The following is a 113051-nucleotide window of genomic DNA, read 5'->3' as shown; positions in this document are numbered from 1 at the left end:
TACCCCGGAAACACCGGAGGCCGCCGGGAGTGGGGGGACTCCCGGCGGCCACCGGTGCGACGGAACGGGCGCGTTCCGTCTGGAACAGCTGAGCGGCGTGGTTCGGGCCACGGCGACCAGCTGCGGGTGCAGCGCGCTGATCAGCTGGAGAGCAGCGACGCCTCCTCGCGCTGTTCGGCGAGCATCCGACGACGGGTCGCGAACGCGGCTCCGGCCCCCCAGATGAGGAGCGACGCGAACAACGCACCGGCCGGAGCGATGAGCTCGCCCGAGCCGGTCTGTGTCGCACTGATCGAGCTCGACGCCTCGTCGACCCGGGCGTCGGCCTGAGCCGGCGCGGCGACGCCGACGATGAGGGCGACCGCGAGGGCTGCGGGGACGGCGAGCGCGGCGATGCCACGGACCTTGGACGGGCGGGTTCCTCGTTCGGGCGAGGCTCCCAGGGCAGAACGGTGCGTCATCTTCGATTCATCCTTCGGGTGACCGCCGATTCGCACCGCACGGATTCGGGTCCGTACGGTGGCCCTCGGTGGCTTCGGGTGCCGGAGGGATTCGGGTTCAGCGGTGGAGTGTTGCTCCGCTAGACAGTATGCCGGGCGGTGTCGGCACTTTGGGGGACCGAAGGGTCAATTGAGGGAATCTTGAGGTGTTCCTGAGGTAGGCGCAGCGGTGCCGTCGGAAACCACCCGCGGACGGGGGCCAACCCGATCAGGATGCGTCGAAGGAGACGTGCTGCATGACCCAGGCGTGCATCGCGACGGCCGCTGCCGCGGAGGCGTTGATCGATCTCGTCGACCCGAACTGGGTGATCTCGAGCACCGCATCGGCCGCGGCGAGCGCCTCCGGCGAGAGTCCGGGCCCCTCCTGTCCGAAGAGGAGGAGACACCGCTCGGGGAGCCTGAACGTCTCGATCGGGACCGATCCCGGCACGTTGTCGATCGCGATGATCGGCAGCTCGGCCACCGACGCCCAGGCGACGAGCGCCGCGACGTCGACGTGGTGCTCGACGTGCTGGTAGCGGTCGGTCACCATGGCTCCGCGCTTGTTCCAGCGACGGCGGCCGACGATGTGGACGGTGTCGGCGGCGAACGCGTTGGCGGTGCGCACGATCGACCCGATGTTCATGTCGTGCTGCCAGTTCTCGATGGCGACGTGGAACGGGTGGCGGTGGTCGTCGATGTCGGCGACGATGGCCTCCATCGACCAGTACCGGTAGCGGTCGACGACGTTCCGGGTGTCGCCGTCGCGCAGCAGCTCGGGGTCGTACCAGGGGTCGTCCGGCCACTCCCCCTGCCACGGACCGACGCCGGCCATCGGGCTCTCGGCCTGATCGGGACCGGCGACCGGGTCGTCCGGGTGGAGCGGGGTCTCTGGCACCAGCCAACCCTACCCGCGCCGTGCCACACTGGAGGTCCGGGCCCGACGCCGCGCCACCCCCGCGGCGCAGCGCTCGCGCAGCCCGCACGGAGCACCTGGAGGAACGCATGTCACGACGCGACGAGGTCGAATGCTGGCTCACCGACATGGACGGCGTGCTCGTCCATGAGAACCACGCCCTCCCTGGTGCCGCCGCGCTCCTGCAGCAGTGGCAGGACCAGCGGACGCCCTTCCTGGTGCTCACCAACAACTCGATCTTCACCCCGCGCGACCTGAGCGCCCGACTGCGCGCGTCCGGGCTCGACGTGCCCGAGGAGTTCATCTGGACTTCCGCTCTCGCGACGGCCGCCTTCCTGGCCGAGCAGGAGCCGGGCGGCTCGGCGTTCGTCATCGGGGAGGCCGGGATCACCACGGCCATCCACGAGGCCGGCTTCACCATGACGGAGACGAACCCCGACTACGTGGTCGTCGGCGAGACCCGCAACTACTCGTTCGAGGCCATCACGAAGGCGATCCGTCTCATCGCCGGCGGCGCGCGCTTCATCGTGACCAACCCGGACGCGACCGGACCGAGCAAGGACGGCCCGCTTCCGGCGACCGGCGCCATCGCGGCCCTCATCACGAAGGCCACCGGCATGGAGCCGTACGTCGTCGGCAAGCCGAACCCGATGATGTTCCGATCGGCGCTCAACAAGATCGGCGCCCACTCGGAGAACACCGGCATGATCGGCGACCGCATGGACACCGACATCGTCGCGGGCATCGAGGCCGGTCTCCACACGATCCTCGTGCTCACGGGCATCAGCGACGAGGCCGAGATCAACCGCTACCCGTTCCGTCCGAACGAGATCCTGAGTGGCGTCATCGACCTCGTGAAGACCGAGCCCGTCGAGGTCGAGATCTAGGCCCCCCGCCACCACCAGCCACACCGATCCACTCCGCCCCGCCACGCACCGAGGACTTCCATGCGCGCCGTCGTCTACGACCAGTTCACCGCCGAGCCCGAGGTCCGCGACGTCGCGGATCCGGTGCCGTCCGACGCCGGCGTCGTGGTGCGGGTGGAGACCACGGGGCTCTGCCGGAGCGATGCGCACGGCTGGCTCGGGCACGATGACGGCATCGCCCTCCCCCACGTGCCCGGTCACGAACTCGTCGGGCGCATCCACGCCGTCGGCCCCGCCGTCGAGCGGTTCCGCGTGGGCGACCGCGTCACGGTGCCCTTCGTGTGCGCGTGCGGACGCTGCGCCCAGTGCCTCGCCGGGAACGGGCAGGTCTGCCCGAACCAGACGCAGCCGGGCTTCACCCACTGGGGGTCCTACGCGGAGCTCGTCGCCCTGCACGACGCCGACGTCAACCTCATCCCGGTGCCCGAGTCCCTCGACGCCGGCGCCGCCGCCCTCCTCGGGTGCCGCTTCGCGACGGCCTTCCGCGGGCTCGTCCACCGCGCCGGGCTCCGCAGCGGGGAGCGCCTGCTCGTCGTCGGCTGCGGCGGCGTGGGGCTGAGCGCGGCCATGATCGGCGTCGCGCTCGGTGCCGAGGTCATCGCCGTCGACATCGACGCCTCTGCCCTGGCGCGCGCGGCGTCGATCGGCGTCACGCACACGATCGACTCGAGCGGGCTCGACGAGGACGCCGTCCTCACGCGCATCGCCGAAGCCGCGCCGGCGGGCGTGCAGGTGTCGGTCGAAGCCCTCGGGCGTGAGTCCACGATGCGCCTCAGCCTCCTGGCACTGGCGCCGATGGGCCGTCAGGTGCAGATCGGGCTGTTCTCGAGCGAACCGACACTCCCGCTGCCGCGCATCATCTCGCAGGAGCTGTCACTCCACGGCAGCCACGGCATGCCGGCGTCCGACTACTCGGAGCTGCTCGACCTCGTCGCGAGCGGTGCGCTGCGCCCGCAGGACCTCATCGAACACCGCATCGGCCTCGACGAGGCACCGGCAGCACTCGTCGCCCTGGCGTCCGGCGACCGCTCGACGGGCGTGACCGTCATCGACGTCGCCTGACCCGCGACCGCGTCAGGTGCGTCGTCAGACGGTGTCCGGGGCTCCGGCCGTCGACCACCCTGCGGACACGCTCGGCATCGTGGCGTCTGCAGCCGCACCGGCCGCGTTCGCGGCACCGACGAGCGTTCCGAAGTAGAACGCGAGCAGGAGCAGGACCGCGGCACCCAGCCCGACGACCGCCCAGAGCAGCGCCTTCGGGATGCCCTGATCCGCGTGCTCTCCACGGTATTCGGGGAGGTCGCGGTCGGGAGCGGACTGCGTGGCCTGTGGGGGCAACGTGGCGCCGACGATACCAGCAGCCGCGGCCGGGGTCGTGAGCGCGCTCGCGCCGTCGAGTTCCGGGAATGCGACCGTCTCGCCGGGGAGCGCGGCCGGGGCCGTCTGCGGCACGTTCGCGACCGGTCCCTGCGAGGAGACGGCCGCGGCGTGTGCGCCGAAGACGGAGACCGAGGCGGGGATCACGGGTGTGGGCACGGTGTTCGAGGCGACATCGGGCTCGGCCACCGGGGAGGTGTGCGGAGCACTGTCGTCGGCTCCGGCAGCGTGGGCCCCGGTTCGTCGTGACCCGCCGGTGTCGTCGTCGGCGTCCGTGTCGTCGACATCGGTATCGTCGGCGGCGACGAGGCCTGGGATGGGGGCGAGCGGGAGATCGGGGTCGGCGATCGCGTCGGCCTGGAGCGACCAGCCGCCCTCGGCGGCGAACGTGTCGGCGAGCGACCGTGCCGAGGCCGCCTCCGCCGTGGCGGTGGCGTCCGGCTGATCGGACGGCTCGGACGGGGCGACCGTGGCCGTGCCGTCGGCCTGCTCGGTGTCGGCGAGCGGCGTGGCAGCCGGCTCACCGTCGGTCGCGGCGTCATCGGCCGGGGCGACCTGGACCGCATCCGTCTCGGGTCCGAGGTCGAACAGCGACTCGAGCCGCAGCTCCTCGCTGACCGGCTCGGGCTCGCCGACCGGCTCGAAGTCGATCGAGCCCTCGTCGGCGAGTGGGGCATCGGACGCCGCGGGATCCGTGGTGGGTTCGGTTGTACCGTCGGCAACGGTCCCGTCCGGCACGAACGACGGCAGCGGTGTGACGCCCGCCGCAGCGAGTGGGACGGCGTCGAACTCGACGATCTCCTCGTCGAACTCGTCGTCGAGCTCCTCCGGGTCGACGGCGAACGCCGGGGTCTCTGGAGCAGGAGTATCGATGACGGGGGTCGGTGCCGTCTCGGGAGCGGAGTCGGCGTCGCGGTCGGCCGAGGTCTCCGTGTCGTCGGAGTCGGCGCCCGAGCCGAGGCCGGAAGCGGCACCGGCAGCGGTTGCGGCCCCTGCGGCGGCGAGGCCACCGGCCGCGACGGCTGCGTCGAACCCACCGAGCGACAGCGTCGGGAAGAGGTCGACCGTGTCGTTCGCGGCGGGGACGATCGGCGCGGCGTCCGGCGCGGAGCTGTCGGTGTCGGTCGCGTCGTCGGTCCAGCTGGCGAACTCGTCGCCGGGTCCGTCGACCAGCGGGCGACCGAGCGTGACGGCGGCGAGGCCCGGAGCGAAGGGCTGGACGTCGCCGGCGATGAACGCGGCATCGGGCACCTCGCCCTCGAGCGCGAGCTCCGAGGGGGACTCCGCACTCACGGCTGACGACTCGGCGCCCTCCCACTCCACCGGCGGGACCGGGATGGGCTGGGTCGTGGGAGCCGCGTGTACGAGCGGGTCGAGGGCGTCGTTCGGCGCGAGGTCCCACACGAATGGCGCGGTGCCGAAGGGGCTGACGGTGGGCTCGGGTTGCACGCCGTCGAGGGAGATGAGCTCCGTGATGGAACGCTCGGCCTTCGGGGTCGGCGGGCCGAAGGCCGGGGGGACGTCGGCGGTGTCCGTCGCGTCGTCGTCGGCCGGCGCATCGTGGCGGTCGGGCTCGGTATCGGCGTCGGGGACGGGTGTCGACGCCGGAGGAACGGCTGCTGCTGCGGCACCCGCCAGGGCCGAGAAGCCCGGACCGCCGAGGCTGTCGAACGGCCGCGTCTCATCGAGCGGCTCGGCGTCGACGTCGGGGACCGTCTCGGGCCACGGGACGTCGGCGGGCGAGGTCGGCTCCGCTGCACTCGCGGGCGATGCCGCTGCGACCGTGTCCCAGCGGAACGGTGCCGCGGGGGTGATCGGCTCGGAGGCGACGATGCCGTCGGATGCGGACTCGGGGTCCGAGTCGGCGGTCGGCTGGACCGGCTCGCTCGCGGACGGGGACGTCGCCTCCTCGGTGGCGGCGACGGCGACGGACTCGTCCGCGGTGTCGACCTGCTGGGGCGCCTCCTCGACCGGCTCCGCCTGCGGGTCCTCGGACGGCTGCTCGTCCGGTGCCGCCGGCGCGGCGCCGAACGTCTCACCGAACGGTTCCGTCAACCAGGCCAACGGATCCGTGCGCGGTGCGGAGGCCTCGGCAGTCGCCGGCTCGGCGGTCCAGACGTCGTCGGCAGCTGCTTCGTCGGCCGGGGTTTCGTCGGGTCGCGCGGCGGTGGGCGCCGAAGCGTCGATCGTCGTGTCACGGACCTCGACGGTCTCGCCACCGAGGACGTCGTCGCCGAACGTCTCGGACAGGCTCCAAGAGCCCTCCGGGAGATCGTCGTCCTGCGCCTCGGTGTCGGGCGTCGTCGCGGAGCCTGACGGCACGTCGTGGTCCGCGGCGGGCGGCGTCGGCGTCACCGGCGGGGCGGTGGGCGGCTGCGGTGCGGCGGGAGTGCCGCCGGCGAGCGTCGAGGTGGAGGTCGTCGCGGCGGTCTCCTCCGCTTCGACCGCGGCCCAGGCCGCCGGGTCGTCGGCCGCGAGTGCTCGGGCCGTGGGCAGGACGGCCGTCGAGACATCCTCCGCGGCCACTGGATCGGCGTCGGTGTCGTCGCTGCCGCCGAGGCTCCAGGGCTCGTCGTCGACCGGTGGCAGGACGACCCGGTTCGTGGGCGCGGGCCGGAAGGTGCCTGCGGGCGCGTGCTGGAGGACGGAGTCGGTGTCGACCGTCAGCTCGTTGCGGGCGGGCGGGACAGGCGATGCCGGGGCAGGGGTCGGCGGGACGACCGGGAGTTCGAGGGCGTTCGGGTGACGCAGACCCTCCGACCGGACGGGAGCAGCCTCAGGCATCGGGTCAGCCGGGGCTGCAGGCGTGGCGGGTGGGACGGGCTCCGCGCTGGGTGCATCCGGCGTCGGCGGCGCCGAGACCGGTGTGGTGTCGTCGGCCGGGTTCGGCACCTGGCTCTGCCACCAGGCGAGGAGTTCGGCCTCGCTCGCGAACTCGCCGGGAGCGGTGGCCGGGGCGGCGGGGGTCGGCTCGGCGGCAGCGGGCGTCTGCTCGACGGGAGCGGGGGTCTGTTCGACGGGAGCGGGCAGCGGCTCGACCGGAGCCCGCGTCGGCTCAGCGGCCGTCGGGGTCGCGGGCGCATCCGGCACGGAGGGCACGGACCACTGGGGTTCGGCCGGGACCGGCGTGGGCACGGGTGAAGCAGCGGCCTGGGCATCGGTGTCGCCGACGACCGGGAGGACGCGCGTCCGGTCGTCGTCGTCAGCGGGCACTGGAGCGACGGCTGCCGATGGCTGCTCGTCGACCGCGTCGGTGGTGGGCTGCGTCTCGATCGCCTCCGTGTCGTCGGCGTCGAGCTGCGAGAGCAGCCAGTCGGTTCCGTCCGCGGGTTCGTCCGGCAGCCCGGCCCCGCCGCGTCCGGTTCCGTCGCTGGACATCAGACGAGTCCCAGGTCTTCCAGGCCGATCGCGGCCAGGTACTGGTAGCCCGCGGCCTCGATGATCTCGCGGGCGCCGGTCGCGCGGTCGACGACGACGGCGACGGCGACCACCTCGGCTCCCACCTTCTCGAGCGCTTCGGCCGCCTTGAGCGGCGACCCACCGGTGGTCGAGGTGTCCTCGAGCACGATCACACGCTTGCCCTGGAGGTCGGGGCCCTCGACCTGCTTGCCGCGGCCGTGGTCCTTCGGCTCCTTGCGGACGACGAACGCGTCGTAGGTGAGTCCGCGCGCGGCACCCTGGTGCAGGATCGCGGCGGCCACCGGGTCGGCACCCATGGTGAGGCCACCGACCGCGAAGACGTCGGGGACGTCGGCGATGAGGTCGATCATGACCTGCCCGATGAGGGGCGCGACGCGGTGGTCGAGACTCACCTTGCGGAGGTCGACGTAGTACGTCGCCTTCTTGCCGCTCGTCAGGGTGAAGTCACCGTGGAACACGGCTTCCGCCGAGATGTGGTCAATGAGCTGAGCTCGTGCGTCCGTCACGCCGACGAGTCTACAAGCTGTGACCCCCATCGCCGCAGTCGCCCGGATGGGGGCGGTCCGCGTCACCGAGGCAGGAGAGCCCCGGCGTGTCGGGCACGACTCGCCGGGGCTCGGGACGCGACGCCGCCACCGGTCTGCGTCGGGGCGGCTGCGTCCGGGGGTCAACGCGCGGTGCCGGAGCCCGGGTCCTCGGGACGGTCGGCTGCGAGCAACTCCGCCTCGGTGGCGCCGCCGTAGCCCTCCGTCTCCGGGTCGCCGTGCAGGCCGCCCGAGACCGCGTACTCCTCCTCCGGTGACATGACGAGCCGGTGGCGACCCCAGACCGCGAAGGCGACCAGCATGACGACGTAGACGACGACGATCGCGATGATCGCCGGGAGGAACGTCGGGTTGAGCAGGAAGCCGACGAAGATGAGCGCGGCGATGACGGCTGCGATGACCGCCCCCGGCACACCCCACGGGCTGACGTAGGGCCGCTTGGCGTTCGGGAACTTCTTCCGCAGCAGCAGGAACGCGATCATCTGCATGAGATACGCGAGCACCGCGCCCCAGACAGCGATGTTCAGCACGATCGCCCCGGCGACGCCGCCTGATCCGCCGGCCGCGTCGACGATGAGCAACGCGATGAACCCGATGATCGCCCCGGCCACGAGGGCCACCCACGGCGTCTGCCGCTTGCCGGTGAGCGAGAGGAACCGCGGGTAGTACCCGGCGCGGGACAGCGAGTACATGTTGCGACCGTAGGCGAACATGATGCCCTGCAACGAGGCGAGGAGCCCGATGAGGGCGAAGAGGGCGAGCACCGCCGCCGCGCCGTCACCGACGATGGCCCGGAAGCCGTCGAGCAGGGGCTCCCCTGCCGTCCCGGTCGCCTCGGCACCGATGACGCCGGTGTTGAGGAAGAGGACGAGGAGGCCGGTCACGATGAGCGTGCCACGAGCCCAGAACCCGGCCTTCGGGATGTCGCGCACCGGGTTGTGGGACTCCTCCGCCGCGAGCGGCAGCTCCTCGATGCCGAGGAAGAACCACATCGCGAAGGGCAGGGCGAACAGGATGGGGAGGACGCCGTGCGGCAGGAACTCGGTCTGGCCCGCGTCGGGGGCGATGTCGAACAGGTTGGCCCAGGCGAACTGTCCGGAGAAGATCGCCATCGCGGAGAAGACGAGCAGGATGCCGATGGAGATGATCGAGACCACGATGGCGAAGCGGAAGGAGATGCTCGCTCCCGCGGAGTTCAGCGCGATGAACGCGACGTACAGGATCGCCCACCACACGGGCGACGGCATGGAGAAGCCGAGCAGCTCGCTCGTGATGGCGTCGGCGTAGGAGGCCGAGAAGTACACGATCACGGCCGTGGTCGCGACGTACTCGATGGTCTCCGCGAGGCCGGTCACGAACCCGCCGAGTGGTCCCATCGCCGCTCTCGCGAAGGAGTAGGCCCCGCCGGTGTGCGGCATCGCCGCGGCCATCTCCCCGATCGAGAAGATCATGCCGTAGTACATCGCGACGAGGATGACGAAGGCGATGAGCATGCCGCCGAACCCGGCGAAGTCGATGCCGAAGTTCCAGCCGGAGAAGTCGCCGGAGATGACCGCCGCGACGGCGAGACCCCAGAGGCCCCACACCCCGGCGGACCGCTTCAGGCTGCGTTTCTCGAAGTACCCCTCGCCGGCCGCGGTGTAGGTCACCCCGGAGATCTTGCGCGTGTCGTCAGCCATCGATGCGTCCTGTCGCTCGGGTTGCGCGCTCGTCGGGCTCGCACAACGTCCTCAGATTCGGTTGGCCCGACTCTAGGACCTGCAATGGTCGTGTGTACATACCTTTGTGGGGAAATCCATCTCGGAAATGCTTCGATCCGCTGGAGGTGCTGTGATGTAATGGTCGGGTTCGCGACCTTTCAGTTCTCCATCGAGGCAGAACGCCGACGACGGGTCCCCCGGATCAACGAGGAGCTGCCATGCACCCACGCTCAGGAAACCTGACGCTCGAGGAGCTCACGACGGCCGTCGCCGCGCGCGAGATCGACACCGTGATCCTCGCGTTCACCGACATGCAGGGCCGACTCGTCGGCAAGCGCGTCTCGGCCCGCCTCTTCGTCGAGGACGTCGCCGAGCACGGGGCGGAGTGCTGCAACTACCTGCTCGCGGTCGACGTCGAGATGAACACGGTCGACGGCTACGCGATGTCGAGTTGGGAGCGCGGCTACGGCGACATGGCGATGATCCCCGACTTCTCCACGCTCCGCCGCGTGCCCTGGCTGCCGGGCACGGCCCTCGTCACCGCCGACCTCCAGTGGCTCGACGACGCCCCGGTGGTCGCTTCGCCCCGCCAGATCCTCATCGCCCAGCTCGAGCGGCTCGCCGAACGCGGCCTCGTCCCGTTCGTCGGAACGGAGCTCGAGTTCCTCGTCTTCGACGACACCTTCCGGGAGGCCTGGGCGAAGGACTACACGAAGCTGACCCCCGCCACCGACTACAACATCGACTACGCGATCCTCGCCTCGACCCGCATGGAGCCTCTGCTGCGCGACATCCGCAACGCCATGGACGGCGCCGGTATGTACTGCGAGGGCGTCAAGGGCGAATGCAACCTCGGGCAGCAGGAGATCGCGTTCCGCTACGACCACGCCCTCGTCACCTGCGACAACCACTCGATCTACAAGAACGGGGCGAAGGAGATCGCCGACGCCCACGGCAAGAGCCTCACCTTCATGGCGAAGTTCGACGAGCGCGAGGGCAACAGCTGCCACATCCACATCAGCCTTCGCGGCGAGGACGGTTCGGCCGTGTTCGCGGACCCCGACGCGCCCGACGGCATGTCGAAGCTCTTCCGGCACTTCCTGGCCGGGCAGCTCGCCGCGATGCGCGAGCTGACGATGTTCTTCGCCCCGAACATCAACTCCTACAAGCGCTACGTCGACGGCAGCTTCGCCCCGACGGCCGTCGCCTGGGGACACGACAACCGCACCTGTTCACTCCGGGTCGTCGGCCGGGGGCTCGGCATGCGCGTCGAGAACCGGGTGCCGGGCGGCGACGTCAACCAGTACCTCGCCGTCGCCGCGCTCATCGCCGCCGGACTGCACGGCATCGAGAACGAACTGGAGCTCGAGGACCCGACCAGCGGCAACGCCTACACGGGCGGTGCGCCCCGCGTCCCGACGTCGCTCCGGGAGGCGGCCGAGCTCTTCTCGCAGTCGACGATCGCCCGCGAGGCCTTCGGTGACGAGGTCGTCGACCACTACCTGAACTTCGCGAAGGTGGAACTCGCCGCCTTCGACGCCGCGGTGACGGACTGGGAGCGGGTGCGCGGCTTTGAACGCCTCTGACCCGAACGTCCCAGCGACCGACCCGCCCGTCTCGAGCGCTCCACTCATCGGCATCACGACCTACCTCGAACAGGCCCAGACCGGGGTGTGGGACGTCCCGGCGTCCTTCCTCCCCAAGGTGTACCTCGACGCCGTGACGGATGCGGGTGGGATCGCGGTCCTCCTCCCACCCCAGCCCGTCACCCGTGCCGTGGCCGCATCCGTGCTGGCCCGCCTCGACGGCCTCATCGTCTCGGGTGGCGCCGACGTCGACCCCGGCCTGTACGGTCAGGTCGCCCACCCGCGCACGGGTCGGCCACGGACCGACCGGGACGCCTGGGAGGAGGCGCTGCTCACGGCGGCGATCGACGCCGAGCTGCCGTTCCTCGGCATCTGCCGTGGCGCGCAACTGCTGAACGTCGCGCTCGGCGGGACGCTCGTCCAGCACCTCCCCGACCTCGTCGGCGACGACTCCTTCCAGCCCGGCGAGGGCGTCTTCGGGCCGAAGACCGTCGCGATCGACGCCGACTCGCGACTGGCCGCGCTGCTCCGGCAGGACGACGACGAGCTCGACGTGCACGTCTACCACCACCAGTCGATCGACCGCGTCGCCGACGGGCTCGTCGTCACCGCTCGCACCGAGGAGGGCGTCATCGAGGCGGTCGAGCTGCCGACGGTCCCCTTCGGTCTCGCCGTGCAGTGGCACCCCGAGGAGGAGACGGCCGACCGGCGTCTCTTCGCCGGGCTCGTGGACGCCGCGCGTCGACACCGCGACGCCGGGACCACCGCAGGACGCAGCACCAGCACCACACCCGGCACCGAGAGCAGGAGCACCACACCGTGAGCTACACGATCCTCAATCCGGCGAACGAACACGTCGTCACGACCGTCGAGCACCTCGACCTCGCCGAGACGGACGCCGCCATCGCCCGCGCCGCCGTCGCCCAGCGGTCCTGGGCGGCCGTCAGCCCCGCCGACCGCGCCCAGGCGCTCCGCCGCTTCGCCGCATCGGTCGACGCCGACCGCGAGCACCTCGCGAGCCTCGAGGTCGTCAATTCGGGCCACCCCATCACCCAGGCGCGGTGGGAGGCCGGTCACGTCCGCGACGTGCTCGAGTACTACTCGGCGTCACCCGAACGGCTCTTCGGTCAGCAGATCCCCGTCGCGGGCGGCATCGACCTCACCTTCCACGAACCGCTCGGCGTCGTCGGCATCATCACCCCGTGGAACTTCCCGATGACGATCGCCGCCTGGGGGTTCGCGCCGGCGCTCGCGGCGGGGAACGCCGTGGTCCTGAAGCCCGCGGAGTGGACGCCGCTGACGAGCATCCGCCTCGGGGAACTCGCCCTCGAATCCGGCCTGCCCGAGGGCCTGTTCCAGGTGTTGCCGGGCCGCGGATCGGTCGTCGGCGAGCGCTTCGTCACGAACGAGACCGTCCGGAAGGTCGTCTTCACCGGGTCGACCGCCGTCGGCAAGCGCATCATGGCCGGCGCAGCCGAGCAGGTGAAGCGGGTCACCCTCGAACTCGGCGGCAAGAGCGCCAACATCGTGTTCGCAGACGCCGACCTCGAACGCGCGGCCGCCGCCGCCCCCTACGGCGTCTTCGAGAACGCGGGCCAGGACTGCTGTGCTCGGAGCCGGATCCTCGTGCAGCGGAGCGTGTACGAGCGGTTCATGGAGTTGTTGGAGCCGGCCGTGCAGGGTGTGGTCGTCGGCGATCCGAACGACGAGGCCACCGAGATGGGGCCGCTCGTCTCCGCCCCGCACCTGGCCGCCGTACGCTCGTACGTGCCCGAGGGCGCGCCGGTCGCCTTCACCGGGAGCGCCCCGGACGGCCCGGGGTACTGGTTCGCGCCGACGGTCCTGACGCCCGGCCGCGACGACCGCACCGTCCGCGAGGAGATCTTCGGTCCCGTCGTCGCCGTCCTGCCGTTCGAGGACGAGGCCGACGCCCTCACGCTCGCGAACGACACGGAGTACGGCCTCTCCGGCTCGATCTGGACCCGCGACATCGGCCGTGCGATGCGGGCAGCACGAGCGGTGGAGTCGGGCAACCTGTCGGTCAACTCCCATTCCTCCGTCCGCTACTCCACCCCCTTCGGCGGGTTCAAGCAGTCGGGTCTCGGGCGCGAGCTCGGTCCCGACGCCCCGCTCGCCTTCACCGAGACGAAGAACGTCTTCCTCGCCGTCGACCCCGGTCCCTGAGCCTGTCGAAGGGCCGCACCACCCCGGTCCCTGAGCACCACCCCGGTCCCTGAGCACCACCCCGGTCCCTGAGCTTGTCGAAGGGCGGGGCAGAGAGAAAGAGCACCACATGACCATCACCCCCATCGACCTCACCCAGCGACTCGCCGGGAAGGTCGCCGTGATCACCGGCGGCGCGAGCGGCATCGGCCTCGCCACCGCGAAGCGCTTCGCCGCGGAGGGCGCGACCGTCGTCATCGGCGATCTCGACCCCACGACCGGCCAGGCGGCGGCCGAGCTCGTCGGTGGGCTCTTCGTCCAGGTCGACGTGACCGACCAGGCGCAGGTCGACCACCTGTTCGACACGGCGGCCGAGACCTACGGCTCGGTCGACATCGCCTTCAACAACGCCGGCATCTCCCCACCCGACGACGACTCGATCGAGACGACCGAGCTCCCGGCCTGGGAGCGCGTGCAGGACGTGAACCTCAAGTCGGTCTACCTGTGCTCGCGCGCCGCCATCCGCCACATGGTGCGGCAGGGGAAGGGCTCGATCATCAACACGGCGTCGTTCGTCGCCGTCCTCGGTTCGGCCACCTCGCAGATCTCGTACACGGCGTCCAAGGGCGGGGTGCTCGCGATGAGCCGCGAGCTCGGCGTGCAGTTCGCGCGGCAGGGCATCCGTGTCAACGCCCTGTGCCCGGGTCCCGTCAACACCGCGCTGCTGCAGGAGCTCTTCGCGAAGGACCCGGTGCGCGCGCAGCGGCGACTCGTGCACATCCCCCTCGGTCGGTTCGCGGAGCCCGAGGAGTTGGCCGCCTCCGTCGCCTTCCTCGCGAGCGACGACTCGTCCTTCATCACCGGGTCGACGTTCCTCGTCGACGGCGGCATCTCCTCCGCCTACGTGACACCGGAATGAGCTGACGACATGCCCGGGCGGGGGACGCGACCCCGGGGAAATAGACTGATCCGATGAGCGAGACGCGGAAGGGCGACGAGGCGACCGAGGTGCTCAGCGCCGAGCTCCTCCTGCGTCCGGGCCGCGCCGGGAACGCCTTCGAGGAGACCGTCCAGCGGCTCCTGCAGTCAATCCGCCTCGGGCTCATCGAGCCGGGCGGCCGTCTACCGGCCGAGCGCGAACTCGCGACGATGCAGGGGGTCAGCCGCGACACCGTGCGGGATGCGATCGCCGCGCTCACCGAGGCCGGTTACCTGACCTCGCGGCGCGGGCGCTACGGCGGGACGTTCGTCATGGACGAGCTGCCCGACGACGAAGCGATGAACGCGGCCGACTCCCCCGAGGTCGGCAGGGTCACGATCTCGGCGGCGGAGATCGAGGACACGCTCACGCTCCGCAGCATCCTCGAGGTCGGTGCGGCGCGCGAAGCGGCGCAGTGCAAGCTGTCCGGCGCCGACCGCGAACGACTCTGGCAGGCACTCGGAGACTGCCGGGACGCGGCGCCCGCCGACTACCGCCGCCACGACTCCCGCCTCCACCTGCTCATCGCCGAGCTCGTGGGTGCCCCCAGCCTGCTGCCGCTCGTCGCCGAGTCGCGCATGCGGGTCAACGAACTCCTCAACGGCATCCCACTGCTGGCGGTCAACATCGCGCACTCCGACGAGCAGCACGAGCGCATCGTCAAGGCGATCCTGCGCGGTCACCCCGAGGAGGCGGCGCAGGCGATGGCCGAGCACGTCGCCGGCTCCGAGGCGCTCCTCCGCGGCTTCCTCGCCTGAGCGCCTGTCGCGGCGCGGACATGGAACGACCTCCCGGCGACGAGTCGCGAGGAGGTCGGATGCGCCGGTCGGGCCGGCGGGTGCGAGGTCCTAGAAGGACTTCGGGTAGGTGCGGGCCGGGATGGCACGGTAGCCGTCGCGCTTGACGACGACGACCGATCCGACGGCTGCACTCGCAGCGAGGAGGGCGATGATGCCGAGATAGATGGTCACGGTTCTATGAAACGCCTGTTGGGCGTGAAGGACAAGCGAACAATACTGACGTCACTCGGTAGCATCGCTACATGGACGTCCGCCGACTCGACCTGCTCCGCGAACTCGCCGAGCGCGGCACCGTGCACGCCGTCGCGGAGGCCACGCACCGCACCCCGTCCGCGGTCTCCCAACAACTCAAGGTCCTCGAGCGCGAGGCCGGTCTGCCGCTCACCGAACGACGTGGCCGCGGCCTCGTCCTCACCGACGCCGGCCGGGCACTCGCGGCCAGCGCCACGGACGTCGCCGTCGCGATCGAGCGGGCGACGAGTGTGTGGGACGAGTACCGCAACCGTCCGATCGGCACCGTCACGGTCGCGACCTTCCCCACCTTCGGGCAGATGGTCGTCCCCGCCGTGCTCCGCACGCTCGAAGCGGTACCCGGCCTGCGGGTCGTCGTGAGCGACCGAGACCCCGACCTCGAGGACTTCCCCGATCTGGCGGCCGACTTCGACATCGTCATCGCGCAGGCGATCAGCGGCGAGCGCAACTGGGTCCGTCGCGGTCTCCGCATCACGCAGCTGCTCTCCGAGCCGCTCGACGTCGTGCTGCCGGTCGGGCATCGCCTCAGCGGACAGGCCGTCCTGACCCCGGCGGACCTCGCGGACGAGTCCTGGATCGGCGTGCCGGTCGGCTATCCGCTCGACCGCCTGCTCCGCAGCATCGAGGCAGAATCGGGCGGCGAGCTCCGAGTGGTGCAGCGGGTGAGCGACAACCGCATCGCGGAGGCGATGGTCGCGGCGGGCCTCGGCATCGGCCTCCTCCCGCGATACACGGCGAGCGGGCCGGAGCGCGGCATCGTCCTCCGTCCGCTCGCGGGGCTCGACGCGACGCGACGGATCGTCGCGCTGTCGCGTCCCGACCGCGCCGAACGCCTGGCGGTGCGGACCGTCCTCGACGCGATCCGCGTGGAGGCGCAGTCGGTCGCCGCTTCGCACACCGCGCCGGAGCCCGAGGAACTCACCACGCCCCGCTGGGTGTGAGCGGGGCCGTTCTCAGGAGTCCGTCGGTGCGCCGGTAGCGGCGACCGCGGACACACCGCAAGAGTCCTGAGAACGGTCCCGGCGCGACGGTCAGCCCTCGGCCCGACCGGCGCCGCTGCGCTCCCGGCGATACCGTTTCACGCCCTTCCAGACCGCGACGCCGACGGCGATCACGACGCCCGCGATGACCACCTTCTGCAGGATGCCCGCGTACTCCTCGACGATGTGCCACTGCTCGCCGAGGAAGAACCCGGCGAGCACGAAGATGGTGTTCCAGATGGCACTGCCCGCGAAGGTGAGCAGCGTGAACCGCAGGACCGGCATCCGTTCGACACCGGCGGGGACGGAGATGAGGCTCCGGAAGATCGGCAGCATCCGACCGAAGAACACCGCCTTCGAGCCGTGCTTCTGGAACCAGGCCTCCACGCGGTCGACGTCCTCGACGTGGACGAGCGGGACCCGCTCGGCGAGGCGGCGCATGCGGTCACGTCCGAGGACGGCGCCGATCGCGTAGAGGGCCAGCGCGCCGATCACGGAACCGGCCGTCGTCCAGATGAGGACCTCGACGAGACCGAGCTTGCCCTGACTGGCGGCGAATCCGGCGAGCGGCAGGATGATCTCACTCGGCAGCGGCGGGAAGAGGTTCTCGAGGGCGATGGCGAGCCCGGCTCCCGGACCACCCAACGTCTCCATGAGGTCGACCGCCCAGTCGGCGACCCCTCCGAGGGCACTGTCCCCTCCGGTCGAGGCGGCGGACAGGCTGAACGTGGCGGCGGTGGACGTCGTCATGCCCTCGACGCTACGCGACACCCGCTCGCCATCCCTGGGAACCTCCGCTCAATCCCCCACCCGTCGGTTCCACCGAACCGGCCGTTTCTCAGGACCTCTCCGGCGTGGCGAGCCTTCCCCGGGGCGACACGCCGGAGGTCTCCTGAGAAAGGAAACCGATAGCGTTGGGGCATGCGCATCGCCACCTGGAACGTCAACTCGATCCGTACCCGCGTCGGCCGCGTGGTCGACTGGCTCGTCCGTGAGGACGTCGACGTCCTCGCCATGCAGGAGCTCAAGTGCAAGCCCGAACAGTTCCCGATGGAGGCCTTCACGAAGGCCGGCTACCAGGTGGAGCTGCACGGGCTCAGCCAGTGGAACGGCGTCGGCATCGCCAGCCGCCTCCCGATGGAGGACGTGCAGATCGGCTTCCCCGACATGCCGGGCTTCGGCAAGCCCCCGGCGAGCCTCGCGCTGGACGGTCCGGGCTTTGACGCCGACGGCCTGCCGCTCGAAGCGCGAGCCATCGGCGCGACGGTCGACGGCGTCCGCCTGTGGAGCCTGTACGTCCCGAACGGCCGCGCGGTCGGCGACCCGCACTACGACTACAAGCTCCATTGGCTCGCCGCGCTCGAAGCCGACACCCGCTCCTGGCTCGCCGAGAACCCCGAGCTGCCGCTCGCGCTCATGGGTGACTGGAACGTCGCGCCGCTCGACTCCGATGTCGGCGACCCGAGCTTCGGCCCTGGCTCGACCCACATCTCCGCGCCGGAGCGCGCCGCCCTCGCCGCCTTCGTCGACGCCGGCCTCCAGGACACCGTGCGACCGTTCGTCCCCGAGGGCTACACGTTCTGGGACTACAAGCAGCTCCGATTCCCGCGCAACGAGGGCCTCCGGATCGACTTCATCTACGGCTCGCAGGCCTTCGCGGACCACGTCGTCGAGGCGTCGATCCACCGCAACGAGCGCAAGGGCGACAGTCCGAGCGACCACGTTCCCGTCGTCGTCGACCTCGACTTCACCCTCTCCGAGGAAGAGGACGACGACTCGCCGATGATCTTCGGCTGAGCCGTCGCCCCTTCACTCGAGTCCGGTCAGGCGTTCCGACGCCGGCGGGCCAGCAGGAGTGTGAGGGCTCCGAGTGCCACCACGCCACCGCCGAGGACCGCGGGAGCGAGCGACGAGACGCCCGTGTCGGGCAGCCTGGCCGCAGCACCGGCCACCGGTTCGGCCATGACGACGCCATCGGCGCCGACACTCACCTGACGCCGCAGGCTGTTCACGCCGGTCGCCGCGTCCCAGGTGCCGACGTTCGCCGTCTGGACGGCGTAGAGCGGGTTCGCCGCGACCGACTCGTGCGTGGCCGGCAACGACAGCGCGGTGTCGTAACGACCGGCCGGGACGTCGGCGAGTGACGCCTGGAGTGTGACGGTCTCCCCCGCACCCCAGGTGCGGGCGTCCGAACCGAACGGGACGCGCACCGTGCGCTCGGCGTTCGACAGCACGAGGTAGGCGGGCCGGCTGTTGTACGGAGCCGCCCAACCGTCGTTCCGGACCGTGAGCGAGAGCGAGCCGTCCACGACCGAGCTCTCCGTCATCACGAAGCGGTAGCCGAGTCGCTTCGCGGTGGTGTCGAGGTTCTCCTGCCCCCAGGACTGCAGGACGTCCTGCAGGTAGTCCCAGTTGAGGTAGCTGAAGTTGTATCGCTCCATCTCAGCCGAGGCGGTGGCCCACTCCGACCGCGGCGGGTTCACGTTGCAGGTCTCACCGCCGACCGGCACCCAGTCGCTCTCCTGCGCCAGGTAGTCCTGATCGAGCGAGATCGGGTCGGACAGGTACGTGCCCCAGTCGTCGGGTGCCGCGAGGAAGCAGTCGTTGTGGTGACCGATGCGCGAGATGGCGCTGCCGTCGAACGCCTGCGCCTCGGTGATGGCCCCAGCGGTCCCGGACGGCACCCCGAGGATGTTCTGCTTCATGTTCATGGTCCGCACCTGGATGGAGCGGTCGGCGGGAACCGCCTCGAGGAGTGCCTCGACGACTGCGCGACGCTTCGCCCAGTCCTCGTCCGTGAGGACACCGGGGTTCGCCGGGTCCGCGGCGAAGTGGTCCGTGTAGTAGCCCTCACCCCAGAGGCCGACGAAGCCGGCTTGCACGACCGAGATGACGTCGGCGTTGTCCTGGAAGATCGGCGTGAGTTGCTCGATGTGGGTGAGCACGATGTCGAGCGGCGCGTCGCCGTAGGGCGGCGTGTAGGGCCAGTCGCCTCCGGCGAGGTAGGCGAAGCGGGGGATGATCGAGATGCCGGCGGTGCGAGCCGCGTCGAAGTCAGCCTGGACGAGCGCGAGCCAGGCCGGGTCGAGGGTCGGCTCGGCCACGAATCGTTCCATGTAGAAGACGCGGACGAGTTCGGTGATGCCCTCCTCGCGGTAGGCCGCCAGGGTGGCGACGTCGAGCGGCGTGTACCCCGGCCCGCCCTCGGTCCCCTCGGGGTAGTAGTGGGTGTTGTTCGTGTGGTCGAAGCCGCGCTCGGGATTCGCGATGATCGCATCGCTCGGCTCGTAGGCGACCGTGTCGGCTGGGATCGCGGCAGGTGCTTGCGCCGCAGCGCTCAGCGGAGTGGCGACGACGATGCCGCACGCGGCGAGCACGGCGACGAGACGGAGACGACGGTTCACGGGAACTCCAGCGGGGTCCGGTGGTGCACGGAAGAGGTTGCCCACATCCTGCTGAACCGGCACCCGAGGTGCAAGGGAATGCTCGAAACCGACCCGAAGTGATCACTATCGCTTAGCGATTCACCCCGAACGGCGGACCCGCCGGCGTCCGCGCTCCCGCTAGGACCGCGGTGCGCCCCCGCGCTTCCGCTTGTTCGCATCGATGGCGGGGCGCTCGGCCACCACCGGCCAGGTACCCGTGTGCCCCTCGCGGGCGGCCGCCGCGGCCATGATCCGCGGCTTGGCGGCGAACCATCCGACGATGAGCAGCGGGATGAGGACGACGAGGGAGGCGAGGACCCAGCGGCCGGTCTCCGAGAAACCCATGGTCACGAGGACGAAGGCGAGGAAGGCCAAGGTCAGATACGACGTGAACGGCGCCCCGAACAGGCGGAACGACGGCCGCTCGACCTTGCCCTGCTTCGCCCAGCGTTGCAGCTGGATCTGGCAGAGGATGATCGTCGCCCACCCGCCGATGATGCCGATCGCCGAGATCTCGAGCACGATCTCGAACGCCTTCGACGGCACGAGCGCATTGAGGCCGACACCCAGCAGGGTGAGGGCCGCCGTGAGCAGGATCCCACCGAACGGGACGCCGTTCTTGCTCATCTTGCCCGTGAACGCGGGGGCCGAACCGTTGACGGCCATCGAGCGGAGGATGCGACCGGTCGAGTAGAGGCCCGCGTTGAGGCTCGACAGCGCCGCGGTCAGGACCACGAAGTTCATGACCGACGCCGAGACCGCCCCAGCCTGCTCGGACCCGATGTGCGAGAAGAAGGTGACGAACGGGCTCTCGCCGGCCTCGTAGGCCGTGTAGGGCAGCAGGAGCGAGAGGAGCAGCACCGAGCCGACGTAGAAGATCGCGATGCGGAAGATGACCGTGTTGACGGCCTTCGGCATGATCTTCTTCGGCTCGGCCGTCTCACCTGCGGCGGTCCCGACGAGTTCGATCGCCGCGTAGGCGAACACCACACCGGAGATCGCGATCATCGGCGCGAACGCCCCGACGGGGAACAGCCCGCCGTTGTCGCCGATGACCGAGAATCCGACCGGGCCGATGTCGGTGCGGCCACCGAAGATGATGAAGCAGACGCCGACGATGAGGAAGATCACGAGCGCCGACACCTTGATGAGCGCGAACCAGAACTCCATCTCGCCGAACAGCTTCACCGACACGAGGTTGAGCGACAGGACGATCACGAGGGCGACCAGCGCGAACACCCACTGAGGGAAGTCCTCGAGCTCCTTCCAGCCGAACAGCTTGCCGAAGGTCTTGACGTAGAGCGCGGCCGCCGTGACGTCGACGATCGACGTCATCGCCCAGTTGAGGAAGTACAGCCACCCCGCGCCGAACGCCATCTTCTCGCCGTAGAACTCACGCGCGTAGGAGATGAACGAGCCCGAGGACGGGCGGTGGAGGACGAGTTCACCCAGAGCGCGCAGGATGAGGAACGCGAAGAACCCGCAGAGCGCGTACACGAGGATGAGCGCCGGGCCGGAGCTGTTCAGGCGCCCGCCCGCACCGAGGAAGAGCCCGGTACCGATCGCGCCGCCGATCGCGATCATCTGGATCTGCCGCGGCTTGAGGGTCTTGTGGTACCCCTCCTCCTCACCGGAGAAGTCCTGCACGGCGAGCATCTCGTCGCCGACGGTCTCGCGGGATTCGGCCCAGTCTCCGGAACGTTCGTGTCGTGGGGTCGTGCCTTCGGTCATGTCGTCCCATCGGGTCGGGTCCGACGGCGCTCCGCCGGACTGGACGGTGGTATATCTCAGTCGTGCCCGCCCAAGAGTAGTCGCGAACGTTCGGCATTTCCGGCCATCGCTGTCCATTCTTCGGAGGACAGAGGCGCTCCGGACGGACCGGTTACGGGGGTCAGGCGAGCAGGGCGGCGACGACGACGAGGACCGGCACGGAGAGGATGGTCGTCAGCAGGACCGTGTCGCGGGCGAGCGTGACACCCTGCTCGTAGCGGCTGGCGAAGTTGTAGACGTTCTGGGCCGCCGGGAGGGCCGCGAGCACGACCGAGGCGAACAACGGCGTGCCGCTCAGCCCGAAGCCGAAGTGCGCGATGAGGTAGGCGAACCCGGGCATCACGACCGATTTGATCGCCGTCGCAACGAAGATCTCCCGACGTCCGCTGCCGGCCTGCAACGGCCGCATGCCGTGCAGCGACATCCCGAACGCCATGAGGATGAGCGGCACGGCTGCGCCGCCGAGGAGCTCGAACGGAGCCATGACGGGCTCGGGGAGCCGGACGCCGAACAGGTTGAGCACGACGCCGATGATCGACGCGACGATCATCGGGTTGCGGAAGGGTTGCGTCACGATGCCGAGGAAGGAGACGGAGCCGCGCTGTCTGACATCGAGGATGGTGAGCGCGATCGGAGCGAAGACGAGCAGCTGCAGCAGGATGACCGGGGCGACGTAGCCGGCCTCACCGAGGACGTAGACCGCCACCGGGATGCCGATGTTGTTGGCGTTGACGTAGCCCGAGCCGAGCGCACCGATCGTCGCGACGGAGAGGTCCTTGCGCAGCCACACGGCGTTCAGCAGCACGAAGAGTGCGGCGGCCGACAGGGCACTCGCGAGGGCGACCCAGATGAAACTGCTGAACACCTCGTGCAGGTCGGCCGTGGCGAGCACGGTGAACAGCAGCGCCGGGTTGGTGACGAAGAACGCCACCCGGTTGAGCACATGCCCGGTCGTCGGGCCCCCGACCTCGAGACGCCCGGCGAGGTAGCCGACGAGGATGACGGTGCCGATGATCGCGAACCCCGTCAGCACTCCACCCATGCCGTCCAGCCTAGGTGCAGCCCGTCCGGCGGCCCGGTCGAGCCGACGGTTGTGGAGCGGGCGGTCGGCGTGGAGAATCTGGGGAGGAGAGCCGGGCACCACCAACGCCCCGTGATCCGCTCCCACCAGGAGCCCGCACCAATCACCCACGAGGAGATCCGACGATGACGTCATTCGACCCGGTCGCGTCCAGCGACGCGATGCACAGCACCACCCTCCCCCACGAACGCCTCTCCATCACCCGCGGACCGCGCTCCGGGCTGACCATCAGCGTCGCCCTGCACTCCACCGCCCTGGGACCGGCCCTCGGCGGCGCGCGACTCTGGCGGTACGGGTCCTGGCTCGAGGCCGTCGACGACTCCCTCCGCCTCGCCGCGGGGATGACGATGAAGAACGCGGCCGCCGGTCTCGCGCACGGCGGCGGCAAGTCCGTCATCCACCTGCCCGTCGGCACGACCCTCGACCCCGCGGAGCGTCGCGCCGCGATGCTCGACCTCGGCGACGCGGTCGAAGCGCTCGGCGGCGCGTATCGCACCGCGGAGGACGTCGGCACGACCGCCGAGGACATGGCCGTCGTCGCCGAGCGGACCGACCACGTCAGCGGGCTGCCGGCGGACCGCGGAGGTGTCGGCGAACCGAGCGAGGCGACGGCGGCCGGCGTGCACGCGGCCATCACCGCGACGCTCGAGACGGTCTTCGGCACCCCGCTCGTCGCGGGCCACCGGGCGACGATCTCCGGGCTCGGCCAGGTCGGCGGCCGTCTGGCCCGGCGGCTCGCAGCCGAGGGGGCTCGCCTCATCGTCACCGACGTCGACCCACGGAAGCGCGCCCTCGCCGAGGAGATCGGCGCCAGCTGGATCGAACCGGGCGACGAGCACCTCGTCGAGACGGACCTCTTCGTGCCGTGCGGTGTCGGCGGCGCCCTGAACGCCCGGGTGATCGGGCAGCTGCGGTGTCGCGCCGTGGTCGGGGCGGCGAACAACCAGCTCGCCTCCCGCGCCGACGCGGTGGCCCTCGAGGAGCGCGGCATCCTGTGGGCGCCGGACTTCGTGGCGAACGCCGGCGGGGTGATCTACCTCGCCATGGCATCGGAACCGGGCGCCGACGCCGCGGCCATCGAACAGCGGGTGTCGGCGATCGGGCGGACCGTGCAGTCGATCTACCGGGACGCCGCAGCGGAGGGCATCACGACGCTCGTCGCCGCCGAACGCCTCGCGATGGCCCGCATCGATGCGGCCGGCGGGGTCCTCGCAGCGGTCTGACGACGGCGAACGGCCCGTCCACCCGGAGCGGGTGGACGGGCCGTCGGTCGCCAGTGTCAGGCGAAGTCGAGGGATCGCGTCAGAGCTTGACGACCATCTTCCCGGTGTTGGCGCCGCGCATGAGCGCGAGGAACGCGTCGAGCGTGTGGTCGAGGCCCTCGTAGACGGTCTCGTCGAAGACGACGTCACCGTTCTGCAACCAGGCACCCATCTCACCGGAGAACGCCGGGAAGTGCTGCGTGTAGTTGCCGACGGTGAAGCCCGTGAGGGTGAGCCCGCGGGTCACGATGTTCGACAGGTTGCGCGGGCCCTCGGCACGCTCGGTGTCGTTGATCTGCGAGATGACGCCGCAGAGCGCTGCGCGTCCGCCGTCGTTGAAGGCGTCGATAGCCGCTTCGAGGTGCTCGCCGCCGACGTTGTCGAAGTACACGTCGATGCCGTCGGGTGCCGCGGCCGCGAGCTGCTCGGTGACGGGGCCGTCCTTGTAGTTGAACGCGGCGTCGTAGCCGTACTTCTCCGTCAGCAGGGCGACCTTCTCAGCCGATCCGGCCGAACCGATGACGCGCTTCGCGCCCTTGAGACGGGCGATCTGGCCGACCATCGTGCCGACGGCACCTGCCGCACCGGAGACGAACACCGTGTCGCCCTCCCGGAACTTGGCGACCTCGAGCAGACCGACGTACGCGGTGAGGGCCGTCATGCCGAGGACGCCGAGGTAGGCGGACAGCGGGACGCCGCGGAGCTCAGGGACGACGCGGAACCCGCTGGCGTCCTCCTGGACGAGGTCGCGCCAGCCGAACTGGTGCAGGACGACGTCGCCGACGGAGAAGCCCTCGGCGGCCGACTCGACGACCCGGCCGATGGCGCCGCCGGTCATCGTCTCACCGAGCTGGTACGGCGCGACGTAGGAGCGGGCGTCGTTCATGCGACCGCGCATGTAGGGGTCGACGGAGAGGAAGAGGTTCTGGACCCGGAGCTGGCCGGGCGCGAGCTCCGGGAGTTCGACGGAGACGGTCCGGAAGTCGGACTCGGTCGGCCACCCGACCGGTCGCGAGACGAGCTGGATCTGGGTGCTGAGCGCGGGGGTGTTCATGTGGTGCCTTTCCTTGGTGCGGTGGTTCGATGCTTCGGTGGGTGGGCGCAGCACGTCGTCGGGTTGCGGACGGGGTGACGCCCGGGGCGTCGGGGAGGTGTCAGACGGCCAGCGCGATGACGAGTGCGATGAGTCCGAGCAGCGGGGCCGTCCCCTGGACGATCGCGGCGCGGGCCTTCGTGCGGTCCGAGGTGATGAGGACGAGGGAGGCGAGCAACATCGAGCCCGCCGAGGCGAACACGAGCGCCGCCCCGATGCCGGTCGAGCCGGTGATGAGGAAGACGATGCCGACGATGGTGCCGATGGCGAGGAACAGGTTGTAGAAGCCTTGGTTGTACGCGAGGCCGCGGGTGGTCTCGGCCTCGAGCTCCGAGGTGCCGAAGGTCTTGCGGGTGGCCGGCTCGGTCCAGCGCAGCGACTCGAGCACGAAGATGTAGACGTGCAGGAGGGCGGCGATGCCGACGAGGACGAGACTGACGACGAGCATGGGACGGGCCTTCCGGGAGATCGGCGTCGAGTCGTCCAGGTGGAGCGACATTCTGTACCGATGGGTCTACTATAATAGTAGAACGCTCGGTACACAACCCGCCCTTCCGGAGGGCCGGCCGAGCCAGGAGGAGGCACCTATGGGACGCACGCAGGAGTTCGACACCGTCGCCGTCGTCCAGGCGGCGCGCGACGTCTTCTGGGACCGCGGGTACGAGGCGACCTCGCTCGCCGACCTGGAAGCGGCCACCGGTCTGCGGCGGTCGAGCCTCTACCACGCCTTCGACAGCAAGCGCGGGCTGTTCGACGCCGCCGTGCAGGACTACCTCGACACCGTCATCCGACCGCGCCTCTCGGTCCTCGCGCGGGCGACGGACGGCAGAGCCGGGCTCACCACCTACTTCTCCGGCGTGCAGACGGTCATCGCGACCCTGCCCGACGACTCCCCCCGCCGCGGTTGCCTCCTCCTCAACAGCGCGGCCGGCCTCGCGGCCCACGACGACGCACTGCGCGAGGTCGTCGACGGCTACCGCGCCGAGCTCACGACCGCGGTCTCGGACGCCCTCGCCCTCGCCCGTCCCGAGGCGGACGCGGACGAACTCGCCGCGGCCGCACGGCAGCTCACCTCGTTGTCGGTCAGCGCGCTGCTGCTCGCCCGGGTCAACCGGGAGGAGGCCGTCGCCATCCTCGACGTCGCCCTCACGCAGGTCGGCAGCTGGTAGTGGACGCATAACACCGGAACCCTCCGGATGTCTCCGGCGGACGCCAATGTGACGCTCTGTTTCGGCGGCCGAGAGCGGTGCATCACCCTCGCGTAGCATGGCGGGCACCCCACCCCTGGAGCCCGAGACCCATGACGAACGCTGCCCCAAGCCCGCTCGCCGCGAGCTCGCCGGTCACCCGCGACGCCGTCCCCGTCGGCTCGGCGGATCGTGCCTCCACGGTCGCGTTCGCCGGGGTCGGCCGCACCTTCGCGAGCGGTGCCGGCAAACGCGCCGACGCCCCGCGGCCCGTGCTGCGCGACGTCACGATCACCGCCGAGGCCGGCGAGGTCGTGGCGATCCTCGGCACGAGCGGCTGCGGCAAGTCCACCCTGCTGCGGATCGCGGCCGGTCTCGACCACCCGACCGCCGGCTCCGTGCTCATCGACGGTACACCCGTCGCCGGCATCGACCCGCGCACGGCCTTCGGCTTCCAGGAGCCTCGACTCCTCCCCTGGCGCACCATCGCGGCGAACGTCGCACTCGGTCTGCCCAAGCGGACACCCGCAGCCGATGGACGTGCCCGCGTCGCCGAGCTGCTCGAACTCGTCGGGCTCGCGGACTTCGCCGAGCACCGCCCACGGGAGGTCTCCGGCGGCATGGCGCAACGCGCCTCACTCGCCAGGGCCCTCGCCCGCCGGCCGGGCGTCCTGCTCCTCGACGAGCCGTTCGGCGCCCTCGACGCCCTCACCCGGCTGAAGATGCAGGACCTGCTGCTCGCCATCCACCTCGCCGCGCCCACCACCATCCTGCTCGTGACGCACGACGTCGACGAGGCCCTCCAGCTCGCCGACCGGGTCATCCTCCTGGGTCGCGAGGAGGGACAGCCCGGTTCGACCATCGCGCAGACCGTGACCGTCCCCGGCAACCGCCCGCGCGACCGCGGGTCAGCAGAGCTCGCCGAACTGCGCGGCCGCCTCCTCGACGGACTCGGCATCGACCGCCACGGTCTCGCCCGCGGCGACCAACGGCTGCCGTCCATCCCGCACTTCCCGTACTGAGCCACCCACCACCTCCGCCGTCATCCCGCACCGATCCACAGCAAGGACCAACGCATGACCTCACGACGCCGCTTCACCACCTCCCGCGCCGGGCGCGTGGCCCTCGTCGCCGCGACCGCCGCCGCAGCACTCCTCCTCAGCGGCTGCGTCGCGGGCGAGAACGCTCCTGCGGCCGGCGGCGACAGCACCGCCGGCACCACCGAGGGCGGCACGCTCAACATCGACTTCGCGACCTACAACCCGCTCTCCCTCATCATCAAGGACCAAGGCTGGCTCGAGGACGCACTCGACGACCAGGACATCACCGTCAACTGGGTCCAGTCGGCCGGCTCCAACAAGGCGAACGAGGCGCTGCGGGCCGACGCGATCGACGTCGGGTCCACCGCCGGGTCCGCCGCGCTCCTGAACCGGGCGAACGGATCGGCCATCCAGGCGATCGACGTCTTCTCGCAGCCCGAGTGGTCGGCGATCGTCGTCGGCCAGGGCTCGACGATCACGGACGTCGCCGAACTCAAGGGCAAGAAGGTCGCCGCGACGAAGGGCACCGACCCCTACTTCTTCCTCCTGCAGGCACTGGAGGAGGCCGGCCTGTCCGCCTCCGACGTCACGATCGAGAACCTCCAGCATGCCGACGGCTGGGCGGCCCTGCAGAACGGCTCCGTCGACGCTTGGGCCGGTCTCGACCCGATCATGGCCGGCGCCGAAGAGGCGGGCGCGAAGCTCATCTACCGCAACGTCGACTTCAACAGCTACGGCATCCTGGCCGCGACCGAGTCCTTCATCGACGAGCGTCCGGACGTCGCGCAGACCGTCGTGAACGCCTATGAGCACGCTCGTGAATGGGCTGCGTCGAACCCCGACGAGACGGCGCAGATCCTCGCGGACGCCGCTGGCCTCGACCTCGCCGTGGCGACGAAGGTGATCACGGAGCGCTCGAACCTCGACGTCGACCCGGCCCCGGGCAAGGCGCAGGAGCAGGTCCTGTCGATCATCGGCCCGATCTTCGTGGAGTCCGGCGACGTGTCGTCGCAGGACAAGGTCGACGACGCCCTGGCCGACCTCTTCAACCCGAGCTTCGTGGACGACGCGGACCCGTCCGCCATCGGCGCGAAGTAGTCCGGCACCCTCCCAACCTCGGTCCCTGAGCCTGTCGAAGGGCCCATGACCCCGTCCCGAGAGGCTCCCGTGAGCGACCAACCCGGTCTCGGCACCACCGCAGCCGCGGGTGCCCAGGCGACCCAGTCCGGCCGCGAAGCGCGCGCCGTCCTCGGGTCCCGCAGGATCGTCGTCGTCCTCGGCGGCTTCCTCGTCCCCGTCGTCATCCTCGGGGCGTGGCAGCTCGTCACCGCGTTCGGCCTCGTCCCGGCCTCGCAACTCCCGGCACCGGCCGAGGTCTGGGCGGCCGGCGTGGATCTCGCGCAACGCGGCTGGCTGCAGCAGGACGTCGCCATCTCGGTACAGCGGGTCCTCATCGGCTTCCTCATCGGTGCTGTCCTCGGCCTCGTCCTCGGCGCGGTCGTGGGGCTCTCGCGCCTCGGCGACATCCTGCTGTCGACGACCTTCGCGGCGATCCGCGCCGTCCCGTCGCTCGCGTGGGTACCGCTGCTCATCCTCTGGCTGAAGATCGGTGAGGAGTCGAAGATCACGCTCATCGCGATCGGCGCGTTCTTCCCGGTGTACACGACGGTCTCCGCCGCGCTCCGCCACGTCGACAAGCACCTGGTCGAGGCCGGCCGCGCGTTCGGCCTGAACGGTGTCGCGTTGTTCCGGACGGTGCAGCTGCCCGCCGTGACGCCCTCGGTCGTCTCCGGCCTCCGGCTCGCGCTGGCGCAGTCGTGGCTGTTCCTCGTGGCGGCGGAGCTCATCGCCTCGTCCATGGGACTCGGATTCCGCCTGGTGGACTCGCAGAACAACGGCCGGGTCGACCGCATCTTCTTCGTCATCATCGTGCTCGCGCTGCTCGGCGCGATCACCGATGCGCTCGTCGGTGTCCTCGACCGCTGGATCAAGCGCCGCTGGGGGTAGCAGCCCGCCGAGGCCGACCGTGCAGTTCCCCAGCGCGAACGGCCGAATGTTGCAGCGAAGTCGCTCCTGACGCAAGAAATCCGCACCCCTTCCGCCCCTACGCTCGAAGGAATCGCCACCCACCCCGGGTGACGCCCTGTACACGCGGAAGGAGGTTCACCATGTCGAACGTCGCCACCACCCACACGAAGAGCATCGTCGGAGAGCCGGAGGTCGTCGAAGACGCCGCCGCCCTCGTCGGGCACCCGGCCTGGACGGACCTCAAGGCTGCCGCGACCGCGCTGCAGGCCGTCCAGGTGAAGGACGGCTCGATCCCCGAGGCGAGCGACCACGGGCCGGCGGCAGGGCACGTCGCCACGATCGTCGCGAGCGTCCGCACCCTCGCTCCGAACTTCCCGCACGACGCCGAGTACCTCGACGCCCTCGTCGCCGACTTCGACCGCTGGGAGCGCGACGGGTTCGGCGTCCCGGACTTCCTCGACTCGCTCGTCGCCTTCCACCCCGAGCGGCATCGCGTGGACGGCCTGGGACACCTCGTCGTGTTCCCGATGGTCACGCAGAACGGTTCGACCGACCGCCACATCGAGGCCGTGCTCGTCGAGGTCATCTGGCCCGAGTTCATCGCCGCGCTCGAGGCCGGCGACTACACGAACGCGCTCTTCGTACCGATCCGCTTCCTCGACTTCACGCCGGGGTACGACACGAACTCAGCGGTCCTCTTCCCCGAGACGGTCGCGATGCGCGCTATCCCGGCGTTCACCTGGGGCGCGATCTTCCAGGACCGCGAGGCGGCCCGGTACCGTCGGGTCGTCCGAGCCGCTGCCGAGATCACCAAGCTGGAGCTCCCGGCCGACGCCGCGTCCCTCCTGGACGACCAGCAGCTGGCCGAGGAGACCTTCGTCATGTGGGACCTCATCCACGACCGCACGCACATGCGCGGTGACCTCCCGTTCGACCCGTTCATGATCAAGCAGCGGATGCCGTTCTTCCTGTACTCCCTCGAGGAGCTCCGATGCGACCTCACGGCGTTCCGCGAGTCGGTCCGGCTGGAGCGCACGCTGACGACCCGCGCAGAGACCGAGGCGCTCGATGCGGCGGAGGCCGCGATCCTCGAGCACGCGAAGCTCGTGCAGTACGCGATCATCTTCGACCGCATCTTCCGGTTCGCCATCACCGGCTCGCGCGTCCGGAACTACGACGGCGTCGGCGGCCAGCTGCTCTTCGCGTGGATGCACCAGCACGGCGTGCTGCACTGGACCGACACCAGGCTCACGATCGACTGGGACGAGGTCCCCGACGTGGTCGTGCGGCTCGGCGAGAGCATCGACGAGCTGTACTGGCGATCGATCGACCGTCCGAAGACCGCGCACTGGCTCGCCGCGTACGAGCTCGTCCGGACGACGCTGACGCCGCACCCCGCATCGCAGTGGGCGCGTGGGCTGTCCGACGAGATCCTGAGCGGACCGCCGCGTGGACTCACCGACGCGGTCCTCGACGACGAGTTCCCCCTGTCGATGTTCTATGAGGCGCTCGGCAAGAAGATGGCGGACGTCATCACGTCGACCGCCGGGATCACGGGGCGATCCGCGGCCTGACCCGACCGTGCCGCGGAGGAGCCCGGAGCAGCACTCTCCTGAGTGCCGCTCCGGGCTCTTGTTCGCGCGCCGGGCCGCCGCGCTCCGTCGCTCGACGGATGTCCCCGGCGGGGCGTCGCGCTAGCGTGGACGGCATGAGCGAGCCCGCCGTCGACCAGCAGGAGGACCGCCCGGTCGACCCCTACGACGCCGAGTGGCGGCGTCCGGCCGCGACGCCGTCGGAACAGCGATCCGACATCATCCTCGCCATCGCCCTCGGCGTCGGTACCCTCCTCAGCCTCACGCTGTACACGATCGCCGGGTTCTACCCCGAGCCCGCACCGATGTGGGCGTCCGTCCTCTGGGCGATCGGCATCACCGCGCCGCTCGCGTTCCGCCGCCGCTTCCCGTGCTCCGTCTCGATCGTCGTCGCCGTCATGTTCATCGTGGGCGGCACGGTGCTCGTACCCGAGGTCCTCTTCACGAACATCGCCCTGTTCCTCGCGATCTACACGGTCGGGGCATGGGTTCCGAACCGACGTCGCGCTGCGCTCGTCCGCGTGCTCATCATCGTCGCCATGTTCGTCTGGCTGCTCGTCTCCATGTTCATCCAGGCGACCGACCCCGACGCGCTGCCCAGCCTCTCCCGGGTGGGGCTCTTCTCGCCCCTCGTGGCGTTCATCCTCATCCAGATCCTGACGAACATCCTCTACTTCGGAGCCGCGTACTTCTTCGGCGAGCGCGTGTACCAGTCCTCCCGGGAACGGGCGGCGCTCGAGCAGCGCACGGCCGAGCTCGAAGCGGAGCGCGCCCGGTCCGCCCGCCAGGCGGTCGCCCTCGAGCGGGTGCGGATCGCGCGCGAGCTGCACGACGTCGTCGCCCACCACGTCTCGGTCATGGGGGTCCAGGCCGGCGCCGCGCGCACCGTGCTCGATGCCGACCCGGCCGCCGCGCGGGATGCGCTCACGAACGTCGAGCTCGGCGCACGGAGCGCGATCGACGAGCTGCGCAAGATGCTCGGCACCCTCCGCGCGCACGGCGAACCGACCGACGAGGAGAGCAGCCCGTCGACCGTCGGCGTCGGCCAGCTGGGCCGGCTCGCCGACGAGTCGACGGCGAACGGGCTGCCGACGAGGTTCGAACACGTGGGCACACCGGTCGCGATCCCGGCCGTCGTGTCGTTCAACCTGTACCGGATCGCGCAGGAGGCGCTCACGAACGCCCGCAAGTACGGCGGCACCACGGCGACGGCCGAACTCAGGCTCCGCTATCTGGACGACGCGGTCGAGCTCGAGGTCACGAACACGGGGACCGTCCCGACGGTGGCCCGGCGCGGCGGGCTCGGGCTCATCGGGATGCGGGAGCGCGTGGCGTCGTCCGGAGGCGTCCTCGAGGTCGGGGCCCGCGCCCGCGGCGGCTTCCTCGTGCGGGCCGCCATCCCGCTCGGCCGGCCGGGCGACCAGGCGATGGAGCCCGTCGCCGCGTCCATCGCCGACGCCCGCCTCGCCTCCTCCGCCGCAGGACGACCCCACACCACCACGACGAAGGACCAGGCATGACCGAGCAGCCCACCCGCATCCTCCTCGTCGACGACCAGGAGCTGCTGCGCGCCGGCTTCCGCATCATCCTGGGCTCCCAGCCCGGGATCGAGATCGTCGGTGAGGCGTCGGACGGCGCCGAGGCCGTCGCGCTGGCGACGACGCTCGCGCCGGACGTGATCTGCATGGACGTCCAGATGCCGGGCATGGACGGCCTCGAGGCCACCCGTCGGATCGTCGCGGATCCGGACACCAACGCCGCCGTCCTCATCCTCACCACCTTCGACCGCGACGACTACCTGGCCGAGGCGCTCCGGGCCGGTGCGAGCGGGTTCCTCCTGAAGAACTCCTCGCCGGAGGAACTCGTCGCCGCGGTCTCGGTGATCGCGGGCGGGGAGGCGCTCCTCTCTCCGGCGGTCACCCGCCGGGTCATCGAGGGGTTCACCCGGCAGGCCCCCGCCGTCGAGGACGCCGTGGAGGATCACACCGTCCCGGCCGGGCCGACGACCGGCGCCGACTACGACCAGCTGACGGAGCGCGAGCGGGAGGTCCTGCAGCTGGTCGCCCAGGGCCTGTCCAACCAGGAGATCGCGACCACGCTCTTCGTCGGCGAGGCGACCGTGAAGTCGCACGTCTCGAAGGTGCTGCAGAAGCTCGCCCTCCGTGATCGCATCCAGGCGGTCATCTACACCTACGAGCACGGGCTGGCGTCGCCGCGCAGCTGAGGGTTCGCTCCGTCTCCGCGCAACCCCGTCGGTCGGTCGGATGCGAGGAGTAGCGTGACGACCATGGAATTTCGATACCTCGGCAACAGCGGACTCAAGATCTCAGAGATCATCTTCGGCAACTGGCTGACCCACGCCTCGCAGGTGGAGAACGACGTCGCCACGGCGAGCGTTCGCGCCGCCCTCGACGCCGGCATCACCACCTTCGACACGGCCGACGCCTACGCGAACACGGCGGCTGAGCAGGTGCTCGGCGACGCCCTCAAGGACGAACGACGCGCGAGCCTGGAGATCTTCACGAAGGTCTACTGGCCCACCGGCCCGAAGGGGCACAACGACGTCGGGCTGTCGCGCAAGCACATCATGGAGTCGATCGACGGGTCGCTCACGCGTCTCGGCACCGACTACGTCGACCTGTACCAGGCCCACCGCTACGACAGCGAGACGCCCCTCGAGGAGACGATGCAGGCCTTCGCCGACGTCGTCCGGGCGGGCAAGGCGCTCTACATCGGCGTGAGCGAGTGGAACGCCGAGCAGCTGCGCGCCGGCCACGCCCTGTCCAAGGAGCTGGGCTTCCAGCTCATCTCGAACCAGCCGCAGTACTCGATGCTGTGGCGGGTCATCGAGGAGGAGGTCGTCCCCACCTCACGCGAACTCGGCATCTCCCAGATCGTCTGGTCGCCGGTGGCGCAGGGCGTCCTCAGCGGCAAGTACCTCCCGGGCGCAGAGCTCCCGCAGGGCAGCCGGGCCACCGACGAGAAGGGCGGCGCCGACACCATCAAGCGCTTCCTCGACGACGAGGTGCTCACGGCCGTCCAGCAGCTGAAGCCCATCGCCGACGAGCTCGACCTCACCATGGCGCAGCTGGCGCTCGCGTGGGTGCTGCACAACGACAACATCGCCGGTGCGATCGTCGGGGCTTCGCGTCCCGAGCAGGTCACCGCGAACGCCGCCGCGGCCGGTGTGAAGCTCGACGACACGGTCATCGCCCGCATCGACGAGGCCATCGGCTCCGTCGCCGAGACCGACCCCTCGAAGACGGTCTCCCCGGAGTCCCGCCCCGCCTGATCCAGCGCTCGGCTGGTCCACGACGCCCGGTATCCCCCACTCGACGGAGAAGGGGACCGGGCGTCGTCGCGTCAACCCGTCCTACGGCGGATGCCGGTGGCACACCACGCCGCGTAGCGTGATCGCCATACCGGGAGAACCCGACGCAGGACACTCGGTCCAGCACGCAGATCACAGGAGGCGGCCGATGCTCGAACTCAGCCACATCGACAAGTCGTACGGCGAGCGGAAGGTGCTCGACGACGTCAGCTTCCAGGTCGCCCCCGGCCGCATGACGGGGTTCGTCGGCGGGAACGGCGCCGGCAAGACGACGACGATGCGCATCCTGCTCGGTGTCCTCGCCGCGAACGCCGGAACCGTCACCCTCGACGGCACCCCGCTCACCCCGGAAGACCGCCGCCGGTTCGGCTACATGCCGGAGGAGCGCGGCCTCTACCCGAAGATGCGGGTCGAGGAACAGCTCGTCTACCTGGCCCGCCTCCACGGGTTCACGACCCACGCCGCCAAGCGCAACGCCGGCGAACTGCTCGAGCGCCTCGGCCTCGGCGAGCGCCGGAACGACGCCCTCGAGAGCCTGTCGCTCGGCAACCAGCAGCGGGCACAGATCGCCGCGGCGCTCGTCCACGACCCCGACGTCCTCGTACTCGACGAGCCGTTCTCCGGTCTCGACCCGATGGCGGTCGACGTGGTCGTCGGGGTGCTCAGCGAGTTCGCCGCAGACGGCTCCCCCGTCCTGTTCTCCAGTCACCAGCTCGACATCGTGGAGCGCCTCTGCGACGACCTCGTGATCATCGCCGGTGGCAGGATCCGCGCCTCCGGCTCGCGCGAGTCGCTCCGCGAAGCCCACGCCGGCAACCGCTACGAGCTGCTCAGCGCGGCCGACACCGGCTGGCTGCGCGAGCGTCCGGGGATCTCCGTCGTCGACTTCGACGGTGGCTACGCCCTCTTCGACGCCGACGACGCCCAGGCGGCGCAGGCCGTGCTCCGTGAGGCGCTGACCCAGGGCGACGTCACGAGCTTCGCCCCCCTCCGACCCACCCTCGCCCAGATCTTCAAGGAGGTCATCCAGTGACCACGGCAACCGAGTCCCCGATCCAGCCCGCCGGTCGTCGTCGCTCCGGCCCGGCCTCCCCCAGCCTCGTGCAGAGCATCGGTCTCGTCGCCGAGCGCGAGGTCAAGATGCGTCTGCGCAGCAAGACCTTCCTCATCTCGACGGGCATCCTGCTCCTCGTGATCCTCGCCGGTATCGTCGTCGGTGGGTTCCTCGCGAAGAACACCGCCTCGGAGACCACGAAGGTCGCGGTCGTCGGGAACGCGGGTGCGGGACTCGTCGACGGCAAGACCTTCGACGTGACCGAGGCGACCGACGTCGCCGCAGCTGAGGCCCTGGTGAAGTCGGGCGACGTCGAGGCGGCGATCGCACCGGCCACCGACGACAACCCCACCGGCGTCCAGGTGATCTTCGACTCCGAGGCCTCCAACACGCTCATCATGCAACTGAGCGCGCAGCCGCAGGTCACCATCCTCGATCCCGACGCGGACGGCTCCGCGGGCTTCCTGCTCTACATCGTGTCGCTCGGGTTCGGTCTCGTGTTCTTCGTCTCCGCCACCACCTTCGGGGCGTCGATCGCGCAGAGCGTCGTCGAGGAGAAGCAGACCCGCGTCGTCGAGATCCTCATGTCCGCCATCCCCGTGAAGGCGCTCCTCGCCGGCAAGGTGCTCGGCAACAGCATCCTGGCGTTCGGGCAGATCCTGGCGATCGCGGCGCTGTCGGTGATCGGGCTGACGGTGACGGGCCAGACCGAGCTGCTCGCCGGCCTCGGGACCCCGGTCGTCTGGTTCGTGGTGTTCTTCGTGCTCGGCTTCATCCTGCTGGCCGCACTGTTCGCCGCTGCCGGATCGCTGGTCTCACGTCAAGAGGACATCGGTTCGACGACGACCCCGATTACGATGCTGATCATGATCCCGTACTTCGCCGTCATCTTCTTCAACGACAACCCGGTGGTGATGACGATCATGTCCTACGTGCCGTTCTCGGCAGCCGTGGGCATGCCCGTCCGTCTCTTCGTCGGCTCGGCGCAGTGGTGGGAGCCGATCCTGTCCCTGCTGATCCTCGGGGTCACCGCGGCGCTCGTCATCCTCGTCGGCTCGCGGATCTACGAGAACTCGCTGCTGAAAATGGGTGGCCGGGTCAAGCTCTCGGAAGCGCTCAAGGCATGAGCGGGCTCGGCGGGATCGACGAGGTCTTCAACCCCGGTGCCTTCGAGGCCAAGCAGTTCCTCGACGCCGAGCAGCGCCTCCCCGCGCCGGCCCCGCTCGCGGGCGATCCGGCCGGCGACATCTACGGCGACGAGCCCATCGTGCTCGACCTCGTGGACGAGGATGAGGAGGACCAGGACGCCCGGCTGACGCCCGAGCAGGCCGCCGCGCTGGCGGCCGAACAGCCGGCTCAGCCCTCCGCCGAAGACGAGCAGCAGGCCGCCGTCGCCTCCTCGATCGCCGTGCACGCGCTCGCCTACGAGCACGCGCTCGCACAGGAGACCCCGGACGCGGAGCCGGAGCCCGGTGCGCACGCCGACGTCGACGCCGCGATCGACGCCGTGCCCGAGGAGGTCGTCCCCTCCTCCGACGGCCCCCGTCACGCCGCCGACTGACCCCGTCTCTCGGTTCACAATTCAGGAGCGCCTCGGCGCGTCCCCACCGACACGCAAGGTGCGGGGGCGCCACGCCCGGGCGCTCCTGAATTGTGAACATGCCCGACGGCGACCCGAGCACGCAAGAAGTCGGCCCGCGATGCACGGAAGCTGCGTGTGGCATGCGCGAGGATGGATCAGTGACCGACTCTCTGCATGACACCAGCATCCGCGGCTTCGCCTCCGACAACTACTCCGGCGTCCACCCCGAGATCCTCGACGCCCTCGCGGCGGCCAACGGTGGCCATCAGATCGCGTACGGCGAGGACGACTACACCCGTCGACTGCACGAGGTCTTCGCCGATCACTTCGGCCGCGACGTCGCCGTGTTCCCCGTCTTCAACGGCACCGGCGCGAACGTCGTCGGCCTGCAGTCCATGCTCCCGCGCTGGGGTGCCGTCATCTCGGCGTCGACCGCGCACATCAACTCCGACGAGGGCGGCGCGCCCGAGCGGGTCGGCGGCATCAAGCTCCTGACGGTCGACGCCCCCGACGGCAAGCTCACGCCCGACCTCATCGACCGCGAAGCGTGGGGCTGGGGCGACGAGCACCGTGCACAGCCGCTCGTCGTCTCGATCACGCAGACCACCGAGCTCGGCACCCTGTACACGCCCGAGGAGATCCGCGCGATCGCCGACCACGCGCACGGTCACGGCATGAAGCTGCACCTCGACGGCGCCCGCATCGCCAACGCCGCAGCAGCCCTCGGCGTCCCACTGCGCGCGTTCACCGCCGATGCCGGCGTCGACGTGCTGTCCTTCGGTGGGACGAAGAACGGACTCATGTTCGGCGAGGCCATCGTCGTGCTCGAACCGTCGGCATCGGAGGGCCTCGTCTACCTGCGGAAGCTCAACATGCAGCTGGCGTCGAAGATGCGCTTCGGTGCGGCGCAGCTCATCGCCCTGCTCGAGCCGGCGGCCGACGGTGGCGACGGGCTCTGGCTCCGCTCCGCGACCCACGCCAATGCGATGGCCGCGCGCCTCCGCACCTCCCTCGAGGCCCTCATCGCCGCCGGCGAGGCACCGGGACTCGGCTTCAGCCAGCCGACCCAGGCCAACGCGGTGTTCGCGACCCTGCCGGCGGGCGTCCCCGACCGCTTGCGGGAACGCTTCCGCTTCTACGACTGGGACGCGGCGAAGGGCGAGGTGCGCTGGATGTGCTCGTTCGACACCACGGAGGGCGACATCGACGCGTTCGTCGCCGCGATCCGCGAGGAACTCGCCCGCGCGTAGCGGCCGGTCACGATGACGGCGGGCCTCTGCGCGTCGACCCCCGATATGGCAAGGTTGGAGATCGGGCTTCCAACCGGATGAGAGAGACGGTCATGCACTATCAGTCGACGCGGGGCCACGATCTGCCCCAGCACTTCTCGGACATCCTCCTCGGCGGGCTCGCCCCGGACGGCGGCCTGTACCTCCCGGCGGAGTACCCGCAGCTGACCGCTGAGGAGCTCGAGTCGTGGCGCGAGCTGTCCTATGCCGACCTCGCGTTCGCCGTGCTGTCGAAGTTCGCCGACGACATCCCCGCCGCCGACCTCCAGGACATCACCCGTCGCACCTACACCGCCGAGGTGTACTCGAACGGCCGCGCCGGCGACGACGCCTCGCTCATCACCCCGCTGCGCGCCCTCGGCGAGGAGGGCGGCACCGAGCTGCAGCTCCTCGGCCTCTCGAACGGCCCGACGCTCGCCTTCAAGGACATGGCGATGCAGTTGCTCGGCAACCTCTTCGAGTACACGCTCGCGAAGAGCGGCGACGAGCTCAACATCCTCGGCGCGACGTCCGGCGACACCGGGAGCGCGGCCGAGCACGCCATGCGCGGCAAGACCGGCATCCGGGTCATCATGCTGAGCCCGCACGGCCGCATGAGCAGCTTCCAGCGTGCGCAGATGTTCAGCCTCCAGGACGACAACATCGTGAACCTCGCCGTCGAGGGCAACTTCGACGACTGCCAGGACATCGTGAAGGCCGTCTCGAAGGACGCTCCGTTCAAGGCACTCCACGCCGTCGGTACGGTCAACTCGATCAACTGGGCCCGCGTCGTCGCGCAGGTCGTGTACTACGTGCACGGCTGGCTGCTCGCGACCGACGGTCCGGGCCAGAAGGTGTCGTTCTCGGTGCCGTCAGGCAACTTCGGCAACGTCTGCGCCGGGCACATCGCCCGCTCCATGGGGCTCCCGATCGACCAGCTCGTCGTCGCGACGAACGAGAACGACGTCCTCGACGAGTTCTTCCGCACGGGCGTGTACCGCCCGCGCTCGGCGGCCGAGACACACCACACCTCCAGCCCGAGCATGGACATCTCGAAGGCGTCGAACTTCGAGCGCTTCCTCTACGACCTCGTCGGTCAGGACGCGACCCGCCTCGGTGAGCTGTTCCGGTCCCTCGACGAGGAGGGCGGGTTCGACCTCTCCGGGACGCCCGAGTTCGAGCGGATCAGCGAGTTCGGCTTCGTGTCCGGTCGCAGCACGCACGCCGACCGCGTCGCCACCATCCGCGATGTCCACGAGCGCTACGGCGTCACGATCGACCCGCACACCGCCGACGGCGTCACGGTCGCCCGTCGCCACCTGCGCGAGGGCGTCCCGATGCTCGTGCTCGAGACCGCGCTTCCGGCGAAGTTCGCCGAGATCGTCCGCGAGGCGCTCGGCGAGGAGCCGGAGCGTCCCGAGGCGTTCGAGGGCATCGAGGGGCTCGAGCAGCGCTTCGAGATCGTGCCGGCCGACGTCGACCGCATCAAGGCGATCATCGTGGAGCACACCGGCCGCTGACCCACCCCGGTCCCTGAGCCTGCCCTGGTCCCTGAGCCTGTCCCGGTCCCTGAGCCTGTCGAAGGGCACCGCGCTGTCGACACCGCGTCGGGTCCGGCGGGGAGCACGGAGGATAGGCGTCCGGCGTCCCTGAGCCAAGCCCCCGCGACGTCTCGGCGTCCGGCCTACGCTGCCGTCATGAGCAATCCCATGGATCCAGCAGCAACAGACGCCCAACGCGAAGCCCTCGCCCACGGCGGCCCGGGCGCCCAGGCACACGTGCCCGGCGAGGACCAGACCGACAGCTCGGTCGGCGGTGTCGTGCCCGACGGCGGTGCGGTCGACCGCTCGGCCGACGACGCGGCCCCCGGTGACGGCGGCCTGAGCAACGCCGGCGACGGCGTCGGTGGTGACGACGTCGTCGGCGACGCGGGTCTGGACGACGACTCGGACACCGAGGACGCCGTCGAGGACCTCGACGACCAGGACGACCTCGCCGACCGCGCTCCCGTCGGCGACAGCTTCGGCGAGGGCCCGGAGTAGCGCTCGGTCCCTGAGCCTGTCGAAGGGCGCTCGCGCTCAAGTCACCCCGGTCCCCGAGCCTGTCGAAGGGCACTCCCGCTCAAGTCGCTCCGGTCCCTGAGCCTGTCGAAGGGCGCTCCCGCCCGAGCCACCCCCGGTCCCTGAGCCTGTACGAAGGGCACTCCCGCCCCAGCCACCCCCGGTCCCTGAGCCTGTCGAAGGGCACTCCCGCCCGACCCCCCCGGCCCTGAGCCTGTCGAAGGGCGCTCAGGGGATGAGGATGAGCTTCCCGCTCGGGTGACCCGACTCGCTCTCGCGGTGCGCCTCGGCGGCCTCGGCGAGAGGCCGGACGGTGCCGAGCTCGAAGCTGAAGCGCCCCTGTTCGACGAGGGACGCGACCGCCGGGATCGCCTCCGCCCGCCAGGCCTGTTCCTGCGACGTGAGCGGGAGCGGGTTGCCGCCGGACCACGCTTGGATCCCGAGGCCGGCCGCCTTCGCACCGACGACGATCGTGCCGATGTGCTGCCGGTCCTCGACCAGCTCGAACGAGGCCTCGAGCGCCTCGTCGGTGCCGACGGCGTCGAGCACGCGGTCGACGCCCTGCGGGGCCGCCTCGCGCACGCGCTCGACGAGCCCGGGACCGTAGGTGACGGGGATCGCCCCGAGCTCCCGCAGGCGTGCGTGGTTCCCCTCGCTCGCGGTGGCGACGACGGTCGCTCCCCACGCCACGGCGAACTGCACGGCGGCGTGCCCCACCGAGCCCGATCCACCGTGGATCAGGAGGGTCGTCCCCTCGGTCACGCCGAGCGACCGGAGCGCCTGGTAGGCCGTGCTCACGGGGATGCCGATCGCCGCCGCCTCCTCGAAGGAGATGGCCGCCGGTTTGCGGATGATCTGGTCGGGCGTGACGACGACGTGGGTCGCGTACGTCCCGGAGGCGTTGACGACGACGACCTCGTCGCCGATCGACCAGCCCTCGACCCCGTCGCCGACCTCGACGACGACCCCGGCGCCGTCGCTCCCGACGCGTCGGGTGCCCTGCAGCTCGCCGCCGCGGACACCACTGCGGAGCTTCCAGTCGATCGGGTTCACGCCCGCGGCGCGCACCTCGACGACGAGTTCGCCGGGGCCCGCCTGAGGCGTCGGCACCTCGACGAGTTCGAGGACGTCGGCCGAGCCGAGCTCCTGGTACTGGATGACGGTCGCCATGTCGTTCCCTTCCCGAGATGCGCCTGCGCACCCCTGATCGACGTCCGCCACGCATCGCGGCGGCGGTTCGAGGCTACTCCCGACGCTACTCCACAGCCCCTCGGAACGTCCGGACCATGACGCCGCATGACCCGCGGATGGCACCGGCACCGGCCTCCCGCGTAGCGTTGCAGCATGCCTCCCACTGATGGATCGACGTCCGCAGCGCCCGCCGCCACGATCGCGAACCTCCTCGCCGAGACGCGCAGCTACGCCCCGCCGACCGACCTCGCCCAGACGGCGAACGTCGGCCCGGAGGAGTGGGCTCGCGCGGCCGCCGACCCGGTGGCGTTCTGGGAGGAGCAGGCCCGACGCCTCGACTGGGTCACCCCGTGGGAGACGGCGCACACCTGGGACCCGGCCCGGCCGGTCGAAGGGTCCGACCCATCGGACCCCGAGCCCGAACTCACCGTCCCCGCCGCCACCTGGTTCGCCGGGGGAACGCTCAACGTGGCGGTCAACTGTGTCGACCGGCACGTCGACGCCGGACGAGGCGACAAAGTGGCCCTCCACTTCGAGGGAGAGCCGGGCGACCGCCGCTCCATCACCTACGCCGAGTTGCAGCGCGAGGTCGCGAAGGCGGCCAACGCCCTGACGGCACTCGGCATCGGCCAGGGCGACCGCGTCGTCATCTACCTGCCGGTCATCCCCGAGACGGTCATCGCCACCCTCGCCGTCGCCCGCATCGGCGCCATCCACTCCCTCGTGTTCGGTGGGTTCTCGGCCGAGGCGCTGCGCTTCCGGGTGGAGGACACCGAGGCGAAGCTGCTCATCACCACCGACGGCCAGTACCGCCGGGGTACAGCCGTGCCGGTCAAGCAGAACGCCGACGCCGCCGTCGACGGCGTGCCGTCCGTCGAGCACGTACTCGTCGTCGCACGCACGGGCGACGAGACGCCGAACGTGCCCTGGACCCCCGGCCGCGACGTCTGGTGGCACGACACCGTGGGTGTCGCCGCCGACACCCACGAGCCCGAGGCGTTCGATGCGGAGAACCCGCTCTTCATCATCTACACGAGCGGCACCACCGGGAAGCCCAAGGGACTCGTCCACACGTCAGGCGGCTATCTCACGCAGGCGTCCTGGACCCATTGGGCGATCTTCGACGCCAAGGACGACGACGTCCACTGGTGCACCGCCGACCTCGCCTGGGTCACGGCACACACCTATGAGATCTACGGTCCGCTCTCGAACGGGCTCACCCAGGTGATCTACGAGGGCACGCCGAACACCCCGCACCAGGCGCGGCACTTCGAGATCATCGAGCGCTACGGCGTGACGACGTACTACACGGCGCCCACACTCATCCGGACCCTCATGACCTGGTTCCCCGAGGGGCCGCCCGCCGAGTACGACCTCTCGACCCTCCGGCTCCTCGGCACCGTCGGTGAGGCCATCAACCCCGAGGCCTGGATGTGGTTCCGCGAGCGCATCGGGCGCGGCGAGACCCCGGTCGTCGACACCTGGTGGCAGTCGGAGACGGGGTCGGCTGTCATCGCACCGCTCCCCGGCGCGACCACGATCAAGCCGGGTTCCGGCAGTCGCGCACTCCCCGGCCTGGAGGCGCTGGTCGTCGACGAGGACGGCGAGACGGTGCCGTACGGATCCGGCGGGTATCTGGTCGTCAGCCGCTTCGGACCGTCGCTCGCGCGCACCGTCTGGGGCAACCCGGAACGCTACCGCGATTCGTACTGGGCGAAGTACTGGAAGCAGGGCTACTTCTTCTCCGGCGACGGCGCGAAGTGGGACGAAGACGGCGACATCTGGGTCCTCGGGCGCGTCGACGACGTCATCAACGTCTCGGGCCATCGCCTGTCGACCATCGAGATCGAGTCGGCACTCGTGTCGCATCCCCACGTGGGCGAGGCCGGCGTGGTCGGCGTGCACGACCCGATCACGGGGAGCGCGATCGCCGCGTTCGTCATCCCGTCCTCGCGGTCCCACGGGCCCGAGGCCGACGGCGAGGCCTACTGGTTGGAGCGCTCTGCGGCACTCCGCGAGGCCCTGCGGTCCCACGTGGCGAACGAGATCGGCCCGATCGCGAAGCCCCGCGACGTCTTTGTGGTCCCAGACCTCCCGAAGACCCGCTCGGGGAAGATCATGCGGCGTCTGCTCGGCGACATCGTCGACCAGCGGCCCCTCGGCGACACGACGTCACTGCAAGACGAAGCGGCCCCGCACCGGATCGCCGAGATCGTCACGGCTGCACGGACCCCTCAAGCCCGGGAATAGCGCCCCGATCGATGCAGTTGCATCCATCGTCAACGGCGACGCAACCTCTGTCCACTTCCCTTGTTTCGCTTGGAGACCGCATGTCCATCGTCACCCGTACCGCCCAGACCGACGCCCCCATCCTCGACGTCCTCGCCGACCGCTGGAGCCCCCGCGCCTTCGTGAGCGAGCCCGTCGCCGCCGCGAAGATGGCCTCGGCCCTCGAAGCCGCGCGTTGGTCGCCGAGCGCCAACAACGTGCAGCCCTGGCGGTTCATCGTCGGCACCAAGGGGACCGCCACGTTCGACACGATCGCTGAGCAGCTGGTGGCCTTCAACCGCGGATGGGCCGCTCAGGCCGGCGCGCTCATCGTCGCCGTCGCCGAGACCCTCGACGACGAGGGCAACGAGCGTCCCTGGGCCATCTACGACCTCGGCCAGGCGATGGCGCACCTGAGCATCCAGGCCCACAGCGACGGTCTCTTCGCGCACCAGATGGCCGGCTTCTCCGCCGACGGCATCCGGGAGGCGTTCTCACTGCCGGACGGCCTCGTGCCGTTCACCGTCACCGCGCTCGGCGAGCTCGGCGACCCCGAGCTCCTGCCCGAGGGCATGCTCCGCGACCGCGAGACCGCTCCGCGTGAGCGTCGTCCCCTCGCCGACCTCGTGATCGTCCAGGAGTAGTCCGCTCGGTTCCTGCACCACCACGCTGCGCAGTCCGGTCCGCCGGGCTGCGCAGTCGTGGTTTCGGGGCTCACCGTCGTCGTAACCGGTCTCTGAGCACCATCCCCGGCCCCTGCCCTTCGACAGGCTCAGGAACCGCCTGCCGAAGGGCGCGTCCGTGGCGCCCCTACAGCCCCGCGACGAGGTTGATGACGGTCGCCAGGATCACGGAGCCGAAGAGGTACGACAGCAGGGTGTGCTTGAGGACGGTGCGGCGCAGCTCGCTGGACCGCAGCGTCGTGTCGGAGACCTGGTAGGTCATGCCGAGGTCGAACGAGAGGTAGGCGAAGTCGCTGTACTGCGGCGCCTCCTCCTGGTTGAAGTCGATACCGCCCTCCGGCGCCGCGAAGTACATGCGCGCGTACCGCAGCGTGTAGATCGTGTGGATGAGCGCCCAGGAGAGCGCCACGCTCACGACCGCGAAGCCGGCGAGCACGCCCTGCTCGACCCCGGAGGATGCCCTCGCCTGCAGGATGACGACACTCAGGGCCACGAGGCTCCCGACGCTCGCGAGCACGATGAGCACCTCACTCGTCGTCCGCCCGGGCTCCTCCGAGGTCGCGTGTTCGCGCGTCCGCTCCGGACCCATCCGCCAGATGCGGATCCAGAGGGAACCGACGAAGACCACGCATGTGGTCCCCCAGCCGGCGAGGATCGCACCCGCCCAGAACCAGTTCAGGCCGACGATCACCCCCACGGCGACACCGATGAGGGCGGAGACGGTCAACCGGAGCTTCGCGCCGTGCCGCACCATGATCGTTCCGGACGTCGATGAGCTCACGAGCTGATCGTGGCACCGTCCGTGGAGCGCATGACGCAGGCTCGCGGCCGACGCCGCACCTCACACCGCTTCGACGAACAGCTCCTCCAACTCGGCGAAGACGCCGACGGCGAGGCGCTCGAACTGCTCGGCGCTCAGCAGGATCGTCTCGCCCGGGACGAGGCCGGTGAACGACATCTCCTCGGAGTACTGCAGGACGGTCCCCACCGTGAACACCCGGTCGTGGTCGAGGACCGACGCGACGATGAGTTCGAGCTCGTTGAGGGCCCCGGGACCTTTTCCGAGCACCGAGCGCACCCGGTGGACGAACGGCCGGTCGAGCACGAGGGTGAGGCCGGTGAAGAACTCGGGGTCGACCACGGCGAGTGCTGCGGGGTCCGCTCCGGCTTCGGCCAGCGTCTCGCGTCCGGCGACAAGCGCGGCGATCATCGTCTTCGCCTGGTCGACCTCTCGCTGTTCGAAGGTCTTGCGTCCCAGCATGGGTGTCTCCTCGGCGTCGCGGATCGGGTGCGCTTCACGCTACTCCCCGGCACGCCCGGATCACAGCAGGCCTCGCGCGTCCGGTGGTCAGGCCTGCTTCCGCTCGCGACGCGGGACGTGGAGCGACACGACGCCGGCGTCGCGGTTGATGCGACGGACCCGCGCCCGCCAGATGAGCGCGAATGCGACGACGAGCACGACCATGGCCGGCACCACGAGCGCCTTGAGCACCGGCATGCTCGGGAACAGCAGCCCCCAGAGCACGGTGTTGCCGTCCCAGAGGCCGTGCATGACCGCGACGAGCAGGTAGGTCAGGAGCACGCCCACGGTGATCCGGAACCGACCGTTGCGTGCAGCCGCGAACACGGCCGCGGCGAACAGCGCCGTCCACAGTGGGTGTCCGACCGGGTCGAAGACGGTCCGGGCGAATGCGGCCCCGGCCGCTTGGAACGCCGGGTGCGAGAGGATCGTCTCGAGTGGTGGCGAACCGGCGGCGAGCTTCTGGGAGGCCTCGACCCCGTTCGCCCACCCTTGCCCGATGTACCAGAGGTTCTCGAGGACGGCGAAGCCGATCCCAACAGCGCCGCCGACGAAGAGCCCGCCCCGGGCGGTCTTCACCGGCAGCCGCCACGCCACGATCACGACGGCGATGATCTTCGCGAGTTCCTCGGCGACCCCGGCGAAGAACAGCCCGATGTCGTGCGGGTTCTCGCCGGCATCGGTCGCGGCGACGCCGATGAGGGAGTCGAAGGTGCTGCCGAGCGTGATGGCGATGAAACCTCCGACCAGCACCGCCCAGAGGAGCGTCGCCGTCGTGACGCCGTCGCCCGACTGGAGACGTCGGGCCATGATGAGCAGCAGGGTGGACGCGGCAAGACCTGAGCCGAGCAGGATCCACGCGGGGATCACCGCCGGGTTGCCGAGGAGCACGTGCGGCACCAGCAGCAGGAACAGCCAGAGCGCCAGGCCACCGAAGAAGAACCAGGCGGGGGCGTGTGCGTGACGCCAGAGGGGCACGGCGGTGTCGCTGGTCTCAGGCGTCGTGCTCGGGGCTGCGTGTGACATCGGATCCTCTCAGGGCACGCCGATCGGGCCCACCGCGAGGATCACGCTAGTGCGCGGCATCCGTCGCGCACCAGGGGTTTCCTCGCCCACTCGGGGGTCACGGCCAGCGCGGTGCTGTCGCGCGAGCGCGGGGCACACGCGTGAGCGCGCCCCTCCGGAGGGGCGCGCTCACATCGGTGGGTCGCGCTCGGGTCAGCGCACCGCGCTGGCCGCAAGCAGCCGGCTAGGCCGGGACCACCGCTCGCTCGACCGTGAGGCCGTCGCCGTCGCTCGCGAGCCCGACGTGGACGGTGTCGCCGTCGCGGATCGAGCCGTCGAGGATCGCCCGCGCGAGGCGGTCGTCGATCTCCCGCTGCATGAGTCGACGCAGCGGACGCGCGCCGTACATGGGGTCGTATCCGCGCTCCGCGAGCCACGCGCGGGCGTCGGGCGTGACGGCGAGGTGGAGCCGACGCTCACCCAGTCGACGCTGCAGGCGGTCGATGTACAGCTCGACGATCTGGCCGAGCTCCGCCTCGCTGAGCGGCTGGAACACGACGATGTCGTCGAGACGGTTGATGAACTCCGGCTTGAAGGCCTGGCGCACGAGCTGCTGGACCGCCTCCTCCTTCTGCTCGAGGGAGAGTGAGGCGTCCATCAGGTACTGCGAGCCGAGGTTGGAGGTCAGCACGAGGATGACGTTCCGGAAGTCGACCGTGCGCCCCTGTCCGTCGGTCAGACGACCGTCGTCGAGCACCTGCAGGAGGATGTCGAACACCTCGGGGTGCGCCTTCTCGACCTCGTCGAGCAGCACGACGGAGTACGGGCGTCGACGAACGGCCTCGGTGAGCTGCCCGCCCTGCTCGTAGCCGACGTACCCCGGAGGTGCACCGACGAGCCGGGAGACCGAGTGCTTCTCCCCGTACTCGGACATGTCGATGCGGACCATGGCCTTCTCGTCGTCGAAGAGGAACTCGGCGAGCGCCTTCGCCAGCTCGGTCTTGCCGACGCCGGTGGGGCCGAGGAACATGAACGAGCCCGTCGGGCGGTCGGGGTCGGAGATGCCGGCCCGGGTGCGCCGGACGGCGTCGGACACGGCGGCGACCGCACGGTGCTGCCCAATGAGACGGCGGGACAGCTCCTGCTCGAGGTGCAGCAGCTTCTCCGTCTCGCCCTGCAACAGGCGACCGACGGGGATGCCGGTCCACGCGGCGATCACGGCGGCGATGTCCTCGGCGGTCACCTGGTCGTTGACCATCCGGGGTTCGCCGTCGGTATCCTGCTCGGCCGACTCCGCGAGCGCGAGTTCGCGTTCGAGCTGCGGGATGTCGGCGTAGAGGAGCTTGGACGCCTGTTCGAGCTTGCCCTCGCGCTGGGCGCGTTCAGCCTTGCTCCGGGCGGCGTCGAGCTGCTTCTTGAGGTCGCCGACGCGGTTGAGGCTCGCGCGCTCGCGCTCCCAGCGCGCCTGCAGTTCGCCGAGCGCGGCCTGGCGGGTCGCGAGGTCCTCCCGGAGGCGGGCGAGGCGCTCCTTCGAGGCGTCGTCCTTCTCCTTCTTGAGGGCGAGCTCCTCGAGCTTCAGGCGGTCGACGCTGCGTCGGAGTTCGTCGATCTCGACGGGGGCCGAGTCGATCTCCATGCGCAGTCGGCTGGCCGCCTCGTCGATGAGGTCGATCGCCTTGTCGGGCAGCTGCCGCGACGTGATGTAGCGGTTGGACAGGGCGGCCGCCGCGACGAGCGCGTTGTCGGCGATGGCCACCTTGTGGTGCGCCTCGTACCGCTCCTTGAGGCCACGGAGGATGGCGACCGTGTCCTCGACGCTCGGCTCCCCCACGAACACCTGCTGGAAGCGACGCTCCATGGCGGCGTCCTTCTCGATGAACTCGCGGTACTCGTCGAGCGTGGTCGCGCCGATCAGCCGCAGCTCGCCGCGGGCGAGCATGGGCTTCAGCATGTTGGCCGCCGCGACGGACCCCTCTCCGCCGCCGGCACCCATGAGCACGTGCAGCTCGTCGATGAAGGTGATGATCTGTCCGTCGGACTCGTCGATCTCCTTGAGCACCGCCTTGAGGCGTTCCTCGAACTGCCCGCGGTACATGGCACCCGCCACGAGCGCGGAGAGGTCGAGGGAGATGAGCTGCTTGCCCTTGAGGCTCTCGGCGACGTCGCCCGCGACGATGCGCTGGGCGAGACCTTCGACGACGGCGGTCTTGCCGACACCGGGCTCGCCGATGAGGACGGGGTTGTTCTTGGTGCGTCGCGTGAGCACCTGGCTCACGCGACGGATCTCGGCGTCGCGGCCGATGACCGGATCGAGCTTGCCGGAGGCGGCGATCTCGGTCAGGTTGACGCCGTACTGCTCGAGCGCACTGCGCTGATCCTCTTGCTGAGGCGCCTGGCCTGCTGGCATGGGTACGGTCTCCTGTTCAAAACTTGAGTGAATCTGACTCAAGTTTACCACCGCCCCTCCCTGTCGACAAGGTGCGATCGGCAGGTGACCTCCAGTGCATCGAAGGGTAGGCTTACCTATCGATGCCTCGCCTCAGTGAACAGACCCCCGACTCGATCTTCATCCTCCTCGCAGCCGTCGTCCGGCGCATCGAGCAGGTGAGCCCGAGCTATCGTCGTTTCACGTTCACGGGCCCCGAGGTCCAGCACATCGCGGACAACCGTCACGACCAGCGCATCAAGCTGCTCTTCCCGCTGCCCGACACCGGCTTCGACGAGCTGCCGATGCACGACGACTGGTACCAGGCCTGGCGACTCCTGCCCAACGACAAACGTCACCCGATGCGCACGTACACGATCCGCGAGGTCCGGCCCGAGCTCGCCGAGTTCGACGTCGACATCGCCCTGCACGGCCGCGTCGGCCCCGCGTCCACCTGGGCGATGGACGCGAAGGTCGGCGACGAGCTCATTGTCAACGTCCCGAACGCCCGGTCGGCCGTCCCGGCCGGCGGCATCGACTGGCACGCGCCGGCCACCGTCGACCAGGTGCTCCTCGCCGGCGACGAGACGGCCCTGCCCGGGATCGCCGGGATCCTCGAGCGCCTCCCGAGCACCGCGCGCGGGATCGCCGTCGTCGAGCTGCCGCACGAGGACGACATCGCCGCCCTGTCCACGAAGCCCGACGGGGTCGAGGTCGTCGTCCTCCCCCGCGGCGACCAGCCCGTGGGCACCCTGCTCATCCCCGAGATCGAGCGCATCGCGAGCCGCCTCGCGCCGAGCGTCGACACCGCCACGATCGCCACGCAGCCGGCGCTCGAGGACGTCGACGTCGACACCGAGCTGCTCTGGGAAGCGCCGGTCAACGCGACCGGAGGCCCCGTCCTCGAGAGCGCACCGCTCTACGCGTGGCTCGCCGGAGAGGCGTCAGCCATCAAGACGCTCCGTCGGCACCTCGTCTCCGGGTGCCGCGTCGACCGCAAGTCGGTCGCGTTCATGGGCTACTGGCGACACGGCAAGGCCGAAGACAACCGATGAGCCGGTGAGCGCCGACCTCGACAGCCTGCGGCTCCCGACCGCGGCCGCCCGCGCACGAGAGGCGTCGACCGGCATCGCCCGATCGACCGCCTCGCGCTGGCTCCTGCTCGTCGCCGCGCTCGTCGTGCTCGCCGCCATCGCCGCGGGAAGCCTCTTCATCGGCTCGGGGACGATCAGTGCCGCCGAGGTCTGGCGGGCGCTGTCACAGGGCGGCGACGACACCAACACAATCCTCGTCACCGGGTTCCGGGTGCCGCGCATGCTCCTGGCCGTCGGCGTCGGTGCGGCGCTCGGCCTCGCCGGAGCGATGATGCAGGCCGTCACGCGGAACCCGCTCGCCGACCCCGGCATCCTCGGCGTCAACGCCGGGGCGTACATCGCGGTCGTGCTCGCCGTCGCCATCGCCGGCACCGCCGACCTGAGCTCCTACGTGTGGTGGTCCTTCGCCGGCGCTGGCCTTGCTTCCGTCATCGTGTACGTGATCGGCTCCCGGGGCCGCGCCGGGGCGACCCCGGTCCGCCTCGTCCTCGCCGGCGTCGCGCTCTCTGCCGCGCTCCAGGGGGTGACCTTCGCCATCACGATCCGCAACCCCGACATCTTCGACAAGATCCGCTTCTGGCAGGCCGGCTCGCTGCAGAACCGCCAGATGGACGTGTTCCTCGGGGTGCTGCCGTTCCTCATCGTCGGGGTCCTCCTCGCCCTCGTCGTCTCCCGGTCACTCAACGCCGTCGCCCTCGGAGACGACCTCGCGACCTCACTCGGCACGAAGGTGCTCCGGACGCGGGTGCTCTCGGTCGTCGCGATCACCCTGTTGTGCGGTTCGGCCACCGCGGCGGCCGGACCGATCGCCTTCCTCGGACTCATGTCGCCCTACCTCGCCCGGGCCATCGTCGGACCGGACCAGCGCTGGGTGCTGCCGTTCACGATGGTGTTCGCGCCGATCATCTTCCTGCTGTCCGACCTCGTCGGGCGGGTCGCCGTCCCCGGCGAGATGCCGGTCGGGATCGTCACGGCGTTCGTGGGTGCCCCGCTCCTCATCGTGCTCATCCGCCGTTCGAAGGCGCAGGGGCTGTGACCGCGGTCGCCGAGCCGGGCCGGCGCACCGTGCGGGTCGGTCGGGTCAGCTGGGTGATCCACCGGCGTGAGCTGATCGTCGTCGGCGCCCTGGTCACCGTCATCATGGGGGTCGGCGCCTTTGCGCTCACCCAGGGCGAGTACCGCATCCCGCTCGACAGACTGCTCGCCGCGTTCACCGGCACGGGTTCGGAGAGCGTCCTCCGCATCGTGTTGGAGTGGCGCCTGCCGCGGGTCGTGATCGCCGTCGTCGGCGGGATCGCGCTCGGGCTCTCCGGCGCGATCTTCCAGTCGATCACCCGGAACCCGCTCGGCAGTCCCGACATCATCGGGTTCAACTCCGGCGCGTTCACCGGCGCGCTCATCGTCACCCTCGTCGTCGGCGGGAACTATGCGGCGATGGTCTCCGGGGCGTTGATCGGCGGGCTCGCGACGGCCCTCGTCGTCTACCTCCTCGCGTGGTCTCGAGGCGTCCAGGGGTTCCGGCTCATCGTGATCGGCATCGCGATCAGCGCCGTCCTCAACGCGTTCAACGACTACCTGCAGCTGCGGGCGGACCTCAACGCCGCCATCGCCGCCGCCAGCTGGGGCATGGGTTCGCTCGCCGACCTCGGGTGGCAGGACGTCGTGCCCGTGACGATCGCGGTCGCGTTCCTCGTTCCCCTCCTCGCGCTCATGTCCCGCCGACTCGGCATGCTGGAGTTCGGCGACGACATCGCGAGCGCCCTCGGCATCCCGGTCGAACGCACGCGGCTGCTGCTGCTCGTGATCGGCGTCGCCCTCACCGCGACCGTCACCGCGGTCGCCGGCCCCATCATCTTCGTCGCGCTCGCCGCACCCCAACTCGCCCGGCGCCTGACGAAGTCCGCCGGCATCACCCTCGTCCCCTCGGCCGCCATGGGCGCGGCGTTGCTCCTCGTGAGCGACGTCGTGGCCCAGCGGATCATCGCCCCGGCCGCCCTGCCGGTCGGTGCGGTGACCGTGACCCTCGGCGGCATCTACCTCATCGCCCTGCTCATCACGCAGGCGGGAAAGCGCTGACATGAAGACCGACAGCCCCACCACCAGACTCGCCGGAACCGCCCTCCGCGTCGGCTACGACCAGCGGACCATCATCCACGAGCTGGACATCGCGATCGCCGACGACTCGTTCACCGTCATCGTCGGGCCGAACGCCTGCGGCAAGTCGACGCTCCTACGCGCCCTCGCGCGGCTGCTGAAGCCGACCCAAGGACACGTCGTGCTCGACGGTCAGGAGATCACCCGGTACCCGTCGAAGGAGGTCGCGAAGCGCATCGGGCTGCTGCCGCAGACGTCGATCGCGCCGGACGGCATCTCGGTGATCGACCTCGTGTCGCGTGGCCGATACCCGCACCAGTCGATCCTCCGACGCTGGTCGGCGGCCGATGAGGCGGCGGTGCTCGCGGCGATGGAGGCGACGAACGTCACGGAGCTGTCCGGTCGCCTCGTCGACGAACTGTCCAGCGGCCAGCGCCAACGGGTGTGGGTGGCGATGGCCCTCGCCCAGGAGACGCCTTTGCTGCTGCTCGACGAGCCGACGACCTTCCTCGACATCACGCATCAGGTGGAGCTGCTCGACCTCTTCACCCGGCTCAACCAGGAGGGTGGCCGCACCCTCGTCGCGGTCCTCCACGACCTCAACCAGGCGGCACGGTACGCGACGCACCTGATCGCGATGCGGGACGGCCATGTGGTCGCGCAGGGTGCGCCGGCGGACATCGTGACGGCCGAGCTCGTCGAGGAGGTCTTCGGGCTCCGCTGCCGGATCATCGACGACCCCGAATCGCACACGCCGCTCGTCATCCCGCTGATGGGCGCGCACTGACCCGTGGTTCTGGGGCTGACGTCAGCGCGGTGCGCTGGCGTGAGCGCGGGTTTGCAGGCGTGGGCGCGCCCCGCTGATGTGAGCGCGGGCCTCCGGAGGGGTGCGCTCACGCCGGTGGGGCGCGCTCACGGGGTGGACGCGTGCCGGTGTCAGCAGCCGATGGCTGGTTTGCCGGGTCGGCAGGGTTTGTCGACGCCGACGGTCGAGTTGCGGACGATCTGGACCGTGTGGGGTTCTTCGGTCGGGATCGACAGGGTGCCGACGACGGGAAGCCAGCCACTGTCGCCGATGCGGTACTCGGCGGCGTACTCGACCTCGGCGGTGATGGTCTTGGGTCCGACCGTCGTGTAGCGGTGGCTGGTCGGTGTCTTGGAGAACTCCGCGAGGCCGAGGGTAGCCCAGGAGGATCCGCCGGTCCGGGTGGTGGTCGTGTCGCCGTCGCCGTAGTCGAAGGTGAAGCCGACGGGGATGAAGTTCACCTCCGCGACCTGGCCGAGGAGCGTGCCGGTGCGGGTGTGTCCGGAGGCGCCGGCGATGACGTTGGTGTGGAGTCCGCGGACACCCCAGGCGGCGGGTTCGGTGGTGACGGTGGGTGCGGCGGGTGCGAAGCTGGCGACGTCGCGGATCGTGACGGGCTGTGCGGCGGGTGCTGCTCCGAGGTCGGTGCCGAGGTCGCCGGGGGTGAAGGTGTAGCACTCGTCCGGCCGCATGAGGCTGCAGACCGTTCGCTCACCGTTGGGCCCGTCGGTCACACCGGGCGGAAGCTCGGCCGAGCCGCCGCCTTCGTTGCCTCCGCCCGTTCCGCCACCGGAACCACCGCCGGTGCCAGGGCGTTCGACGCTGCCGCCGATGTCGACCGAGCCGTTGCCGATGCAAGCGCCCGAAATTGCCCCGCCAGCATCGCAGCTGGCGGCGACGGCGGCGGACGCCAACCCGACGCCACCCACAAGCAGGAGCCCGAGGGCCAGCGCAGTACCTACTCTTCGCATGAGGATCCCTCCTTGATGACTTCGTGCTTCGCCAGCACGTAGGGCCGTTGATCAGCAGCACCCGGAGCAATATGAACTGACCACGTGCGCTTGGCTGGGCGTTCAGGCTTGATGACCGATTCCCCTGCCCCATCCATTGCCTGCAAGCCAGTCATGTCCACGCAGGCGGATCCGACGATCAGGACGCCCGCTGCGTCAGGTTTCGAGTACCAGTCGCTGATCGTGAACACCTCCAGCGAAGCCGCGCCGGAGAAGGTCCATCCGAGCTGCTGGAGCTTGGACAGGCTCTCGTTCTCGAATGTTCGGAGCTCTCCGGTCGTCACCTCATCGATGCGAGCAGGATCGGCTCCGCCGTCTGCGACGACCTGGTTCCACACGCCCAAGTAGCTCTCGTAAGCCTCAGCGCCGGCCGCCAGCGCCTGTTCCTCGTTCTCGAAGACCGGCGGCGAACTCTTCGGAGGCGGCGCGGGTTCAGGTCCGGTGCATGCGGTGAGGGCGAGCAGTCCCGCCGTGAGAACGATCGTGGAGACAGAGCGAGAGCGCGAGGTCCGTGGCATCCCTCGACGCTAAGCGCGCCCAGACTCCCGCCCAGGGTTATCCACAGAGCAGATATGCCTACACGGACATATGTCGCGCAATTGGCCCGCGTGCCAGGGCGGTGCGCTGGCGTGAGCGCACCCCGGGGGACGTGAGCGCGGGTCTCCGGAGGGGCGCGCTCACGTCGGTGACCCGCGCTCACGTCAGCGCACCGCGCTGGCCGAAGCACAAGCGTTACCGGGACGTGACTTGGGAAGCTTAGGCTTACCTCATACCCCACGTCTTCAACGGAAAGCAGAACATGCGCCGCATGCCCCGCACCCTCACCACCGTCGCCGCCCTCGCGATCGCCGGCCTCGCCCTCGCCGGCTGCACCGCCGGGTCCTCCACCGACGACGCCTCCACCGGCACGCTCGGCACCGTCGACACGATGTTCGGCGAGGTGACCGTCCCGGAGCCCGCCGGCGACCTCACCGTCGTCGCCCTCGGCTGGTCCGACGCGGAGATGGCGCTCTCCCTCGGCGTGGTGCCCGTCGGCGTGTACGACTGGCAGTCCTTCGGCGCCGACAACAAGGCCGTCGGCCCATGGGCCACCGACCTCTTCGGCGACGTGACCCCCGAGATCATCGAGGACAGCGGCGACACCGTCAACTACGAGCAGATCCAGGCGCTCGAACCCGACCTCATCCTCAACACCCGCTCCGCCGGCGACGAGAAGCAGTACGAGCGGCTCTCGGAGATCGCACCGACCGTCTTCGCGCCGAAGGGGACCGCCGCGTTCGCGACCCCGTGGGACGTCCAGCTCGAGCAGGTCGCCGCCGCGCTCGGGAAGACCCAGGAGGGCGACGCGCTCGTCTCCGCCACCAAGCAGTCGATCAACGAGGCCGCCGACCTCCACCAGGAGTTCGCCGGGCTCACCACCGTCGCAGCGACGAAGTTCGGCGACGCCTACGGCGCTTACCTCGAGGGTGACGGTCGCTTCGACATCCTCGCCGACCTGGGCTTCCAGCAGAACCCGGCCGTCCTCGACCTCGAGGCCTCCGGTTTCTACGCGGCGGTCTCCGCCGAGCAGGTGTCCGCGTTCGACGCCGACGTCGCCGTCCTCCTCCCGATCGGGTTCAGCGCAGCGGACACCACCGCCGACCCGCTGCTCGCGAGCCTCCCCGTGGTGCAGGACGGTCGCGCGATCGTCCTCGACCCCGCCGACGAGCTCACGCAGGCCTACAGCGCGGCGTCCGTGCTCAGCATCCCCGTCGTCCTCGAGCAGCTCGTCCCGAAGCTCGCCGAGGCCGCCGCCAAGGTCGCGAAGTAGGGTCCAGCCCACCAGCACCACAGCAGGAGATCCGCGCGAGAGCCGGACGGAATCGCGTATTCCGTCCGGCTCTCGCGCTGTTCTCCGGCTCTCACGCTGAGCGCCCCGCCGCTCAGGCCGGCCGGGACAGCTTCAGCAACCGCGCGAACCCCAGCGCCGCAACGATCACGAGCACCACGACGAGCAGGACGACGGCCGCACCCGGCGCCACCGGTGCCAGCGCCGTCAACCCACCGCCGACGAGGAGCGCCAGCAGGATGGCGTCCGACTGCCAGAGCAGGACGTTCAGCGAGGAGGCGTCGCCGAACGGCGTCGGGACGGGCATGAGCAGCAGGATCGGCAGTGGTCCCTTCGCGGCGTCGAACGTGCGGAGCACGACGATCCACACCGCGAGCAGCAGCCACCACCCGAGCGGCTGGAGGAGGGTCATCCCGCCCGGTGCCGCGGAGCCGAGCACCCCGAGCAGGGCACCGATCCCACCGATCACGACCGAGGCGAGCAGCGGTGCAGCGGCTCCGGCGAGCACGAGCGAGCACGGGCTCCGACCGTAGAGCGTCGGCGTCCCAGCGCTCTCGACCCCGTGTCGCACGGCGTCGCACCAGACACCCACCGCGAGGTAGGCGAGGAACGCCGCGGGGACGGCGAGCATCCACCGCACACCGTCCGGGAGCCCGAAGGAGAGACCGACCGCGGCACCGGACGCCGCCAGGATCAGGGAACCGAGGGCGACCCGCCCGGGTGTCCGCCGAGCTCCGACGATCGACCGCCGGAGGACGACGAGCCAGAACGGCCCGGTCATCCGCAGCGGGACACGGCGACCGCTCGTCGGCGAGACTCGCAGCCCGCCGACGGCACCCGAGGCATCGCCGCTCTGCAGCATCATCCCGACCCGCTGCCAGCGCAGCGCCTGGTCGAGGAGGGGTCCGCTCCGCAGCCCGTCCAGCGCCCTCGGGACGAGCAGGAGGGAGACCGCCCCGAGCATGACGAGCGCGACCGCCGGCCACCAGGACACCGGCACCCCCACCGAGGCGAACCAGCCACCGCCGCCACCCCAGGTGAAGAGCCCCGCCCAGTCCCCCGTCGCGAGTGCACTGCCGAGCACCATTGCCTCGATGCCGCCCGCGACCGGCGACCAGAGGAGCCCCAGCCACCCCCACGGGGAGACGAGCAGCATGCCGGGGGCGAGGAGACCGAGCACTCCGCCCACACCGGCGACGATGACCACGGCGGCGACCGTCCGTCGCGAACCGTGCTGACCGAGCAGCCACGCCACCATGAGGAGCAGGGAGAAGCCCACGGCTCCGATCACGAACGCCACCACGGCGGCGGGCGCGGTCGGTCCGGTCATGCCGATCACCGAGGCCGTGTTGGCGGCCACTCCGGCCGAGACGGTCGCCCGCTCCCCCGGCACCAGGAGTCGCGACAAGCCGACCACCCCGGCCACGAGGACCGAGAGCCCCGCGAGTGCGAGCGTGGATGCGACGAAGGGACGACGCAGCGTGAGCCGACGCGGCAGTGGCGAATCGGCGAGGAACTGCACCGCCGCGGGCCTCGGCACGACCGGTCCCCTCGTCCGACCACCGAGCACGACGACGATCGTCGCGATCGCCGAGAGCAGCGCGACCGCCCCGGGCCGGACGGCCGCCACGACGCCCGCGGCATCCGGCTCGATCAGTCCGAGGACCGCGAACCGCACGAGCGGAGCGCCAACGATGAGTGTGACGAGCAGCGCGGCGTAGACGACGAACGCGACGTCGGTGACCCGTGGACGCCCGTCGCGCGCGGCGAGCACCGCCCGTCCGGCTCGGAGGATCCGACGGTCGTCGCGCGAGATGTGCCCGGAGTCGGTGCTCACGGGGCTTCGACCGTGATCGCCTCGTCCGCGACCCGTTCGACGAGTCCGGCGTCGTGGCTCGCGAAGACGATGGCCGCACCGCGCTCCTTCGCGAGCAGGATGCGGTCGGCGACGAGACCACGTCGTTCGGCGTCCAGGCGCTGCTCCGGTTCGTCGAGCACGAGCACGTCGAAGGGCCGGACGAGCGCCGTCGCCAGGGCGAACAGCTGCGACTGACCCGAGGACAGCTCGGTGGCGAAGCGGCGCGTGAGCGTGTGGATGCGCAGGGCCGCGAGCAGCTCGTCGGCGGCGTCGTCCGCCGCCTGGCCGGTCACTCCCCAGGTCGTTGAGATGTAGCGCAGGTGCTCGCGCAGCGTCAGGTCCGGCGCGTAGGCCGGGGTGCCGATGAGGGCTGAGACGGAGCGACGCACCGTGCGGTCGCGGTCGTCGATGGTCCGGCCGCCGATCGTCGCCGTCCCGCTCGACGGACGCAGCCGTCCGCTGAGGATCCGCAACAGGGTCGTCTTGCCCGATCCGTTCCGGCCCCGGACGGCGAGCGCCATCCCCGGCTCGACCCGGATGTCCGTGGGCGCCAGCAGGGTCTCCCCGTCGATCACCGCTCCGACGCCATCCGCCTCGATCAGGGGCTGCATCGCGGCAACCGACTCCCACTCGTGTCCCGACATCGTCCCATCCTCGCAGGCGTCCGCCGAGGTGTCCTCCACCTCGCGGCGGATCGCGCGGTCGGGCGCCGGGGCTCAGCACGTCGGTCGAGGGTGCAGAATGCAGAGCATGGGAATCGTCACCGGGCGTCGGAACGCGCGTCCGCCGAAGCAGCGCCGCGCAGGCGGACCACCCGAGGGCGACGCCCACGACGAGGTCGTGCGGGAGATCCGCGCCGGACGCCTCGACGCCGACGCAGCCGCGGAACGACTGATCGAGCGGCTGACCGACGCGGAGCTCCTGGGGCTGCTCGACGGCGACTCCCCGCGCCGACTCCTCCCGCTGATCCCCGTGCTGCTCCACCGGCGTCCGTTCGTGGCCGGAGCCGTCCCACGGCTCGGGATCCCGGGGATCCGGTTCAGTGACGGCGCCCGCGGTGTCGTCATCGGCGAGTCGACCGCGTTCCCCGTGACGATGGCGCGGGCGGCCACCTGGGACCCGGTGCTCGAGGAGCAGGTGGGTGAGGCGATCGGTGCGGAGACGCGGATCCGCGGGGCGAACTACTCGGCGTCCGTCTGCGTCAATCTGCTCCGTCATCCCGCGTGGGGCCGCGCACAGGAGTGCTATGGCGAGGATCCGGTGCTGACGGGCCGGATGGGGTCGGCCATGACACGCGGCGTCCGCGTCCACACGATGGCGTGCGTGAAGCACTTCGCGCTCAACTCCATGGAGGACGAGCGGTTCGAGGTCGACGTCTCCGTGGACGACCACGCACTGCACGAGGTCTACCTGCCGCACTTCAAAGCCGTGATCGACGCCGGCGCGGACTCCGTCATGAGCGCCTACAACCGGGTGCGGGGCGAGTACATGGACGTCAACCGACCGCTGCTCACCGACGTGCTGCGGGAGGAGTGGGGCTTTACGGGCTTCGTGACGAGCGACTGGGTCTTCGGGACGCACGACGCCGTCGGCAGCCTGGAGGCCGGGATGGATGTGGAGATGCCGCTCCGCCTGCGACGGGCGCACGAGTTGCCCGCCGCCCTGCGGGACGGCACCCTCGAGCACGCCACCGTCCTGCGCTCGGCCCGGCGCATCCTGCGGACGACCCTCCTGCATGCCGCGACCCGCGCTGAACCGCAGCCCTCGGCGGACGTCGTCGCCGGCTCGGCCCATCGCGCGCTCGCCCGACACGTCGCCGAGGAGTCGATCGTGCTCCTCGCCAACCGCCCGGTCGACGACGGCGCACCGCTCCTCCCCCTGTCGGCGACGACCCGTCGGATCGCGGTGGTCGGTCGTCTCGCGGATCGGGCGAACCTCGGCGACCACGGCTCGTCGCGCGTCCGTCCGCCGACCACCGTCTCGCCGTTGCAGGGGCTCCGTGAGGCACTCCCCGACGCGGACATCACGACCACCCCGGCCGGGAACGTGCGGGCCGCGGTCGCTGCGGCGGCGGCCGCCGACACGGCCATCGTCGTCGTCGGCTTCGACCAGCACGACGAGGGCGAGTCGGTCGTCACCGGCGGCGTCGACGTCGGCGTCCTCGGGGCGGCCCTGGACTCGGGTCGACTCCGCAGCGCCATCACCGGTGTCGCGCACCTGGCGTCGCGGTTCGTGCGGGGCGGTGATCGCACCTCGCTCCGCCTCCGGCCCTCGGACGAACGCCTCATCCTGGCGGTCGCCGCAGCGAACCCGCGCACGGTCGTCGTGCTCATCGGAGGCAGCGCGATCCTGACCGAAGCCTGGCGCGACCACGTCCCGGCCCTCGTCCTCGCCTGGTACGGCGGGATGGAGGGCGGTCGTGCGCTCGCCGACGTCCTGACCGGTGTGGTCGAGCCCGGCGGGCGACTGCCCTTCGTGATCCCGACCGATCCCGCGCACCTGCCGCCGTTCGACCGCGAGGCGAAGGCCGTCGTGTACGACGACCGCTGGGGTCAGCGGCGGTTGGATGAGGAGGGCCACACGCCGGCCTTCCCGTTCGGCTTCGGCCTCGGGTACACGACGATCGACCACCGCCTGCTCGGGCACCGGTTCGACGACACCGGCGGGACCGCCGAGGTCCTCGTGACGAACACCGGTCACCGCGAGGGGTCGACTGTCGTCCAGCTCTACGCCGCCGACACCGCAGTCGATCGACCGGTCGCCCAGCTCCTCGGGTTCCGGAAGGTGACCCTGCAGCCAGGCGAGGAACGCGTCGTCCGGATCGTCCTGGATCCGACACCGACGCTCGAACGCGACCCGGTCACCCGCCGCTGGTCGGCCCGCGCCGGCGACTGGGCCCTGCAGGCCGCCCAGCACAGCCCGTCGACGTGGGCGGACGCGACCCCGCTGCGGATCGGTGACAGCGACCTCGACGATGCCCCCGCCCGACTGCCGGACACAGCCGGCTGACCCGAGCCGATCAGCTCGGGGCGGCCGACTCGAGGTCGGCGAGGCCCTCGACCCGCACGGCGAGCTCGTCGTCCCGTCCGAGGACGGCGCGGAGCAGACGCTGCGTGTCGCGCCGGACGGAGAGCACGGCGTCGTCGCGTCGCAGCACGAGGGTGCCGTCCGGCCCGGTGTAGCGCTGCTGCAGGTCGTCCAGCTCACCGGCCCGGAGCAGCGCCAATGTACTGGACGCCGCCGGGTCGACGAGGCGCACGAGGGCCGACTCGCCCTCGAGCTCACTCGCGACCACCCGCCGCGCGCTCGCGTCGAAGATCGTCTTCTGCGCTGCCCGGGTCACGACGAACGGTCGCGCCGGACCATCGAGCAGCCCGTCGACGACGTCGCGGGCCGCGTCGGGGCGACCGACCCGTCGGGCTGCGGCCTGCATCCGCGCCAGACGACCCGGCTCGCCGAGGATCCCGTCGATCTTCCACCCGATCGTCGTCGCGGTGTTGCACCGTACGGCGGCACCCTGCTCCATGAGGTAGTCGCCGTTGCGGACCTCCTGCCCGGGGATGGGGTTCACGAGCACCATCGGCAGACCGGCGGCCATGCACTCCGACGCCGACAGTCCTCCTGGCTTACCGATGAACAGGTCGGCTCGGCGCAGGAGCTGCGGCATCTCGTCGGTGAAGCCGAGCACGGTGTAGCGGTCGTCGCCGGGCGCGATGAGGTCCTCGACGCTCCGCCGCAGCGCCTCGTTCCGCCCGCACACGATCGTGGCGGTGAACGGCGACCGGAGGTGCAGCGTCTGTCGGACGACCGCGAGCGCGTAGTCACCGCCGGACGCGCCGGCCGAGATGAGCAGCATGGGCGGCGCCGCCGGGTCGCGTTCGGCCGGGGCGCTCGGCTGAGCGGCGATGGGGATCCCCGAAGCCACGACACGGTCGGGCGGAAGACCGAGGGCCGTCAGCTGGACCCGTCCCTCCTCCCGGGCGAGGAAGAGCGCGTGGAAGGCGCTCGTCAGCCACAGCCCCTGGAAGTCGTAGTCCGTGGTGACGATCGCGGTCCTGGCGTCGACGGCGCCTCGGAGGATGAGGGAGGCCAGCAACTGGGCCGGGAGGAAGTGGGTGCAGATGATCGCGGTGGGTCTGAAGCGTTTGATCGCGCTGACCACCGGCATCGCGTTCGCCCGCGTCCAGGGGTCGAGCGGACCGCGACGACGGAACGGCGCGTCGCTCAGGTCGTAGCCCCACTCCACGAGCCAGGGCGTCTCCTCGACGAGCACGAAGTACCCCTTGCCGAGGACGTCGCGGTACAGGGAGGTGCTCGCCTGGAGGACGTCCAGGACCTCGACCTCGGTGACGTCGGGACGCCCGGCGCACGCCTGTTCCACGGCGGCGGCGGCGCTGTTGTGTCCGGACCCGACCCCGGCCGACAGGATCAGGACGCGTTCGCCGCCGTCCGGCCCGGGGTGCTGCTTCGATGTCCTGCGCATGAGCCGATGCTAGCGCGCGGCCTCCGGCGCCAGGGCTGCCTCGTACAGGGCAAGGAGGCGGGTGGTCTGCGTCGACTGTCGCAGGGTGCGGGCGAGGCCCGGTGCGACGACCGGTGCCGTTCCCGCCTCGATGTCGGCGACGGCACGACGGATCGCTTCGGCGAGCGCCTCGACCCCGCCGTCCGTCGGCTGCCACATCGAGTCGGCCGGGAGCTCTGCCGCGATGTTCGGGTCGCTGATGATCGACGGCGTGCCGAGTGCGGCCGCCTCGAACACGGTCATGCCCTGCGTCTCGAACCCGATCGACGTCTGCACGAGGGCGTCGGCGTCGGCGATCGCGCGCAGCGAGTCGGGGTACGAGACGCGACCGGCGAAGACGACGTGGTCGGCGAGGTCGTGTTCGGCGACGAACGCCTGGGCCTTCGCGAGCAGGAGTCCGGCCCCGTACAGGCGGAACACCGCGTCGACGTCCGCGAGCCGGACCGCCTCGAGGAACTCCATGAGCCGCTTCTCCTGGCTGAAGCGGCCGATCCACACGAACGACGGCAGGCGGTGCGGCACGTGGAGCGTGGTCGCGCGTTCGTCGAGGATCTCGTCGAGCACCGCGTCGTCGACGCCCGTCGACAGGACCTCGGCGTGGGCGGTCACCCCCTGCTCGCGGAGGACCCGCGCGAAGTGGTGCGATGGCGCGATGACGACGGACGCACGCTTGGCGAACTCCTGCAGATAGGACCAGACGCCGGTCGGCAGGGTCGAGAGCCGCGGCCGGAGGACCCGGCGCTGCCACCAGGACAGGGCTCCGACGACGAGGCCCGGCGCCGGCATGGTCTGCTCGATGCCGACGTCCATGCGGTTGTGCATCGTGTGGAGGGCCGGGATCCCGTGCCGTTCGGCGTAGCGGTAGGCCGTGAGCGCCTGCCAGAAGTCGGCCTGCACGTGGACGACGTCGACCGGGGGCAGCTCGGCCAGGCGTGCGTCGAGCCAGCGGTCGGTGAGCCGGCCGGGCACGGTCATCGAGTACTCGCGGTCGAGCGTGATAGGGATCGAAGGGGTGTCGAGATAGTGCGGGTCGTCGTCGTGCTCCTGGTGCATCCGCGGCGAGCACACCGTGACGGTGTGCCCCGCGGCCTCCAGGAAGCGCCGCTGCAGCCGGATCGAGACCTGGGCCCCGCCGGACGACTCGGGGTGCTGGTCGCTGAAGACGAGGATGTGCATGGTCACCAAGGCTACCCGTGGCGCCCGGGTCGCAGGTGTCCGGCGCCGCGACTCAGGCTTCGTCGAGGACGGCGACGATCGACTCCTGCAGGTACCCGAGCCAGGCGTAGATCGCCATCATGAGCTGCGGATCCTGCTCGTCGTCCGAGGTCGTCGGAGCCGGGTCGAACGGCTCCGCGTCGTCCTCCTCGATGCCGAGTCGCGCCGCGATGGTGAGCCGGGTGTCGTTGAGGAACCGCAGCCAGGTCCAGGCCGTCTCGCCCTCGAGGGTCACGGCTGCACCGTCCTCGTGCCCGACCGGGACGTCCGTCGGCTGAGCCGCGTCGGACGCGTCGGCGGTGAGCGCAGCCAGGACGGTCCGCGCCGCGGTCACCTTGCCGCCGACGAGGTCGTCGGCGGTGAAGCGTCGGAACTCCGCGGCGGCCTCGGGGTCGTCGCGGTACCCCTCCGGCACCAGCCGCGCCATGGCGGGGTCAAGCTCCACGGCGGTCGCCAGCCCGGCACGCGTCGCGTCCTCGAGCATGTCGACGAGCTGGCTCGCCAGTTGCTCGAGGATCGAGGTCTCCTGCTCGTCGAGGCGGAGCACGACGGGTCCGACGGGCGGACGGACGAAGGCGCTCATGCGTCGGCCTTCGCGAGCGAGGCCCAGAGCCCGTACCCGTGCATGGCCTCGACGTGGCGCTCCATCTCCTCGCGGTTACCGGTGGCGACGACGGCGCGGCCCTCGTGGTGCACGGCGAGCATGAGTCGCTCCGCCTCCTCGTGGGTGTAGCCGAAGTAGCTGCGGAACACGAGGGAGACGTAGGACATGAGGTTCACCGGGTCGTTCCAGACGATGGTGACCCACGGTTGCATGGTGAGGGTCGCCTCGTCGACGATCGGCTGGTCGAGGATCTGCGCCATCCTCCAAGCCTCCCACGATGCGTGCCGCAGCGCCTCCCTGCCGGGGTCCGACTCAGGAAGCGGACGGTGCGCCGGCGCGCGGCTGGCGGAGTGGCAGCGTCACGGTGAAGGTGGAGCCGCGGCCCGGGCGGCTGGACACGGTGATCCAGCCATGGTGCGCCTCGGTGATGGACTTCACGATCGACAGCCCGAGGCCGACGCCTGGCCGCGCATCGTCGCGGACCTCCCTGGCCCGGAAGAAGCGGTTGAAGAGCTGCCGCTGGTCGTCCGGCGAGATGCCGATGCCGGTGTCCGCGACGTTCACGGTGCAGGTCTTCCCCTCCACCGCGACGGTCAGGAGGACGCGCCCGCCCCGCGGGGTGTACTTCACCGCGTTCGAGAGCAGGTTGTCGAGGACCTGGCGGAGCCGGCCGCCGTCGCCCTCCAACTCCACGTGCGGGGGGACCTCGGCTCGGACGACGACACCGGCATCCGACGCCTGCGGCAGGATCGCGGCCACGCTCTCCCTGGCGATGTCGGCGACGTCGGTGTGTGCGATCCGCACCCGCATCTCGGCGTCGCCCGCCGCGAGCAGGTCGCCGATGATCGCGTACAACTGCTCCGCGTTGCGCTGGACCGTCGAGACCTCGCGCTCCAGTCCGAGCTGCCGCAGGTCATGCCCCTCGGTGAGGAGGTCGAGGTAGCCGATGATCGACGTCAACGGGGTGCGGAGTTCGTGGGAGACGTCGATGAGGAACGCTTCCCGGAGCGCCACCGCGTCGGCGAGCTCGGTGACGTCGTGACCGACGGTGATGGTGCCCACGAAGGTGCCGTCGTCGGTGTGCACCTGTCGCGCGTTCGCGATGATGGCGCGCTGGTCGCCCGGCTCCCCCACCCAGTACAGTTCGCCACGGAAGCTCTCGCCGCGCAGCGCCCGGTTGATGACCTGCTCCTCGGGAAGCAGCCGGGTCTTCCGGTCCGGCCTGTAGACGTGGACGCCGGCCCGGGTCTTGGGGTCGAAGCCCGCCAACTCGGCCTGTTCATGCGTCGCCTCGTTGCGGAGCGCCACCGTGCCGTCCGGCCGGAAGAAGGCGACGGCGGCGTCGACGGATTCCGAGACCGTCGTCGCCACGGCCGCCGCTTCCGTCGCCGCCGCGAGCGCGATCCGTGCCCGTCCCTCGTGGGCGCGGAGTTGGCGCGCGGCCAGGTGCACGGTGACGGTCATGATGAGGACCAGGGCCGGCAGGATGCAGATCGCGCCCCACCCACCAGGCGTCGTCGGCCATGCTCCGGCGCGCGCGACCGGGATGAGGGAGACGAAGATCGCTCCGAACACCGGGACGGGCAGTGCCGAGACCCCGAACCCACCCGCGAGCCAGAGCACCGGGATGACGATGAGGAGACCCGACGTCGGCAGGTTCGGCAGGGTGTCGCGGAAGAACCCGACGGCGAGGATGTCGATGGTCGGTACGAGCACGAGCAGACCACGGAGCGCGCCGGACGGTGGCACGGCGAAGAGCAGGGACGTCGCCGCCGCCGTCAGGGAGAGCCCGATGAGGAAGTCGGGTTCGAGTAGGGTCCAGGTCGAGGTCAGCCCGATGTACAGCCCGAGCATCAGGATCGAGGCGATGAACGCGAACTGTGCACCGGCGAAGAGGTGGTTGGTCCGCGGCAGGGGTGCGGCGGCCGCGGCCGGGACTGCGATGCCGACGGTCGGTGGTGCGGGCCGTGGAGCGGCGGCAGGTCGAGCCGGGGCGGGCCGGGCCGGGCCCGGCTGAACGGGACCCGACTGCGTGGAGGCTGGCCGAGCGCCGCCACGATCACGGAAGCGTGGGTCCTGGGGCTGACGCTGGGCCATGGCTGCTCTCCGGAAGGGGACGAGCGATCACCGGGCTCGGGCCGCTCACTCCCGAACCCTACCCGGTGCGCGCACCGCCTTCAGCAACTGTTGACAGCAGGCGGCTCAGGTCGGGAGGCGATCGGGCCGCTTCGGCGGGTACACCCAGGTGACCATCACCACCGAGATCATCATGAGGAGGAACCACGACACCAGCTTGGTGAGCGGGACGAGCTGCCAACCGTCCTCCTGATTCGGGTACAGCCAGGCGCCCGTGATCGTCCCGATGTTCTCGGCGATCCAGATGAAGCAGGCCACGAGCAGGAACGCCACCAGCACGGGCATGCGGTGCGTCCGACGGAACACGCGGAAGTGCATCATCGTCCGCGCGAACACGACGAGGACGGCCGCGAGCAGCACCCATCGCAGATCCACGATGAAGTGCTGGCTGAAGAAGTTGACGTAGATGCCGGCCGCGATGATCGTCGTGAGCCACACCCGTGGATAGCGGTCGAACCGGAGGTCGAAGAGCCGGTACACGCGGACCATGTACGACCCGACGGCCGCGTACATGAACCCGGTGTACAACGGCACGGCGCCGAGGTGCAGGACCCCACCGCCGTCGTACTCCCACGACCCCACCCCGGTCTTGAACAGCTCCATACCCGTCCCGACGACGTGGAACAGGACGATCACCCAGAGCTCGCGGCCCGTCTCGAGCCTGGTGACGATCATGACCACCTGGATGACGATGGCAGCGACGACGAGCGCGTCGTTCCGGGCGAGCCAGACGTCGTCCGGGTACCAGAGGCGGGCGGCGACGATGACCGCGAGCATCGCTGCGCCGAAGATGCACGCCCACGCCTGTTTCGCCCCGAAGACGAGGAACTCGACGGCCTTCGCCCGCGCACCGCCATCGGGGGCGTCGCGCAGGAGCCGGTTGGCCCGGTCGTCGATCCAGCGCTCGACCGCGGTGAGATCGTGCTGATCTCGGCGGCGCGAGCCGCGAGGTGCTCCGTCTGCGGGGGTGGACGGCTCGGACATCGGGCCAGCATACGGGCACACTCGGCGCCGCACCTGAGACGTCGGGAGCACCCCGACGCGGGCTGCGGCGTGCAGCTCCTAGGGTGGGTTCATGCCGCAGTACCGCACGATCCGGACCGCTGCCACGGCGCTGTTCGCCATGGCAGCCGTCCTCGGCCTCTCGGGCTGTGGCGACGTGAACGCGGCTTCCGCCGCCGGGCGGGATTTCGAGCAGCTCCTGGACGGCGTCCCGGAGGTGGCCGATGTCGACACGACCGGGAGCAACACCCTGCCATGGAGCGGAACGGCATCGGCGTCGGTGCTCATGGACGACGACGTCACCGACGATCGACTGAGCGCGATCGTGGACCGCATCGGCGGATTCCTGAACGAGCAGGCGAAGCGGAGCGGCGGAGCGACGTGGGAGGGCGTCGACCTCACCGTCCGTGGGTTCACCCTGTCCGTCCTCGACCGACGAGCCGACAACGCGACCCAGCTGGAGCTGCTCGCCTCGCTCGAGGACGAGGGCGTGCCGGGAGGCGAGCTGCAGCTCGCCTCCGCTGGAACCGACGGTGCGCGTGCGTCCTCGCTCACCCTCGTGGCGCGTCCCGGAGAGGACTTCCTCGCCGCCTACGACCTGGCCAGGGCGACCGCCGACGCGACACCCGCCTACGCCGCCGCGGTCGTCAGCGGCCGCAGCGATGACGGTTTCGACCCGGCCGAACCCGACGAGGACGATACCGACGATGCCGCCCCCGGCTTCCCGAACTGGGACGAGGACGCGCAGTTCTCCATCTCCTCAGGCGTCGACGACGACGCGACGGTCAGCGGCGACCCCGATACGACTCGCGCCGCCTACCTGGCCGTCGCCGAGCAGTTCGAGGTCATCGGCGCCACGCTGACCCCGGACACGATCGACCTCCGCATCGCGAGCGTCGAGGACGTGGCCGCCGCGACCGCGGTGGCGACGGGTGCGGTTCCGGCGGACGTCGCAGTGGAGATCCAGGGCGGCATCGTCACCTGGGATGACGGCGTCCAGTCGGCGGACATGCTCCCGGTCGTCCAGGCCCTCGGCGCGGTGCCCGGCGTGACCGCGATCGCGGCGTCGAGTGACAGCCTCGGGATCACCGTCGCGGACCCGGGCGCCGGGCGCACCGCCCTCGACGTCCTCGACGCCCTGCCGGAGGCATCGGTCGTCGAGTCGCTCGGCATCGACGGCCCCGTCGTGAGCGGTTCCCCTGGCACGTTCTCCGTGCGTGGCGCTCGCGAGGACGCGACCGTGCTGTTCGCCCTGGTCGAGCAGTTGACCGCAATGGGCTCGCTGCTCTCCTTCGACAGCAGCGTCGGTCGCCTGCAGGTCGAACTCCACGCGGGCGATGACACGACGCTCGGGACGGCCATCGGCCTGGTCAAGTCGGGCGTCGCTCCGGGGACGTGGACCAGCATCGGGGTCGACGGTGAGTCGGGGACCTGGTGGTTCGACGCCGCGGACACCATCACGATCGACGCCTCGGAGTACGCCGACGAGTCCCCGGAGGAGACCGCGCTCCGCGAGCGCATCGAGCGCCTCTGGAACGCCGTCTGACGTCCACAACTCCTGCAACGCCCGTCCGGACCGTCGACGATGCCGGTGCTCGAGCGGCCGCTGCTCGCTGAGTGGTCCAAGCCGCAGGAGTTACGGACGCGGCTCGCCGGCGGCCCGGGGGCGCGAGATCGTCACCGTGAACTTCTGGTTGCGCGCGAACTGCGTCGTCGGACCGACGAGCCGCTCGAGGGCAGCCCGGTAGCCGAGGTGCGAGTTCCACACGACGGCGAGGGTGCCACCCGGCTGCAGGACACGCGCGGCCTCGGCGAACAGGTCGTGGGCGACGCCTGTGTGGACGGTGGTCCCGCTGTGGAAGGGCGGGTTCAGGACGATGAGGTCGGCTGACGCGTCCGGCTGCATCGACAGGCCGTCGTCGCGGAGCACCGTGATGCGCTCGGCCAGTCGGCGGTCGGTGTCGTCGTTGGCGGCGATGGTCGCGGTGGTCGAGGCGACCGCTGCAGCGGACTGGTCGGTCGCGATGACCGCGAGCTCGGGCCGGGCGATGGCAAGCGACACCGCGAGGACGCCGGTGCCGCAGCCGAGGTCGATGGCCGTCCGGGCGTCGGGCGCGATCTCCGGCAGCGCCTCGAGCAGGAAGCGGGTACCGATGTCGAGCTTCGTGCCGGCGAACGCCGCCCCGGCGGCGGCGATGGTCAGGCCGATGTCGGCATGGTGCTCGGTGCGCAGCGCGGTCGGGGCCGTGGCGTCGGCCTCGTCACGCTCTCCCTCGACGGCGGCGGTCACCGGGTCGCTCGCGCGGAGCACCCGGGACTTCTGCCGGGCGAGGCTCGCGGTGACGGTCGAGAAGCTCCGACCGAGGACCTCGTTCATCGCGGGCGTCAGGTGTTTCACCCGGCCACCCGCCAGGAGACGGACGTCCGCGGCGCTCCAACGGGCCACGGCGGCGGCGATCTCGTGCAGGGCTTCGAGGTGCTTCGGGAGTTGGACGAGGACGAGTGATGCGCCCGTGAACAGCTCCTCGCCGAGCGGCAGGTTGCGGAAGCCACCGTCGACGCCGAGCCGTTCGGCGTTGGCCGCGAGGGCCCGTTCCCCGACGGCGGCGTCCTGGTGGACCCGGACGTCGGTCGCCCCCAGGAGCGCGATGGCGCCGAGGGTCAGCGCCCCGTAGGCGTCGCCGACGACGACGATCTCGCCAGGCGTCGGCGCCCGCCCGGCCAGGACCTCGGCCGCTTCGTCGAGCAGGAGCCGATCGGTCGCGTCGACGGCGAAGAGGTTGGGTGCCTCGTGATCGGGGAACCGGCGCAGCGCGTCGAAGGAGAACTCGGGCATCCCCTCAGCGTACCGGCGGGTCGTCCGCACGGGTTCGCGCGGTCAGGACGCAGGGACCGCCGCCACGGCGTCGATCTCGACGAGCGCTCCCGGACGTGCGGGCGCCACGGAGAGGACCGTGACAGCAGTCCGGCGACCACCCCAGACCGCCGTGGTCGCCGCGTAGCCGTCGGACGGATCGATCCCTGGCGCGAGGTAGATGGTGAGCTTCGCGACGTGCTCGGGCCCGGAACCGGCCTCGGCGAGCACCGTGAGGACGTTGCGGAGCGCCTGTTCCGTCTGCGGACCGAGGCCGTCGAGGAGTGCGCCCTCGGCGTCGACGCCGTTCTGCCCGCCGACGAACAGCGTCGGGCCGGCCGGGAGGATCATGCCCTGCGCGAAGGCGGGGCTCGTGTACATGGAGGGCGGATCGACGGCGATCGGCGGCGTGGACATGGTTGCTTCCCTTCTGGAGCGGCGACACAGCCTGGACCGGCTGATGCAGCGATTCTGCTCCCGGGGACCGACACCGTCCAGTGGTCAGCCGCGTCGGCGGGCGCGTCGAGCCGGTTTCTCCGCCTTCACGGCTCGGAGAACGGCCGGGAAGACGAGGACACCGAGCCCGGCGGAGACGAGGAGGTTGACGACCGTGGCGATCGCGACACCCTGGCCGAAGGCGCGGACGGTCTCGAGGCCGCTGGCGTCCTCGGCGCGGACGGACGCGATCGCACCGAACACGATCACGAGGCTGATGACCGCGAAGATGAGCTGCAGCGGGACGGTGGCCCACATGCCCCAGTGCGTGACGGCTCCGGCGCGACGCACGCCGTGACGTCGCAGGATCCGCAGGCTGAGGGCGATGCCACCGAGGAAGGCGACGACCCCGAGCGCGACGTACCCCCACACCCAGGCGCCGAACGGCGGTGTCAGGAAGAGCAGGATGAACCCGAACACGCGCGAGAAGCCGTCGACCCATTCGGCCTCGCCCGCACCGAGCAGGACGCCGACGAGGATGGGGGCGCCGATCACGACGAGCGTCAGCAGCGGAAGCACGCCCGCGATGACGCCGAAGTACATGAGCGGGTAGGCGGTCAGTCCGGTCAGCCGGGCGCCGCGCCGCCGCCGAGCCGTCGCGGGTGCGGTCTGCGCCGGGTCCGGCTTCGTCACCACGGGCTGCGCGCTCATGCCCCAACCCTACGCGGCCGTGGTCGCTCTCACTCGTCGTTCATACTCGTCACCGTGTAACCCGCTGACGACGCTGTGGATTCGCAGGTTCGCTCAGAATCCGATGGTCCAGGAGGGTTGCCGGCACGTTTCGTTGATGGCGCGCCATGACTCCTCATCGGCCATCGCCCGAGTGACGTCGGATGCTCCGTAGGCCATCCACCGTTCGTCTGGATAGGAATCGAGGAATCGCTGCTTCGACGGTGGATCATCCACCTGGTAGCCCTCGGCGATGAGGCACTCCCGCGTCGCGAGTTCCTCCTCGTACAGCTCTTCGATCCCCTCTTGGGACAGGTCTCGGGTCATCTCCTCGAGTGGCGCCCAACATGCCTCGGCGTCCTGGTCGTATCGCTCCTCCTGCCCCGCGGGGACGTCATCACTGGTGATGTCGACTCCGCCGTCCCAACTGATGGTCACCGGCCAGCCTTTGTCGACGAGGCAGCGATACGCCTGGTCCGCGCGCGGAGACAGCGACAACCCTTCCTGCGTGGGTGTCGTGGAGGGTTGGTCACCGGCAGGTGCACAACCGACGATCACCACCAGCATCACTGCCGCCCCGATGGCACAAGCCACTCTCTTCAACATATGACGACTCCGTCCCGACCGCATTCTGGCGATCAGCTTGGTAAATTTCAGATGTTGAAGTATTACATAGATACCGCTAAGTTGGTCACCCACCCTGCGGCGACAGCCGCATGGAAGACGATGGAATGGAGCCGAACATGAAGAGATCACTCCTGGCTGCTGTGACCGTCGCAGCTGCGGTTGCACTCGCCACGACGATTTCCGCGCCCGCGATGGCTGCCGACTATAAAGGCGCGAACCGTTCGTGCACTGGTGCGTGGACGTGGTCCGGAGTCACGTCCTCCGCATCGACGGTGCACCAGCACACCACGGGCGGGCGCTGGGTGAAGGGCAACCGGGACGCCGGGACGACCTCAATGCGTGGCCTGTACAGCCCCGGCGCTGCGCTGTTGCAAGCAGACACGAGCGGCACCTTCTCGTCCTGGGCGTTCGGCTGCCAGTGAATCCCAAGCTGCGGAGGGTGGCATCCGCCATCACCGCAGCTCACGCGAGTCGGCAGGATGGCATCGCTGCCATTCTGCCGGCTCCCGACGATGCAAACTCAGAAAGGGCACTGGTGATTCGACGACGTCACCGCGCTGAGATCGGATCCGCCTCGGACCGGACACCCTCAGTTTCGTCGCCCGGCCGAGTGCGGCGGTGGATCTCACGGGCCACGACGGTCGCGATCACCGCCCTGGTGACAACAGCAACGGCATGGGCGCTGTCGACAGTCACGACGCCGAAGGAGGACCCGACGGCCGGAGAAGCGTACGCATTCGCAACCGTCCGCGAAGGAGAGGTCGGAGCGACGTTGACACTCAACGCAATCGCCAGTTGGGCTCCTTCCAGCACCGCCTACAACCAAGCGACGGGCATCGTGACGAGCGTCCCACCCGATCCTGGAACCGAGTTTCATCCGGGGGACGAGCTGTTTGCTGTAGACCTGCGACCCGTCGTCGCAGCATCCGGCGAAGTGCCCGCATTCCGGGACCTCGGTCGCGACATGGATGGTGCCGATATCGAACAACTTCAGGCGCTCCTGGTGTCACTCGGCCACTACGACGGCACAGTCGACGGGGTAGCGCGCGACGCCACCGATCGTGCCATCCGTGCCTGGCAGAAGGACATAGGCGTTCCAGAAACCGGTGTCGTCGAAGTCGGCAGTATCGTCTTCCTTCCTACGCTGCCCGCGCGGATCTCTCTCGATCGTGAGGTTGTCGCTCGCGGTAAACGTCTCGACGGTGGCGAGCCCGTCATCCTGACCCTGTCACCGGCACCGGAGGTGACGGTTCCAGCGACTCCCGCTCAGTCCGCGCTGATACCGACCGAGGCTACCGTCACGCTCAACGGCTCGAGTGGCGAGCTTTGGACTGCACGGGTAGGAGAACGTCGACGCGACCCGGAGACGGACCAGGTCGACATCACACTGACCAGCGTCGACGGTAAAGCGATTTGCGGAGACCAGTGTGGCGCCGTTCCCGTCGGGGGCGAAACGGTCCTGGATGCGACCATCACTACGGCAGAGACGGTCCGTGGCCTCATTCTTCCCGCAGCTGCGATCGTTACCGAAGCCGGCGGAGGGCTCGCCGTCATCGACGACGCAGGCCGACGACGGCCGATTACAGTTCTCGCCTCAGCGAACGGTATGTCTGTGGTTGAGGGGGTGGCGGAGAACGTGCGAGTACGTATACGTGCCACAGTCGACGAGACCACACGGTGAGTCGAGTGCCGAACGGAGCTCCGAAGTCCTGCATGACCCTTGCTGCCCGCGATGTGTCGTTCGCATACCAGCGCCGGGAGCCGATCGTGAGTCAGTGGTCAGCCGAGTTCGTTCCGGGGTCCATGACCGCGCTCACTGGTCCCTCTGGTCGCGGTAAGTCGACTCTGCTCTATCTCCTTGGCCTGATGCTGCGGCCTGCTTCCGGCGATGTTCTGGTCGGCGGTGAGCCGAGCGGTCGTCTGAGTGATGCGCGTCGAGCCGCCCTTCGCGCCCGCGCATTCGGCTTCGTCTTCCAAGACGCTGCCCTGGACCAGACCAGGACGCTCATCGACAATGTGACCGAACCTGCGCTCTACCGGGGCGATGACCGCGTTCGTGCAGCACAGCGTGGACGCGCCCTGCTCGATCGTTTCGGCGTCGACCTTCCGTCAGATCGCAAACCCGGACAGATATCCGGAGGTCAGGCCCAGCGGATCGCGCTCAGCCGCGCACTCGTGACCGAGCCACCGATTTTGCTCGCCGACGAGCCGACCGGCAATCTCGACCCTGTCACCACTGAGTTCGTCGTCTGCGCGCTCAGAGACTATGCACGGGCGGGAGGAGTTGTCGTCCTGGTCACTCACTCCATAGCGCTCGCTGCCCGCTGCGACCGAGAGCTCCAGCTATGAGACGCGGTCGCGCAGTCGCCCGCGAGGCGCTCGCAACGGCTCGCGCGAGCCCGGTGGCAAGCATTCTCACGATGTTCACCGTCGCGGCAATGGTCTTTGCCGTCTTCGTGACGACTGGACGCGCCGTCGGCGCCGAGGAACGCGTCCTGGCCTCGATCAGCTCAATGGAGTCCCGGGCCATCGTGATCCGCGCAGATCCAGAGGCGGGCGTGACGACCGATGTCCTTGTCCGGTTGCAGGGTACGGATGGCATCGAGTGGGCCGGGGCGTTCTCGACGGCTGAGGACGCACGGAACACACGCAATCCAGAAGGCACGCGCGTACCCGTCAGGCATCTCCATTCCACGAACCTGGACGTCCTCGGTCTGGGGCCGGCGACCAGTCCTTCCGATGTCGTGTTCGCTTCGTCCGCGGCGCTCGAACAGTTCGGTCTGCCAGACATCGCTGGAGCGGTCATAACCTCGGACGGGAAGGTGCTCGGCGTCGGAGGAAGAATGTGGACACCCGGGTTTCTGACGGCGTTCGAACCTCTCGCAGTCGTGCCACACGATGTTCCTGCGCAACCAGAGCCTGTGGCTGTCCTGGTCGTGATCGCCTCGAGCGCCGCGCTTGTGCCCGTCATTGCCGAGTTCGCGAGAACGGTTGTCGGCTCACACGATCCCTCCAGGATCGTCGTGCAGACCAGTACCAGCCTGACGGAGATGAAGGAGCTCGTCGAAGGTCAGCTGAATACATACTCTCGAGGCCTCGTACTCGGCCTCCTCGGTCTCAACGGTGTCGCGGTCGCCCTCATTCTGTTCGGCCTCGTGATGATGCGGAGGAAGGACTTCGGCCGGAGGCGCGCGCTCGGCGCCAGCAGGCAGCTGATCGTGGAATTGCTACTGACACAGACCGGCGCGCTCGCGGCAACGGGCGTTGCTTGCGGACTCGCCGCCGCGACGGGCTCTCTGCTGCTCTCCGGAGACCCACTCCCCGGCGTCGAATTCTGCATCGCGCTCGGAGTTGTCGCGTGGTCGACGACTGTGGTGTCAGCCCTCGTCCCTGCGATTGTCGCGAGCCAACGCGATCCGATTCACGAACTCCGGGTCCCCTAAACAGCACCCACACGAAAGCGCACTCGTGGTCGTCATCCACGCGGGATGACGGCGACGAGTGCGCTGTGGTCGGCTACTCGGAGAGCGACGGCCGCCAGACGACGACCTCGGTCCGGCGGCGGGTGCGGGTACCGCTCCGCATCGGGACGACGCTCCCCTCCATGCCGGCGGCGAACACCCGGTTGCCCGGGGTTCGCAGCAGGGCGTTGGCGAGCGCGTGCTCGAGCTCCCGCACCCGGCCCTGGAGCGAGCTGACCTCGTTCTCCAGGGTCAGGATGCGGGAGATGCCCTCGAGGCTGACGCCCTCGGCACTGAGCCTGGACACCTCACGGAGCTGGGCGATGTCGCGCATCGAGTACCTGCGCGACTTCCCGGCGGTCCGCGTCGGCGACACGAGCCCGAGCCGGTCGTACTGCCGGAGGGTCTGCGGGTGCATGCCGGCGAGCTCGGCAGCCATCGCGATCGCGAAGACCGGCGAATGCTCGTCCATGCTCCCTGCCCTTCCGTGCGCTGCTGGCTACTAGCCCCGAGCCCGAGCGATGAGCTCGTCGCGGGGGTTGTCCTTCGGCTCCAGCTCGTGGAACCGTTCGAGTGCCTCCTTGGCCTCGCCGCCGAGATGCGCCGGGACGACGATCTGCACGACGGCCAGGAGGTCGCCGGTGCCCTTCGTCGTCGCGACACCACGGCCCTTGACGCGGAGGACGCGGCCGCTCGGCGTACCGGGGGCGACGCGCAGCTTGACGGGGTCGCCGCCGAGCGTCGGAACCTCGATCGTGGCGCCGAGCGCGGCCTCCACGAAGGTGACCGGCACGGTGACGCGGAGGTTCAGGCCGTCGCGTTCGAACACGGGATGCTTGCGGACACTCACGGTGACCACGATATCGCCGGCTTCGCCGCCGTCCGGACTCGGCTGCCCCTTGCCGCGCAGGCGGATCTTCTGTCCATCCGACACACCCGCCGGGATCTTCACCTTGATGGTGCGTCCCTCGGAGGTCTGCAGGGAGATGGTGTCGCCCTGCGTGGCCGTGATGAAGTCGATCGTCGTGTGCGCGGTGATGTCGCGGCCCGGCGTGGGTCCGCCGTAGCCGCGGAAGCCACCTGAGGTCTGGCCGAAGCCACCCTGGCCGAACATGCCGCCGAGGATGTCCTCGTATCCGGGAGGAGCCTGCTGGTAGCTGTAGCTCTGGCGACCGCCACCACCACCGCCCCCACCGAACATCGTCCCGAAGACGTCCTCGAAGCCGCCCTGGCCGCCGCCGGCACCCGGGGCGGTGAAGCGAGCTCCACCGCCCATGGCACGAACGGCGTCGTACTCCTTGCGCTGCTCGGGGTCGCCGAGGACCGAGTGGGCCTCGCTGATCTCCTTGAACTTCGCCTCGGCCTTCGCATCACCCGGGTTGGAGTCCGGGTGGTACTGCCGGGCGAGCTTCCGGTAGACCTTCTTCAGTTCCGCCGGCGTCACGTCCTTCTTGACGCCGAGGACCTTGTAGAAGTCCTTGTCGAACCAGTCCTGACTCGCCATGGCTAGCTCGCCGGGACCGCGACGACCACCTTCGCGGCGCGCAGCAGGGTGGAGCCCAGGTGGTACCCGGTCTCCACGACGTCGAGGACGGTCTCGCCCTCGGCGCCTGGCGTGGGCTGCTGGAAGATGGCCTCGTGCACGTTGGGGTCGAAGGTCTCGCCGACCGCTCCGAACGGCTTCAGCCCGAGCTTCTCGGCAGCGCCGCGGAGCTTGGCCGCGATCTGCGTGAAGGGGGCGTCGCCCTCGAGGTCGCCGTGCTTGTCAGCGCGGTCGAGGTCGTCGAGCACCGGCAGCAGGACCTTGGCGACCTCGCCGGTGGTGCGCTCGCGCTCCACCTCGCGGCCGGCCTCGGTGCGCTTCCGGTAGTTCGCGTACTCGGCCGTGACGCGCTGCAGGTCGCCGAGGCGTTCTGCAGCGAGCTGCTCGGCCGGGGAGAGGTCGCCGCCCTGCGCGGGCTCCTCGGGAGCCGCGTTGAGGATGTCCTCGACGGTCAGCTCGTCGTCGGCGGCCGGTGCGTCGGCGCCGGCGGATTCGGCAGGTGCGCCCGAGGGGGCCGACGCGTCGGCGTCAGCCCCCTCGGTGCCAGGCTGACGAACCTCGCCGGTCTCCGGGTCGTCCCCATGCTTCGCGGCCTGTCCTGAGCCTGTCGAAGAGATGATGGGATCGTCCTGGTTCTGGTTCTGGTTCTCGTCAGTCATGGTTACTTCTTGTCCTTGTCGTCTTCGTCCTCGACGACCTCGGCGTCGACGACGTCCTCATCGGAGGTCGCCTCCTCAGCCGGGGCCTCGGTTCCTGCGGCGGACTCGGAGGCCTGCGCCTGGGCGTAGATCGCCTCGCCGAGCTTGACCTGGCTCTCGTTGAGCTTGTCGAACGCGGTCTTCACCGCGTCCTCGTCCTCACCGGCGAGCGCGCTCTTCAGGGCGTCGACATCGGCCTGGACGTCGGTCTTGACGTCCTCGGGCAGCTTGTCGTCGTTCTCCTTGATGAGCTTGTCGATCGAGTAGGCGAGCTGCTCGGCGCTGTTGCGGACCTCGGCCTGCTCGCGGCGGGCCTTGTCGTCCGCAGCGTGCTCCTCGGCCTCGCGGACCATGCGCTCGATGTCCTCCTTGCCGAGGGACGAGCCACCGGTGATCGTCATCGACTGCTCCTTGCCGGTGCCCTTGTCCTTGGCGGACACGTGCACGATGCCGTTGGCGTCGATGTCGAAGGTGACCTCGACCTGCGGCACACCGCGCGGAGCCGGCGCGATGCCGGTCAGCTCGAAGGTGCCGAGGTTCTTGTTGTCGCGGGTGAACTCGCGCTCGCCCTGGAAGACCTGGATCGCGACGGACGGCTGGTTGTCGTCGGCCGTGGTGAAGGTCTCGCTCCGCTTCGTGGGGATCGCGGTGTTGCGCTCGATGAGCTTCGTCATGATGCCACCCTTGGTCTCGATACCGAGCGACAGGGGGGTGACGTCGATAAGCAGCACGTCCTTGCGCTCACCCTTCAGCACGCCGGCCTGGAGGGCGGCGCCGACGGCGACGACCTCATCAGGGTTGACGCCCTTGTTGGGCTCCTGACCACCGGTGAGCTTCTTGACGAGCTCGGCGACGGCGGGCATACGAGTCGATCCACCGACGAGCACGACGTGCGCGATGTCGGAGACCTTCACGCCGGCCTCGGCGATGACGTCGTTGAACGGCTTGCGGGTGCGCTCGAGGAGGTCGTTGGTGAGCTCCTCGAACTTCGCGCGGCTGAGCGTCTCGTCGAGGTTCGCCGGGCCGTTCTCCGTGAGGGAGAGGTACGGGAGCTGGATCGAGGTCGACATCGAGGAGCTGAGCTCCTTCTTCGCCTGCTCGGCGGCTTCCTTGAGGCGCTGCTTCGCGATCTTGTCGCCCGAGACGTCGACACCGGTCGAGTCCTTGAAGCGCTTGATCAGGTAGTCGACGACGCGCTGGTCCCAGTCGTCTCCACCGAGGCGGTTGTCACCCGAGGTGGAGCGGACCTGGATGGTGGAGAAGTCGTCGTCCTTGCCCACTTCGAGCAGCGAGACGTCGAAGGTACCGCCACCGAGGTCGAAGACGAGGATGAGCTCGTCCTCCTTGCCGCGGTCGAGGCCGTAGGCGAGAGCAGCGGCTGTCGGCTCGTTGATGATGCGGAGCACGTTGAGGCCTGCGACCTCACCGGCCTCCTTCGTGGCCTGACGCTCGGCGTCGTTGAAGTAAGCGGGGACGGTGATGACCGCGTCGGTCACGGTGTCGCCCAGGTACTGCTCGGCGTCGCGCTTCAGCTTCGCGAGAATGCGAGCGGACAGCTCCTGCGGCGTGTACTTCTTGCCGTCGACGTCGAACTTCCAGTCGGTGCCCATGTGGCGCTTGACGCTCGCGATGGTGCGGTCGACGTTGGTGACGGCCTGGCGCTTCGCGGTCTCGCCGACGAGCACCTCGCCGTCCTTGGTGAATGCGACGACGGAGGGGGTGGTGCGGAAGCCCTCGGCGTTGGCGATGACGGTGGGTTCTCCACCTTCGAGGACGGCGACCACCGAGTTGGTGGTACCGAGGTCGATGCCTACTGCACGTGCCATGTGTTGGTTCTCCTTGTGTTGACTGCCGGTTCGGAACTCGTCGACTCGGGCGGCATGCTGTGGGCGTCCGGCCGACTCGACGAGCTCGGCACCGAGCTGATTGATGGGGTGATGCTGGTGTGACGTCGAGACTTGAGCCCCGATGACTCAATGCTACCGAGGCCCGGTTTCGACGTCAAGAAAGTTGAGTCCGCCTGGCTCAACTCCCAGCGGATGGCCAGTTTGCGCGTTCCCCGTGCTGCCCCTGATCCGCCGGACTCGGCGCGACTCCTAGGCTTGGGGGATGTCGCGCCGCCACTCCCCTCGTCTCCTGACCGCCCTCGTCGCAACGATCGGAGCCCTCGCCCTCGCCGGGTGCGGATCCGGAGCGCCGTCGCCGAGCTCCACGACCATGAGCACTCCGAGCGCCACCCCCACCTCGACGCCCTCCGCCGAGGCGACCAAGACGGCCACAGCTGCGACGTGCGACACGATCCTCACCGAGCAGGGATATGCGGACCTCGCGCAGACCCAGATGGAACCGCGGGCGTATCAGGTCACACGGACCGACCTGACGTTCCTCGTCGACGCCGGTGGCGTCGCGTGCACCTGGACGAAGCCGCAGACCGACATCTCGGCGACGGTCGCGCAAGCACAGTTCGACGAGACGGCCTGGGCTGCGAAGCAGGCCGAACTCGAAGCCGCCGGATTCGTCGAGAGCGACGAGTCCGGACGTCCGTTCCTCGTCGAGCCGACCGACCCGGGCGGCAACCTCTCCGGTGGCTTCGTGTGGCAGGACGGGCAACTCTTCTACGTGAGCGCGCCGAGCCTGCTGGATTCGGTGCAAGGACTTCAGGAATAGGAACCCTCCGGCGCTCCGGTCACCGAGCCTGTCGAGGTGCCCGCGCACACAGACGGCGACAGGCTCAGGGTCCGGAGGTCCGGTCCCTGAGCCTGTCGATCCATCTCCCGGCTTAGGCGGCTTCCGCCACCACCACGGACCGTTCGGTGACGACGATCTTCCCGCCGACCGCGTCGACGTGCACGGTCGAGCCGTCGCCGACCCCACCACTCACGACGAGCTCGGCGATGCGGTCGTCGACCTCACGCTGGATGAGGCGACGCAGGGGGCGCGCGCCGTACTCCGGCTCGTAGCCGAGCTCCGCGAGGAGGGCGCGCGCTTCCGGAGTCGTCTCGAGTGACGCACCGCGCGCGGCCAACCGTTCGGTCGTGCGGCCGAGCATCAGCGCGACGATCTCCTGCAGCTGCTGCTGGTCGAGCTTGCGGAAGAGGACGATCTCATCGATGCGGTTGAGGAACTCCGGACGCATCGCCTCGCGCAGCTTGCCCATGACCCGGGCACGCAGCGCCTCCTCGGAGCCGAAGCCCGTCGGGTCGTCGCCGCCGCCGGCCACGAAGCCCATCGCACCGGACCGTGAGGCCAGGAACTCGGAACCGAGGTTCGACGTCATGACCACGACCGTGTTGCGGAAGTCGATCGTCCGCCCCTGACCGTCCGTCAGGCGACCGTCGTCGAGGACCTGCAGGAGCAGGTTGAACACGTCCGGGTGCGCCTTCTCGATCTCGTCGAACAGCACGATCGAGTACGGGTTGCGTCGCACGCGCTCGGTGAGCTGGCCCGCCTCGTCGAACCCGACGTACCCGGGAGGGGCGCCGACGAGTCGCGACACCGTGTGGCGTTCGCCGAACTCGCTCATGTCGAAGCGGATCACCGAGTGCTCGTCAGCGAAGAGGGATCCGGCGAGCGCCTTCGCGAGCTCCGTCTTACCCACGCCGGTGGGACCGAGGAACAGGAAGCTGCCGACGGGTCGGTTCGCGTCGCCCATGCCCGTGCGGTTGCGGCGGACGGCCTTCGACACCGCGGTCACGGCGTCGTGCTGGCCGATGACGCGAGCGTGCAGTTCGTCCTCGAGGCCGGCGAGACGTTCCCGCTCGCCCTCCGTGAGCCGACTGACCGGGATGCCGGTGGCGCGGGACACGACGCCGGCGATCTGGGCCTCGTCGACGACGGCGTCGCGGTCGGTGCGCGCGCCGGGGCCGTTGGAGGCGGCGTCGAGCTTCGCCTGCACGGCGGTGATCTCATCGCGGATGCGCGAGGCCTCCTCGTAGTGCTCGGCCGAAACGGCAGCGTTCTTCGACGCCTCGAGTGTCGCGAGCTCCTCGACGAGGGCGCTCACGTCGACCGCCTTCCCGAGCCGCAACCGCAGCCGGGCTCCGGCCTGGTCGACGAGGTCGATGGCCTTGTCGGGCAGGACGCGGTCGGGCAGGTAGCGGGCCGAGAGCTCGACGGCGGCGCGGAGGGCGGCGTCGGTGAAGCGGACGTCGTGGTGCTCCTCGTACGCCGGACGGAGACCGTCGAGGATGAGGACGGCGTCCTCGATCGACGGCTCGCCGACGCGCACGGGCTGGAAGCGGCGTTCGAGTGCCGGGTCCTTCTCGATCCCGCGGTACTCACGGAGCGTGGTCGCACCGATGAGGTGCAGCTCACCGCGCGCGAGACGCGGCTTGAGCATGTTGCCGGCGTCCATGCCGCCCTCGCCGGAGCCTCCGGCGCCGACGACGGTGTGGACCTCGTCGATGAAGACGATCAGCTCGGAGCGGTTGGCTGCGATCTCGTCGAGCAGGCCGGTGAGGCGCTCCTCGAAGTCACCGCGGTACCGGGTTCCGGCGACCATGGCCGGCAGGTCGAGTGAGATGACGCGCTTCCCGCGCAGCTGCTCCGGGACGCCGCCGTCGACGATCGCCTGGGCGAGCCCCTCGACGACCGCGGTCTTGCCGACGCCGGCCTCGCCGACGAGCACGGGGTTGTTCTTCGTGCGTCGGGAGAGGATCTCGATGGTCTGCTCGATCTCCTCCGAACGTCCGATGACGGGGTCGAGCGATCCGCCGGCGGCGAGCGCCGTGAGGTCGGTGCCGAAACGGTCGAGCATCGGGGTGTCCGAGTCGAGGTCGTCGGCATCGCGGTCGTCCTGGTCGTCGGTGGCGACGCCGGGGTCGCCGACGGTCTGGCGCATGCCCTGGGTCAGCGCCTCCGCCGTGACGCCGGCGCGGGCGAGGACTTCACCGGCTGGCGAGTCCTGGTTGATGACGAGGGCGAAGAAGAGGTGCTCGGGGTCGACGTACGTCGATCCGGCGGCGCGGGCCACCTGGTAGGCGTGGAACAGCGCGCGTTGGGCCGACGGCGTGATGGCCGGGTCCTTGACGCTCGGCGAGGACGCCTGCGGCAGGCGCTGCTCGGCGGCCTTGGCGATGGCCTTCGGGTCGACGCCGAGGCGCGCGACGGCGTCCTTGGCGGGCTCCTCGCTCACGATGACGCGCAGGATGTGCAGCGCGTCGAGCTCGTTCTGGCCGCGCTCGAGCGCGAACCGGCCGGCGCGCTGCAGGATCTCCTGCGTCCGTGCGGTGAGGAAGCGGCTGAGGTCGATAGTCCGCGCCGAACGCGCCCGCTCGCCCTCGAGGTATCGGGCGAGGAAGTCGTCGAACGACGACGATCCGCCGTCTGCTGCTGCGCCGCCCTGGGTGAAGTCTTCGGGCACGTGAACCTCCTGGATTCAAACTTGAGTGTCGTACGCTCAAGTCCAACGCGGGGTGCCCGAAGCTATTCCCGGGCCCGTTCCGCATCCCAGCGAACCTTCAGCGAGCGAGCCTGTCCACCGCCGACCGACGATGCTCCAGCGCCGCGGGCAAAGCGAGGGCGGCGGCCAGCACACAGAAACCTGCAGCGCCGACTGCGAGGCCTGGCACGACGGCGAGCACGGGGCGCGCCCCCGTTTCGAGGCGACCGAACGCCTCAGCCTCCACCACTGAGACAGCCGCTGCCGTCAGGAGCCCGAGAAACGTCGCGGTCACGGCATACATGAAGGCTTCGACGATGCCGGCCCCGACGATCGAGCGGTGACTGACGCCGCCCACAGCCAGCAGCGCCCGCTCGTGCGTTCGCTCACGAGCAGCCATCACCACGACCGTCGCGGTGCCGGCGATCGCCAGGACGACCGTCGGACCGAGAATGGTCCAGACGCCGGAGTGGTTGATACCGTGCTCGCCGGCGGGCACAAGCCCGGCCGCCCTCCTGGCGGAATCGGCGGTCTCGAACACGGTGTAGATCGAACTCGCGAGGGCGACCGCGACGTAGAGCGGAACGAGGGAGACGCCTACACGGTCCAAGCGGAAGGCGCAGCCGCGACGCGCGAGGTACCAAGCGGTCGACCATCGACGTGGGACGATCCACGTCCACGCTGCGAGGAACAGCGCAGTGACCCGCGAGACGTGCAGCGCGATCAGCGGGATGATCAGCAACGACAGGAGCATCGCGAGGCCGACCAGGAGCCCGAGCCGACTGGACACGTCGCCGCTCGCCGAGCCGACCATTCCGGCCGCCATTGCGAGGACCGCCGCCGAGATGACCAGGCTGAGCGCGAGCCTGAACGCGGTCGGGCGACTGCGGACGACATCTGCGCTCAGGACCGCGTCGACCGCCGGTACCCGGAGGATCGAGCCGACGCCTCGCAGACCGGCGAGCAACAGGATGCCGATGATTAGTGCCCAGGTCGACAGGAGCGCCAGCGTGCTCGCCGGGGCAACGACGATCGCGGTGACCGCGTTGGCCTGCAGGACCCAGGCGGTGAACCGCGGCGCGACCAATAGGGCCAGCGGCAGCCCGAGCGCTCCGCCCACGGTCCCGAGCACGATCAGCTGCGATACCAGGACGCCGGCGATCCGCACTGACGACATCCCCGCGAGCTTCCAAGTCGCGAACGGTCGACGCTGGAGTTGCACCGCCAAGGAGACCGCGCTGGAGGTGATGACGAGGACGGCGAGCGAGGCCATCCCGTACATCGGCGTGCTCAGATTCCGGACGATGCGCTGTTCCCGGACGGGCAGCCGATCGGCGACCTCCACGAGCACTCCCACGCTGACAAGGAGCGCGTTCGCGAGTGCCAGGAACAGGAGCAGGGAGATCCACACCCGCCACTGCTGCTGGAGTGTGCGGAGAACGAGACCGGCCATCGTCATGCTTCCACGGACGTATGGACACTGTCCGCGCGGGCCGTTTCGATGGCGGACAAGAGCGCTTCCGGGGTGGCGGACGTCAGCTCGGCGTGGACGGAACCGTCACAGAGGACCAGCACACGATCCGCACGCGCAGCAGCGTCGAGGTCATGAGTCACCATCACCATCGTGCGTTCGGAACCGAGCGATCCGAACAGGAGGTCGAGCACGACCCGTCCTGACGACGTGTCGAGTGCACCGGTGGGTTCGTCGGCGAAGACCAATTCAGCCTGGGACAGCAACACCCGGCCGATCGCGACGCGCTGCCGTTCACCGCCTGACAGCTCGTCCGGGCGATGCCGGAGGCGCGACGCCATTCCGATGTCCGCGGCGACATCTGCGACCGCCTGACGCCCGGCTGCGCGACCGGCGAAGAGCGCTGGCAACGCGAGGTTGTCCCGCACGTTGATGGAGGGGATCAGGTTGTAGTCCTGGAACACGAAGCCGACGGACCGCCGCCGGAATCGGGAACGACCCCATTCGGTCAGGGATGACAGCTCCGTCCCCAACGCCACGACGCTTCCACGTGTCGGAGCTCGGAGACCAGATAGGCAGTGCAGGAGTGTCGACTTCCCGGATCCCGAGGGCCCGACGACCGCCAACGACTCACCGGCGGCTACAGAAAGACTCACCCCCCGCAACACGTGGACCGGGTCGCGGCGACGCGGCGAATAGCCGAAGGAGAGATCGCGTGCTTCCAGGCTCATCGTTGCAGTGTCTTTCGTCGTTCAGGCACGGTGTCTCCACCAGCTCAGGTCGGTCGTGAGCATCGGGGCTGCTGCGCTCGATGTCCTCGTGTGCGCAGCAGCCCCCCTCATCAGCCGCCCGCGCACGCGAACAGGCTGGCCGAACTCTCCGGCTGGTTTTCGCCGCAGGCCCACCAGCTCCAGTTGCTGCCTAGTGTTCCGATGCCGCGATGCGTATCACGGCGCTGAAGGTCGAGAACCTTGTTCATGTTCATCACCTCCTCTCCGATCAAGACCGAGCGAACCCTGCGCTCGCTCGAACAGCCCTGGCTGCTGCATCAGCGGCAGCCAGGACAGGTCTCTTTGACGTTGTGCTGTGAGCGCGGCGAGGATACCTGCACTTCCAGTCGCCAAGTCGGTGGACAATCGGAGGTAGTTCTCTCCGGGAAACTGCACCGATCGTCTCCAACACAAGGCGTCGTGAGCGAGAGCGCTTCGTTGGAAGTCGGCGCCGTCAGTAGCGAGCGGAGCGCGATCAGCCGCGAGCGCTGCGAGTATCCCCGCACGGCCGTTGAAGAGACCAGAGAACGCGTACGTGTGGCTCGCGCAGGCGCGTCGCAGTCCCGCTGTCGCAAGGGAGACGTCGTCACCGAGGTCGACACGGTCCTGCAATTGCGCGATTGCCACAAGAACCCCCGCGCTGCCTCGAGCAAGATACGGAAGTGTTCTCCCGTTCTCCGTGTCCTCAATCCCCAGGAGGTCATCAGCGTACGAACGCGTCCGAGAAAGGTCGCGCTCGACTGCTCGGATAGCGAGTCGCATTGCGCCGAAGTCATCGTGGTGTCGCGCGAGCGTGGACAAGAACAAGGAGATACCCGACCATCCGAACAACAGCCCTGCCCGACGGTCGAGTGCCTCAGATGCGCTGGATTCACCGTCGGAGAACAACTGTGCCGAAATGCGGGCGGCGCACTCCAGCGCAATCTCGAAGTACTCCGAGTCTTCATACTCAAGCGCTGCGCCGACGGCTGACAGGCCAATCCCTGCGAGTCCGCCGAACAGGTTGAGGCTACGCGTCCTGCCTCGCGCCTGCAATGAGCGATCGATATGGCGCCTCGCTGCATCGTGTGCACCAAGTTCACTGAGTGCTGCAGCGACGCCCGCAAGGCCGTTGAACAAACCGGGTTTCGTATCGGGAGGCGAGGTATCGGCCGCAGCGACGAGCCATTCAGTGAGATCTGACGTGATGTCGACATCCGCGCGCGCCAGGGAGAGCAACACTCCGGCAGCCCCGTTCGCAACGTTCACCGTTCCGAACGGGTCGGCTTGGGCCACATCGCCAGGAAAGAGTGCGCCGGGCGTTGCACGGCGGGACGCCAGAATACCCTGAGCAAGTCGATCACGCGTCACTGGGTCTCCCAGCCGTTCGACGTCCCACACGGATGGCGACTCGGCCGGTGTCAGTTCGACCCGAGTCGTCAAGTCACGCGGCAGTTTGACACAAGCGCGACGGATGATTTCCGCTGCCCTCGAGCCAAACGTCGCCGAGACCATGTCTATAGTCCTGTACCAGTGACCTGGGGCGAGTATCTCGATCGACCTGTTGACCCGGAAGAGGGACGCGGCGATACGTGACACTGCGAACCAGTCAGCTTCTGCAGCGGTGTACCCGTCCGGCGGAGCGTAACCCAGCGCGTTGAAGCTCGACCGCGTTCGACTATTCGGTTGCCGTCCGTCCTCGAGGTCGATGAGGCGAACCGACAGGTCGGCAAGCACAAGGACGTTGCCGGGGTGCAGATCACCAGCAACCGCTCCCTGCTGATGAAGCATCGCAACGCACCGTTCGATCGAACTCATGATGCGATCCACACATTCGACGAAGCGCGACTGCTCATCACTGGCCAGGCGTTCCCGACTGAATGGAAAGTTTTTCGCCCCCCATGCACTCAGCGGCTCCCCGGGGATGTGCTCCATCTCGAGAAAGCGGTGTTCCCAAGCGGTGAACATCCGGATGGGCCGTGGAGCAATCTCAAGATGTGCCAGGTGCGACAGCGTTTCACTCTCGACGTTGAGCCGTTCGACTGCATCGCGTCCGCGCGCGTCTAGGCCAGCAAGAGGCCTTGCTTCTTTCACGATCGAGCGGACGGCCCCTCCACCTGACGACGCCTCGTAGACTCCTCCGCTGTTCGAGAACTTCAGCGGGGTGAGCAAGTCATAGTCATCGAGAGGTGATTGCTCGGCAGGCATCTCACGGAAGATCTTGATGGCGTGTCGTACTTTGTCAGTCATCTGGACCTCGGCAGGCATGTCGAAGTACGGAACGCGAAGGTCGGCGGTCAGTCGGAACTCATCGCCGACAAGAGAAAGCACGGGCTCATCGGTTGCATCTGGGACCATCAGGGGCATGAATCCGCCGTAGCGGAGATACAGCGGACCGTCACCGATTCTCACATCGCTCAGGATGAATGGTCCTGGCCGACCGCTGAGACATGCGGAGAGGGTGTCAATCAGGCTATCCAGTTGATGAGCATCGCACGGATAGACAGTCACGAACTTTCCGCTCGCAGCCCTGTCGGCGCTCTTCGAGTTTCGTGCCACGAGACCGTCGCGGGTCGGAACGAACTTGAACGACGCGCTCATCGCCACACATACGTCAACCGTGGCTTGCAGCGTCTCAGCGGCCGTGTCAGGAGTTGCGGAGACGTGAATCTTCCAACCCTGAACGGGTAGGTCCACGTCGGGTGGAGCGCACATCTCCCAGCCGCTTTGCCGGAAGCGCCGCCAGTCGTCGGGGATACCTTGTGGCTGGAACCCGTCGCCGCGCCGCTGTGCCTTCGCAGACGAGTAGAAGGGCAGCTCCGGATGACTGAACTGGAAATACCGGTGGTCCACAAAGCACCCCTCTCTGCTTGATATTTCAAATGTAGAGTTTAAGATGGTCGACCGCAAGGGCCTCCCTCCGCGCTACCGCCCGTTCACCACGCGGCACTAGCCTCAGTGCATGAGCACGACTCCCCCAGGTGGCACCGACGACACCGGCCGGACAGGTGGGCCCGGCGACGAGGCCCCGCGTCTCGGATCCCGGCCCCGCAACTTCCCGCCACCACCGCTCGTCACCCCCGACGCCGCAGCAGCCACCGTCGACCTCGACACCTCGCAGGTCGCCGCTGTGAAAGCGCAGGCGGGTCGCAAGGGTCGCATCTTCGCGTGGAGCCTGTGGGACTGGGGCTCGGCGTCGTTCAACGCCGTCGTCACCACCTTCGTGTTCACCGTCTATCTGACGAGCGACTCCTTCGGCGAGGAGGCCGCAGTGTCGGCGTCCCTCGGGTGGGCGCTCGCCGCCGCCGGGCTGCTGATCGCGATCCTCGCGCCGGTCGTCGGCCAGCGGTCGGACTCCGCCGGGCGGCGGAAGTTCTGGCTCGGCTTCAACACCTACGTCGTCGTCGCGATCACCGCGCTCCTCTTCTTCGTCGCCCCCGATCCGAACTTCCTCTGGCTGGGCCTCGTCCTCCTCGCGGTCGGCAACATCGTGTTCGAGTTCGCCGGCGTCAACTACAACGCGATGCTCGCCCAGGTGTCGACGCCCACCTCCATCGGCAAGGTCTCCGGTCTCGGCTGGGGCATGGGGTACATCGGCGGCATCGTGCTGCTGCTCATCGTGTACTTCGGCTTCATCTCCCCCGAGGTCGGACTCTTCGGCGTCACCGGCGAAGACGGCATGGACGTCCGCGTCGCGATGCTCGTGTCTGCGGCGTGGTTCGGGATCTTCGCCCTGCCCGTGCTGTTCGCGGTGCCCGAGTACCACGCACCCCAGGCCGTCGCCCGGCCGCACGTCGGGTTCTTCGCCTCCTACGGGGTGCTCGCCAAGAGCATCGCGGAACTCTGGCGCGACAGCCGACAGACGCTCTACTTCCTGCTCGCGAGCGCCGTGTTCCGCGACGGGCTCGCCGGTGTCTTCACCTTCGGTGGCGTCCTGGCCGCAGGGACCTTCGGCTTCTCACCCGGCGAGGTGATCATCTTCGCGATCGCCGCCAACGTCGTCGCCGGGATCGCGACGATCACGATCGGCCTGCTCGACGACAAGGTGGGCCCGAAACCCGTCATCGTCGCGTCGCTCATCGGCCTCGTCATCGCGGGAAGCGCCGTGTTCTTCCTCCACGAGGGCGGCGCGACGATCTTCTGGATCTTCGGCCTCATGCTGTGCCTGTTCGTCGGCCCTGCCCAGTCGGCGAGCCGCTCGTTCCTGGCGCGCATCATCCCCGAGGGCCGCGAGGGTGAGGTCTTCGGCCTCTACGCCACGACCGGCCGCGCCGTGTCCTTCCTCGCGCCGACCGCCTTCGCTCTGTTCGTCACGCTCGGTGGGGCGCAGTTCTGGGGGATCCTCGGGATCGTGCTCGTGCTGCTCATCGGCCTCGGACTGCTGATCCCGGTGCACGCGAAGCAGGGGCGGCTCGCCTCGCGGGTGTGACACGCGCCGCCACCGCTCGTGCCATCGGACCTTCTAGCTTGATTTCGTAATTACGATATTTGTACACTTGGGTCATGACGACCATCGATCCCGGCGATCTCGAGGCACGTCTCGCGCGTCTCGAAGCCGCCGTGTTCGCCCGACCGGCCGACGACGACACGACCACCGAGCGACCGGACGACGTCGCGTCCGCGACGGGCGATGCCGACGACACCTTCTGGGCGCTCCGTGGGCTCGAACAGCGCACGGCGGCGCTCGAGCACGGGGCGGTCCTCTTCACCGGATCGGTCGTCGCGGGCGGCGGACCCGTGCAGTGGCAGTACGCCAGGGCCACCGACGACCTCCTCGCGCTCGGTGACGACCCCGACGCCGCGGAATCAGCAGGCTCCGGTCCACTCGCGACGGCGGCATCGCGACTCGCGGCCATCGGCTCCCCCGTCCGACTGCAGCTGCTCCTGGCCGTCGCCGACGGCACCTCTGCACTCGCGGACCTCGGCGAACTCGACGGCATCGGGACGACCGGCCAGGTCTACCACCACGTCCGCGTCTTGACGGCCGCCGGCTGGCTGCAACCCGCCGGCCGCGGACGGGTGGCGGTCCCGCCCATGCGACTCGTCCCGCTGCTCGTCGCCGTCGCCGCCATGGAATGACCACCGGCCCCAGGAAGGACCCCGCATGACCACCACACCACGCAGCACGTCCCGACCCAGACGGGTCTGGGTCATCGCCGCCGTCAGCACCGCCGTCGCACTCGCGATCGGGCTCGCCTTCCGGCCAGGGCCCTCGACGCTTCCCCCCGAGGCGACGGGCGACGCTGAACTCGCGGCCACCGTCCGCGAGCTCGCCGGCCCCGACCGCAAGGCCCTGCTGGCCGTCGTCGTCACCCCGGACGGCACCCGCACCGCGACGATCGGCGCCCAGCCGGACACCCGGTTCGAGATCGGATCGGTGAGCAAGGCCTTCACGGGACTGTTGCTCGCCGACGCGATCGAGCGCGGCGAGGTCACCCCGGAGACCAGGCTCGGTGACCTCCTCGAACTGGGCGACGCGCCAGCGGCGGACGTCACCCTCGCGCAGCTCGCCACCCACACCTCCGGCCTGCCACGCCTGCCGATCGACCTCTCGACGATCCTCTCCTCGACGTGGTTCGCGCTCACGACGGCGAATCCGTACGGCGAGGACCTCGACCAGCTGCTCGAGCAGGCGCGGTCCGCGTCCCTCGACACCCCGAAGGGCACCTACTCCAACCTCGGTTTCGAACTGCTCGGTGCCGCCCTCGGCTCGGCAGCCGGCACCAGCTACGCCGACCTCCTCGAGGAACGGATCACCGGTCCGATGGGACTCGACTCGACCAGCCCCGTGAGCGATGCAGCAGACCTGGGCGACCGCGACCTCCTCGGTGAGACCGCCGGCGGACGGACCGCCGCAGCATGGACCGGCACGGCGATCGGGCCTGCCGGTGGCATCCGCTCTGACACGGAGGATCTCGCCCGCTTCGCGGAGCGACTGGCCGACGGTAGCGCGCCGGGCATCGAGGCACTCGACCCACAGGCGGCGTTCGGCGATCGCGAGATCGGCTGGGCCTGGATCACCGATCGGAAGGCGATCGACGGCGAGGACCTCGTCTGGCACAACGGCGCCACGGGCGGCTTCGCGTCCTTCGTCGGCGTCGTCCCGGCGACCGGCACCACGGTGGTCCTCGTCTCAGCGACCCAGGAGTCGGTCGACGCGGCCGGGGTCGCCCTCCTCGAGCAGATCGGAGCAGCACGATGATCGAGATCCTGATCCCCGCAGTCGTCGCCCTGGTCATCGCGTGGATCCTCGCACTCCAGGTCGTCCACGCGTGGAGTACGGGACGCTGGGCGGCGACCGAGCGCTACCGACTGGTCGTCGACGCGGTGGACAGCATCGTGATCCTCGCCCTGGTCCGCGCCCTCGCCGCGCCGGTCGGCATCTGGTCCTGGGCGTGGGTCATCGCCGTCGCGATCGTCGGCTTCGGACTCGCCGGAGCCGCCCTGCGCTGGCGCTCACTCCCCTGGCACGCACCCAAGCCGAAGCGCGCGCTCGACGAGCACGGGGCGACGGTCGAGACCGCGGTCGAACCCCGCACCCGCGGTCGGCAGGTCCTCTCGGGGATCTACGCCGTCGTCGGTGCCGCGATCGTCGCGCTCTGCTGGTGAGCGACCGTAGCCCACGGTCGGGTCAGGCGCCTGGGAGCACGAGCCCCTTCCGCAGGGTGACGTTCCCGTACTTCCTGGTCTCGCCCGTGCGGATGATGAGGAACGCCGTGGCGGCCTCGTCGTAGTAGGCGAACCGGTCGACGAAGCGCACGGCGCCCTCGGTCGTGCCGGCGGCGGCGATGAGTTCCCGCTGGACGTCGAGCACCGTGCCGTCGGCACTCGTCATGAGGTCGAGCACGGGCTCGTCGTCGAGCGGGATCACCGTGCGAACCGCTCGGAGGACCTCCGGCGTCGACAGCGTCGGCAGCACGACGACGCGTTCGCCGAGCCGGGCGGCCGGGAAGTGCGCGTCGGCGATCACCACCGCGTCCGAATGTCCCATCGCGTCCAGGTGCAGCAGCAGTTCGCCGCTCAGCACCGGGTCGATCCCTGTCAGCATGGTGACCTCCTCGTCATGGTTCCGCGTCCATCCGCCTGCCTGATCATGTCAGTCCGTCGACGCCGACCGGCCCACGGCGGTCGAGCCGGTAGACGCGCGTCGCCGTCCCGCCACGCAGTGCATCGCGTTCCGACGGCGACAACTCGTCGACGAGACCGGACAGCTCGTGCCAGACCGCACCGTACCCGCCGCTCGTGACGGTCATCGGCCAGTCGCCGCCGAGCATCAACCGCTCGGGCCCGAAGCAGGCGAGTGCGGTGTCCCAGGCCCGACGCACATCGGCCGCCACGAACGGCCGACCGGCTCGGTTCAGGCCCGACACCTTGGCGACCACGTTCGGTGACGCCGCCGCCGCGGCCAGCTCGGTCGCCCATCGTCCGAAGGCCTGATCGTCGCGCGGCGGCTTCGCGAGGTGGTCGACGACGATCGTCAGCCCGTCCTCCAGCCGCGCGAGTTCGGTGGCGTCGCTGAGCAGGCGCGGGAAGGCGTTCGGGAGGTCGAACGGAAGCCCACGGTCCGCGAGGAGCGCCGCCAACCGGCGCGCGGGGGCGGCCAGGAGCAGGCCGTCCCGGGGGTCGTCGTGCAGCAGCTGACGAACGCCGCGGAACCGTGGATGCGCGCCCCAACGGTCGAGCAGTGCCTCGGCCCGCTTCGCATCGTCGATCGGCACCCAGCCGACGACGCCGGCGACCCAACTGAAAGCGTCCGATGCGCTGAGCATGGACATCGTGTCGAGCTCCGTGTCGTCGGCCTGGACGAGGATCGCCGCATCGACGCCGGCCGCCTGCAGCTCCGCGGCCGCGCGCTCCGGCGTGAAGTCCTCGCGAAGTGCCTCGTCGGCCGAAGCGAGCCAGTGATACCCGTCGGCGCGATTCCACAGATGGAGGTGCGCGTCGATCGTCCGCATCAGCCGAGCAGCCCTCTGGTGCGCAGCTCCGTCCAGAAGGTCTCGGGGATCGGCGCCTCGAAGCGCTCCACGTTCTGGATCATCTGCTCCGGCCGCGAGGCACCGACCGCGACCGTCCGCACGGCGGGGTGGCGGAGCGGGAACTGGAGGGCGGCCGCGGGCAGTTCGACCTCGAACCGACGGCAGATCTCGGCGATGTCGACGGCGCGGTCGAAGACCTCCGGCGGGACGGCACCGTACTCGTAGCGTCCGTCGCGGTCGGGGACGGCGCGGGCCAGCAGGCCGGAGTTGAACACCGAGGCGGCGACCACACCGACGCCGTGTTCCAGGCAGGCGGGCAGCACCTCCGCGCCCGCTGGTTGCTCGGCGAGCGTGTACCGACCGGCGATCATGATGAGATCGGTCAGGCCCGTGCGCACCGCGGCGAGCAGAGCGGCGACGTCCATCGACCCGATCCCGACCGCCCCGACGAGTCCTTCGTCGCGGAGGGCGGCGAGCGCCGGTATCCCCTCGGAGATCCCGGACTCCGGATCGTTGCGTTCCGGGTCGTGAAGGTAGAGCACGTCGACGTGATCGAGTCCGAGTCGTTCGAGGGACTCGTCGAGCGAGCGCCGCACGCCCGACTCACTCGCGTCCCACTCGCGCCGCAAGGTCGCCGGGACGACGAAGTCGTTGTCCGTGTCGAGCGCACCCTCCCCCGCGGGGTTCGGCACGAGGAGACGGCCGACCTTGGTGGACAGGACGTACTCGTCGCGCGGTTTCGTCCGCAGGAAGGCGCCGAGCCGACGCTCGGAGAGACCGAGGCCGTAGTGCGGAGCCGTGTCGTAGAAGCGGACGCCGTGTTCCCAGGCCGCATCGAGGATCGCCCAGGCCTCCTCATCGCTGAGCTCGCGGTAGAGGTTGCCGAGGTTGGCGGCGCCGTACGCGAGCCGCGGGACGAGCAGGTCAGGCACCGGCGCCCCGGAAGGTGAACTCGGCGATCGACGTCGCGAGCATCTCCGAACCGCCGCCGGGGGCGAGCGGCGCGCGGTATCGGCCGGCAACGATCTCGACGGGCTCGACGAAGTGCTCGTGCAGGTGGTCGACGAATTCGATCATGCGTCCATCCTCGCTCCCGGACACGGCGATGAAGTCGAACATCGAGAGGTGCTGCACCGCTTCGCACAGCCCGACGCCACCGGCGTGCGGGCAGACCGGGACACCGAACTTCGCGGCCAGGAGGAGGATCGTGATGTTCTCGTTCACGCCGGCGACCCGCGTGGAGTCGATCTGAAGCACCTGGAGGGCGTCGGCCTGCAGGAACTGCTTGAACATGATGCGGTTGGCCATGTGCTCGCCGGTCGCGACCGGGATCGGGGCGACGCCGCGGGCGATCGCCGCGTGGCCGAGGATGTCGTCGGGGCTCGTCGGCTCCTCGATCCAGGCGATGTCGTAGGGGGCGAGTCGCGACATCCAGTCGATCGCCTCCGCGACGTCCCACCGCTGGTTGGCGTCGACGGCGATCCGGATGTCGGGTCCCACGGCGTTCCGGGCGATGGCGAGGCGACGGACGTCGTCTTCCACGTTCCCGCCGACCTTGAGTTTGACCTGTGTGAATCCGTCAGCGACCGCTTCGCGACACAGGCGGTCGAGCTTCTCGTCGGAGTAGCCGAGCCACCCGGGCGTGGTCGTGTAGGCGGGGTACCCGGCTGCGAGCAGGGCCTCGATCCTGGCCTCCCGTCCCGGTTCGGCGCGTCGGAGGATCGTGAGGGCGTCATCCGGGGTGAGGACGTCGCTCAGGTAGCGGAAGTCGACGAGCTCGACGAGCTCCTCCGGCGTCATCGAGGCGAGTAGTCGCCAGAGCGGCAGGCCGGCGCGTTTCGCCTTGAGGTCCCAGAGCGCGTTGACGACGGCACCGATGGCCATGTGCATGACGCCCTTCTCGGGACCGAGCCACCGGAGCTGGGAGTCGTAGACGAGTTCGCGCCAGAAGGCGCCGAGGGCGTCGAGCACGGGCTCGACCTCGCGACCGAGGAGGTGCTCCCGGAGGGCGTGGATCGCTGCGACCTCGACGTCGTTGCCGCGTCCGATCGTGAAGACGAAGCCGTGGCCCTCGTGGCCGTCGTCCGCGTCCGTCACGAGCCGCAGGTAGGCGGCGGAGTAGTCGGGGTCGGGGTTCATGGCGTCCGAGCCGTCGAGGGTGGTCGAGGTCGGGAACCGGACGTCGTGCGTCTCGAATCCGATGATGGTACTCACGTCGGCATGCTCCTTCGGGCTGGTGCCACCGAGCTTAGACATCCGATGTCTGGGCTGTCAATGCGCTCAGCGTGGACCAAATCACCTGTTGCAACGGCTGGATCGGGCGGTAGAGTTCAGACGTTATCGGCTACGGAGCCGGGTCCGCACGCGGGCACCGGCGGAACCGGAAGGACCAGCATGCGCTTCGCCAGACTCGGCCCCGTGGACGGGGAGACCCCCGTCGTGTTCGCGGGCGACACCGCCTACGACCTCCGATCGATCACCCCCGACATCGACGGAGCGTTCCTCGCCGGCGGCGGCGTCGCCCGCGTTCGCGCCGCGCTCGAGTCGGGTGCGCTCCCCGTCCTCGACGGCGCCGACGAGCTCCGGATCGGCGCTCCGATCGCCCGGCCGAGTGCGGTCGTCTGCATCGGCATGAACTACGCGGCGCATGCAGCGGAGTCGGGATCCGCCCCTCCCGAGATCCCGATCATGTTCCTGAAGACGCCCAACACGGTCGTCGGCCCGAACGACGACGTCCGCATCCCGCGAGGCAGCACGAAGACCGACTGGGAGGTCGAGCTCGGCGTCGTCATCGGCGAGCGCACCTCCTACCTCGACAGCTTTGAGGACGCCCTCGGCCGCATCGCCGGCTTCGTCACCGCGAACGACGTGTCGGAGCGCGACTTCCAGATGGCGGCGAGCGGCGGGCAGTGGTCGAAGGGCAAGTGCGCTCCGGGCTTCAACCCGACCGGCCCCTGGCTCGTGACGCCGGACGAGGTCGACGCCGGTGCCCTGCGACTCCGCAGCTGGGTCAACGGCGAACCGCGCCAGGACTCGAGTACGGCCGACCTCATCTTCGACGTCGCCACCGTCATCTGGCACCTCAGCCAGTACCTGCAGCTCGAACCCGGCGACCTCGTCCTGACCGGCACACCCGAGGGCGTCGCGCTCTCCGGCCGCTTCCCCTACCTCGCACCGGGCGACGTCTGCGAGGTCGAGATCGAGGGCCTCGGCCGCCAGCGACAGCGGTTCGTCGACCCGGTCCCTGGAATCGCGCCGGCTGCCAAGCCGGCCGAGGCACTCGGAGCCCGCGCATGAGCGCCGGAGACACCGGCGAGTTCGACGGACTCGTCGCGATCGTCACCGGCGGCGCTTCGGGGATCGGCGCCGCCATCGTCGAACGCCTCGCCGCCGATGGTGCGAGCGTCGCGATCCTCGACCTGAACCCGTCGCCCGACGAGGACTCCGCCACCCGCCTGTCGGTGCGGGCGAACGTCGCCGACGACGCCTCCGTCCGTGCGGCCATCGAAGCCGTCGTCGCACGGTTCGGCCGCCTCGACATCGTCGTGAACAACGCCGGTATCGGCGCACAGGGGACCGTCGAGTCCAACGACGACGACGAGTGGCACCGCGTCTTCGACATCAACGTCGTCGGCATGGCTCGCGTGACGCGCGCAGCCCTCCCGCACCTGCGCGAGTCGCCGTCGGCCGCGATCGTGAACACCGCGTCGATCGCCGCGACGGCGGGACTCCCCCAGCGCGCGCTCTACACGGCGACGAAGGGCGCCGTGCTGTCCTTGACGCGCGCGATGGCCGCTGACCACTTGCGCGAGGGCATCCGGGTCAACTGCGTCAACCCGGGCACGGCCGACACCCCGTGGGTGGGCCGGCTGCTCGACAGCGCGCCAGACCCGGCCGCCGAGCGCGCCGCGCTCGAGGCCCGCCAGCCGCATGGCCGACTCGTCGCCGCGACCGAGGTCGCCGGTGCCGTCGCCTACCTGGCGAGCCCGCGATCAGGCTCGACGACCGGCACCTCGATCGCCGTCGACGGCGGGATGCAGGAGCTCCGCCTCCGCCCCGAGTAGGGAGGGCGGGGTCCCGATGCCGCCTCACGGTTCACAACTCAGGAGCGCCCTGGCGGTTCTGCCGCGAGACGGCCATCCCCAGACCGACACGCCTGACTCCTCCTGAATTGCGAACGGCATGGACCGGACGGGTCCGATCGTGCAGCACTCAGGCGCACGCCGGCGCGTCCCGCCACCGAGGGGATGATCCGGCTCGACTCACCGGGACGCTCCTGAATTGCGAACCCGGGGCCGAGGATCAGGCGGGCGAGCTACCGGTCGGTGTCGGGGCGCGGCCACGCGGCGACGAAGCGCTCGAGGTACGCGGCGAACTGCGCCGCCTCCTCGGGCGCGAATCCCGAGAGCGCGGTCGTGACCGCGTCGCGTCGACCCCGGTGCGCCTCCTGCAGGACCGCGCGGCCGGCGGCGCTCAGCTGCACCACGCTGCGTCGACCGTCGTTCGGGTCGACTGCGCGAGCGACCTCGCCGCGCTTCGTCGCTTCGGCCACGAGCCGGCTCGCGCGGGGCTGGTCGACGCCGATCAACTCCGCGAGCGCACTGATCCCCATGCCACCGGCCGCCTCGTCACGAGCGAGCGCGTCCAGCATCCGGAATCGAGCCGCCTGGGCGATCGCCTGCTCGCGCGGGTGACGGGCGCCACCGCCAGGACCCCAAGGCCCACCGAAGCCGGGTCCGAAGCCCGGACCGCGCCCACGCCCGCGTTCGTCCTCAGCGCCGCCGACGGCGTCGTGCCGATGACCGCCCCCGTGCTCATCGTGGTGGTGATGACCGGGTCCACCGCGCCCACCGCGTCCGCCGAAGCGACGACCTGACTGGTCCCGTCGGATCTGGACGAGGGCCTGCTCGATCATCTCCACCGGGTCGGTTGCTGTGGGTTCGCTGGGCTGCGCTTGACGATCGTCGGACATACATGTCATTATACATTTACATGTAACAGAGCATGCAAATAAGGAGACCACCCATGAACACCCCAACGACTCACCCAGAGCAGTCCACCACCCAGTCCGCCGAGCGCCCGCTCGGCTTCTGGCTCCGCACCGTCGATCACGCGGTCAAGCACTCGATGCACGAGGTGCTCGCCGAGGACGGCCTCGGCCGCCGCAGCTGGCGCACCCTCGAGCTCATCGCCTCCGGCGCCTCGAGCGTCGAGGAGATCGACGCCTCGCTCCCGCCACACCGCCGCGGACCGCGCGGCCCCGAGCGGTTCGGCCGCCGCGGCGGGTTCGGCCCCGGTCGCGGCTTCGGTCGCCCCGAGCGCACTGCCGAGACGACGGCGGACACCGCATCCGCCGAGCGTCCGGGCGACCACGAGCACCGCCACCCCGCTCACGATCGGGCCTTCGGGCGCGGGCGCGAGTCCGGTCGCGGCTTCGGTCGTGATCACCGTTCCGGCGGCGCACCGTTCGGTCCTGGCCACGGCCACCACCGCGGTCCTCGTCGCTCGACCGCGGACATCGTCATGGACTTCGCCGCCCGCGGCTGGGTCATCGTCGACGCCGACGGCATCACCCTGACGGACGCCGGTCGCGAGGCGCACGACGCGCTCCGCACCAAGGTCGACGCGGTCCGCCAGACCGTCGCCGACGCCGTCTCGCCCGAGGACCTCGCGACGACGCTCGCCAGCCTCGAGAGCATCGCCCGAGCCTTCGGCCGGGACGAGCACACGGCGCACGAACACGGCCCGCGTGGTCGCTTCGGTCGCGGCCCCCGCAGCGAGCGCTGACCGGTCGCCGGCGTCTTCCGCCCATGCGGACCCCAGCCGACCACGATGCACAGAGCCCCGGGCAGCAATCGCTGCCCGGGGCTCTCTCCGTTCACAACTCAGGACCAGTACCGCGCGTCGCGGCCAACCGGACCGCAATCGGAGGCGCCGCACCGGAGGCGTCCTGAATTGCGGACACAGACAACCTGCGGTCCCTCCGTTCACAACTCAGGAGACCCGTCGCGTGGCGCGACTCGTCAGCGGGTTCCGGGGACGGACACGCCGGAGACGTCCTGAATTGCGAACCTCCGCTACTCCGTGAGGCCGTTCGCCTTCGCGACGTTCCCGAGCCACGCGAGGCTCGGCTTCGGCGTGCGCACGAAGGTCTCACGGTCGACGGCGATGAGGCCGAAGGTCGGCCGGAAGCCGCTCGCCCACTCGTAGTTGTCGAGCGCGCTCCAGTGGAGGTACCCCTCGAGCTGGATCCCGTCCTGGATGCAGGCGTGCAGCTCGCGCAGGGCGCCGTCCGTGTAGTCGATCCGACGGGTGTCGTCTGAGGTCGCGATGCCGTTCTCGGTGATCATGATCGGCACCCCACCCGACAGCTCCCAGGCGCTCCGCACACCTTCGGCGGCGGCCGGCGGGTAGAACTCCCAACCGGTGAGCGTCGTCTCGACCCCGTCCTCGACGGGCAGCGGACCCTTCGGCCCGATGAACGTGCGCGTGTACGCCTGGACGCCGAGGAAGTCGTCACCGGCGGACTGCTCGAGGTACCAGTCGTCACGCGGGTAGCCGTACTCGCGCAGCATCTCGTCGGAGCCCGGCTCACCGTTCGACCGGAACGCCTGCGTCGCGATGGTCCAGCCTGACTTCAGGCCGGACACCTGCGAGAGCACCTCGCGCGAACGCTTGTGCGACTCGAGAAGCGCGTCCGCCACGAACAGATCAGGGTTCGGCAGGCCGTACGCGACGAGGTTCGCCGCGTCCTCACCACCGGCGAGCATCGCGGCGATGTTCGGCTCGTTGATGGTGCAGACGTGATCGACACCCTCGCCGACGATCGGCAGGGTCAGCTCGGTGTACCGCGCGAAGAGGTCGGCGGCGTCCTTCGCCCGCCAGAACCCGTCGCGCTCGAACCAGCGCGGCACCGTGAAGTGCATGAGCGTGACGACCGGGTTGAGTCCCAGCTCGTGCGCGGTGTCGACCATGCGACGGTAGTGGTCGACCTCGGCACGCGAGACGATGCCGCGCTCGGGCTCGATCCGCGCCCACTCGATGCTGAACCGGTAGGTGTTGAGCCCTGCGTCGGCGAGCAGCTGCATGTCCTCGCGGTAGCGGTGGTAGCTGTCCATCGCGTCGCCCGAGGGCTCGACGATGTTCGTCCCGGCTTCGTGCTCGTGCACCCACCAGTTGCTGTTGATGTTGTTGCCCTCGATCTGGTGGGCAGCGGTGGCGGCGCCCCAGAGGAAGCCGTCGGGGAAGGTCAGCACGGGTGTTGCTCCTGTTTCATGTTGGGGTGTGGCCCTTCGACAAGCTCAGGGACCGGGAGGGAACTGGGCCCTTCGATAAGCTCAGGGACCGGGAGGGGTGGGCGCAGGGACCGGGGAGAACGCAGGGACCGGACGGGCGTCAGCGCTTGGCGCGGGCCGGGTTGGGGACGGCGTCGAGCAGCTGGATCGTGTACGGATCCTGCGGGTGCTGCAGGACGTGCGCGGTCTCGCCTCGTTCGACGACGCGACCCTGGTTGAGGACCATGATGTTGTCGGTCACGAGTCGCGCCGACAGCAGGTCGTGCGTGATGTAGAGCATCGAGACGCCCCACTGCTCGCGCAGGTCCTCGAGCAGTGCGAGCACACCGGCACGCAGCGACACGTCGAGCATCGAGACGGGCTCGTCGGCGATGAGCACCTGCGGGTCGCTCGCGAGCGCCCGGGCGATCACGACGCGCTGCCGCTGTCCACCGGAGAGCTGGTGGGGCAGCTTCGCCGCGAACTGCTCGACGGGCGAGAGGCCCACCGTCTCGAGAAGTTCGAGCACGCGCTTGCGCACCGCGTCACCCTTCAGCCCGGTGAAGTTCACCACCGGCCGGGTGAGCGTGTACTCGACCGTGTGCAGCGGGTTGAGCGCCGCATACGGGTCCTGGAAGATCATCTGCACGTTCTTGTGCAGGTTCCGGATGCCCTTGCGGTTCAGCTGGGCGACGTCCAGGTCACCGAAGCGAACCGCGCCGGAGGTCGGCTTCTCGATGCCCGTGATGAGCTTCGCGATGGTCGACTTGCCGGAGCCCGAGGCCCCGACGAGCGCGAGCGACTGACCGGGTTCGAGCGTGAACGACACGTCGTCGACGGCCGTCACCGCGGACTCACCGCGGCGCGGCGGCGGGTAGACCTTCGAGACGGCGTCGACGATGACCGCCGACTCGGCCGAGCGACCGGCGCGCGACGAGGCCTTGCCCGACTCGGAGCTCGCACTCGTGGCGGTCGGGACGCTCGTCGTGGTGCCGGACACCGGAGCAGTCCCCCGGTTCGCCCGCGACGGGAAGCCGGGCAGCTCGACGACTGCGGCCCGCGGGTCGGCGTAGTGGCTGAGCAGCATCCGCGTGTACGGGTCCTGCGGACGCTCGAGGATGTCGCGGCTCGGGGCGTCCTCGACGATGCGGCCCTCGTGCATGACGAGCACACGCTGCGTCGCCTCGAGCACGACACCGAGGTCGTGGCTGATGAGGATCGCGGTGAACCCCTCGGCCTGCTGCAGCTCCGTGATCGTGTCCATGATCGCGTGCTGCACGAGGACGTCGAGCGCGGTGGTCGGTTCGTCGAACACCATGAGGCGAGGCTCGAGCGACAGGGCCAGCGCGATGGACACGCGCTGACGCATGCCGCCGGACAGCTCACCGGGGAAACGGGCGAGCACCTGCGGCGTCAGCCCGACCTTGCCGACCAGCTCGGCCATCCGGGCGTCCCAGCGGTCGCGGGAGACGTGCCCGTGCGCCTTGAAGATGTCGACGAAGTGGTTGCGGATCGTGCGGACCGGGTTGAGTGCGTTCATGCCCGACTGCAGCACCATGGCGAACCCGCCCTGACGCTGCTCGCGGAGCGCCTCGTCGCCGAGCTCGCGGATGTCCTTGCCGCCGAAGAGGATCTGCCCGCCGTTGATGCGGGCCGGCGGCTTCTGCAAGCGGGTGGCCGCGAAGCCGAGCGTCGACTTCCCGGAGCCGGACTCGCCGACGAGCCCGATGAACTCACCGGCACCGACGGAGAACGACACGTGGTCGACCGCCTGGACCGGCGCGGCGCCGACGGACTCGTAGACGACGGACAGGTCGCGGACCTCGAGGAGCGCTCCGGTCCCGGCTGCCGGCGCGGATGCGCTCTCGGCCTGGAGGTTGACGGCGTTCATCGTGACTTCCCTTCACGGAGGCGCGGGTTGCTGATCGCGTCGACACCGAAGTTGATGAGGGTGAGGCTCATCGCGAGGAGCGCGATGCAGAGACCGGGGGCGAAGAGGAGGATCCACTGACCGGTGAGCAGGGCGTTGGAGTTCTGCGCCCAGTAGAGGATGGTGCCCCAGCTGACGATCGACGAGTCGCCGAGGCCGAGGAACTCGAGGCCGGCCTCCGCGAGGATCGCACTCGTCGCGGCGCCGAAGAAGCCACCCGCGATGAGGGACGTCATGTTCGGCAGGATCTCGTTGAACACGATGCGGAACGGTCGGTCGCCCGAGAAGCGGGCCGCGGTCACGAAGTCACGCGAACGCAGCGACTGCGTCTGGCTGCGGAGCACGCGGGCACCCCACGCCCACCCGGTGATCACGATGACCGCGACGATCATCACGAGCCCACCGTTCTGGAGGTACGCGGCGATGACGATCATGAGCGGCAGGCCGGGCACCACGAGGAACAGGTTGACGATGAAGTTCACGACCTCGGCGCCGAAGCCCTTGATGTAGCCCCAGCTGAGGCCGATCAGGACCGCGACGATCGTCGACAGGATGCCGGCGATGAAACCGACCGTGACGCTGATCTGCGAGCCGTAGATGAGCTGGCTGAGGACGTCCTCGCCCGCCGCCGTCGTCCCGAACCAGTGCTCGGGGCTCGAGTCGGCGTTCCGGGGGAACCCGTCCTGGCTCGCGCCGTACGGTGCGAGCACCGGGGCGAAGATCGCGACGAGGATGAAGAACGCGAGGATGATGAGCCCGAGGCGGGACTTCCAGTTGGCCCAGAGCGTCGCCGCCGATCGACCGACGAAGGCGAACTTCCTCGGCGGACGCACGGCCTGGTCGGACTGCAGTGTCTTGACGTGCTGTGTGGTGGTCATCGGCGGGTCCTTGGGTCGAGTACGCCGTACAGGATGTCGACGAGGAAGTTGGCGATGAGCACGCTCACGGTGATGAGCAGGAACAGCGCCTGCATGAGCGGGTAGTCCTGTCCGATCACCGCGTTGAACAGGAGGAAGCCGATGCCCGGGTACCCGAAGACCTGCTCCACGAGGATCGAGCCGCCCACCACACCGCCGAGCGCGAGCCCGAAGCCGGTGAGGTTCGGGAGGATCGCGTTGCGGGCCGCGTACTTGATGGCGACCGTGCGACCGCGGAGACCGTTCGCCTCGGCGAAGGTCACGTAGTCGTCACCGAGGGTGTTGATCATCGCGTTGCGCATGCCGATGATCCAGCCACCGAGGCTCGTCACGAGGATCGTCAGCGCCGGCAGCACCGCGTGGTACGCGACGTCGACGATGAAGTCCCAGGTGAACGCGGGCGAGGCCGTCGGGCCGAAGGCACCCGAGGTCGGGAACCAGTGGAGCACGTAGCCGGCGAAGAACAGCAGGAGCAGTGCGGTCCAGAAGTACGGGAACGTGCTGGCGAAGGTGCCGCTCAGCGTCGGCAGGGCGTCGAGCCAGGTGTTCCGGCGCCAGGCCGCGAGCACACCGATGAGGGTGCCGAGGATGAAGGCGACGATCGTCACGATCCCGAGCAGGATGATCGTGTACGGGAACGCCTGCCAGATGAGCTCGCCGACCGACTGCGGGAAGAAGGTGTACGAGACCCCGAAGTCGAGCGTGACGACCTGGTGGAGGTAGGTGACGTACTGCTCCCAGAGGTTGCCGCCGGGGACACCGAGTTGGGCCTCGATCGCCGCACGCGTGGCCGCGGAGACCGGGCCGTTCTGCGCGAGCTTCGCGATCGCGGCGTCGGTCGGGGAGCCGGGCATGAGCCGCGGCAGGAGGAAGTTCAGCGTGACCGCCGCCCACAGGGTGAGGACGAAGAGGCCGAGTTTGCGCACCATGTACACGGTCACTCACCGTCCTTCCGGAGCTTGAGGTGCGTGAACACGAGGAGCGGGGTCTGGTCGTAGGTCTGCAGCGGTGCGTAGGGGTTGTCCGCATCGGGCCAGCCGGTGAACTTCTTGTCGTTGTAGAGGCCCCAGAGTCCGCCGTAGTACATGCCGATGACCGGGAAGTCGCTGTAGACGATCTGCTGCATCTGGTGACTCAGCCCGAGACGGGTCGCCTCGTCGGTCGTCTCCTTGTACTGGGCGAGCAGCTGGTCCATCTGTGGGTTGCGGTAGCGACCAAAGTTGCTGGACGTCGTCTCGCCGATCGGCTTCGCGAACTCACTGTTGAAGCTGTTGTTGAAGCCCTGGAACATGATGCCGTTGCCCATGCCACCCATGGCGACCTCGAAGGCGCCGCTCTGGATCGCCTGCTGGTACCCCGGCGGCTGCGGCTGCTTGATCTGCACGTCGATGCCGAGGGCGCCGAGCTCCTTGCGGACCTCCTGGACCGCGCGGAGCCAGTCCGCGTAGCCGTTGGCGGTCGTGATCGAGAAGCTGAACTGCTTGCCCGCCGCGTCGACGAGCTTGCCACCCTGCTGGGTGTACCCGGCGGCCGCGAAGGCCTCGAGGGCGCCGGCGGTGTCCTGCGTGATCATGCCCTGGTTCGGCAGGGTCGGGTCGAGCTCGTCCTCCTGGTTGGGGAGCATGAGGCTCGACTGGCCGGCTGCACCGAGGTACCCCTCGGTCGCTGCGTCGGCGATCTTGTCGCGATCGAGCGCCAGGGCGATGCCGCGACGGACGTCGACGTTGTCGAACGGGGCGACGTCCATGTTGGGCACGAGCCCGATCACGCCTCCCGGCGGGAACCAGAACTTGTTGTGGTCGTTGGCTGCACCCCAGGTGCCTTCGACGTTCGACAGGAACGAGTACGCCCAGTCGAAGCCCTTCGTGACGATGTCGAGTTCGCCGGTGGCCGCGGGGATCACGAGGTGGTTGACCTCGATCTTGTCGGCCTGCCAGTACGTCTCGTTCTTGTCCATCGTGTACTGCTGCGAGGTGTAGTTGCCGAGGACGTAGGGGCCGGTGCCGACCGGGTTCGGGTTCCGCCAGGTGTCGGGGCTCTTGACGTCCTTCCAGATGTGCTCCGGGACGATGAGCGTCTGCGAGACGATGTCGGCCGCGGGGGCGTCGTCGTCGAGCAGGTGCATGATGACGTGCTGGCCCTTCACCTCGATCGTGTCGATGTGCTGCCAGGCGCCCTTCTGATCGAGCGTCGGGTACTGCTTGATGAGGTCGAAGGTGAACTTGACGTCCTCAGGGGTGAAGGCCTCGCCGTCGGACCAGGTGGCGCCGTCGCGGATCGTGTAGTCGATCGTGCGGGCGTCCGGGAGGTCGACCTTCTCGGCGAGCCACGGCGTCTCCTTGCCGTCGAGCACGTTGATGATCACGAGCGGCTCGTAGATGTAGCTCGAGGCCGAGCGCTTGTTCACGAGGTAGGGGTTGAAGTTCCGCTCGAGCATGGGGGTGCCCTTGTCGGAGGCCAGCAGCATCGTGTCGGCCGGGATCGAGGGATCCGGCTCGCTCTTGATCTGGATGCTGCAGCCGGAGACGAGCAAGGCCGCCGCGGCGATCATCGCCGCTGCTCCGAGTCGTCTGCGCCTGCGGACCTTGGTCCGCTCGTGCGTCGTGTGCGTCATCGCCACCGTCCTTGCTGAAGTCTGTACCGGTTGAGTGTAAGCGCATACATTGCCCGGCGCAACCCGTGTCGGACATCCGATCCTGTTCGCAATTCAGGAGAGCCTCGGCGCGGCGGCCTCGCGGCGGACGGACGCGCCGCGGCACGCCGCGGGCTTCCTGAATGGTGAACGCGAAGGGAGGGGATGATCAGGACGTGATCGACTCGGAGCTCTCGCGGAGGACGACCTCGACGGGGAGTCGGACGGACATCGCGGGCAGCTTCGGCTCGGCGAGGCGACGGGCGAGCGCCTGCACGGAGACCCGGCCGAGCGTCTCCATCGGCTGCCGGACCGTCGTGAGCCGCGGAGCGGACAGGCGGCCGGCATCGATGCCGTCGAATCCGGTGACGATGAGCTCCTCCGGGACCGCGACCCCGGCGATCCTGGCGGCGTCGATCACGCCGAGCGCCATCTGGTCGTTGGCGCACACGACGGCGCGCGGCAGGCCGTCGCGTCGGAACAGCTCCCGACCGACCCGTCGCCCACCCTCCCGGGTGAAGTCGCCGCGGAGGGTCGGCTCCTCCGGGGCCTCGAGCGACCGGTCCGCGAGGGCCGCGCGGAACCCGCTCCAGCGCTCCGCATCATCGGGCGAGCCGAGGCTTCCCGCCACGTACTCGAGCTCCCGGGCACCGAGGTCGTCGATGAGGTGCGCCGTGAGTGTGCGCATCCCCTCGGCGTTGCTCACGGAGACGTGGTCGAGGTCGTCGCCGCGCCGGGGCCCCGCCATCACGACGATCGGGACGTGCCGCGACAGGCGCGCGAGCTCCTCCTCGCTCGCGCTCCCGGCCAGCACCATGAGGCCGTCCACCCGACCCGCCATGTCGCGCACGGTCTGCGTCGCCGTGGATCCGCGGCCGACGCCAACGAGCAGCGCGAACCCACTCCGCCAGGACTCCAGCTCGCAGCCGCGCAGCACCTCGTCGAAGTAGAGGTTGAGCGTCCGCGTGTCGGTCCGCTCCGGGATGTCGCGGACGATGCGCGCTCCCCCGGCCGCCGCCTCGTCACCCTCGAGGGCGATGTCCCCGAGGTCGTCCATCGCGTCGAGCCCCTGGAAGAACAGACCGATGACGCCGGTGCGGCGCGCGGCGAGTCCTCGGGCGGCACCACTCGGGACGTACCCGAGTTCGCCGACCGAGGCGAGCACGCGGTCTCGGGTGGCCGGTTTCACGTCGTCAGGGCGGCTGAGCACCCGCGAGACCGTGGCGATGGAGACGCCGGCGTGGTGCGCGACGTCGTAGACCGTCGGCGGTTTCGTCATGGGAACGCCTTCCTTCGGCCACCAATGATACGCACGGCATCCTGCCCGCCCGGTCCACCGGCGACATGGGATGCCGCGCGGAGCGCCCTCGTCTTGCGTCACGGGAGCGGCCCACACGAGCCGGGAACCGCAGCCAACCCGAACGTTCCCTGAATTCTCGACGCTTGTCGGCTGGGCGGCCGACGTCCGCTGGCAGACTGCGGACATGACTGATCAGCATGCCAAAGCCGTCCTCCTCAACTCCCTCCACGAGCCGGGTTCCCCGCTCATCGTCACCAACGTCTGGGACGCCATCACCGCGAAGGTCGTCTCCGAGGCCCCCGGCGTCGTCGCCCTCGCCTCGGCGAGCCACTCGGTGTCGAACGTCCGTGGGCTCGAAGACGGCGGCGGCCTCGACGTCGACGAGGCGATCGCCGCCGCGAAGATCATCGTGGGCGCCGTCGACCTGCCGGTGACGATCGACTTCGAGAAGGGGTACGCGTCCGACGCGGCCGGTGTTCGCGAGAACGTCCGCCGCCTCATCGTCGAGTCGGGTGCCGTCGGGATCAACCTCGAGGACTCCGTCGGTGCCGCGAAGGCCCCGCAGTTCCCGATCGAGGAGGCTGCGGCACGCGTCGCCGCCGCTCGCGCCGGAGCCGAGGACGCGGGCATCCCGCTCGTCATCAACGCCCGGGTCGACACCCTCGCCGGCGACCCCGAGGCGTGGGACGAGGCCGTCGCGCGCGCCAACGCCTACCTCGAGGCCGGTGCAGACGTCGTCTTCTTCCTCGGACTCGGTACGGAGGAGCTTGTCGCCAAGGCGATCGAGCAGGTGCACGGACGCATCTCCGTCATCGGCTACCCCGGCGCGGTCCCGCTCAAGCGCCTCGCCGAACTCGGCGTCTCACGCGTCAGCTTCGGCCCCGGCACCCTCGGCCTGACGCTCGCCGCCCTCCAGCGTGCGGCGACCGGCCTCACCGAGCTCGGCGAGTACCCCGAGGACCTCGGCTTCTCCTTCGAGCTCTGAGCCTCGACTGACGACCCGTTCTCAGGAGGATCCGAGCGCGGCGCCGAGTGACCTCGGCGGCGCGCCCGGGGACTCCTGAGACAGGGTCGCGGGTTCCGGTCAGGACGTCAGGAACCAGTACCAGATGATGAGCATCGTGATGAGGAAGCCCGTCAGGAAGTTGAGGCGGAGGAACCGCTTCCACCCCGCGTTGGCCCGCTCGGCGTCCTCCTCGCGGAGGTTCCAGAACGGCAGCACACTCGCGGCGTAGGGCAGCGCGAGCAGGCCGGCCAACGGGATGGGCCACGGGGTCACGAGCATCAGCGCACCGCCGGCCAGGTAGGCGACGAAGGCGAACCGGACGGTCGCCGCCGCACCGATGACCGTCGCGATCGAGCCGATCCCGCCCTCCCGGTCGGCGATGATGTCCTGCACCGCACCGAAGGCGTGGCTGGCGATCCCCCAGAGGAAGTAACCGACGAGCAGCGCCCAGAGCGCGGGGGTGAAGACCGCACCGGCAAGGACGAGGCCGTAGACCGCCGGGCTCACGAAGTGCGTGCTCGAGGTGAGCGAGTCGATGAACGGCCGCTCCTTGAACCGCAGGCCGGGTGCGCTGTACGCGATGAGCGCGAACACGCTGATCGCGAGGACGAGCCACGACAGCGGCGACCCGATGACGACGAGGTAGACGAGGAACGGGACGTTCGTCACGATCGCCGCGAAGATCGTCAACCGGTGCATCCGGCGGTCCAGGACCGCGCCCTCGACGCCGCCCTTGCGCGGGTTCCGCAGGTCGGACTCGTAGTCGAAGACGTCGTTGATGCCGTACATCGCGAGGTTGTACGGGATGAGGAAGTACAGCGTCCCGAGCCAGAAGGTGAGGTCGAGCTCGCGCGTGGTCAGCAGGTACGCCGCTGCGAACGGGTACGCGGTGTTGATCCACGACAGCGGTCGGGAGGACAGCACGAGCTGGCCGAGTCGGTTCATGCCGGGTCCTCCTGGGACGGGGATGGGGAGACGGGAGCTGGGGTTCGGCGCTCGAGGAGCACCCAGAGCGACGGGAGCAGGACGGCCGCGGCGATGGCGTAGGCGAAGTCCTCGAGCGGTGCGATGCCGATGAAGGCGCCGGAGATGAGTGCCGGGTCGTAGCCGACGAGCCCGATGCCGATCATGATGTTGTCGAACAGCGCGGTCATGAGCAGGAGGACGACGAGCCCACCGCCCACCGCGAGCAGCCAGGTGCCCGCCGTTAGACCGGTGGATCGCGGTCCGCTTGCACGACGTCGATCGAGCCGCACGACCGCGAGCAGCGCGACGACCGCCACGACGGCGAGGAACGATGCGTTGAGGGCCCAGTAGGTCATCGTCCGCTCACCTCGGCGGCGCCGGTCGTCCGGCGGGACACCCGGCCGAGCGTGTGTCGCGCCGCGCCGAACAGGTTCATCGTGAGGTAGCAGAGCAGCGTCAGGAAGAAGACCTCCTCGATCGGCAGCTCGGGCGCGACCTGCAGCCCGGTCATGAAGGAGGTCTCACCGCGGAAGAAGATACCGGTGCCGATACCGAGCAGGTCCCACACGAGGAAGAACACGACGCCGATCGGCAGGATGATCGCGGCCCGCCGTCGGTCGGCCCAGAAGAACAGCCGGAACCGCCGGTCGAGCGTGACCATCCCGGTGATCGAGACGAGCAGCGCCAACAGGTACAGCAGACCCATCAGCCGGTCGCCTCGGCGCGCGCGCGCAACGGCTCCGCCATCGGGCCGGTGGTGATGTCGCCGCGCATGCGCTTCACGACGAGCTCCGCGCTGATGAGGCACATCGGCAGGCCGATGCCCGGGATGGTCGAGCCACCCGTGTAGAACAGGCCGTCGACCTTCTTGCTGACGTTGCCGCTCCGGAACATCGCGCTCTGCGAGAGGATGTGCGCCGGCCCGAGGGCGGTGCCCTTCCAGACGTTGAGGTCGGTCACGAAGTCGGCTGGTCCGACGTCGCGACGCACCACGATGCGCTCGGCGAGGTCGGGGACACCGGCCCACTCGGCGATCTGCGCGATGGCGGCGTCACCGATCTCCGCGACCCGGGCGTCTCCCCCGCCACCGATGGACGGATCGGCCGGGACCGGCACCAGGATGAACAGGTTCTCGTGGCCGTCGGGTGCGACGCCGGCATCGGTCGCGCTCGGGCGGCAGACGTACAGCGACGCGGGGTCGGGCACGCTCGTCTCCTCACCGAAGATGCGGCCGAAGTTGTCGCGCCAGTCGGCCGTGAAGAACAGGCTGTGGTGCAGCAGTTCCGGCAGCTCACCGCGGACGCCGAGCATGACGAGCACGGCTCCGGGACCGGCGGTGCGCTTCTCCCAGTACTCGGCCGGGTAGGTCTGGAGTTCGCGGGGAAGCAGCGTCGTCTCGGTGTGGTGCAGGTCGGCGGCGGACACGACCCGGTCGGCGCGGAGCAGCTGCCGACGACCGTCTGCGTCGAGGTAGTTGACGCCGTCGACCCTGGCGCGGCGGCCGGCGGGCATCGTGGTGATGCCGGTGACCTCGGCGCCCGTGATGATCTCCACACCCTCGGCGCGGGCGAGCTCGGCGATCGTCTCGATGATCCGCGAGAAGCCGCCCTGCGGGTAGAGCACGCCGTCCTCGAGGTCGAGGTAGCTCATGAGGTGGTACATGCTCGGCGCCTCGAAGGGCGAGGAGCCGAGGAACACAGCCGGGTAGCCGAGGATCTGCCGCAACCGGACGTCGGAGACGGTGCGTGCGGCCAGGGTGTCGAGGTCCTCCGTGAGGAGCTTCGCGAGCTTCGGCATCCGGGCGAGGACCTCACGGCTCGCGAGCGTCCGGTACGACTCGAACGTCGTGTACAGGAAGCTCCGGATGGCGATCTCGTACGTCTCCTTCGCGCTGCGGAGGTACTCGTCCATCTTCGCGCCGGCACCGGGCTCGACCGACTCGAACAGGGCGAGGTTGCCGGCCCGGTCGGCGGCGAGGTCGAGGTGCCCGCCGCGGCCCTCCGAGTAGACGCGGTAGGCCGGGTCGAGTCGTCCGAGGTCGAGCTGCTCTGCCGCGGAGGTGCCGAGGAGCCGGTAGAAGTGGTCGAAGACCTCCGGCATGAGGTACCAGCTCGGGCCGGTGTCGAAGGTGAAGCCGTCCTGCTCCCAGGTGCCGGCGCGGCCGCCGAGCACCTCGCGTCGTTCGAGCAGCGTGACCCGCTGGCCGTCGCGGGCGAGGAGGGCTGCGGTGGCGAGACCGCTGATGCCGCCGCCGATGACGACGGTCCGGCTGTGGGAGGTGGTCATGACTGCGAACTCTCGTCGATCGTCGGGATGGAGGCGGTGGTGCCGGTCGTGGCCGGTGTGCGACCGGCGAGCGCGCCGGCGGCGATGCGGAGCTTGACCGGGTCGGGCACCCGGACACGCGTGCGGACGAGCGCCGAGGCCGGCGTCGTCCGGATGCGTCGGGCGAGTTCCGAGAAGAGCTCCTGGGCGAGGGCGACCGCGCGACGGCTCGACTTCGGAAGCTGCCCGAGGACCGCTGCCGAGCGGTCGAGATCGGCTTCGATGTCGTCGAGCAGGCTGTGCTTCTGCGCCTCGGTGAGCTCGTCGACGGCGACCCCGGGGAAGTAGCTGCGCCCGAGCTCGTCGTGGTCGGCCGAGAGGTCGCGGAGGAAGTTGACCTTCTGGAAGGCGGCACCGAGACTCCTGGCGCCGACGACGAACGCGGCGCGCTGGGCGTCGTCGACGTCGTGGCCGCGCAGGAAGATCCGCAGACACATGAGCCCGACGACCTCGGCGGAGCCGTACACGTAGTCGCGGAACGTCTCCGGGGTGTGGACGGTGCGCGAGAGGTCCGCGCGCATGGACGCGAAGAACGGACGGGTGAGGTCGGTCTCGATGCCCGCGGACCGCGCCGAGATGGCGAAGGCGTGGACGACGAGGTTGCTGCTGTACCCCGTCTCCATCGCGTCCTCGGTGTCCTGCTCGAGGGCGTCGAGCATGCGGAGGACCCGCTCGGGGTCGAGCCCGGCTGCCGCGGCCACGCCGTCGACGATCTCGTCGGCGATGCGCACGAGCGCGTACACGTTCTCGACGTCCTGGCGGATGTCGCCACCCAGCAGCCTGGCCGCCAGTCCGAAGGACGTGGAGTACCGACGGATGACGATGCTCGCGGTCTCCTGGGCTACCCGGTCGTAGAGCTGTCGTGCGTCGCCGACCGCCGAGGCGTCGTCGGCCGGTCGCCCGATCCCGTCCCCTGCTGCGGTCATCGCGACCGCTCGAGCACGGTGGCGACGATGGGGCGGAGCTCGTCGCGGAGCTGCGCCGGGATGCTCGGCGAGGCCAGCTGCTCCCAGGCGCGGTTGGCGTAGTCACCGGCGAGCAGGGTCGCGTGCTGGCGGGCGCCCGTCGTCGTGAGGACGTCGCGCAGGACGGCGGCACCCTCCTCGTCGAGGTCCGGGTCGCCGAAGAGGTGCTCGACGGCGTGCCACTCGGGCTGCTCCGCTGCGAACGCCACCATGACCGTCAACTTGCCCTCGCGGAGGTCGCCGATCGTCGTCTTGCCGGTCGTCTTCGAGTCGCCGAAGACGCCGAGGACGTCGTCGATGATCTGGTAGGCGATGCCGATCTGCTGTCCGAAGGCCCCGAGCGCGTCGATCGTCGCCTCCGGAGCACCGGCCAGGACGCCGCCCGACTGCAGTGGCGCCTCGAACGAGTAGTAGGCGGTCTTCAGGCGCTCCATGCGGATGATGTCGTCGACCGTCGGGACGACGCCGCCGACCGTGAAGTCGACGTCGGCGAGCTCACCGGCTGCCGAAGCGGAGATGGCGTCGTCGAGGATCTCGCGCAGGCGGGTGCGGACCGAGTCGGCGCTCCCGGCGCGGTCGATCAGACGGTAGGACGCGGACAGGGCGAGGTCGCCCGCGATGACGGCGACGGACATGCCGCGGTGCTCAGCGAGCGGCAGCGGGATGCCCGCGGTCTGCGCGATGTCGCGGTAGCTGCCGGAGACGTTGGGGCTGCCGCGCCGGACGAAGTCGCGGTCGATCACGTCATCGTGGACGATCAGCGCGGTGTGCAGGAGCTCGTAGGCGGCGGCGACGTGGGCGGCCGCGACGATGTCCTCGCCACCCAGCGCCTCGTACGCCGTCATGACCATCCGAGGACGGAACCGCTTGCCGCCGG

The 113051-nt window shown here is 69.9% G+C and carries 103 protein-coding genes (1 of these 103 cut by a window edge); 46 read left to right on the top strand and 57 right to left on the bottom strand.

Translation table 11 applies throughout. The features are described 5' to 3' along the window. Window positions 1-140: 140 nt before the first annotated feature. Together ITJ66_RS04940 and ITJ66_RS04935 are read right to left on the bottom strand one after the other, a co-directional pair. Window positions 141-461, bottom strand: a complete 321-nt coding sequence (locus ITJ66_RS04940; protein ID WP_079705005.1) for a hypothetical protein — start codon at window positions 459-461, stop codon at window positions 141-143. Between the two features lie 247 nt (window positions 462-708). Next, on the bottom strand, window positions 709-1314 hold the full coding sequence (locus tag ITJ66_RS04935; protein ID WP_086473183.1) for a TrmH family RNA methyltransferase: 606 nt from the start codon (window positions 1312-1314) through the stop codon (window positions 709-711). A 170-nt stretch (window positions 1315-1484) separates the two neighbouring features. Here ITJ66_RS04935 and ITJ66_RS04930 point away from each other — a divergent pair, with 170 nt between their 5' ends. Together ITJ66_RS04930 and ITJ66_RS04925 are read left to right on the top strand one after the other, a co-directional pair. Next, window positions 1485-2282 (top strand): HAD-IIA family hydrolase, encoded by a 798-nt coding sequence (locus ITJ66_RS04930; RefSeq protein ID WP_079705004.1) that lies wholly within the window; start codon window positions 1485-1487, stop codon window positions 2280-2282. 60 nt (window positions 2283-2342) lie between these two features. Further along, window positions 2343-3383 carry a zinc-dependent alcohol dehydrogenase family protein gene (locus ITJ66_RS04925; RefSeq protein ID WP_194643798.1) on the top strand — a complete coding sequence of 347 codons (1041 nt, stop codon included), beginning with the start codon at window positions 2343-2345 and terminating at the stop codon, window positions 3381-3383. A 24-nt stretch (window positions 3384-3407) separates the two neighbouring features. On the opposite strand, the gene ITJ66_RS04920 is transcribed toward ITJ66_RS04925, so the two are convergent. The 3 genes from ITJ66_RS04920 to ITJ66_RS04910 form a co-directional block, all read right to left on the bottom strand. Next, window positions 3408-7076 carry a hypothetical protein gene (locus ITJ66_RS04920; RefSeq protein WP_194643796.1) on the bottom strand — a complete coding sequence of 1223 codons (3669 nt, stop codon included), beginning with the start codon at window positions 7074-7076 and terminating at the stop codon, window positions 3408-3410. Continuing rightward, window positions 7076-7624 (bottom strand): orotate phosphoribosyltransferase, encoded by a 549-nt coding sequence (pyrE, locus tag ITJ66_RS04915; RefSeq protein WP_175116436.1) that lies wholly within the window; start codon window positions 7622-7624, stop codon window positions 7076-7078. Before pyrE ends, ITJ66_RS04920 begins: the two co-directional genes overlap by 1 nt. A 161-nt stretch (window positions 7625-7785) precedes the next feature. Further along, window positions 7786-9342 (bottom strand): amino acid permease, encoded by a 1557-nt coding sequence (locus ITJ66_RS04910; protein WP_194643795.1) that lies wholly within the window; start codon window positions 9340-9342, stop codon window positions 7786-7788. Window positions 9343-9581: 239 nt separating this feature from the next. On the opposite strand from ITJ66_RS04910, the gene ITJ66_RS04905 reads away from it, so the two are divergent. From ITJ66_RS04905 to ITJ66_RS04885, 5 genes are all read left to right on the top strand, one after another. Then, window positions 9582-10949 carry a glutamine synthetase family protein gene (locus ITJ66_RS04905; RefSeq protein WP_079704999.1) on the top strand — a complete coding sequence of 456 codons (1368 nt, stop codon included), beginning with the start codon at window positions 9582-9584 and terminating at the stop codon, window positions 10947-10949. Then, window positions 10936-11772 (top strand): gamma-glutamyl-gamma-aminobutyrate hydrolase family protein, encoded by an 837-nt coding sequence (locus ITJ66_RS04900; protein WP_191940441.1) that lies wholly within the window; start codon window positions 10936-10938, stop codon window positions 11770-11772. The genes ITJ66_RS04905 and ITJ66_RS04900 overlap by 14 nt, the downstream gene beginning before the upstream one ends. Further along, window positions 11769-13133: an aldehyde dehydrogenase gene (locus ITJ66_RS04895; protein WP_137242375.1), complete on the top strand. Its 1365-nt coding sequence runs from the start codon at window positions 11769-11771 to the stop codon at window positions 13131-13133. The genes ITJ66_RS04900 and ITJ66_RS04895 overlap by 4 nt, the downstream gene beginning before the upstream one ends. 109 nt (window positions 13134-13242) lie before the next feature. After that, window positions 13243-14031 carry a 3-oxoacyl-ACP reductase gene (locus tag ITJ66_RS04890; RefSeq protein WP_194718745.1) on the top strand — a complete coding sequence of 263 codons (789 nt, stop codon included), beginning with the start codon at window positions 13243-13245 and terminating at the stop codon, window positions 14029-14031. A gap of 53 nt (window positions 14032-14084) precedes the next feature. After that, window positions 14085-14849, top strand: coding sequence for a FadR/GntR family transcriptional regulator (locus tag ITJ66_RS04885; RefSeq protein ID WP_194643793.1), 765 nt, complete (start codon window positions 14085-14087; stop codon window positions 14847-14849). Window positions 14850-14939: 90 nt separating this feature from the next. Here ITJ66_RS04885 and ITJ66_RS19980 read toward each other — a convergent pair whose 3' ends face one another. Then, complete coding sequence (locus ITJ66_RS19980; RefSeq protein WP_255376692.1) at window positions 14940-15062, bottom strand: hypothetical protein; 123 nt, start codon at window positions 15060-15062, stop codon at window positions 14940-14942. A 71-nt stretch (window positions 15063-15133) separates the two neighbouring features. On the opposite strand from ITJ66_RS19980, the gene ITJ66_RS04880 reads away from it, so the two are divergent. Further along, on the top strand, window positions 15134-16084 hold the full coding sequence (locus tag ITJ66_RS04880) for a LysR family transcriptional regulator (protein ID WP_194643791.1): 951 nt from the start codon (window positions 15134-15136) through the stop codon (window positions 16082-16084). A gap of 90 nt (window positions 16085-16174) precedes the next feature. Here ITJ66_RS04880 and ITJ66_RS04875 read toward each other — a convergent pair whose 3' ends face one another. After that, window positions 16175-16873, bottom strand: a complete 699-nt coding sequence (locus tag ITJ66_RS04875) for a DedA family protein (RefSeq protein WP_192018816.1) — start codon at window positions 16871-16873, stop codon at window positions 16175-16177. Between the two features lie 171 nt (window positions 16874-17044). Here ITJ66_RS04875 and ITJ66_RS04870 point away from each other — a divergent pair, with 171 nt between their 5' ends. Further along, the gene (locus ITJ66_RS04870) at window positions 17045-17920 is read left to right on the top strand and encodes an exodeoxyribonuclease III (protein ID WP_194643789.1); all 876 of its coding nucleotides are present in this window, start codon (window positions 17045-17047) and stop codon (window positions 17918-17920) included. A 26-nt stretch (window positions 17921-17946) separates the two neighbouring features. Here ITJ66_RS04870 and ITJ66_RS04865 read toward each other — a convergent pair whose 3' ends face one another. From ITJ66_RS04865 to ITJ66_RS04855, 3 genes are all read right to left on the bottom strand, one after another. After that, complete coding sequence (locus tag ITJ66_RS04865) at window positions 17947-19527, bottom strand: DUF4832 domain-containing protein (protein WP_194643787.1); 1581 nt, start codon at window positions 19525-19527, stop codon at window positions 17947-17949. A gap of 159 nt (window positions 19528-19686) precedes the next feature. Beyond that, window positions 19687-21279: an amino acid permease gene (locus tag ITJ66_RS04860; RefSeq protein WP_194643785.1), complete on the bottom strand. Its 1593-nt coding sequence runs from the start codon at window positions 21277-21279 to the stop codon at window positions 19687-19689. A 160-nt stretch (window positions 21280-21439) separates the two neighbouring features. After that, a complete protein-coding gene (locus tag ITJ66_RS04855) occupies window positions 21440-22360 on the bottom strand; it encodes an AEC family transporter (RefSeq protein ID WP_194599398.1) in 921 nt (306 codons plus the stop codon). Between the two features lie 164 nt (window positions 22361-22524). Here ITJ66_RS04855 and ITJ66_RS04850 point away from each other — a divergent pair, with 164 nt between their 5' ends. Further along, a complete protein-coding gene (locus ITJ66_RS04850; protein ID WP_228501489.1) occupies window positions 22525-23622 on the top strand; it encodes a Glu/Leu/Phe/Val dehydrogenase family protein in 1098 nt (365 codons plus the stop codon). 79 nt (window positions 23623-23701) lie between these two features. Here the strand turns inward: ITJ66_RS04850 and ITJ66_RS04845 are convergent, their stop codons facing one another. Both ITJ66_RS04845 and ITJ66_RS04840 read right to left on the bottom strand, forming a co-directional pair. Further along, complete coding sequence (locus ITJ66_RS04845) at window positions 23702-24715, bottom strand: NADP-dependent oxidoreductase (protein ID WP_194643783.1); 1014 nt, start codon at window positions 24713-24715, stop codon at window positions 23702-23704. A gap of 100 nt (window positions 24716-24815) precedes the next feature. Continuing rightward, on the bottom strand, window positions 24816-25202 hold the full coding sequence (locus ITJ66_RS04840) for a DUF1304 domain-containing protein (RefSeq protein WP_194644780.1): 387 nt from the start codon (window positions 25200-25202) through the stop codon (window positions 24816-24818). Window positions 25203-25341: 139 nt separating this feature from the next. Here ITJ66_RS04840 and ITJ66_RS04835 point away from each other — a divergent pair, with 139 nt between their 5' ends. The 14 genes from ITJ66_RS04835 (at window position 25342) to ITJ66_RS04770 (ending at window position 39878) form a co-directional block, all read left to right on the top strand. Then, on the top strand, window positions 25342-25923 hold the full coding sequence (locus ITJ66_RS04835) for a TetR/AcrR family transcriptional regulator (protein WP_071262226.1): 582 nt from the start codon (window positions 25342-25344) through the stop codon (window positions 25921-25923). A gap of 131 nt (window positions 25924-26054) precedes the next feature. After that, the gene (locus ITJ66_RS04830; RefSeq protein WP_124768607.1) at window positions 26055-26963 is read left to right on the top strand and encodes an ABC transporter ATP-binding protein; all 909 of its coding nucleotides are present in this window, start codon (window positions 26055-26057) and stop codon (window positions 26961-26963) included. A gap of 54 nt (window positions 26964-27017) precedes the next feature. Continuing rightward, window positions 27018-28079 (top strand): aliphatic sulfonate ABC transporter substrate-binding protein, encoded by a 1062-nt coding sequence (locus ITJ66_RS04825; RefSeq protein ID WP_194643781.1) that lies wholly within the window; start codon window positions 27018-27020, stop codon window positions 28077-28079. 45 nt (window positions 28080-28124) lie between these two features. Further along, window positions 28125-28988 carry an ABC transporter permease gene (locus ITJ66_RS04820; RefSeq protein ID WP_194643779.1) on the top strand — a complete coding sequence of 288 codons (864 nt, stop codon included), beginning with the start codon at window positions 28125-28127 and terminating at the stop codon, window positions 28986-28988. 161 nt (window positions 28989-29149) lie between these two features. After that, on the top strand, window positions 29150-30583 hold the full coding sequence (locus ITJ66_RS04815) for a DUF6421 family protein (protein WP_086473067.1): 1434 nt from the start codon (window positions 29150-29152) through the stop codon (window positions 30581-30583). 134 nt (window positions 30584-30717) lie between these two features. Next, complete coding sequence (locus tag ITJ66_RS04810) at window positions 30718-32121, top strand: sensor histidine kinase (RefSeq protein WP_194643777.1); 1404 nt, start codon at window positions 30718-30720, stop codon at window positions 32119-32121. Then, window positions 32118-32825 (top strand): response regulator transcription factor, encoded by a 708-nt coding sequence (locus ITJ66_RS04805; RefSeq protein WP_192018828.1) that lies wholly within the window; start codon window positions 32118-32120, stop codon window positions 32823-32825. The genes ITJ66_RS04810 and ITJ66_RS04805 overlap by 4 nt, the downstream gene beginning before the upstream one ends. Before the next feature lie 63 nt (window positions 32826-32888). Further along, window positions 32889-33893, top strand: a complete 1005-nt coding sequence (locus tag ITJ66_RS04800) for an aldo/keto reductase family protein (RefSeq protein ID WP_191940431.1) — start codon at window positions 32889-32891, stop codon at window positions 33891-33893. A 187-nt stretch (window positions 33894-34080) separates the two neighbouring features. Next, window positions 34081-34965: an ABC transporter ATP-binding protein gene (locus ITJ66_RS04795; RefSeq protein WP_192018829.1), complete on the top strand. Its 885-nt coding sequence runs from the start codon at window positions 34081-34083 to the stop codon at window positions 34963-34965. Then, complete coding sequence (locus ITJ66_RS04790; protein WP_370582570.1) at window positions 34962-36113, top strand: ABC transporter permease; 1152 nt, start codon at window positions 34962-34964, stop codon at window positions 36111-36113. Before ITJ66_RS04795 ends, ITJ66_RS04790 begins: the two co-directional genes overlap by 4 nt. Beyond that, window positions 36110-36547: a hypothetical protein gene (locus tag ITJ66_RS04785; RefSeq protein ID WP_079704981.1), complete on the top strand. Its 438-nt coding sequence runs from the start codon at window positions 36110-36112 to the stop codon at window positions 36545-36547. The genes ITJ66_RS04790 and ITJ66_RS04785 overlap by 4 nt, the downstream gene beginning before the upstream one ends. Window positions 36548-36708: 161 nt before the next feature. After that, entirely contained in the window at window positions 36709-37818 is a 1110-nt protein-coding gene (locus ITJ66_RS04780) for a low specificity L-threonine aldolase (RefSeq protein ID WP_192018830.1), read from the top strand. A 92-nt stretch (window positions 37819-37910) separates the two neighbouring features. Beyond that, entirely contained in the window at window positions 37911-39356 is a 1446-nt protein-coding gene (gene thrC / locus ITJ66_RS04775) for a threonine synthase (RefSeq protein WP_194643775.1), read from the top strand. A 177-nt stretch (window positions 39357-39533) separates the two neighbouring features. Further along, entirely contained in the window at window positions 39534-39878 is a 345-nt protein-coding gene (locus ITJ66_RS04770) for a hypothetical protein (protein WP_194643773.1), read from the top strand. A gap of 246 nt (window positions 39879-40124) precedes the next feature. Here the strand turns inward: ITJ66_RS04770 and ITJ66_RS04765 are convergent, their stop codons facing one another. Next, complete coding sequence (locus ITJ66_RS04765; RefSeq protein WP_194643771.1) at window positions 40125-41066, bottom strand: NADP-dependent oxidoreductase; 942 nt, start codon at window positions 41064-41066, stop codon at window positions 40125-40127. 174 nt (window positions 41067-41240) lie between these two features. Between ITJ66_RS04765 and acs the strand changes: the two genes are divergently transcribed. After that, entirely contained in the window at window positions 41241-43337 is a 2097-nt protein-coding gene (acs, locus tag ITJ66_RS04760) for an acetate--CoA ligase (protein ID WP_194643769.1), read from the top strand. Window positions 43338-43417: 80 nt separating this feature from the next. Further along, window positions 43418-43999 (top strand): nitroreductase family protein, encoded by a 582-nt coding sequence (locus tag ITJ66_RS04755; protein WP_191940425.1) that lies wholly within the window; start codon window positions 43418-43420, stop codon window positions 43997-43999. A gap of 166 nt (window positions 44000-44165) precedes the next feature. Here ITJ66_RS04755 and ITJ66_RS04750 read toward each other — a convergent pair whose 3' ends face one another. The 4 genes from ITJ66_RS04750 to ITJ66_RS04735 form a co-directional block, all read right to left on the bottom strand. Next, window positions 44166-44819: a DUF1345 domain-containing protein gene (locus tag ITJ66_RS04750; RefSeq protein WP_274499325.1), complete on the bottom strand. Its 654-nt coding sequence runs from the start codon at window positions 44817-44819 to the stop codon at window positions 44166-44168. A 60-nt stretch (window positions 44820-44879) separates the two neighbouring features. After that, window positions 44880-45299 carry a hypothetical protein gene (locus ITJ66_RS04745; RefSeq protein WP_194643767.1) on the bottom strand — a complete coding sequence of 140 codons (420 nt, stop codon included), beginning with the start codon at window positions 45297-45299 and terminating at the stop codon, window positions 44880-44882. A gap of 87 nt (window positions 45300-45386) precedes the next feature. Next, window positions 45387-46364 (bottom strand): PrsW family glutamic-type intramembrane protease, encoded by a 978-nt coding sequence (locus ITJ66_RS04740; protein WP_194643765.1) that lies wholly within the window; start codon window positions 46362-46364, stop codon window positions 45387-45389. A 223-nt stretch (window positions 46365-46587) separates the two neighbouring features. After that, on the bottom strand, window positions 46588-48750 hold the full coding sequence (locus ITJ66_RS04735; RefSeq protein ID WP_194643763.1) for an ATP-dependent Clp protease ATP-binding subunit: 2163 nt from the start codon (window positions 48748-48750) through the stop codon (window positions 46588-46590). A gap of 122 nt (window positions 48751-48872) precedes the next feature. Here ITJ66_RS04735 and ITJ66_RS04730 point away from each other — a divergent pair, with 122 nt between their 5' ends. Genes ITJ66_RS04730 through ITJ66_RS04715 form a run of 4 tightly spaced genes read left to right on the top strand, consistent with a single transcriptional unit; the run spans window position 48873 to window position 52743 of the window. After that, window positions 48873-49823, top strand: a complete 951-nt coding sequence (locus ITJ66_RS04730; RefSeq protein ID WP_194643761.1) for a siderophore-interacting protein — start codon at window positions 48873-48875, stop codon at window positions 49821-49823. A 4-nt stretch (window positions 49824-49827) separates the two neighbouring features. Continuing rightward, complete coding sequence (locus ITJ66_RS04725; protein ID WP_370582569.1) at window positions 49828-50898, top strand: iron chelate uptake ABC transporter family permease subunit; 1071 nt, start codon at window positions 49828-49830, stop codon at window positions 50896-50898. After that, complete coding sequence (locus ITJ66_RS04720) at window positions 50895-51938, top strand: FecCD family ABC transporter permease (protein ID WP_370582568.1); 1044 nt, start codon at window positions 50895-50897, stop codon at window positions 51936-51938. The genes ITJ66_RS04725 and ITJ66_RS04720 overlap by 4 nt, the downstream gene beginning before the upstream one ends. Window position 51939: 1 nt before the next feature. Then, entirely contained in the window at window positions 51940-52743 is an 804-nt protein-coding gene (locus ITJ66_RS04715; protein WP_194643759.1) for an ABC transporter ATP-binding protein, read from the top strand. Window positions 52744-52892: 149 nt separating this feature from the next. Here ITJ66_RS04715 and ITJ66_RS04710 read toward each other — a convergent pair whose 3' ends face one another. Both ITJ66_RS04710 and ITJ66_RS04705 read right to left on the bottom strand, forming a co-directional pair. Further along, window positions 52893-53732 (bottom strand): hypothetical protein, encoded by an 840-nt coding sequence (locus tag ITJ66_RS04710; protein WP_194643757.1) that lies wholly within the window; start codon window positions 53730-53732, stop codon window positions 52893-52895. Beyond that, complete coding sequence (locus ITJ66_RS04705; RefSeq protein ID WP_137242396.1) at window positions 53720-54289, bottom strand: hypothetical protein; 570 nt, start codon at window positions 54287-54289, stop codon at window positions 53720-53722. The genes ITJ66_RS04710 and ITJ66_RS04705 overlap by 13 nt, the downstream gene beginning before the upstream one ends. 290 nt (window positions 54290-54579) lie before the next feature. On the opposite strand from ITJ66_RS04705, the gene ITJ66_RS04700 reads away from it, so the two are divergent. After that, a complete protein-coding gene (locus ITJ66_RS04700) occupies window positions 54580-55581 on the top strand; it encodes an ABC transporter substrate-binding protein (protein ID WP_228501487.1) in 1002 nt (333 codons plus the stop codon). A gap of 112 nt (window positions 55582-55693) precedes the next feature. Here ITJ66_RS04700 and ITJ66_RS04695 read toward each other — a convergent pair whose 3' ends face one another. Both ITJ66_RS04695 and ITJ66_RS04690 read right to left on the bottom strand, forming a co-directional pair. Continuing rightward, window positions 55694-57436: a hypothetical protein gene (locus tag ITJ66_RS04695; protein WP_194643753.1), complete on the bottom strand. Its 1743-nt coding sequence runs from the start codon at window positions 57434-57436 to the stop codon at window positions 55694-55696. Then, window positions 57433-58101, bottom strand: coding sequence for an ABC transporter ATP-binding protein (locus ITJ66_RS04690; RefSeq protein WP_228501485.1), 669 nt, complete (start codon window positions 58099-58101; stop codon window positions 57433-57435). Before ITJ66_RS04690 ends, ITJ66_RS04695 begins: the two co-directional genes overlap by 4 nt. 106 nt (window positions 58102-58207) lie before the next feature. Here ITJ66_RS04690 and ITJ66_RS04685 point away from each other — a divergent pair, with 106 nt between their 5' ends. Further along, window positions 58208-60466 (top strand): beta-glucosidase, encoded by a 2259-nt coding sequence (locus tag ITJ66_RS04685; protein ID WP_194643751.1) that lies wholly within the window; start codon window positions 58208-58210, stop codon window positions 60464-60466. 10 nt (window positions 60467-60476) lie between these two features. On the opposite strand, the gene ITJ66_RS04680 is transcribed toward ITJ66_RS04685, so the two are convergent. The 6 genes from ITJ66_RS04680 to ITJ66_RS04655 form a co-directional block, all read right to left on the bottom strand. Further along, window positions 60477-61940, bottom strand: a complete 1464-nt coding sequence (locus ITJ66_RS04680) for a glycosyltransferase (protein WP_194643749.1) — start codon at window positions 61938-61940, stop codon at window positions 60477-60479. Between the two features lie 9 nt (window positions 61941-61949). Continuing rightward, complete coding sequence (locus tag ITJ66_RS04675) at window positions 61950-63155, bottom strand: glycosyltransferase (protein ID WP_191940413.1); 1206 nt, start codon at window positions 63153-63155, stop codon at window positions 61950-61952. A 52-nt stretch (window positions 63156-63207) separates the two neighbouring features. Then, a complete protein-coding gene (locus ITJ66_RS04670) occupies window positions 63208-63777 on the bottom strand; it encodes a DUF2017 family protein (protein WP_194643747.1) in 570 nt (189 codons plus the stop codon). Next, window positions 63774-64058 (bottom strand): ATP-dependent Clp protease adapter ClpS, encoded by a 285-nt coding sequence (gene clpS / locus ITJ66_RS04665; protein ID WP_056009029.1) that lies wholly within the window; start codon window positions 64056-64058, stop codon window positions 63774-63776. The genes ITJ66_RS04670 and clpS overlap by 4 nt, the downstream gene beginning before the upstream one ends. A 52-nt stretch (window positions 64059-64110) precedes the next feature. Continuing rightward, the gene (locus ITJ66_RS04660) at window positions 64111-65895 is read right to left on the bottom strand and encodes a cell wall metabolism sensor histidine kinase WalK (protein WP_194643745.1); all 1785 of its coding nucleotides are present in this window, start codon (window positions 65893-65895) and stop codon (window positions 64111-64113) included. Window positions 65896-66000: 105 nt separating this feature from the next. Further along, window positions 66001-66918 (bottom strand): DUF817 domain-containing protein, encoded by a 918-nt coding sequence (locus ITJ66_RS04655; RefSeq protein ID WP_194643743.1) that lies wholly within the window; start codon window positions 66916-66918, stop codon window positions 66001-66003. A gap of 91 nt (window positions 66919-67009) precedes the next feature. On the opposite strand from ITJ66_RS04655, the gene ITJ66_RS04650 reads away from it, so the two are divergent. After that, on the top strand, window positions 67010-68482 hold the full coding sequence (locus ITJ66_RS04650) for a hypothetical protein (protein ID WP_194643741.1): 1473 nt from the start codon (window positions 67010-67012) through the stop codon (window positions 68480-68482). A 90-nt stretch (window positions 68483-68572) separates the two neighbouring features. Here ITJ66_RS04650 and ITJ66_RS04645 read toward each other — a convergent pair whose 3' ends face one another. The 4 genes from ITJ66_RS04645 to ITJ66_RS04630 all read right to left on the bottom strand — a co-directional run bounded on the left by ITJ66_RS04645 (window position 68573) and on the right by ITJ66_RS04630 (window position 71560). Beyond that, window positions 68573-69772, bottom strand: coding sequence for a methyltransferase (locus tag ITJ66_RS04645; RefSeq protein WP_194643739.1), 1200 nt, complete (start codon window positions 69770-69772; stop codon window positions 68573-68575). Between the two features lie 42 nt (window positions 69773-69814). Further along, entirely contained in the window at window positions 69815-70207 is a 393-nt protein-coding gene (locus ITJ66_RS04640; RefSeq protein WP_194643737.1) for a RidA family protein, read from the bottom strand. 84 nt (window positions 70208-70291) lie between these two features. Next, on the bottom strand, window positions 70292-70936 hold the full coding sequence (locus ITJ66_RS04635) for a hypothetical protein (RefSeq protein ID WP_191940405.1): 645 nt from the start codon (window positions 70934-70936) through the stop codon (window positions 70292-70294). Between the two features lie 93 nt (window positions 70937-71029). Then, a complete protein-coding gene (locus ITJ66_RS04630) occupies window positions 71030-71560 on the bottom strand; it encodes a hypothetical protein (protein WP_079704953.1) in 531 nt (176 codons plus the stop codon). 137 nt (window positions 71561-71697) lie between these two features. Between ITJ66_RS04630 and ITJ66_RS04625 the strand changes: the two genes are divergently transcribed. The 4 genes from ITJ66_RS04625 to ITJ66_RS04610 all read left to right on the top strand — a co-directional run bounded on the left by ITJ66_RS04625 (window position 71698) and on the right by ITJ66_RS04610 (window position 75024). Further along, on the top strand, window positions 71698-72003 hold the full coding sequence (locus tag ITJ66_RS04625) for a hypothetical protein (protein WP_194643735.1): 306 nt from the start codon (window positions 71698-71700) through the stop codon (window positions 72001-72003). A gap of 17 nt (window positions 72004-72020) precedes the next feature. Further along, window positions 72021-73262, top strand: a complete 1242-nt coding sequence (locus ITJ66_RS20105; protein ID WP_194643733.1) for a peptidoglycan-binding domain-containing protein — start codon at window positions 72021-72023, stop codon at window positions 73260-73262. Between the two features lie 32 nt (window positions 73263-73294). Next, window positions 73295-73930: an ABC transporter ATP-binding protein gene (locus tag ITJ66_RS04615; RefSeq protein ID WP_194643730.1), complete on the top strand. Its 636-nt coding sequence runs from the start codon at window positions 73295-73297 to the stop codon at window positions 73928-73930. 71 nt (window positions 73931-74001) lie between these two features. Further along, window positions 74002-75024 carry an FtsX-like permease family protein gene (locus ITJ66_RS04610; protein WP_194643728.1) on the top strand — a complete coding sequence of 341 codons (1023 nt, stop codon included), beginning with the start codon at window positions 74002-74004 and terminating at the stop codon, window positions 75022-75024. 73 nt (window positions 75025-75097) lie between these two features. Here ITJ66_RS04610 and ITJ66_RS04605 read toward each other — a convergent pair whose 3' ends face one another. The 4 genes from ITJ66_RS04605 to dnaK are packed head-to-tail and all read right to left on the bottom strand — an operon-like array spanning window position 75098 to window position 79109. Next, the gene (locus tag ITJ66_RS04605; RefSeq protein WP_064297156.1) at window positions 75098-75514 is read right to left on the bottom strand and encodes a heat shock protein transcriptional repressor HspR; all 417 of its coding nucleotides are present in this window, start codon (window positions 75512-75514) and stop codon (window positions 75098-75100) included. 30 nt (window positions 75515-75544) lie between these two features. Further along, on the bottom strand, window positions 75545-76546 hold the full coding sequence (locus ITJ66_RS04600) for a DnaJ C-terminal domain-containing protein (RefSeq protein ID WP_194599428.1): 1002 nt from the start codon (window positions 76544-76546) through the stop codon (window positions 75545-75547). A gap of 2 nt (window positions 76547-76548) precedes the next feature. Further along, a complete protein-coding gene (locus ITJ66_RS04595) occupies window positions 76549-77244 on the bottom strand; it encodes a nucleotide exchange factor GrpE (protein WP_194643726.1) in 696 nt (231 codons plus the stop codon). A gap of 2 nt (window positions 77245-77246) precedes the next feature. Continuing rightward, window positions 77247-79109 (bottom strand): molecular chaperone DnaK, encoded by a 1863-nt coding sequence (gene dnaK, locus ITJ66_RS04590; RefSeq protein ID WP_085511953.1) that lies wholly within the window; start codon window positions 79107-79109, stop codon window positions 77247-77249. Window positions 79110-79392: 283 nt separating this feature from the next. Here dnaK and ITJ66_RS04585 point away from each other — a divergent pair, with 283 nt between their 5' ends. Further along, window positions 79393-79950 carry a hypothetical protein gene (locus ITJ66_RS04585; protein WP_194643724.1) on the top strand — a complete coding sequence of 186 codons (558 nt, stop codon included), beginning with the start codon at window positions 79393-79395 and terminating at the stop codon, window positions 79948-79950. A 112-nt stretch (window positions 79951-80062) separates the two neighbouring features. Here ITJ66_RS04585 and ITJ66_RS04580 read toward each other — a convergent pair whose 3' ends face one another. The 5 genes from ITJ66_RS04580 to lanKC form a co-directional block, all read right to left on the bottom strand. Continuing rightward, the gene (locus ITJ66_RS04580) at window positions 80063-82645 is read right to left on the bottom strand and encodes an ATP-dependent Clp protease ATP-binding subunit (protein ID WP_194643722.1); all 2583 of its coding nucleotides are present in this window, start codon (window positions 82643-82645) and stop codon (window positions 80063-80065) included. A gap of 97 nt (window positions 82646-82742) precedes the next feature. Then, the gene (locus ITJ66_RS04575; RefSeq protein ID WP_161578558.1) at window positions 82743-84116 is read right to left on the bottom strand and encodes an FtsX-like permease family protein; all 1374 of its coding nucleotides are present in this window, start codon (window positions 84114-84116) and stop codon (window positions 82743-82745) included. Window positions 84117-84118: 2 nt separating this feature from the next. Continuing rightward, window positions 84119-84865 carry an ABC transporter ATP-binding protein gene (locus ITJ66_RS04570; RefSeq protein WP_191940400.1) on the bottom strand — a complete coding sequence of 249 codons (747 nt, stop codon included), beginning with the start codon at window positions 84863-84865 and terminating at the stop codon, window positions 84119-84121. A gap of 110 nt (window positions 84866-84975) precedes the next feature. After that, entirely contained in the window at window positions 84976-85113 is a 138-nt protein-coding gene (locus ITJ66_RS04565; RefSeq protein ID WP_194643720.1) for a hypothetical protein, read from the bottom strand. Beyond that, entirely contained in the window at window positions 85082-87736 is a 2655-nt protein-coding gene (lanKC, locus tag ITJ66_RS04560) for a class III lanthionine synthetase LanKC (RefSeq protein ID WP_194643718.1), read from the bottom strand. Before lanKC ends, ITJ66_RS04565 begins: the two co-directional genes overlap by 32 nt. Window positions 87737-87845: 109 nt before the next feature. Between lanKC and ITJ66_RS04555 the strand changes: the two genes are divergently transcribed. From ITJ66_RS04555 to ITJ66_RS04540, 4 genes are all read left to right on the top strand, one after another. Next, complete coding sequence (locus ITJ66_RS04555) at window positions 87846-89312, top strand: MFS transporter (RefSeq protein WP_194643716.1); 1467 nt, start codon at window positions 87846-87848, stop codon at window positions 89310-89312. A gap of 74 nt (window positions 89313-89386) precedes the next feature. After that, window positions 89387-89962 carry a winged helix-turn-helix domain-containing protein gene (locus tag ITJ66_RS04550; protein WP_191940398.1) on the top strand — a complete coding sequence of 192 codons (576 nt, stop codon included), beginning with the start codon at window positions 89387-89389 and terminating at the stop codon, window positions 89960-89962. Window positions 89963-89987: 25 nt separating this feature from the next. Beyond that, window positions 89988-91085 (top strand): serine hydrolase, encoded by a 1098-nt coding sequence (locus ITJ66_RS04545; protein WP_194643714.1) that lies wholly within the window; start codon window positions 89988-89990, stop codon window positions 91083-91085. Then, the gene (locus tag ITJ66_RS04540) at window positions 91082-91492 is read left to right on the top strand and encodes a hypothetical protein (protein WP_194643712.1); all 411 of its coding nucleotides are present in this window, start codon (window positions 91082-91084) and stop codon (window positions 91490-91492) included. The genes ITJ66_RS04545 and ITJ66_RS04540 overlap by 4 nt, the downstream gene beginning before the upstream one ends. Window positions 91493-91514: 22 nt before the next feature. Here the strand turns inward: ITJ66_RS04540 and ITJ66_RS04535 are convergent, their stop codons facing one another. Genes ITJ66_RS04535 through ITJ66_RS04520 form a run of 4 tightly spaced genes read right to left on the bottom strand, consistent with a single transcriptional unit; the run spans window position 91515 to window position 95073 of the window. Beyond that, window positions 91515-91931 carry an RbsD/FucU family protein gene (locus ITJ66_RS04535; RefSeq protein ID WP_194643710.1) on the bottom strand — a complete coding sequence of 139 codons (417 nt, stop codon included), beginning with the start codon at window positions 91929-91931 and terminating at the stop codon, window positions 91515-91517. Between the two features lie 43 nt (window positions 91932-91974). Then, the gene (locus tag ITJ66_RS04530; protein ID WP_137242409.1) at window positions 91975-92838 is read right to left on the bottom strand and encodes an amidohydrolase; all 864 of its coding nucleotides are present in this window, start codon (window positions 92836-92838) and stop codon (window positions 91975-91977) included. Beyond that, window positions 92838-93791, bottom strand: a complete 954-nt coding sequence (locus ITJ66_RS04525) for an aldo/keto reductase (protein ID WP_194643708.1) — start codon at window positions 93789-93791, stop codon at window positions 92838-92840. The genes ITJ66_RS04530 and ITJ66_RS04525 overlap by 1 nt, the downstream gene beginning before the upstream one ends. Beyond that, window positions 93784-95073 carry an L-fuconate dehydratase gene (locus ITJ66_RS04520; protein WP_192019296.1) on the bottom strand — a complete coding sequence of 430 codons (1290 nt, stop codon included), beginning with the start codon at window positions 95071-95073 and terminating at the stop codon, window positions 93784-93786. The genes ITJ66_RS04525 and ITJ66_RS04520 overlap by 8 nt, the downstream gene beginning before the upstream one ends. Before the next feature lie 180 nt (window positions 95074-95253). Here ITJ66_RS04520 and ITJ66_RS04515 point away from each other — a divergent pair, with 180 nt between their 5' ends. After that, on the top strand, window positions 95254-96156 hold the full coding sequence (locus ITJ66_RS04515) for a fumarylacetoacetate hydrolase family protein (protein WP_194643706.1): 903 nt from the start codon (window positions 95254-95256) through the stop codon (window positions 96154-96156). Continuing rightward, window positions 96153-96923: an SDR family NAD(P)-dependent oxidoreductase gene (locus ITJ66_RS04510; protein ID WP_194643704.1), complete on the top strand. Its 771-nt coding sequence runs from the start codon at window positions 96153-96155 to the stop codon at window positions 96921-96923. Before ITJ66_RS04515 ends, ITJ66_RS04510 begins: the two co-directional genes overlap by 4 nt. Window positions 96924-97174: 251 nt before the next feature. Here ITJ66_RS04510 and ITJ66_RS04505 read toward each other — a convergent pair whose 3' ends face one another. Next, complete coding sequence (locus tag ITJ66_RS04505) at window positions 97175-97831, bottom strand: MarR family winged helix-turn-helix transcriptional regulator (RefSeq protein WP_228501478.1); 657 nt, start codon at window positions 97829-97831, stop codon at window positions 97175-97177. 53 nt (window positions 97832-97884) lie between these two features. Between ITJ66_RS04505 and ITJ66_RS04500 the strand changes: the two genes are divergently transcribed. After that, window positions 97885-98646, top strand: a complete 762-nt coding sequence (locus ITJ66_RS04500; RefSeq protein WP_194643702.1) for a hypothetical protein — start codon at window positions 97885-97887, stop codon at window positions 98644-98646. A gap of 290 nt (window positions 98647-98936) precedes the next feature. Here the strand turns inward: ITJ66_RS04500 and ITJ66_RS04495 are convergent, their stop codons facing one another. The 6 genes from ITJ66_RS04495 to ITJ66_RS04470 form a co-directional block, all read right to left on the bottom strand. Continuing rightward, window positions 98937-100115 carry a glycoside hydrolase family 1 protein gene (locus ITJ66_RS04495; protein ID WP_124768561.1) on the bottom strand — a complete coding sequence of 393 codons (1179 nt, stop codon included), beginning with the start codon at window positions 100113-100115 and terminating at the stop codon, window positions 98937-98939. 139 nt (window positions 100116-100254) lie between these two features. After that, window positions 100255-102024 carry an ABC transporter ATP-binding protein gene (locus tag ITJ66_RS04490; protein ID WP_071261828.1) on the bottom strand — a complete coding sequence of 590 codons (1770 nt, stop codon included), beginning with the start codon at window positions 102022-102024 and terminating at the stop codon, window positions 100255-100257. After that, window positions 102021-102941 carry an ABC transporter permease gene (locus tag ITJ66_RS04485; protein WP_137242417.1) on the bottom strand — a complete coding sequence of 307 codons (921 nt, stop codon included), beginning with the start codon at window positions 102939-102941 and terminating at the stop codon, window positions 102021-102023. Before ITJ66_RS04485 ends, ITJ66_RS04490 begins: the two co-directional genes overlap by 4 nt. After that, window positions 102938-103909, bottom strand: a complete 972-nt coding sequence (locus tag ITJ66_RS04480; RefSeq protein ID WP_085512196.1) for an ABC transporter permease — start codon at window positions 103907-103909, stop codon at window positions 102938-102940. Before ITJ66_RS04480 ends, ITJ66_RS04485 begins: the two co-directional genes overlap by 4 nt. 8 nt (window positions 103910-103917) lie before the next feature. Beyond that, on the bottom strand, window positions 103918-105594 hold the full coding sequence (locus tag ITJ66_RS04475) for an ABC transporter substrate-binding protein (RefSeq protein WP_086473023.1): 1677 nt from the start codon (window positions 105592-105594) through the stop codon (window positions 103918-103920). A gap of 187 nt (window positions 105595-105781) precedes the next feature. Beyond that, window positions 105782-106891, bottom strand: coding sequence for a LacI family DNA-binding transcriptional regulator (locus ITJ66_RS04470; RefSeq protein ID WP_121291487.1), 1110 nt, complete (start codon window positions 106889-106891; stop codon window positions 105782-105784). A 205-nt stretch (window positions 106892-107096) separates the two neighbouring features. On the opposite strand from ITJ66_RS04470, the gene ITJ66_RS04465 reads away from it, so the two are divergent. Then, window positions 107097-107897: an isocitrate lyase/phosphoenolpyruvate mutase family protein gene (locus tag ITJ66_RS04465; RefSeq protein ID WP_064297138.1), complete on the top strand. Its 801-nt coding sequence runs from the start codon at window positions 107097-107099 to the stop codon at window positions 107895-107897. Between the two features lie 99 nt (window positions 107898-107996). Here ITJ66_RS04465 and ITJ66_RS04460 read toward each other — a convergent pair whose 3' ends face one another. The 6 genes in view from ITJ66_RS04460 to ITJ66_RS04435 are tightly spaced (each overlapping or abutting the next) and all read right to left on the bottom strand, a layout consistent with a single transcriptional unit that may run on beyond the window. After that, window positions 107997-108863: a prenyltransferase gene (locus ITJ66_RS04460; protein ID WP_064297137.1), complete on the bottom strand. Its 867-nt coding sequence runs from the start codon at window positions 108861-108863 to the stop codon at window positions 107997-107999. Next, complete coding sequence (locus tag ITJ66_RS04455; protein ID WP_194643701.1) at window positions 108860-109240, bottom strand: lycopene cyclase; 381 nt, start codon at window positions 109238-109240, stop codon at window positions 108860-108862. Before ITJ66_RS04455 ends, ITJ66_RS04460 begins: the two co-directional genes overlap by 4 nt. After that, window positions 109237-109590 carry a lycopene cyclase domain-containing protein gene (locus ITJ66_RS04450; protein ID WP_194643698.1) on the bottom strand — a complete coding sequence of 118 codons (354 nt, stop codon included), beginning with the start codon at window positions 109588-109590 and terminating at the stop codon, window positions 109237-109239. The genes ITJ66_RS04455 and ITJ66_RS04450 overlap by 4 nt, the downstream gene beginning before the upstream one ends. After that, on the bottom strand, window positions 109590-111170 hold the full coding sequence (crtI, locus tag ITJ66_RS04445) for a phytoene desaturase family protein (RefSeq protein WP_194643696.1): 1581 nt from the start codon (window positions 111168-111170) through the stop codon (window positions 109590-109592). The genes ITJ66_RS04450 and crtI overlap by 1 nt, the downstream gene beginning before the upstream one ends. Continuing rightward, the gene (locus tag ITJ66_RS04440) at window positions 111167-112135 is read right to left on the bottom strand and encodes a squalene/phytoene synthase family protein (RefSeq protein ID WP_194643694.1); all 969 of its coding nucleotides are present in this window, start codon (window positions 112133-112135) and stop codon (window positions 111167-111169) included. Before ITJ66_RS04440 ends, crtI begins: the two co-directional genes overlap by 4 nt. Then, window positions 112132-113051 carry the 3' portion of a polyprenyl synthetase family protein gene (locus ITJ66_RS04435; RefSeq protein WP_079001229.1) on the bottom strand. It continues 154 nt past the right edge of the window, so only the last 920 of its 1074 coding nucleotides appear in the window; its start codon lies off the right edge, out of view; it ends in the stop codon at window positions 112132-112134. The genes ITJ66_RS04440 and ITJ66_RS04435 overlap by 4 nt, the downstream gene beginning before the upstream one ends.

Origin of the sequence: Plantibacter sp. VKM Ac-2885 (assembly GCF_015351205.1) — a bacterium.
Lineage (GTDB): Bacteria > Actinomycetota > Actinomycetes > Actinomycetales > Microbacteriaceae > Plantibacter > Plantibacter auratus.
Note: the sequence above shows the minus strand (reverse complement) of the source record. Positions and strands in the feature narration are given on the sequence as shown.

Excerpts from the sequence above, each read along its gene's own strand:
- ITJ66_RS04785 (WP_079704981.1), top strand. The coding sequence starts at position 36,110 with ATGAGCGGGCTCGGCGGGATCGACGAGGTCTTCAACCCCGGTGCCTTC.
- ITJ66_RS04875 (WP_192018816.1), bottom strand. The coding sequence starts at position 16,873 with ATGACGACGTCCACCGCCGCCACGTTCAGCCTGTCCGCCGCCTCGACC.
- ITJ66_RS04710 (WP_194643757.1), bottom strand. The coding sequence starts at position 53,732 with ATGCGAAGAGTAGGTACTGCGCTGGCCCTCGGGCTCCTGCTTGTGGGT.
- ITJ66_RS04810 (WP_194643777.1), top strand. The coding sequence starts at position 30,718 with ATGAGCGAGCCCGCCGTCGACCAGCAGGAGGACCGCCCGGTCGACCCC.
- ITJ66_RS04600 (WP_194599428.1), bottom strand. The coding sequence starts at position 76,546 with ATGGCGAGTCAGGACTGGTTCGACAAGGACTTCTACAAGGTCCTCGGC.
- ITJ66_RS04680 (WP_194643749.1), bottom strand. The coding sequence starts at position 61,940 with ATGCGCAGGACATCGAAGCAGCACCCCGGGCCGGACGGCGGCGAACGC.
- ITJ66_RS04535 (WP_194643710.1), bottom strand. The coding sequence starts at position 91,931 with ATGCTGACAGGGATCGACCCGGTGCTGAGCGGCGAACTGCTGCTGCAC.
- ITJ66_RS04880 (WP_194643791.1), top strand. The coding sequence starts at position 15,134 with ATGGACGTCCGCCGACTCGACCTGCTCCGCGAACTCGCCGAGCGCGGC.
- ITJ66_RS04575 (WP_161578558.1), bottom strand. The coding sequence starts at position 84,116 with ATGGCCGGTCTCGTTCTCCGCACACTCCAGCAGCAGTGGCGGGTGTGG.
- ITJ66_RS04910 (WP_194643795.1), bottom strand. The coding sequence starts at position 9,342 with ATGGCTGACGACACGCGCAAGATCTCCGGGGTGACCTACACCGCGGCC.
- ITJ66_RS04820 (WP_194643779.1), top strand. The coding sequence starts at position 28,125 with ATGACCCCGTCCCGAGAGGCTCCCGTGAGCGACCAACCCGGTCTCGGC.
- ITJ66_RS04670 (WP_194643747.1), bottom strand. The coding sequence starts at position 63,777 with ATGAGCGCCTTCGTCCGTCCGCCCGTCGGACCCGTCGTGCTCCGCCTC.
- ITJ66_RS04655 (WP_194643743.1), bottom strand. The coding sequence starts at position 66,918 with ATGTCCGAGCCGTCCACCCCCGCAGACGGAGCACCTCGCGGCTCGCGC.
- ITJ66_RS04935 (WP_086473183.1), bottom strand. The coding sequence starts at position 1,314 with ATGGCCGGCGTCGGTCCGTGGCAGGGGGAGTGGCCGGACGACCCCTGG.
- ITJ66_RS04735 (WP_194643763.1), bottom strand. The coding sequence starts at position 48,750 with ATGCCAGCAGGCCAGGCGCCTCAGCAAGAGGATCAGCGCAGTGCGCTC.
- ITJ66_RS04660 (WP_194643745.1), bottom strand. The coding sequence starts at position 65,895 with ATGGCCCAGCGTCAGCCCCAGGACCCACGCTTCCGTGATCGTGGCGGC.
- ITJ66_RS04860 (WP_194643785.1), bottom strand. The coding sequence starts at position 21,279 with ATGACCGAAGGCACGACCCCACGACACGAACGTTCCGGAGACTGGGCC.
- ITJ66_RS04700 (WP_228501487.1), top strand. The coding sequence starts at position 54,580 with ATGCCCCGCACCCTCACCACCGTCGCCGCCCTCGCGATCGCCGGCCTC.
- ITJ66_RS04690 (WP_228501485.1), bottom strand. The coding sequence starts at position 58,101 with ATGTCGGGACACGAGTGGGAGTCGGTTGCCGCGATGCAGCCCCTGATC.
- ITJ66_RS04615 (WP_194643730.1), top strand. The coding sequence starts at position 73,295 with ATGACCCTTGCTGCCCGCGATGTGTCGTTCGCATACCAGCGCCGGGAG.
- ITJ66_RS04845 (WP_194643783.1), bottom strand. The coding sequence starts at position 24,715 with ATGAACACCCCCGCGCTCAGCACCCAGATCCAGCTCGTCTCGCGACCG.
- ITJ66_RS04855 (WP_194599398.1), bottom strand. The coding sequence starts at position 22,360 with ATGGGTGGAGTGCTGACGGGGTTCGCGATCATCGGCACCGTCATCCTC.
- ITJ66_RS04925 (WP_194643798.1), top strand. The coding sequence starts at position 2,343 with ATGCGCGCCGTCGTCTACGACCAGTTCACCGCCGAGCCCGAGGTCCGC.
- ITJ66_RS04550 (WP_191940398.1), top strand. The coding sequence starts at position 89,387 with ATGACGACCATCGATCCCGGCGATCTCGAGGCACGTCTCGCGCGTCTC.
- ITJ66_RS04795 (WP_192018829.1), top strand. The coding sequence starts at position 34,081 with ATGCTCGAACTCAGCCACATCGACAAGTCGTACGGCGAGCGGAAGGTG.
- acs (WP_194643769.1), top strand. The coding sequence starts at position 41,241 with ATGCCTCCCACTGATGGATCGACGTCCGCAGCGCCCGCCGCCACGATC.
- ITJ66_RS04920 (WP_194643796.1), bottom strand. The coding sequence starts at position 7,076 with ATGTCCAGCGACGGAACCGGACGCGGCGGGGCCGGGCTGCCGGACGAA.
- ITJ66_RS04500 (WP_194643702.1), top strand. The coding sequence starts at position 97,885 with ATGAACACCCCAACGACTCACCCAGAGCAGTCCACCACCCAGTCCGCC.
- ITJ66_RS04885 (WP_194643793.1), top strand. The coding sequence starts at position 14,085 with ATGAGCGAGACGCGGAAGGGCGACGAGGCGACCGAGGTGCTCAGCGCC.
- ITJ66_RS04570 (WP_191940400.1), bottom strand. The coding sequence starts at position 84,865 with ATGAGCCTGGAAGCACGCGATCTCTCCTTCGGCTATTCGCCGCGTCGC.
- ITJ66_RS04505 (WP_228501478.1), bottom strand. The coding sequence starts at position 97,831 with ATGTCCGACGATCGTCAAGCGCAGCCCAGCGAACCCACAGCAACCGAC.
- ITJ66_RS04705 (WP_137242396.1), bottom strand. The coding sequence starts at position 54,289 with ATGCCACGGACCTCGCGCTCTCGCTCTGTCTCCACGATCGTTCTCACG.
- ITJ66_RS04625 (WP_194643735.1), top strand. The coding sequence starts at position 71,698 with ATGAAGAGATCACTCCTGGCTGCTGTGACCGTCGCAGCTGCGGTTGCA.
- clpS (WP_056009029.1), bottom strand. The coding sequence starts at position 64,058 with ATGGCGCAGATCCTCGACCAGCCGATCGTCGACGAGGCGACCCTCACC.
- ITJ66_RS04905 (WP_079704999.1), top strand. The coding sequence starts at position 9,582 with ATGCACCCACGCTCAGGAAACCTGACGCTCGAGGAGCTCACGACGGCC.
- ITJ66_RS04460 (WP_064297137.1), bottom strand. The coding sequence starts at position 108,863 with ATGAACCGACTCGGCCAGCTCGTGCTGTCCTCCCGACCGCTGTCGTGG.
- ITJ66_RS04470 (WP_121291487.1), bottom strand. The coding sequence starts at position 106,891 with ATGACGAAACCGCCGACGGTCTACGACGTCGCGCACCACGCCGGCGTC.
- ITJ66_RS04595 (WP_194643726.1), bottom strand. The coding sequence starts at position 77,244 with ATGACTGACGAGAACCAGAACCAGAACCAGGACGATCCCATCATCTCT.
- ITJ66_RS04540 (WP_194643712.1), top strand. The coding sequence starts at position 91,082 with ATGATCGAGATCCTGATCCCCGCAGTCGTCGCCCTGGTCATCGCGTGG.
- ITJ66_RS04800 (WP_191940431.1), top strand. The coding sequence starts at position 32,889 with ATGGAATTTCGATACCTCGGCAACAGCGGACTCAAGATCTCAGAGATC.
- ITJ66_RS04675 (WP_191940413.1), bottom strand. The coding sequence starts at position 63,155 with ATGCACATCCTCGTCTTCAGCGACCAGCACCCCGAGTCGTCCGGCGGG.
- ITJ66_RS04770 (WP_194643773.1), top strand. The coding sequence starts at position 39,534 with ATGAGCAATCCCATGGATCCAGCAGCAACAGACGCCCAACGCGAAGCC.
- ITJ66_RS04870 (WP_194643789.1), top strand. The coding sequence starts at position 17,045 with ATGCGCATCGCCACCTGGAACGTCAACTCGATCCGTACCCGCGTCGGC.
- ITJ66_RS04530 (WP_137242409.1), bottom strand. The coding sequence starts at position 92,838 with ATGCGGACGATCGACGCGCACCTCCATCTGTGGAATCGCGCCGACGGG.
- ITJ66_RS04715 (WP_194643759.1), top strand. The coding sequence starts at position 51,940 with ATGAAGACCGACAGCCCCACCACCAGACTCGCCGGAACCGCCCTCCGC.
- ITJ66_RS04850 (WP_228501489.1), top strand. The coding sequence starts at position 22,525 with ATGACGTCATTCGACCCGGTCGCGTCCAGCGACGCGATGCACAGCACC.
- ITJ66_RS04450 (WP_194643698.1), bottom strand. The coding sequence starts at position 109,590 with ATGGGTCTGCTGTACCTGTTGGCGCTGCTCGTCTCGATCACCGGGATG.
- ITJ66_RS04605 (WP_064297156.1), bottom strand. The coding sequence starts at position 75,514 with ATGGACGAGCATTCGCCGGTCTTCGCGATCGCGATGGCTGCCGAGCTC.
- ITJ66_RS04740 (WP_194643765.1), bottom strand. The coding sequence starts at position 46,364 with ATGTCACACGCAGCCCCGAGCACGACGCCTGAGACCAGCGACACCGCC.
- ITJ66_RS04475 (WP_086473023.1), bottom strand. The coding sequence starts at position 105,594 with ATGACGCACACGACGCACGAGCGGACCAAGGTCCGCAGGCGCAGACGA.
- thrC (WP_194643775.1), top strand. The coding sequence starts at position 37,911 with ATGCACTATCAGTCGACGCGGGGCCACGATCTGCCCCAGCACTTCTCG.
- ITJ66_RS04815 (WP_086473067.1), top strand. The coding sequence starts at position 29,150 with ATGTCGAACGTCGCCACCACCCACACGAAGAGCATCGTCGGAGAGCCG.
- ITJ66_RS04805 (WP_192018828.1), top strand. The coding sequence starts at position 32,118 with ATGACCGAGCAGCCCACCCGCATCCTCCTCGTCGACGACCAGGAGCTG.
- ITJ66_RS04825 (WP_194643781.1), top strand. The coding sequence starts at position 27,018 with ATGACCTCACGACGCCGCTTCACCACCTCCCGCGCCGGGCGCGTGGCC.
- ITJ66_RS04545 (WP_194643714.1), top strand. The coding sequence starts at position 89,988 with ATGACCACCACACCACGCAGCACGTCCCGACCCAGACGGGTCTGGGTC.
- dnaK (WP_085511953.1), bottom strand. The coding sequence starts at position 79,109 with ATGGCACGTGCAGTAGGCATCGACCTCGGTACCACCAACTCGGTGGTC.
- ITJ66_RS04640 (WP_194643737.1), bottom strand. The coding sequence starts at position 70,207 with ATGTCCACGCCGCCGATCGCCGTCGATCCGCCCTCCATGTACACGAGC.
- ITJ66_RS04930 (WP_079705004.1), top strand. The coding sequence starts at position 1,485 with ATGTCACGACGCGACGAGGTCGAATGCTGGCTCACCGACATGGACGGC.
- ITJ66_RS04780 (WP_192018830.1), top strand. The coding sequence starts at position 36,709 with ATGCGCGAGGATGGATCAGTGACCGACTCTCTGCATGACACCAGCATC.
- ITJ66_RS04630 (WP_079704953.1), bottom strand. The coding sequence starts at position 71,560 with ATGTTGAAGAGAGTGGCTTGTGCCATCGGGGCGGCAGTGATGCTGGTG.
- ITJ66_RS04485 (WP_137242417.1), bottom strand. The coding sequence starts at position 102,941 with ATGACCACCACACAGCACGTCAAGACACTGCAGTCCGACCAGGCCGTG.
- ITJ66_RS04490 (WP_071261828.1), bottom strand. The coding sequence starts at position 102,024 with ATGAACGCCGTCAACCTCCAGGCCGAGAGCGCATCCGCGCCGGCAGCC.
- ITJ66_RS04455 (WP_194643701.1), bottom strand. The coding sequence starts at position 109,240 with ATGACCTACTGGGCCCTCAACGCATCGTTCCTCGCCGTCGTGGCGGTC.
- ITJ66_RS04650 (WP_194643741.1), top strand. The coding sequence starts at position 67,010 with ATGCCGCAGTACCGCACGATCCGGACCGCTGCCACGGCGCTGTTCGCC.
- ITJ66_RS04610 (WP_194643728.1), top strand. The coding sequence starts at position 74,002 with ATGTTCACCGTCGCGGCAATGGTCTTTGCCGTCTTCGTGACGACTGGA.
- ITJ66_RS04940 (WP_079705005.1), bottom strand. The coding sequence starts at position 461 with ATGACGCACCGTTCTGCCCTGGGAGCCTCGCCCGAACGAGGAACCCGC.
- ITJ66_RS04685 (WP_194643751.1), top strand. The coding sequence starts at position 58,208 with ATGGGAATCGTCACCGGGCGTCGGAACGCGCGTCCGCCGAAGCAGCGC.
- ITJ66_RS04480 (WP_085512196.1), bottom strand. The coding sequence starts at position 103,909 with ATGGTGCGCAAACTCGGCCTCTTCGTCCTCACCCTGTGGGCGGCGGTC.
- ITJ66_RS04730 (WP_194643761.1), top strand. The coding sequence starts at position 48,873 with ATGCCTCGCCTCAGTGAACAGACCCCCGACTCGATCTTCATCCTCCTC.
- ITJ66_RS04890 (WP_194718745.1), top strand. The coding sequence starts at position 13,243 with ATGACCATCACCCCCATCGACCTCACCCAGCGACTCGCCGGGAAGGTC.
- ITJ66_RS04840 (WP_194644780.1), bottom strand. The coding sequence starts at position 25,202 with ATGCTCGTCGTCAGTCTCGTCCTCGTCGGCATCGCCGCCCTCCTGCAC.
- ITJ66_RS04765 (WP_194643771.1), bottom strand. The coding sequence starts at position 41,066 with ATGGCGACCGTCATCCAGTACCAGGAGCTCGGCTCGGCCGACGTCCTC.
- ITJ66_RS04515 (WP_194643706.1), top strand. The coding sequence starts at position 95,254 with ATGCGCTTCGCCAGACTCGGCCCCGTGGACGGGGAGACCCCCGTCGTG.
- ITJ66_RS04755 (WP_191940425.1), top strand. The coding sequence starts at position 43,418 with ATGTCCATCGTCACCCGTACCGCCCAGACCGACGCCCCCATCCTCGAC.
- ITJ66_RS04745 (WP_194643767.1), bottom strand. The coding sequence starts at position 45,299 with ATGCTGGGACGCAAGACCTTCGAACAGCGAGAGGTCGACCAGGCGAAG.
- ITJ66_RS04440 (WP_194643694.1), bottom strand. The coding sequence starts at position 112,135 with ATGACCGCAGCAGGGGACGGGATCGGGCGACCGGCCGACGACGCCTCG.
- ITJ66_RS04585 (WP_194643724.1), top strand. The coding sequence starts at position 79,393 with ATGTCGCGCCGCCACTCCCCTCGTCTCCTGACCGCCCTCGTCGCAACG.
- ITJ66_RS04830 (WP_124768607.1), top strand. The coding sequence starts at position 26,055 with ATGACGAACGCTGCCCCAAGCCCGCTCGCCGCGAGCTCGCCGGTCACC.
- ITJ66_RS04555 (WP_194643716.1), top strand. The coding sequence starts at position 87,846 with ATGAGCACGACTCCCCCAGGTGGCACCGACGACACCGGCCGGACAGGT.
- ITJ66_RS04835 (WP_071262226.1), top strand. The coding sequence starts at position 25,342 with ATGGGACGCACGCAGGAGTTCGACACCGTCGCCGTCGTCCAGGCGGCG.
- crtI (WP_194643696.1), bottom strand. The coding sequence starts at position 111,170 with ATGACCACCTCCCACAGCCGGACCGTCGTCATCGGCGGCGGCATCAGC.
- ITJ66_RS04565 (WP_194643720.1), bottom strand. The coding sequence starts at position 85,113 with ATGAACAAGGTTCTCGACCTTCAGCGCCGTGATACGCATCGCGGCATC.
- ITJ66_RS04465 (WP_064297138.1), top strand. The coding sequence starts at position 107,097 with ATGACTGATCAGCATGCCAAAGCCGTCCTCCTCAACTCCCTCCACGAG.
- ITJ66_RS04510 (WP_194643704.1), top strand. The coding sequence starts at position 96,153 with ATGAGCGCCGGAGACACCGGCGAGTTCGACGGACTCGTCGCGATCGTC.
- ITJ66_RS04635 (WP_191940405.1), bottom strand. The coding sequence starts at position 70,936 with ATGAGCGCGCAGCCCGTGGTGACGAAGCCGGACCCGGCGCAGACCGCA.
- ITJ66_RS04645 (WP_194643739.1), bottom strand. The coding sequence starts at position 69,772 with ATGCCCGAGTTCTCCTTCGACGCGCTGCGCCGGTTCCCCGATCACGAG.